85 protein-coding genes, 2 pseudogenes and 2 riboswitches are annotated in these 113,061 nt (G+C 66.8%); of the genes and pseudogenes, 49 read left to right on the forward strand and 38 right to left on the reverse strand.

Annotation, left to right across the window (positions count from 1 at the left end):
• A partial coding sequence (locus TEP_RS04340; protein WP_132826450.1) for an IS3 family transposase occupies positions 1-104 on the forward strand: 104 nt, incomplete at its 5' end.
• A 176-nt stretch (positions 105-280) separates the two neighbouring features.
• Here the strand turns inward: TEP_RS04340 and TEP_RS04345 are convergent.
• Together TEP_RS04345 and gshB are read right to left on the reverse strand one after the other, a co-directional pair.
• Complete coding sequence (locus tag TEP_RS04345; RefSeq protein ID WP_025877745.1) at positions 281-1,165, reverse strand: energy transducer TonB; 885 nt, start codon at positions 1,163-1,165, stop codon at positions 281-283.
• Entirely contained in the window at positions 1,165-2,112 is a 948-nt protein-coding gene (gene gshB / locus TEP_RS04350; protein ID WP_132824401.1) for a glutathione synthase, read from the reverse strand. The genes TEP_RS04345 and gshB overlap by 1 nt, the downstream gene beginning before the upstream one ends.
• A 240-nt stretch (positions 2,113-2,352) precedes the next feature.
• Between gshB and pilG the strand changes: the two genes are divergently transcribed.
• From pilG to gcvH, 9 genes are all read left to right on the forward strand, one after another.
• Positions 2,353-2,754 carry a twitching motility response regulator PilG gene (pilG, locus tag TEP_RS04355; protein ID WP_005418455.1) on the forward strand — a complete coding sequence of 134 codons (402 nt, stop codon included), beginning with the start codon at positions 2,353-2,355 and terminating at the stop codon, positions 2,752-2,754.
• 18 nt (positions 2,755-2,772) lie between these two features.
• Positions 2,773-3,135, forward strand: a complete 363-nt coding sequence (locus TEP_RS04360; RefSeq protein WP_025877749.1) for a response regulator — start codon at positions 2,773-2,775, stop codon at positions 3,133-3,135.
• On the forward strand, positions 3,135-3,665 hold the full coding sequence (locus tag TEP_RS04365) for a chemotaxis protein CheW (RefSeq protein WP_093818702.1): 531 nt from the start codon (positions 3,135-3,137) through the stop codon (positions 3,663-3,665). Before TEP_RS04360 ends, TEP_RS04365 begins: the two co-directional genes overlap by 1 nt.
• Before the next feature lie 41 nt (positions 3,666-3,706).
• A complete protein-coding gene (locus TEP_RS04370; protein WP_132824402.1) occupies positions 3,707-5,743 on the forward strand; it encodes a methyl-accepting chemotaxis protein in 2,037 nt (678 codons plus the stop codon).
• A gap of 100 nt (positions 5,744-5,843) precedes the next feature.
• Complete coding sequence (locus TEP_RS04375) at positions 5,844-12,518, forward strand: Hpt domain-containing protein (RefSeq protein ID WP_132824403.1); 6,675 nt, start codon at positions 5,844-5,846, stop codon at positions 12,516-12,518.
• Positions 12,505-13,836 carry a chemotaxis protein CheB gene (locus tag TEP_RS04380; RefSeq protein ID WP_132824404.1) on the forward strand — a complete coding sequence of 444 codons (1,332 nt, stop codon included), beginning with the start codon at positions 12,505-12,507 and terminating at the stop codon, positions 13,834-13,836. The genes TEP_RS04375 and TEP_RS04380 overlap by 14 nt, the downstream gene beginning before the upstream one ends.
• Complete coding sequence (locus tag TEP_RS04385) at positions 13,833-14,297, forward strand: chemotaxis protein CheW (RefSeq protein WP_093818699.1); 465 nt, start codon at positions 13,833-13,835, stop codon at positions 14,295-14,297. Before TEP_RS04380 ends, TEP_RS04385 begins: the two co-directional genes overlap by 4 nt.
• A 453-nt stretch (positions 14,298-14,750) precedes the next feature.
• Positions 14,751-15,863, forward strand: coding sequence for a glycine cleavage system aminomethyltransferase GcvT (gene gcvT / locus TEP_RS04390; RefSeq protein ID WP_132824405.1), 1,113 nt, complete (start codon positions 14,751-14,753; stop codon positions 15,861-15,863).
• Positions 15,864-15,957: 94 nt separating this feature from the next.
• The gene (gcvH, locus tag TEP_RS04395) at positions 15,958-16,353 is read left to right on the forward strand and encodes a glycine cleavage system protein GcvH (protein WP_059064838.1); all 396 of its coding nucleotides are present in this window, start codon (positions 15,958-15,960) and stop codon (positions 16,351-16,353) included.
• A gap of 70 nt (positions 16,354-16,423) precedes the next feature.
• Here the strand turns inward: gcvH and TEP_RS04400 are convergent, their stop codons facing one another.
• Positions 16,424-17,017 (reverse strand): hypothetical protein, encoded by a 594-nt coding sequence (locus TEP_RS04400; protein WP_132824406.1) that lies wholly within the window; start codon positions 17,015-17,017, stop codon positions 16,424-16,426.
• A 112-nt stretch (positions 17,018-17,129) separates the two neighbouring features.
• On the opposite strand from TEP_RS04400, the gene TEP_RS04405 reads away from it, so the two are divergent.
• Positions 17,130-17,645: a histone gene (locus tag TEP_RS04405; protein ID WP_132824407.1), complete on the forward strand. Its 516-nt coding sequence runs from the start codon at positions 17,130-17,132 to the stop codon at positions 17,643-17,645.
• Positions 17,646-17,739: 94 nt separating this feature from the next.
• Here TEP_RS04405 and TEP_RS04410 read toward each other — a convergent pair whose 3' ends face one another.
• A complete protein-coding gene (locus TEP_RS04410) occupies positions 17,740-18,063 on the reverse strand; it encodes a LysR substrate-binding domain-containing protein (protein ID WP_240790628.1) in 324 nt (107 codons plus the stop codon).
• 7 nt (positions 18,064-18,070) lie between these two features.
• On the opposite strand from TEP_RS04410, the pseudogene TEP_RS04415 reads away from it, so the two are divergent.
• Positions 18,071-18,160: pseudogene (locus TEP_RS04415) on the forward strand (SDR family oxidoreductase); the annotation flags it as partial.
• A 108-nt stretch (positions 18,161-18,268) separates the two neighbouring features.
• Here TEP_RS04415 and TEP_RS04420 read toward each other — a convergent pair.
• Complete coding sequence (locus TEP_RS04420) at positions 18,269-19,669, reverse strand: serine hydrolase domain-containing protein (RefSeq protein WP_025877795.1); 1,401 nt, start codon at positions 19,667-19,669, stop codon at positions 18,269-18,271.
• A gap of 287 nt (positions 19,670-19,956) precedes the next feature.
• On the opposite strand from TEP_RS04420, the gene TEP_RS04425 reads away from it, so the two are divergent.
• A complete protein-coding gene (locus TEP_RS04425; protein WP_132824408.1) occupies positions 19,957-21,285 on the forward strand; it encodes an MFS transporter in 1,329 nt (442 codons plus the stop codon).
• Positions 21,286-21,361: 76 nt separating this feature from the next.
• Positions 21,362-21,712 (forward strand): DUF1304 domain-containing protein, encoded by a 351-nt coding sequence (locus TEP_RS04430; protein ID WP_132824409.1) that lies wholly within the window; start codon positions 21,362-21,364, stop codon positions 21,710-21,712.
• Positions 21,713-22,001: 289 nt separating this feature from the next.
• Here TEP_RS04430 and TEP_RS04435 read toward each other — a convergent pair whose 3' ends face one another.
• The 3 genes from TEP_RS04435 to TEP_RS04445 all read right to left on the reverse strand — a co-directional run bounded on the left by TEP_RS04435 (position 22,002) and on the right by TEP_RS04445 (position 25,933).
• Entirely contained in the window at positions 22,002-22,469 is a 468-nt protein-coding gene (locus TEP_RS04435) for a hotdog fold domain-containing protein (RefSeq protein ID WP_132824410.1), read from the reverse strand.
• Between the two features lie 72 nt (positions 22,470-22,541).
• A complete protein-coding gene (locus tag TEP_RS04440; RefSeq protein ID WP_132824411.1) occupies positions 22,542-25,019 on the reverse strand; it encodes an acyl-CoA dehydrogenase in 2,478 nt (825 codons plus the stop codon).
• Complete coding sequence (locus tag TEP_RS04445; protein WP_033831779.1) at positions 25,016-25,933, reverse strand: alpha/beta hydrolase; 918 nt, start codon at positions 25,931-25,933, stop codon at positions 25,016-25,018. Before TEP_RS04445 ends, TEP_RS04440 begins: the two co-directional genes overlap by 4 nt.
• Before the next feature lie 142 nt (positions 25,934-26,075).
• Between TEP_RS04445 and TEP_RS04450 the strand changes: the two genes are divergently transcribed.
• Entirely contained in the window at positions 26,076-26,678 is a 603-nt protein-coding gene (locus TEP_RS04450; protein ID WP_025877807.1) for a TetR/AcrR family transcriptional regulator, read from the forward strand.
• Positions 26,679-26,829: 151 nt separating this feature from the next.
• Here the strand turns inward: TEP_RS04450 and TEP_RS04455 are convergent, their stop codons facing one another.
• The 3 genes from TEP_RS04455 to TEP_RS04465 form a co-directional block, all read right to left on the reverse strand.
• Positions 26,830-29,712: a TonB-dependent receptor gene (locus TEP_RS04455; protein ID WP_132824412.1), complete on the reverse strand. Its 2,883-nt coding sequence runs from the start codon at positions 29,710-29,712 to the stop codon at positions 26,830-26,832.
• A gap of 374 nt (positions 29,713-30,086) precedes the next feature.
• On the reverse strand, positions 30,087-30,941 hold the full coding sequence (locus TEP_RS04460) for a hypothetical protein (RefSeq protein WP_132824413.1): 855 nt from the start codon (positions 30,939-30,941) through the stop codon (positions 30,087-30,089).
• Positions 30,942-31,061: 120 nt separating this feature from the next.
• Positions 31,062-31,955, reverse strand: coding sequence for an Hsp33 family molecular chaperone HslO (locus TEP_RS04465; protein WP_132824414.1), 894 nt, complete (start codon positions 31,953-31,955; stop codon positions 31,062-31,064).
• Between the two features lie 77 nt (positions 31,956-32,032).
• Here TEP_RS04465 and mtgA point away from each other — a divergent pair, with 77 nt between their 5' ends.
• From mtgA to TEP_RS04480, 3 genes are all read left to right on the forward strand, one after another.
• On the forward strand, positions 32,033-32,788 hold the full coding sequence (gene mtgA, locus TEP_RS04470; RefSeq protein ID WP_132824415.1) for a monofunctional biosynthetic peptidoglycan transglycosylase: 756 nt from the start codon (positions 32,033-32,035) through the stop codon (positions 32,786-32,788).
• Between the two features lie 105 nt (positions 32,789-32,893).
• Positions 32,894-33,913, forward strand: coding sequence for a glycosyltransferase family 2 protein (locus TEP_RS04475; protein ID WP_132824416.1), 1,020 nt, complete (start codon positions 32,894-32,896; stop codon positions 33,911-33,913).
• A complete protein-coding gene (locus tag TEP_RS04480; protein ID WP_025877817.1) occupies positions 33,873-34,304 on the forward strand; it encodes a CBS domain-containing protein in 432 nt (143 codons plus the stop codon). The genes TEP_RS04475 and TEP_RS04480 overlap by 41 nt, the downstream gene beginning before the upstream one ends.
• Before the next feature lie 573 nt (positions 34,305-34,877).
• Here the strand turns inward: TEP_RS04480 and TEP_RS04485 are convergent.
• From TEP_RS04485 to TEP_RS04500, 4 genes are all read right to left on the reverse strand, one after another.
• On the reverse strand, positions 34,878-36,851 hold the full coding sequence (locus TEP_RS04485; protein WP_132824417.1) for an AsmA family protein: 1,974 nt from the start codon (positions 36,849-36,851) through the stop codon (positions 34,878-34,880).
• Positions 36,852-36,964: 113 nt separating this feature from the next.
• Positions 36,965-37,603 carry a hemolysin III family protein gene (locus TEP_RS04490; protein WP_132824418.1) on the reverse strand — a complete coding sequence of 213 codons (639 nt, stop codon included), beginning with the start codon at positions 37,601-37,603 and terminating at the stop codon, positions 36,965-36,967.
• A 95-nt stretch (positions 37,604-37,698) separates the two neighbouring features.
• Positions 37,699-39,303 (reverse strand): peptide chain release factor 3, encoded by a 1,605-nt coding sequence (locus TEP_RS04495; RefSeq protein WP_132824419.1) that lies wholly within the window; start codon positions 39,301-39,303, stop codon positions 37,699-37,701.
• A 74-nt stretch (positions 39,304-39,377) separates the two neighbouring features.
• Positions 39,378-40,262, reverse strand: a complete 885-nt coding sequence (locus TEP_RS04500; protein ID WP_132824420.1) for a M23 family metallopeptidase — start codon at positions 40,260-40,262, stop codon at positions 39,378-39,380.
• A gap of 160 nt (positions 40,263-40,422) precedes the next feature.
• Positions 40,423-40,541: riboswitch (SAM riboswitch) on the forward strand.
• A gap of 76 nt (positions 40,542-40,617) precedes the next feature.
• Between TEP_RS04500 and TEP_RS04505 the strand changes: the two genes are divergently transcribed.
• From TEP_RS04505 to TEP_RS04515, 3 genes are read left to right on the forward strand one after another with little or no spacing between them, the layout of a single operon-like run.
• Entirely contained in the window at positions 40,618-41,649 is a 1,032-nt protein-coding gene (locus TEP_RS04505; protein WP_132824421.1) for a homoserine O-succinyltransferase, read from the forward strand.
• Entirely contained in the window at positions 41,646-42,881 is a 1,236-nt protein-coding gene (locus TEP_RS04510; protein ID WP_132824422.1) for an O-succinylhomoserine (thiol)-lyase, read from the forward strand. Before TEP_RS04505 ends, TEP_RS04510 begins: the two co-directional genes overlap by 4 nt.
• Positions 42,878-43,945 (forward strand): homoserine dehydrogenase, encoded by a 1,068-nt coding sequence (locus TEP_RS04515; protein ID WP_132824423.1) that lies wholly within the window; start codon positions 42,878-42,880, stop codon positions 43,943-43,945. The genes TEP_RS04510 and TEP_RS04515 overlap by 4 nt, the downstream gene beginning before the upstream one ends.
• 90 nt (positions 43,946-44,035) lie before the next feature.
• Here the strand turns inward: TEP_RS04515 and TEP_RS04520 are convergent, their stop codons facing one another.
• Both TEP_RS04520 and TEP_RS04525 read right to left on the reverse strand, forming a co-directional pair.
• Positions 44,036-45,031, reverse strand: a complete 996-nt coding sequence (locus TEP_RS04520) for an alpha/beta hydrolase (RefSeq protein ID WP_132824424.1) — start codon at positions 45,029-45,031, stop codon at positions 44,036-44,038.
• 110 nt (positions 45,032-45,141) lie between these two features.
• A complete protein-coding gene (locus TEP_RS04525) occupies positions 45,142-46,524 on the reverse strand; it encodes an L-serine ammonia-lyase (protein WP_025877828.1) in 1,383 nt (460 codons plus the stop codon).
• Between the two features lie 101 nt (positions 46,525-46,625).
• Between TEP_RS04525 and TEP_RS04530 the strand changes: the two genes are divergently transcribed.
• A complete protein-coding gene (locus TEP_RS04530) occupies positions 46,626-46,856 on the forward strand; it encodes a glutaredoxin family protein (RefSeq protein ID WP_025877830.1) in 231 nt (76 codons plus the stop codon).
• An 85-nt stretch (positions 46,857-46,941) separates the two neighbouring features.
• Here TEP_RS04530 and TEP_RS04535 read toward each other — a convergent pair whose 3' ends face one another.
• The 3 genes from TEP_RS04535 to TEP_RS04545 are packed head-to-tail and all read right to left on the reverse strand — an operon-like array spanning position 46,942 to position 48,731.
• Positions 46,942-47,514 (reverse strand): YceI family protein, encoded by a 573-nt coding sequence (locus tag TEP_RS04535; protein ID WP_025877832.1) that lies wholly within the window; start codon positions 47,512-47,514, stop codon positions 46,942-46,944.
• Between the two features lie 3 nt (positions 47,515-47,517).
• Positions 47,518-48,090 carry a cytochrome b gene (locus TEP_RS04540; RefSeq protein WP_132824425.1) on the reverse strand — a complete coding sequence of 191 codons (573 nt, stop codon included), beginning with the start codon at positions 48,088-48,090 and terminating at the stop codon, positions 47,518-47,520.
• Positions 48,087-48,731, reverse strand: a complete 645-nt coding sequence (locus TEP_RS04545) for a YceI family protein (RefSeq protein ID WP_132824426.1) — start codon at positions 48,729-48,731, stop codon at positions 48,087-48,089. The genes TEP_RS04540 and TEP_RS04545 overlap by 4 nt, the downstream gene beginning before the upstream one ends.
• 165 nt (positions 48,732-48,896) lie before the next feature.
• On the opposite strand from TEP_RS04545, the gene TEP_RS04550 reads away from it, so the two are divergent.
• A complete protein-coding gene (locus tag TEP_RS04550; protein ID WP_132824427.1) occupies positions 48,897-52,442 on the forward strand; it encodes an ATP-binding protein in 3,546 nt (1,181 codons plus the stop codon).
• A 96-nt stretch (positions 52,443-52,538) separates the two neighbouring features.
• The gene (locus tag TEP_RS04555) at positions 52,539-56,069 is read left to right on the forward strand and encodes a hybrid sensor histidine kinase/response regulator (RefSeq protein WP_132824428.1); all 3,531 of its coding nucleotides are present in this window, start codon (positions 52,539-52,541) and stop codon (positions 56,067-56,069) included.
• A 614-nt stretch (positions 56,070-56,683) separates the two neighbouring features.
• Here the strand turns inward: TEP_RS04555 and mdtD are convergent.
• The 5 genes from mdtD to TEP_RS04580 all read right to left on the reverse strand — a co-directional run bounded on the left by mdtD (position 56,684) and on the right by TEP_RS04580 (position 61,315).
• Positions 56,684-58,093: a multidrug transporter subunit MdtD gene (gene mdtD, locus TEP_RS04560; RefSeq protein ID WP_132824429.1), complete on the reverse strand. Its 1,410-nt coding sequence runs from the start codon at positions 58,091-58,093 to the stop codon at positions 56,684-56,686.
• A gap of 91 nt (positions 58,094-58,184) precedes the next feature.
• Positions 58,185-59,267, reverse strand: a complete 1,083-nt coding sequence (gene hemE, locus TEP_RS04565; protein WP_032951968.1) for a uroporphyrinogen decarboxylase — start codon at positions 59,265-59,267, stop codon at positions 58,185-58,187.
• A 28-nt stretch (positions 59,268-59,295) separates the two neighbouring features.
• Positions 59,296-59,535: a WGR domain-containing protein gene (locus tag TEP_RS04570; protein ID WP_132824430.1), complete on the reverse strand. Its 240-nt coding sequence runs from the start codon at positions 59,533-59,535 to the stop codon at positions 59,296-59,298.
• Between the two features lie 128 nt (positions 59,536-59,663).
• Positions 59,664-60,776: a 3-dehydroquinate synthase gene (gene aroB, locus TEP_RS04575; RefSeq protein WP_132824431.1), complete on the reverse strand. Its 1,113-nt coding sequence runs from the start codon at positions 60,774-60,776 to the stop codon at positions 59,664-59,666.
• Positions 60,773-61,315: a shikimate kinase gene (locus TEP_RS04580; RefSeq protein ID WP_132824432.1), complete on the reverse strand. Its 543-nt coding sequence runs from the start codon at positions 61,313-61,315 to the stop codon at positions 60,773-60,775. Before TEP_RS04580 ends, aroB begins: the two co-directional genes overlap by 4 nt.
• 98 nt (positions 61,316-61,413) lie before the next feature.
• On the opposite strand from TEP_RS04580, the gene TEP_RS04585 reads away from it, so the two are divergent.
• The gene (locus tag TEP_RS04585) at positions 61,414-61,617 is read left to right on the forward strand and encodes a dodecin family protein (protein WP_025876997.1); all 204 of its coding nucleotides are present in this window, start codon (positions 61,414-61,416) and stop codon (positions 61,615-61,617) included.
• Between the two features lie 6 nt (positions 61,618-61,623).
• On the opposite strand, the gene TEP_RS04590 is transcribed toward TEP_RS04585, so the two are convergent.
• The gene (locus TEP_RS04590; protein WP_132824433.1) at positions 61,624-62,451 is read right to left on the reverse strand and encodes a kinase; all 828 of its coding nucleotides are present in this window, start codon (positions 62,449-62,451) and stop codon (positions 61,624-61,626) included.
• A gap of 40 nt (positions 62,452-62,491) precedes the next feature.
• Between TEP_RS04590 and pdxH the strand changes: the two genes are divergently transcribed.
• Together pdxH and aacA are read left to right on the forward strand one after the other, a co-directional pair.
• Positions 62,492-63,091, forward strand: a complete 600-nt coding sequence (gene pdxH / locus TEP_RS04595) for a pyridoxamine 5'-phosphate oxidase (protein WP_132824434.1) — start codon at positions 62,492-62,494, stop codon at positions 63,089-63,091.
• Entirely contained in the window at positions 63,088-63,555 is a 468-nt protein-coding gene (gene aacA / locus TEP_RS04600; RefSeq protein ID WP_132824435.1) for an aminoglycoside 6'-N-acetyltransferase, read from the forward strand. The genes pdxH and aacA overlap by 4 nt, the downstream gene beginning before the upstream one ends.
• Before the next feature lie 104 nt (positions 63,556-63,659).
• Here the strand turns inward: aacA and prpR are convergent, their stop codons facing one another.
• Complete coding sequence (prpR, locus tag TEP_RS04605) at positions 63,660-65,243, reverse strand: propionate catabolism operon regulatory protein PrpR (protein WP_132824436.1); 1,584 nt, start codon at positions 65,241-65,243, stop codon at positions 63,660-63,662.
• A gap of 153 nt (positions 65,244-65,396) precedes the next feature.
• Between prpR and prpB the strand changes: the two genes are divergently transcribed.
• From prpB to pbpC, 7 genes are all read left to right on the forward strand, one after another.
• On the forward strand, positions 65,397-66,290 hold the full coding sequence (prpB, locus tag TEP_RS04610) for a methylisocitrate lyase (protein WP_080148858.1): 894 nt from the start codon (positions 65,397-65,399) through the stop codon (positions 66,288-66,290).
• Positions 66,291-66,325: 35 nt separating this feature from the next.
• A complete protein-coding gene (prpC, locus tag TEP_RS04615) occupies positions 66,326-67,483 on the forward strand; it encodes a 2-methylcitrate synthase (RefSeq protein WP_025877010.1) in 1,158 nt (385 codons plus the stop codon).
• A 109-nt stretch (positions 67,484-67,592) separates the two neighbouring features.
• Positions 67,593-70,211, forward strand: coding sequence for a Fe/S-dependent 2-methylisocitrate dehydratase AcnD (acnD, locus tag TEP_RS04620; protein ID WP_132824437.1), 2,619 nt, complete (start codon positions 67,593-67,595; stop codon positions 70,209-70,211).
• A 51-nt stretch (positions 70,212-70,262) separates the two neighbouring features.
• Complete coding sequence (gene prpF, locus TEP_RS04625) at positions 70,263-71,441, forward strand: 2-methylaconitate cis-trans isomerase PrpF (protein ID WP_132824438.1); 1,179 nt, start codon at positions 70,263-70,265, stop codon at positions 71,439-71,441.
• Positions 71,442-71,627: 186 nt separating this feature from the next.
• On the forward strand, positions 71,628-73,088 hold the full coding sequence (locus tag TEP_RS04630; RefSeq protein WP_132824439.1) for a bifunctional 2-methylcitrate dehydratase/aconitate hydratase: 1,461 nt from the start codon (positions 71,628-71,630) through the stop codon (positions 73,086-73,088).
• 174 nt (positions 73,089-73,262) lie between these two features.
• A complete protein-coding gene (locus TEP_RS04635) occupies positions 73,263-78,170 on the forward strand; it encodes an alpha-2-macroglobulin (protein ID WP_132824440.1) in 4,908 nt (1,635 codons plus the stop codon).
• Between the two features lie 49 nt (positions 78,171-78,219).
• Entirely contained in the window at positions 78,220-80,604 is a 2,385-nt protein-coding gene (gene pbpC, locus TEP_RS04640) for a penicillin-binding protein 1C (protein WP_132824441.1), read from the forward strand.
• Positions 80,605-80,772: 168 nt separating this feature from the next.
• Here the strand turns inward: pbpC and TEP_RS04645 are convergent, their stop codons facing one another.
• Together TEP_RS04645 and TEP_RS04650 are read right to left on the reverse strand one after the other, a co-directional pair.
• Positions 80,773-81,354, reverse strand: coding sequence for a ferritin-like domain-containing protein (locus TEP_RS04645; protein ID WP_132824442.1), 582 nt, complete (start codon positions 81,352-81,354; stop codon positions 80,773-80,775).
• A gap of 30 nt (positions 81,355-81,384) precedes the next feature.
• Positions 81,385-81,867, reverse strand: coding sequence for a peroxiredoxin (locus tag TEP_RS04650; RefSeq protein WP_132824443.1), 483 nt, complete (start codon positions 81,865-81,867; stop codon positions 81,385-81,387).
• A gap of 258 nt (positions 81,868-82,125) precedes the next feature.
• Between TEP_RS04650 and TEP_RS04655 the strand changes: the two genes are divergently transcribed.
• A complete protein-coding gene (locus TEP_RS04655; protein WP_132824444.1) occupies positions 82,126-83,016 on the forward strand; it encodes a DnaJ C-terminal domain-containing protein in 891 nt (296 codons plus the stop codon).
• A 105-nt stretch (positions 83,017-83,121) separates the two neighbouring features.
• Here the strand turns inward: TEP_RS04655 and pilH are convergent, their stop codons facing one another.
• Positions 83,122-83,493 carry a twitching motility response regulator PilH gene (gene pilH, locus TEP_RS04660; RefSeq protein ID WP_005410644.1) on the reverse strand — a complete coding sequence of 124 codons (372 nt, stop codon included), beginning with the start codon at positions 83,491-83,493 and terminating at the stop codon, positions 83,122-83,124.
• An 88-nt stretch (positions 83,494-83,581) separates the two neighbouring features.
• Positions 83,582-84,577 carry a YhdH/YhfP family quinone oxidoreductase gene (locus TEP_RS04665; RefSeq protein ID WP_132824445.1) on the reverse strand — a complete coding sequence of 332 codons (996 nt, stop codon included), beginning with the start codon at positions 84,575-84,577 and terminating at the stop codon, positions 83,582-83,584.
• Between the two features lie 152 nt (positions 84,578-84,729).
• Here TEP_RS04665 and hflK point away from each other — a divergent pair, with 152 nt between their 5' ends.
• The 6 genes from hflK (at position 84,730) to TEP_RS04695 (ending at position 90,065) form a co-directional block, all read left to right on the forward strand.
• Positions 84,730-85,866: an FtsH protease activity modulator HflK gene (gene hflK / locus TEP_RS04670; RefSeq protein WP_132824446.1), complete on the forward strand. Its 1,137-nt coding sequence runs from the start codon at positions 84,730-84,732 to the stop codon at positions 85,864-85,866.
• Positions 85,863-86,726: a protease modulator HflC gene (locus TEP_RS04675; protein ID WP_025877040.1), complete on the forward strand. Its 864-nt coding sequence runs from the start codon at positions 85,863-85,865 to the stop codon at positions 86,724-86,726. The genes hflK and TEP_RS04675 overlap by 4 nt, the downstream gene beginning before the upstream one ends.
• A 67-nt stretch (positions 86,727-86,793) precedes the next feature.
• Positions 86,794-86,979, forward strand: a complete 186-nt coding sequence (locus TEP_RS04680) for a DUF2065 family protein (RefSeq protein ID WP_025877042.1) — start codon at positions 86,794-86,796, stop codon at positions 86,977-86,979.
• Positions 86,980-87,265: 286 nt separating this feature from the next.
• Entirely contained in the window at positions 87,266-88,558 is a 1,293-nt protein-coding gene (locus tag TEP_RS04685; RefSeq protein WP_025877044.1) for an adenylosuccinate synthase, read from the forward strand.
• A 144-nt stretch (positions 88,559-88,702) separates the two neighbouring features.
• Positions 88,703-89,365 (forward strand): hypothetical protein, encoded by a 663-nt coding sequence (locus TEP_RS04690; RefSeq protein WP_132824447.1) that lies wholly within the window; start codon positions 88,703-88,705, stop codon positions 89,363-89,365.
• A 274-nt stretch (positions 89,366-89,639) separates the two neighbouring features.
• The gene (locus TEP_RS04695; protein WP_132824448.1) at positions 89,640-90,065 is read left to right on the forward strand and encodes a DUF4259 domain-containing protein; all 426 of its coding nucleotides are present in this window, start codon (positions 89,640-89,642) and stop codon (positions 90,063-90,065) included.
• A 4-nt stretch (positions 90,066-90,069) separates the two neighbouring features.
• Here the strand turns inward: TEP_RS04695 and TEP_RS04700 are convergent, their stop codons facing one another.
• Complete coding sequence (locus TEP_RS04700) at positions 90,070-90,720, reverse strand: M23 family metallopeptidase (RefSeq protein ID WP_132824449.1); 651 nt, start codon at positions 90,718-90,720, stop codon at positions 90,070-90,072.
• A 4-nt stretch (positions 90,721-90,724) separates the two neighbouring features.
• Positions 90,725-91,690 carry a L,D-transpeptidase family protein gene (locus TEP_RS04705; RefSeq protein ID WP_132824450.1) on the reverse strand — a complete coding sequence of 322 codons (966 nt, stop codon included), beginning with the start codon at positions 91,688-91,690 and terminating at the stop codon, positions 90,725-90,727.
• A 234-nt stretch (positions 91,691-91,924) separates the two neighbouring features.
• On the opposite strand from TEP_RS04705, the gene TEP_RS04710 reads away from it, so the two are divergent.
• A complete protein-coding gene (locus TEP_RS04710) occupies positions 91,925-94,051 on the forward strand; it encodes a methyl-accepting chemotaxis protein (protein ID WP_132824451.1) in 2,127 nt (708 codons plus the stop codon).
• A gap of 69 nt (positions 94,052-94,120) precedes the next feature.
• Here TEP_RS04710 and TEP_RS04715 read toward each other — a convergent pair whose 3' ends face one another.
• On the reverse strand, positions 94,121-99,112 hold the full coding sequence (locus tag TEP_RS04715) for an autotransporter domain-containing protein (protein WP_132824452.1): 4,992 nt from the start codon (positions 99,110-99,112) through the stop codon (positions 94,121-94,123).
• 370 nt (positions 99,113-99,482) lie between these two features.
• Here TEP_RS04715 and TEP_RS04720 point away from each other — a divergent pair, with 370 nt between their 5' ends.
• Positions 99,483-100,163: an alpha/beta hydrolase gene (locus TEP_RS04720; RefSeq protein WP_240790629.1), complete on the forward strand. Its 681-nt coding sequence runs from the start codon at positions 99,483-99,485 to the stop codon at positions 100,161-100,163.
• Here the strand turns inward: TEP_RS04720 and TEP_RS04725 are convergent.
• Together TEP_RS04725 and TEP_RS04730 are read right to left on the reverse strand one after the other, a co-directional pair.
• Positions 100,160-100,594: a hypothetical protein gene (locus TEP_RS04725; protein ID WP_132824454.1), complete on the reverse strand. Its 435-nt coding sequence runs from the start codon at positions 100,592-100,594 to the stop codon at positions 100,160-100,162. The two genes, TEP_RS04720 and TEP_RS04725, sit on opposite strands and share 4 nt — an antisense overlap.
• A gap of 21 nt (positions 100,595-100,615) precedes the next feature.
• Positions 100,616-102,712: a catalase gene (locus TEP_RS04730; protein ID WP_132824455.1), complete on the reverse strand. Its 2,097-nt coding sequence runs from the start codon at positions 102,710-102,712 to the stop codon at positions 100,616-100,618.
• Positions 102,713-102,830: 118 nt separating this feature from the next.
• Here TEP_RS04730 and TEP_RS04735 point away from each other — a divergent pair, with 118 nt between their 5' ends.
• From TEP_RS04735 to TEP_RS04745, 3 genes are all read left to right on the forward strand, one after another.
• Positions 102,831-103,553: an AraC family transcriptional regulator gene (locus TEP_RS04735; RefSeq protein WP_132824456.1), complete on the forward strand. Its 723-nt coding sequence runs from the start codon at positions 102,831-102,833 to the stop codon at positions 103,551-103,553.
• 75 nt (positions 103,554-103,628) lie between these two features.
• Positions 103,629-105,005, forward strand: a complete 1,377-nt coding sequence (locus TEP_RS04740; protein WP_206140256.1) for an amino acid permease — start codon at positions 103,629-103,631, stop codon at positions 105,003-105,005.
• 102 nt (positions 105,006-105,107) lie between these two features.
• The gene (locus TEP_RS04745; RefSeq protein WP_117311021.1) at positions 105,108-105,518 is read left to right on the forward strand and encodes a VOC family protein; all 411 of its coding nucleotides are present in this window, start codon (positions 105,108-105,110) and stop codon (positions 105,516-105,518) included.
• A 99-nt stretch (positions 105,519-105,617) separates the two neighbouring features.
• On the opposite strand, the gene gcvP is transcribed toward TEP_RS04745, so the two are convergent.
• Complete coding sequence (gcvP, locus tag TEP_RS04750) at positions 105,618-108,485, reverse strand: aminomethyl-transferring glycine dehydrogenase (protein WP_132824458.1); 2,868 nt, start codon at positions 108,483-108,485, stop codon at positions 105,618-105,620.
• 61 nt (positions 108,486-108,546) lie between these two features.
• Positions 108,547-108,649: riboswitch (glycine riboswitch) on the reverse strand.
• 299 nt (positions 108,650-108,948) lie between these two features.
• Here gcvP and TEP_RS04755 point away from each other — a divergent pair.
• From TEP_RS04755 to TEP_RS04765, 3 genes and pseudogenes are all read left to right on the forward strand, one after another.
• Entirely contained in the window at positions 108,949-110,175 is a 1,227-nt protein-coding gene (locus TEP_RS04755; RefSeq protein ID WP_132824459.1) for a multidrug effflux MFS transporter, read from the forward strand.
• Positions 110,176-110,270: 95 nt separating this feature from the next.
• Positions 110,271-110,432 carry an SIP domain-containing protein gene (locus TEP_RS04760; RefSeq protein ID WP_240790630.1) on the forward strand — a complete coding sequence of 54 codons (162 nt, stop codon included), beginning with the start codon at positions 110,271-110,273 and terminating at the stop codon, positions 110,430-110,432.
• A 77-nt stretch (positions 110,433-110,509) separates the two neighbouring features.
• Positions 110,510-110,860 (forward strand): annotated as a pseudogene (locus TEP_RS04765) (hypothetical protein); the annotation flags it as partial.
• A 24-nt stretch (positions 110,861-110,884) separates the two neighbouring features.
• Here the strand turns inward: TEP_RS04765 and TEP_RS04770 are convergent.
• Complete coding sequence (locus TEP_RS04770) at positions 110,885-112,855, reverse strand: M2 family metallopeptidase (RefSeq protein ID WP_132824461.1); 1,971 nt, start codon at positions 112,853-112,855, stop codon at positions 110,885-110,887.
• Positions 112,856-113,061 lie beyond the last annotated feature (206 nt).

Below are 113,061 nucleotides of genomic sequence, written 5' to 3' on the forward strand. Positions count from 1 at the left end.
GACTGGTGGAGTACATCCGGTACTACAACGAAGACCGTATCCGACTGAAACTAAAGGGCCTGAGCCCGGTAAAGTACCGGGAACAGGTCGCGCTGGCTGCCTGACCCCCCAACTGTCCAACTTTAAGGGGTCACTTCATGGATGGGTTTACGGCGTGTCCTGCAAGCCCACACCGCCCCGCCAAACCGAACAGCCCAAACGCCGCTCTTGATCTTGCCGTTGCAGTTGCCGTTGCTGTTGCTTGCAGCGGGGCCCGGGCCGCAGGCCCGGGCAGAAAACCTCACCGGTCGTCGCGCAGTTCGCCACCGGGCAGGAACACCCACGTGCGCGTGACCTGCAGGATGTCGATCTGGTCTTCGCTGTCGGGCAACGGCGGGAACGGTTGTGCCAGCTGGATCACCCGCAGCGCGGCTTCGTCCAGCAGCGGCGTGCCGCTGGACTTCAACACCCGGCTGCTTTCCACGCTGCCGTCGCGGCGTACCCCCACGCTGATCACCACCTGTCCCCCCAGCCGGCGCTGCCGTGCTTCGTCGGGGTAGTTCAGGTTGCCGACCTGCTCGGCGCGGTCCACCCACGCACGCAGGTAATTGGCGTAGGCGTATTCGCGCGTGCTGGCCGAAACGAATTTCCGGTTCGGGCGCTTGGCGTACTGCGCCGAACGCAGGTGCACTTCCGCCGCCAGCCGCGCCATTTCAGCATCGCGCTGTTCGCGCGCGGTCATCGGAGCATCCGGTGTTGGTTGCAGCGGGGTAGGGCGCGACTGCGCCACGGCCACGGTGTCCTGGCCATTGCGGCTGCTGACCACCCGCGCCTGCGGCGGCGGCACCGGTGCTGCCGACTGCTGCTGCTGGGGTACCGGACTGATGCCGGCCTGGGCCTGCGGCACGATGCCGGCCTGGTTGTCGCGGGGGCGCTGCGCACGATCGTGCTCGCCACCGCCTTCCTGGCTGGCGGCGGCCAGGAAATCGGCCTGCTTCGGGGTCAGCGCGGTGCGGGTCTGGCTGAAGATCACTTCCAGGGTCGGCACCAGGGGCGCGTCGCCTTTCACGGCAAAGCCGACCCCGAGGATCAGCAGGGCGTGCACCAGCACCGACAGGGCGATGGTGGCGCCCAGCCGCTGCGCTTCGCGCGGCGGCGGGGCGAGAACGGCAGGTGCGGCATCCATCAGCGCAGATCGGCCTCGACCGCGTCGAACAGGGTGCCGGCGATGTTCAGGCCGTACTGCGCGTCCAGCTCGCGCACGCAGGTCGGGCTGGTCACGTTGACCTCGGTCAGGTAGTCGCCGATGACGTCCAGGCCGACGAAACGCATGCCGCGACGCTTCATTTCCGGGCCGACCTGGGCGGCGATCCAGCGGTCGCGTTCGCTCAGCGGACGGCCTTCGCCACGGCCACCGGCGGCCAGGTTGCCGCGAAACTCATCGCCCTGCGGAATGCGCGCCAGGCAGTAATCAACCGGCTCGCCGTCGACCAGCAGGATGCGCTTGTCGCCGGCAGTGATATCGGGAATGAACTTCTGGGCCAGGGCGAGCTTGCGGCCGCCGTCGGTCAGCGTTTCCAGGATCACGTTCAGGTTCGGGTCGCCCTGGCCGCTGCGGAAGATCGAGCGTCCGCCCATGCCATCCAGTGGCTTCAGTACTGCCTGGCCGTGTTCCAGCGCGAAGGCCTTCAGTGCCTTGGCGTCGCGGCTGACCAGGGTCGGCGGGCAGCACTGCGGGAACAGCAGCGCGGCCAGCTTCTCGTTGTAGTCGCGCAGGCCCTGCGGGTTGTTGACCACGCACGCACCGGCGGCGGCAGCGACATCCAGCACCTGGGTGTCGTAGACATACTCGGCGTCGACCGGCGGGTCCTTGCGCATCAGCACGATCTGGCCGGGACCGAATTCGGTCCGGCTGAATGCGCCCAGCTCGTACCAGCCGGCCGGGTCGTCGCGCACCTGCAGGGGGGCGGTCCAGGCCACGGCCACCCCGCCTTCCAGCGCCAGACCGCCCGGGCGCACGTAGTGCAGGGCATGGCCGCGGCGCTGGGCTTCCAGCAGCATGGCGAAGGTGGTGTCCTTGGCGATCTTGATGTGGGCGATGGGGTCCATCACCACGATGACGTTCAACGGCATGGGTGCACCTGTCAGGCAAGGCGTTGATGGTAGCGGCAACGCCGGCCGTGTGCCTCCCCGGCGATGTGCAACGCAGCGTCCCTTGCCGGGCTGCGCAGTGATTGCCAATCCGGTCACGTTCAGCCCGGCGCCACGCCCCGCGCCACGGACCGCCCTTGAAGCGGGCGCGGGAAGTGCGATATAGATACGCTTTCGCAGCGGCTCCCGCCAAAGATTGGGCCGTGCGCTTGGGGAATGGCAATGACTGAAAACACGACTGCGGGCGGGGAGCTCGCAGGACTCCGGGTGATGGTCATCGATGACTCGAAGACCATCCGCAGGACTGCGGAAACACTGCTGAAGCGCGAAGGCTGCGAAGTAGTGACCGCGACGGACGGTTTCGAGGCCCTGGCCAAGATTGCCGACCAGCAGCCGCAGATCATCTTCGTCGACATCATGATGCCGCGCCTGGATGGCTACCAGACCTGCGCACTGATCAAGGGCAACCAGCTGTTCAAGGCGACCCCGGTGATCATGCTGTCGTCCAAGGATGGTCTGTTCGACAAGGCGCGGGGGCGCATCGTCGGCTCGGAGCAATACCTGACCAAGCCATTCACGCGCGAAGAACTGCTGGGTGCCATCCGCACATACGTCAACGCCTGACCAGGGGGGAAAGGCACAATGGCTCGTATCGTCCTGATCGAGGATTCACCGACCGACCGCGCGGTGTTCACCCAATGGCTGCGCCGTGCCGGCCATGAGGTGCTGGAAGCGGACAATGCCGAAGATGGCCTGCAGCTGGTCCGCGACCAGGTGCCGCAGCTGGTCCTGATGGATGTGGTGCTGCCGGGCATGAGCGGATTCCAGGCGACCCGGGCGATGGCCCGCGACGCAGCGATCAAGCACATCCCGGTCATCATCGTCAGCACCAAGGCGATGGAAACCGACAAGGCCTGGGGGCTGCGCCAAGGTGCCGCCGACTACATCGTCAAGCCGCCGCGCGAGGAAGAACTCATCGCCCGGATCAACGAGCTGGTGGCCTGATGCGCTCGCCCTTCGACATTCTTGAAGCCTACGAACGGCGCAGCCTGGCCCACGCGGTGCAGCTGCCCGGGCGGCAGTTCGCCCAGGACCTGTGGCGTGGCGTCGGTTACCGTGTTGGCCAGCGTCGGCTGGTGTCCGATTTCCGCGAAGTGGTGGAGATCGTGCCGATGCCGCCGGTGACCCCGGTGCCATGCGCGCAGCCGTGGCTGCTGGGCGTGGGCAACCTGCGCGGCAACCTGTTCCCGGTGGTCGACCTGAAGTACTTCCTGGAAGGGGCGCGTACCGTCCAGCAGGAAGGCCAGCGCGTGCTGATCATGCGCCAGGCCGGTGGCGACGTCGCCCTGACCATCGATGAGCTGTTCGGCCAGCGCAGCTTCGAGCTGACCCAGCAGATCGAGGCCGGTTCACTGGCCGAGGGACGCTACGGCCACTTCGTCGATCGCGCTTTCCATGCCGATGGCAACGATTGGGGCGTGTTCTCGCTCTCGCTGCTGTCGCGTACCCCTGAATTCCGGCAAGCCGCGGCCTGAGGCCGGGCATCGCCCCCTGCATTGAAAATCGAGGTTGAACGATGAGTACTGCTTCGGATGCCAACAAGTCCGGCAAGCTGCGGCTGGGCGGCAGCAACCTCTGGCTGGCGCTGCTGGCGCTGTCGATGATCCTGTTCGGTGTGAACACCGGCGTGTCCACCTGGCAGGGCAGCCGCCTGGCCGATGCCGGTTCCAAGGCCGCGGACCTGCAGGTGCTGTCGCAGCAGCTGGCCAACCAGGGCCGTGACGCAGTCGGCGGCAACGCGCAGGCCTTCACCGCCTTCAAGGCCACCCGCAACGCGATCGAACAGAACGTGTCGACCCTGCAGGGGCGCTACGGCAACGAGCCCGGCGTGTCCGGGGCGATCTCGACGCTGGCCGACACCTGGGCGCCGCTGGGCAAGCAGGCGGGCCAGCTGGTGGCCAGTGAACCGGCAGTACTGGCCCTGGCCGGCAACGCCAACAACTTCTCCGGTGCGGTGCCGGGCCTGCAGGCCCAGTTGAACGAACTGGTGCGTGCGATGTCCGCCTCCGGCGCCCCGTCGTCGCAGGTCTACAGCGCCCTGCAGCAGGTGGTGGTGGCCGGTTCGATGGCACGCCGCGTGACTGAAATCCGCGCCGGCGGCACGGCTGCCGCCGCTGCCGGTGATGCGCTGGCCCGCGACATCACCGTGTTCTCGCAGGTGCTCGATGCGCTGCGCAATGGCAACGAGGATCTGGGCATCACCGCGGTGCGCGGCGCTGCCGCCGTCGCTGCGCTGGAGCAGTCGCAGCAGAAGTGGCAGGCGATGAAGCAGGACGCCGACGCGATCCTGGCCAGCTCGCGCCAGCTGTTCGCCGCTCAGTCCGCTGCCTCCGCACTGGGCCAGGGTTCGGCGAAGATGCTGACCGACAGCCGCAAGCTGTTCGAAGCCTTCTCCTCGTTCGGTTCGGTGTCCGACACCCGCCTGTTCCCGAATTTCTGGATCGGCGTGGTGTCCGGTGCGCTGTCGCTGATCGCGATCATCGGTTTCGTCTCCACCAACGTGCGCAGCCGCTCGCGCGAGCAGGAACTGCGCTACCAGACCCAGGTGGAGTTCAACAGTCGCAACCAGCAGGCGATCATGCGGCTGCTGGACGAAATCTCCTCGCTCGGTGAGGGCGACCTGACGGTGAAGGCCTCGGTGACCGAGGACATGACCGGCGCGATCGCGGACGCCATCAACTACGCGGTGGATGAACTGCGCCACCTTGTGACCACCATCAACGACACCTCGGCCAAGGTCGCGCTGTCGACCCAGGAAACCCAGGCCACCGCGATGCAGCTGGCCGAAGCGGCCGGCCACCAGGCCAACCAGATCACCTCGGCATCGGACCGGATCGGCGAAATCGCCGCCAGCATCGAACAGGTATCGCGCAACTCGGCCGAGTCGGCCGACGTGGCACAGCGTTCGGTGGTGATCGCCGCCGAAGGTGCCGGCGTGGTCCGCGAGACCATCCAGGGCATGGACCAGATCCGCGACCAGATCCAGGAGACTTCCAAGCGCATCAAGCGCCTGGGCGAATCCTCGCAGGAGATCGGCTCCATCGTGGAACTGATCAACGACATTTCCGAGCAGACCAACATCCTGGCATTGAACGCTGCCGTGCAGGCGGCTTCGGCCGGTGAAGCCGGTCGTGGTTTCGCGGTCGTGGCCGACGAAGTGCAGCGCCTGGCAGAACGCACCTCCGGTGCGACCCGACGCATCGAGAACCTGGTGCAGGCCATCCAGGCCGACACCAACGAAGCGGTCACCTCGATGGAACAGACCACCGCCGAAGTGGTGTCCGGTGCACGCCTGGCCGAGGACGCCGGCACCGCGCTGACCGAGATCGAGCGCGTGTCCAACGCACTCAATACCCTCATCAAGAACATCTCCATCGCCGCCCAGCAGCAGTCGTCGGCGGCGTCGGACATCACCCGCACGATGGGCGTGATCCGCCAGATCACCGGCCAGACCTCGCAGGGTGCCGGGCAGACCGCCGAGTCGATCGGCCACCTGGCGCAGCTGGCGGCCGACCTGCGTCGTTCGGTCGCCGACTTCAAGCTGCCGGCGTGACACGGGCAGGGCGGCGAGCAAGGAACCAGTCGATGAAGCATTTCCATTCCCCACGCCAGGATCCGCGCGACCGTCGCGCGGCGGCGACCGGAGCGCATCCATGAACAGCCTGCGCGATGCGATGAGCCACGCAGCCCTGGGCTGGGTCAAGCCCGAGCTGGACGAGACCCTGCGCCTGGTGCGCAACGAGGTCGAGTACTTCGCCGAAGATCCGGCCGACAGCAGCCGCATGCGCATCTGCGCCGGCTACCTGCACCAGGTGCAGGGCACGCTGCGCATGGTCGAACTGTATGCACCGGCGATGGTGGCCGAGGAGCTGGAACAGCTCGCCGTTGCTGTCGGCAAGGGCGAGGTCGCCGAGCGCGACGAGGCCTGCGCCACCCTGATGCGCGGCAGCGTGCTGCTGCCCGATTACCTGGAGCGCCTGCAGAACGGACACCGTGACATCCCGATCGTGCTGCAGCCGCTGCTCAACGAGATCCGCGCCGCCCGTGGCGAAGCGCTGGTCAACGACAGCGTCCTGTTCGCGTTCGCGCCCGATTCGGTGACCGCCACCGAAGCCGAGCTGGACCATGCACGCGGCAGCCTCAGCGGCCGCAACCGCGAGCTGCTGGACACCGTTGGCAACGCGGTCAAGGAAGAACTGCTGCAGGTCAAGGACGCGCTGGACCTGCACCTGCGCACCGACGGTCCGCCGCAGCAGCTGCAGGAGCAGGTGACCAAGCTGGGTTCGGTGGCCGATACGCTGGGCATGCTCGGCCTGGGCGCTGCGCGGGGCGTGGTCGTGCAGCAGCGCGACGCGCTGCGCGGGGTCGCCGAGGGCCGCCAGCAGATCGACGAAGACATGCTGCTGGATATCGCCGGTGCGCTGCTCTATGTCGATGCATCGCTGGACGACCAGGTCGCACACCTCGGTGCCAGTGGCAGTGGCCAGGATGATCCGAGCGCGGTGGAGAACCGGCGCACGGTGGAAGTGCTGGCGCACGAGGCGATCGCCAATTTCGCCGCCGCCCGCGAGCATTTCGTCGCTTTCATCGAAACCAGCTGGAACCACGCCGAACTGCAGGACGTGCCACGCCTGCTCGGCGATGTCTCCGGCGCATTGCGCATGCTCGACCTGGGCACCGCAGCAGACTATCTGCGCGGCGTGCAGCAGTACATCGAAGCCGAACTGATCGGTCGTCAGCGGGTGCCCAGTGGTCGCCAGCTGGACACCCTGGCCGACGCCATGGCCAGCCTGGAGTACTACCTGGAAGCCCTGCGTGACCGCCGTCCGGGTCGCGAGGACATCCTCGACATCACCCGCAGCAGCCTGGAAGCGCTGCGCTACTGGCCGCTGCCCGAGCGCGGCGTGGTCGCTGCCGAAGACGTGCAGCCGGTCGTGCGCGAAGCTGTCGTCGTGCCAGCCGAGCCGCTGCAGATCGAACCGCTGGATATCGACGTGCAGGCCTCCGCGCCGGCACCGGGTGACGTGCCGGCGTCGCTGCCCGATTTCACCTTCGACCCGCTGCCGGAGGCTACGCCCGCCGACAACGGTCTTATGTTCGGATCGCTGGGTACGCCAGCGTTGTCGGCCGAACCGCACGGCACCCCGGCGCCCCTGTTGTTCGCTGCCTCCAGCGCGCCCGCGCCGGAAGTGCCGCAGTGGGAACTGGGCGGATTCGACGCGCCGGCAGGTAGTGCTGCCGGACGCAGCGACGAGCGTGCGCCGACGTTCGACAGCTTCGATCCGGTGTCCGCCGAGCAGCCCAACACCGCTGCCTGGACGTTGTCCGAAGCGCCGGTGCCGGAAGAGGGCGGCACGCAGGCAAGCACCGTAGACGGCAATGATGACGCCTTCCTTGCGCCGTCGTTGGGCGAGGCGTCGCCTGCCATGTCGCTGGACGTGGTCATTTCGCCGTCCTTCGATCCGGTTGCCGCCGAGCAGGACGGCCACACGTCGCTGAGCGACGATGTGGTGTTCCGTTTCGACAGCAGCCTGCTGCACAACGCCGATGACGTGTTGTCGCTGGAGGCAATGGAAACGCTGTCGTTGGACGACGAGCAGGCCTCGCCTGCGACGCTGGAGTTCATTGACGCAGGTGCGGTGGCGCAGGCCGATGGCTTGGCCATCAGCGAACGGCTCGACTCCACCGTTGATGGCGACGCCGCGATCGATGCCGCAGTCTACGGCGCACCGGCCGCTGATCTGCCCGCATCCGAAGACCTGCCGGCCGTGCCTGCTGCGCCGACAGTGGCGCTGGTCGATGTGGATACGATCGCGCCGATCGACTTCAGCGAAGCCGATGCGCAGTTCTTTGCAGAGCTGAATGCCGCTGCCGCCGGCTTCAATCCGCAGGCCATGCCGGCCGCCGTCGTGCCGACCGAAACCGTGCCGCCGGCCGTGGCCGAGGGCGGGTTCGATGCGGGTTTCGACGACGATGCCGAAAACATCGATCAGGACATCCGCGAGGTGTTCCTGGAAGAATTCGACGACGAGCTGGGCAATCTCGGCACGCTGCTGCCGGCATGGCGCATGCAACCGGACAACATGGACCGGCTGCGGCCGATCCGGCGCATTTTCCACACACTGAAGGGCAGTGGCCGCCTGGTCGGCGCACGTACCCTGGGTGAGTTCGCGTGGAAGATCGAGGGCATGCTCAACCGCGTGCTCGATGGCAGCCGTGCCCCCACGCCGGCGGTACTGGCGATGGTCGATCACGCATACACGGCGCTGCCGCAGTTGAACGCGGCACTGCGCGACGGCCAGCGGGTCAGCGTCGACCTGCAGGCGATGCAGGCCATCGCCGATCGCGTGGGTGCAGGCGAAGAAACGTTCTACGTTGCGCTGCCGGGCGCCACCGCGCCGACGGCCGAGGCGCCGACCGATGCTGCCGCGCCGCTGGACAGCGCCGTGCAGGATGTCGATGCCCCCGCACAGAGCGCTGTCGAAGCGCCGGGTACCCCGGCCAACATCGACAGCGTGCTGCGTGAGATCCTGGAGGCCGAGGTGGAACTCCACCAGGCCACGCTGCAGGGCTGGCTGCGCTCGGCGCAGCAGGCGCCACAGCCGGTCAGCGATGCATTGCTGCGCGCGGTGCACACCATGAACGGTGCCTTCGCGATGACCGAGGTGCCGGAAATCACCGCCGTCACTGGCGGCGCCGAGTCGTACATCAAGCGCGCACTGGCCGCCGAGGTGGTGCCCGGTGATGACGCCGTGGCGGCCCTGGACGAAACCGCGCAGGCGATCAACGCGACCATGGACGCGCTGCAGGCCGAGCAACCGCGGATTGCGCCGCAGGCTGAACTGGCGCAGCGCCTGCAGGCGTTGGCCGGGGAACTGCCGGAAGCACGCTGGCCGATGGCCGGGCTGGACGTCGAGGATGAAGACGAAGACCCGCTGCTTCCGCTGGTCGCACAAGCGGATGCCGCCGACGCCGACATGGGCGAGCCGGTGCATGCGGTGGAGATCGAGCCGGAGGTCGAACGCGACACCGGTGCCGAGGTGCTGGAGGCGCTGCAGTTCAGCGAGGACGCGTTGAGCGATGCGGGCCTGGAGTCCGCCGAATTGACCGGCAGCGATGATCTGTCGCGCTACTTCGATGCAGGGTGGCCGTCGATGCCGGACGGCCCGGCGCCGGAGTCGACGCTGGAAGGGGCTGCTTCCACGCTCGCTGCCGCGGAAATTGACGCCGGTCAGGCTGTGGCGACATCGGAAGACATCCCATCGGAAGACGCGGCGTTGACTGCGGTGGACGATCTGTCGCCGTATCTGGACGCCAGTGCACTTCCTGTTGACGACCGCGACCTGGATGTCGCAAACGACCTGAATACGCTGTCGCCGTTGACGCCTGAAACAGCAGAGGATGACGACGCTGCTGCAGTGCCACTCGACAGCGGGCTGTCCAGCCTGCAGGATGAAATGGCTGTGCCGGGCTTCGCAGACCCGGTCACGCTGGAAGCCGCGCTCGAGGCCGGCCTGCACGTGATCGACGAGGAGCAAGGCCAGGACGAAGACGGGCAATGGCCCGTCCTCGGCCTGCAGGCCAGCGAACTCGCGCCTGGCGAGGCGGAAGCCTTTGCCGAGGATGCGGACGTCGGCGGGGAGGCGGCGGTCGGTGAAGGAGAGAGCACCGACCAGCCGTCCCCGGCGACGGTGGAAGACGTCGGGGCCGCGGAGACGGCGCAGGACGCCATTTCGCCCTCGCGTTTCTTCGAGCTGGAAGATGCTCCGGGCCAGGGTGCCGCGGCGGACAGCGGCATGATCGTGGTGCCGGTCGCGGCGGAGGCTGCGGCGGTCGAGGTCGAACCTGTCGCCGTCGACAGCATCGATGCGGCGGTGCCGACGGATGCGCCCGTGCTCGAAGCCCAGGCCGAAGAAGCCCAGACCGGCTCCGACTCTGAATCCGGATCCGAAGACAGTGCCGACCTGCTCGACTTCAGCATCCACGACCGCGAGCTGGTCGACATCTTCGTCGAGGAAGGCAAGGACCTGCTGGATCATTGCGATGGGCTGATCAGCGAGCTGCGCGAAGCGCCGCAGGATCGCGAGGCCCTGGCCGGCCTGCAGCGCGATCTGCATACGCTCAAGGGCGGCGCGCGCATGGCGGGCATCAATGCCATCGGTGATCTGGGCCACAGCATCGAATCGCTGCTGGAGGCGGTCGCTGGCGGTCGCACCGAGATCGAACGTGCTGACGTGCAGTTGCTGGAACGCGGTTTTGACCGTCTGCACCAGCTGCTGACCCGTACCGGCGAACACCGCATCGTCGAGCCGGCACAGGATCTGCTCGATGCCTTTGAAGCACGCACCACCACCGATATCGCCGCCGCGGCCAGCGCAGCAGCAGCCAGTGCTGCCGCTGCCGTCGTGGAAGAGCAGAGCGCACAGGCGACGCCGGCCGTGGCCGTGGTCGATGCCCCGTTGTCGGCACCATTGCCGGTGGAAGGCTCCAGCGAGGAAGACCCGCTGGCCCGTCCGCAGCAGGAGCAGGTGCGTGTGCGCGCCGACCTGCTCGACCGCCTGGTCAACCATGCCGGTGAAGTGGCGATCTATCGTTCGCGCCTGGAACAGCAGCTCGGTGCCTTCCGTGGCGCGATGGGCGAGCTGGAACGCACCAATGCGCGTCTGCGTGACCAGCTGCGTCGCCTGGACCTGGAAACCGAAGCGCAGATCGTGGCCCGCTACCAGCGCGAGCAGGACCAGGCCGACCAGAAGTTCGATCCACTGGAACTGGACCGTTTCTCCACCCTGCAGCAGCTCAGCCGCGCGCTGAACGAGTCGGCCGCCGATCTGGGTGGCCTGCAGGGCGTGCTGGATGATCTGTCGCGCCAGTACGATTCGCTCCTGCAGCAGCAGTCGCGTGTCAGTTCGGAACTGCAGGATGGCCTGATGCGCGCGCGCATGGTGCCGTTTGACGGCCTGGTGCCGCGCCTGCGCCGTGTGGTCCGCCAGGCCGGCATGGACACCGGCAAGCAGGTCCACCTGACCCTGGAAGGCACCCACGGCGAGCTCGACCGCAACGTGCTCGACCGCATGGTCGCGCCGCTGGAGCACATGCTGCGCAACTCGGTTGCCCATGGCCTGGAAGCGCCGGAACAGCGTCGTGCCGCCGGCAAGCCGGAAGAAGGCGAGATCGCCATCCGCCTGCACCGCGAGGGCTCGGAAATCGTGCTTGACGTGGCCGACGACGGCGCTGGCCTGGATCGCGAGGCGATCCGCCGTCGTGCCATCGAGCGCGGCCTGCTGCCGGCCGACGCGCAGCCGAGCGAGCAGGAACTGGACAACCTGATCTTCGCGTCGGGCTTCTCCACCGCCGACCAGGTCAGCCAGCTGGCCGGCCGTGGCGTCGGCATGGACGTGGTCGGCAACGAAGTGCGCCAGCTCGGCGGTTCGGTCGACATCCAGTCGGTGCGTGGCCAGGGCGTGCGCTTCACCCTGCGCCTGCCGCAGACGCTGGCGGTCACCCAGGCGGTGTTCGTGCAGATCGGCGAAACCACCTTCGCGGTGCCGGTCGCCTCGGTCAGCGGTATTGGCCGGCTGTCGCACGAGCGCTTCGAAGCCGCCGACAGCAGTTACCGGTACGGTGGCGAAGACTATCCGCTGTACGACCTCGGCAGTCTGGTCGGCCAGGCCCCGGCACGCGCCGACGGCCAGGCCCAGGTGCCGCTGCTGCTGGTCCGCGCCGGTGACCTGCGCGCCGCCGTTGCGATCGACCAGGTGCTGGGCAACCGCGAAGTCGTGGTCAAGCCGGTGGGCCTGCAGATCGCCTCGGTACCGGGCATCTACGGCGCCACCATCACCGGCGATGGCCGCGTGGTGGTGATCCTGGACGTGGCCCCGCTGGTGCGTCGTTTCCTGGCCAACCCGACCGCGCCGGTACTGGTCAACGCACCCCGCCAGGAACGGCAGGTGCCGTTGGTGATGGTGGTGGACGATTCGCTGACCATGCGCAAGGTCACCGGCCGCATCCTGGAGCGTCACAACTTCGAGGTGAGCGTGGCCCGCGATGGCGTCGAAGCCCTGGAACAGCTGGAAGAACGCGTGCCGGACCTGATGCTGCTGGACATCGAAATGCCGCGGATGGACGGTTACGAGCTGGCCACCGCGATGCGTGCCGACCCGCGCTACAAGGACGTGCCGATCGTGATGATCACCTCGCGCAGCGGCGACAAGCACCGCCAGCGCGCCTTCGAAATCGGTGTGCAGCGCTACCTGGGCAAGCCGTACCAGGAGCTGGACCTGATGCGCAACGTGTACGATTTGCTGGGGATTGCCCGTGTCCGTGAGTGACCTCGATCCGGTTCCGGCCGTAGCCCTGCTGGCCCGTCCGGGTGCGGCGCGTGAGCGCCTGCGCGAGGCGTTGGCCCATGCCGACGTGCAGATCGTGCTGGAAGACGATCCCATGACGCTGGAGCCGCAGGCGCTGCAGGATGCGCGCCCGCAGTTCGTGGTGATCGCGTTGGAAGCGGCCATTGAAGACGCGCTGGAGCGCTTGGAACCGGCGCTGTCGGCGCCCGGTTTGACCCTGGTGTTCGACGAGGCTGAACTGGCCGCGCGTCGCGATGGTTGGGAAGCGCAGCGCTGGGGCCGTCACCTTGCCGCCAAGCTGCACGGCCACCAGCAGGTGCTGCCGCCGGGCGCCGAGGACGAACCGGCATTGCAGCTTGAGCCGGGCCTGCCGTCGACGCCGCCGCTGCCGCAGGAGACTGCGCTGCAGCCGCACCTGGAACAGGCCCGTTCCTGGGCCGACGACGTGCCGGCTGATGGCCTCTATTCGCCGCCGGCACATCTGCACGAGCCGATCGCGCTGGAGCAGGCGCTGGCTGCGCTGCAGCCGGTGCAACCGGAACCGGCAGCACCTGTGCAAGCAGCACCGGAACCGCCACCGGTACCGGCAGCGGCGCCGTCGGTATTCACCGACCACACGGCCTGGTCGCTGGTTGACGAGGCCAGTGACGCGCCGGCAGCTGCACCGGTTGCCACCACGACCGGATCGCCGGAAGCCACATTCGATACCGGACATCTTTCTCTGGTCGACCTGGACGCTGCCGCGCCTGCAGGTAGCCGCGCCGGCGCACTGCTGGTACTGGCCGGTATCGGCGGTCCCGATGCGTTGCGCCGCCTGCTCGCTGCACTGCCCAGCGGGCTGGCCGTGCCGGTGCTGGTGCACATGCGCCTGGACGGCGGCCGCTACGGCAACCTGGTCAAGCAGATGGCCCGCGTATCGCCGCTGCCGGTGCAGCTGGCCGAAGCCGGCCAGCGCGCCACCGCTGGCGAAGTGCACGTGCTGGCCGATGACATTGGCGTGCACGCTGCTGCCGATGGCCTGTATTTCCAGAGCGAAGCGCAGGGCATTTCGATTGCCGCGTTGTCGGCCGAGCACAGCGCGCTGGTCCTGCTCAGCGGTGCTGACCTGGCCCATGTCGGTCCGGCGTTGGACCTCGCTGCCGCCGGTGCCTGGGTGGCCGGGCAGGTGGGCGAAGGCTGCTACGACCCGGCTGCGGCGACGGCCGTGGTCGCCGCCGGCATGGTGGCCGGTGAACCGCAGGAGCTGGCGCAGGTGATCGCCGCGCGCTGGGGCCTGGATGATGACGGAGATGCGGCATGAGTTACGCCAACAATGATGAGATCCGTGGCGTCCTGATCTCGGCCGGTGCCGAACGGGTCCTGCTGCCCAATGCAACCGTGGCCGAGATGATGTCGCGGGTGCCGGTGCAGGCGGTCGCCGACGCGCCGCGCTGGCTGGTGGGCGAGATCGGCTGGCACGGCTGGCAGGTGCCCCTGGTGTCGTTCGCACGGCTCTCCGGGTTGGGCGAAGAGACGGTGGCCGGCCACAACAAGGTGGTGGTGCTCAAGACCCTCAACGGCAACGCGCAGCGCCCCTACTACGCGCTGTTGACGCAGAGCTTCCCGCAGCTGATTTCGGTACCGCGCGATGGCCTGCTGGCCGACGCGTCCGAGGAAAACCTGCCTGACATCGTGCACATGCGCGTGCTGCTGGGCGAACAGAGCGCGCTGTTGCCGAATCTCGACGCGCTGGAAGCTGCGCTGGATTCGCTGGCGGCCTGACCGGAATCCGCCGGGCATGGCCCGGCGCTACCGCAGGCGTTCCGGATATCGGATAGCGCCGGGCAATGCCCGGCGAGCGCAGCGGCCATCGGACCGGTAGCGCCGGGCNATGCCCGGCGAGCGCAGCGGCCACCGGACCGGTAGCGCCGGGCTATGCCCGGCGAGCGCAGCGGCCATCGGACCGGTAGCGCCGGGCCACGCCCGGCGAGCGCAGCGGCCATCGGACCAGTAGCGCCGGGCACGGACCGGGCACGGACCACCCCACACCGCCCCACCAGCCCACAGACGTCGCCGAGCCGATACGCTTTGGCCGTTGCCGTTGCCGTTGCCTGGCTTGTAGAAAGCGCCCGCCGGCCGCAGGCCGGCCAACACCCCGCTGCGCTGCGGCGCGACCTGCGGCCGACCGATCTGGGATAATGCGCGTTCTTGTTTCCTCTGCTGCCGGACCCGGTCATGACCCAGAAGACGCTGCTCAACGATACCCACCGCGCCCTTGGCGCCAAGATGGTCGATTTCGGGGGTTGGGACATGCCCATCCACTACGGCTCGCAGCTGGACGAGCACCATCTGGTGCGTCGTGAGTCGGGCGTGTTCGACGTCAGCCACATGACCGTGGTCGACCTGCGCGGCGACCAGGTCAAGCCGTTCCTGCGCCGCCTGCTGGCCAACTCGGTCGACAAGCTCAAGACCACCGGCAAGGCGTTGTACTCGTGCATGCTGAATCCGCAGGGCGGCGTCATCGACGACCTGATCGTCTATTACCTGGGCGAGGACTTCTTCCGCATGGTGGTCAACGCCTCCACCCGCGAGAAGGACCTGGCGTGGCTGCGCGAGCAGGCTGCGCCGTTCAACGTCTCGGTCGAGCAGCGTCCGGACCTGGCGATCCTCGCCGTGCAGGGTCCGCAGGCGCGCGACATCGTCATCGGCCTGGCCCGCGAAGCCGACCGTGAGTCGCTGGGCAAGCTCGGCCGTTTCGCCGCGCTGCAGGTGCAGTCCGACGACGGCGTTGAACTGTTCGTCGCCCGCACCGGCTACACCGGCGAAGACGGTTTCGAGATCCTGCTGCCGCAGGATGCGGTGGTCGCGTTCTGGAACCGCCTGCTTGCCGCCGGCGTGAAGCCGGCCGGCCTGGGTGCGCGCGATACCCTGCGCCTGGAAGCGGGCATGAATCTTTACGGCCAGGACATGGATGAAGCGATCAGCCCGTACGAAGCGGCGCTGGCCTGGACGGTGTCGCTGGACGAAGGCCGTGACTTCATCGGCCGCGACGTGCTGGAGGCGCAGAAGGCCGCCGGCAACGCGCGTCAGATGATCGGCCTGGTGATGGATGAGAAGGGCGTGCTGCGCCATGGCCAAGCGGTCACCACTGCCGGTGGCCAGGGCGAGATCCTGTCCGGCACCTTCTCGCCGACCCTGGCCAAGGGCATCGCATTCGCGCGCGTGCCGGCCGGTGAACTCGGCCAGGTCACCGTCGACATCCGCGGCCGTCAGGTGCCGGTGCGGGTGGTCAAGTTCCCGTTCGTGCGCGAAGGCCAGGCCCAGCCCGGCGTGCTTGGCGACGCCTGATCCAAACGTGCCGGTCGTCACTGCCAGCAGTGGCGGCCGGTTGGTTACACTAGCCCCGTTTTTTCCACCCCCTGCATATCTCTGGAGCAGTCCCATGAGCGAGATCCCCGGCGACCTCAAGTTCCTCAAATCCCATGAGTGGGCCCGTGTCGAAGGCAATGGCCGCGTGACCGTCGGTATTTCCGACCACGCCCAGGGCCTGCTGGGTGACCTGGTCTACGTCGAGCTGCCCGAAGTCGGCGCGACCGCCAAGGCCAACGAGCAGATCGCGGTCGTCGAATCGGTGAAGGCCGCCTCCGACGTCTACAGCCCGATCAGCGGCACCATCGTCGAGGTCAACTCGGCACTGGCCGACAAGCCGGAAACCATCAACGAAGACGCCTACGGCGATGGCTGGATGTTCGTCGTCGAAGTGTCCAACAGCGATGAGCTCAACGAGCTGCTGGACCCGGACGCGTACGCCGAAGGCCTGGAAGACGACGAGCACTGAGTCGTCGTTTCCCCGGTACGAAAACGGCCACCCTCGGGTGGCCGTTTTCGTTTTGCAGAACGCCTCCCACTCATGCCGACCGGTTTGCCGCACACCATCGCCACGGCATCAGCCGGTGTTGAGCACGGGCAAAAGGCGTGCGCAGTTTTGCGCAAATCCGTGTTTCCACCCCCGTGGCAGCGCACCCGGATGTGAAAAATTTTCGGCCTTGTTGCGGGGCCGTTGTGCTGGCGTCGGCGCGTGCGTCGCCCTGCAGGAGCACGTCGCCGTGCAATGTTCCATCTCTTCCCTGTGCATGAAGCAGAGTGCCTATTTCAAGTGTTTTTTCTTCGCCTGTCATGCGCAGCCGATGGCGGCGGCGCTGCGCAATGCAGTGTTTGCCGGCGCTCGCGAAGGCACAGTGGCTGGCGCGGGAAGGGCTTCCGGGACGCGGCGGATGTGAAAATTTTTCGCGGGGGTTGTTGACAGTAAAAAAAACCGTGATTAGGTTTCGCCTCAGCAGACCTTGCCTGCCAAACCGAGTGCGCAGAATCAATCGTCCGATGCGAAGCAGCCCCTCGAAGACCACCGCGATCCTGACGACGGTGGAGATGGCCCCGCTTCCCCTCGAGAAATGCAAGGCGACCCCTGTTCCGATGCCTGCTCCGCCGATCGTGGCGGGCATCACCGCATCCGTAACGGCGCGCCTGACGCGCCGGCGGTCCCCGCACGCAGCATGGGCGGGTTTGATCCACCTGGGCGTTTCAACTCCCTATCACTGACGAGGAGCCATCACCATGGCAACCAAGAAAGCTGCGAAGAAAAAGCCCGCCGCCAAGAAAGCGGTGAAGAAAGTCGCCAAGAAGGCCGCTGCCAAGAAGGCAGTGAAGAAGGTCGCGAAGAAGGCGACCGCCAAGAAGGCAGTGAAGAAGGCTGCCAAGAAGGTCGCCAAGAAGGCCACTGCGAAGAAGACAGTGAAGAAGGCGGCCAAGAAGGTAGCCAAGAAGTCCGCTGCCAAGAAGACCGCGAAGAAGGCCGTCAAGAAGGTAGCCAAGAAGGCCACCAAGAAGACTGCCAAGAAAGCCGCCAAGAAGACCACTGCCCGCAAGCCGGCCAAGAAGGTCGCCAAGAAGGCAGTGAAGAAGGCGACAAAGAAGACCGCCAAGAAGGCAGTGAAGAAGACTGCGAAGAAGGCGACCAAGAAGGCTGCCCCGAAGAAGGCTGCCAAGAAGGTTGCCAAGCGCAAGCCGGCCGCCCGCAAGAAGAAGGCCGCTCCGGTGGCCCTTCCGGCAACTCCGGCACCGCTGATCTAAGTACTTCCCGATAGCCGTACCCTGAGACCCCTTCCCCGACTGCCCAGCGGGGAGGGGGTTTTTTTATGGGCTGCCTGCGCCTGGCCAGCTGCGTTCACCCGCTGCGTCGCAGGGAAACCGCTCGACCAGGAAATCCACGAAGCTGCGCAGCCGGGCCGAGTGAAAGCGGTCGTGCGCATGGACCACGTGCCTGGGGCAGCAACGGCACCAGGCTACCGGCATCGATGTCTGCGGCCAGCAGCAGGCTCGACTGCAGGATGATGCCCTGGCCCTGCAGCGCGGCCTGGCGCAACGCTTCGCCGTTGTTGATCTGCAACCGTCCCGGAGGCGGCGCCGGCAATGCCACTTCGTTGCCCAGCCAGTGCGACAGCGCAGCCGGGCCCAGCGACAGGCATTGATGTAGCTGCAGCGCCTGCACGCTGCACCTGGTTGCGTTCCTGGCCTCACCGTTGGCCGGGTACATCACCGGAGCGGTGATTCCGGTGGATGGCGGAATGCACTACTTCGCCCACTAGCCTCCGGCACGATCGGTCAGGGTGCGGCGTCACGTGGAGGACGCGCAAGCGCATACGAAAAAGGGCGACCCGAGGGCCGCCCTTCTGCTCAACGTCGAGCTCGCCAGCTCAGCGCGGCGAGGCCACCGCGCGGTTGCCCGAAGCGCCCTTGCCCTTGCGCTTGTCCTGCTGTGCCGGGGTGGCGCCCTCGGCCATCAGGTTGTCGCTGCCGAAGTCGGTGTCCACGTCCAGCCAACGCTGCGACGGCAGGCCGAGGGCTGCGTCGAGCACGGTCGGCAGCAGGCCGCTGGGCAGGCCGCTTTCGCCGTTCCACATGATGGCGATGCCGAGGTCGCGCTCGGGCACCAGTGCAACAAGGCCGCGGTAGCCCTGCACCGCGCCGGCATGGAACACGACATCGTGACCGGCGTAGTCGAAGGTGCGCCAGCCCAGCGCGTAGCCGGCCGAGTGCAGGCGTTCGCGGCGCCAGCCCGAACGCATCTCGCCCGGTGTGTTGATCAGGCTGGAGTGCAGGGTCGCCAGCAGCGGTGCCGGCAGCACGTCCGGGCGGTGGCCGGTATGGGCCAGCAACCACTGCGCCATGTCACTGGCACTGGCGTTGACGCCGGCAGCAGGGGCGACGCGGTAATAGGTCGGCTTCGGCGTCAGCGACACCCAGCCGTTGCGGCTGCGCACGTGCGGGCGCGCCCAGCGCGAGCTGGCCTGGATGCCGGCCAGGCCGAGGCTGGCATCGTTCATGCCGAGCGGCTTGAAGATGCGGCGTTCGACCGACTGCTCGTAGAAGCTGCCGGAGGCGGCATACACGACGTCGCCGATCAGGCTGAAGGCCACGTTCTGGTAGGCGTAGCAGTCGCCCGGCAGGCACTTCAGGCTGGTGTTGGCCAGCTTCTGGGTCAGCGCGTAGTACTCGGCATTGCCTTCGATGTCGCGGTCATAGGCGTTGTACGGCAGGCCGACGCGGTGGCTGAGTACATCGGCCACGGTCAGGCGGTCGGTGGCCTCCGGCGAGTTCAGGCGGAAGCCCGGCACGTAGTCGGTGACCTTGCTGTCCCAGCGCAGGGTACCGTCGTTGACCAGCAGGCCGGCCATGGTGCCGGCAAAGGCCTTGGACAGCGACGCCAGGCGGAACACGGTGTGGGCGTCGACCGGCAACGGGTTGTTGACGTCGGTGACACCGTAGCCGCGCGCGCTGAGCACGCGGCCGCCCTGCACGATGGCCACTGCCATGCCCGGCACGCGCTCGCCATAGGTGAGCTGCTGCGCCATCGACTCGATGTTGGCGACGTTGAAACCGGCAGCGGGCAACTGCACCTGCGGCACCAGCCCGGTTCGGTAGGCCGCAGGCTGGGTGTGGGCGACGGCGCCACCGGCGGCGGTTTCGATGTTGGTCGGCATCGGCGGCAACGCCGGCGGGGTCTGCGCGGTGGTGGACAAGGCAAGGGGCATCAACATGCCCAGCAAACCGGTGGCCGCCGAACGGATCGGACGACGCAGGCTGTTCTTTTTCATCGGTTGGAACCCGTGCGCGACTGCTGGGGATGATTCTAGCGCCGCTTTTCGCCTGTGCACAAACAAAGCGAAGATGAATGCGCATCTCGTTGAAAAAGTTGGATTTTTGACGCCAGAAAAGCGTGTATCACAAGGTGTCCGCCGGGCCGGTCCGTGACACTGCGTTGCAGCCATCGGCGCCGCCTGCGCTGGCGATGTTGCAGTGCATTGGATAACGTACGCGCTTCACTGCCCCCGGAGCCTGCCATGCCGCTGTCCAACCGCCGTTTGCGGGCGAGGGGAGCCGCGTGAGCGCGGCGCGGGAGAGCGGGGCACTGAAGGGCCTGCTGGCCGCGCTGCGCGAGTCGCCGGCGCTGTGGTGGTCGTTCCTGTACTTCTTCTGCCTGCTCAGCGGCTACTACGTGCTGCGGCCGGTACGCGAGGCGATGGCCGCTTCGGCCGACCTGGAGACGGTGTTCCCGGCGGCGTTGATCGCCTGGTTCGCCAGCCATGGCATCGCCCTGAAGGACTTCGTCCTGCAGTTCCTGTTCTCCTGCGTGTTCGTGATCATGCTGGTGCTGCAGCCGGTCTATGGCTGGCTGGTCAGCCGCTTCCCGCGGCGGGTGTTCCTGCCGGCGGTGTACGGCTTCTTCATCGCCACCCTGCTGGGCTTCTACGCACTGTTCGACAGCGGCGTACCCGGGCGGGGCATGGCGTTCTTCTTCTGGATCACCGTGTTCAACCTGTTTGCGGTCGCGGTGTTCTGGAGCTTCATGGCCGATGTGTTCTCCAATGCGCAGGCGCGGGCCTACTACGGCTACATCGGTGCGGCCGGCACTGTTGGCGCCTTCCTCGGCCCGATCATCACCAGTGCGCTGGTGCAGCGGGTGGGCATCGCCAACCTGATGCTGGTTTCGGCCGGCTTCCTGGTCGTGTGCCTGTTGTGCATCTGGCGCCTGCGCCACTGGGCGGTGCTGCGCGAGCGTGAGCAGCAGCTGGTGTCGGGTGAGCAGCCGATGGGCGGCAGCGTGCTCGATGGCCTGAAGCTGATCGTGCGCGAGCCCCTGCTGCGCTGGCTGGCGATCATGGTGGTGTTCGGCGTGGGTGTCGGCACCTTGCTGTACAACCAGCAGGCCACCATCGTGCGTGCCTCGTTCAACGATGCAGGCGCTGCCACCGCCTTCTTTTCGCGCATCGACCTGGCGGTGAACGCGCTGGCGCTGTTGATGCAGCTCGGGCTGACCCGCTGGCTGCTGTCGCGCCACGGCATCGCCCCGGCGTTGCTGATTCCCGGTTTTGCGATCCTGATCGGCTTCTCCGTGCTGGCCGCATCGCCGATGCCGCTGATGGTGGCGGTGGTGCAGGTGATGACCCGCGCCAGCGAGTTCGCCCTGGCCAAGCCTGCCCGCGAAACCATCTACACCCGCGTGGACCGGCAGTGGCGCTACAAGGCCGGCGCGGCGATCGACACGGTGGTGTACCGCGGCGCCGACCTGACCTTCGCCTGGCTGCACAAGGGGCTGTCGCTGTTCGGTTCGCACGTGGTGTTCATCGGTGGTGTAGCCGTCGCCGGCTTGATGACCCTGGCGGCGTTCGGTGTGCTGCGCGAAGAGAAGAAGCTGCCGCGCGACCGCTGATTTTCCTGGGTCGGATCCCTGTCCCGCAGGGAAAGGGATCCGACCCCATTCTCCATCCCTGTTCGAGGAACCGCCCATGTACTGGATCGCGCTCGCCCTGACCCTGCTGGTCGCCCTGCTGCACGTTTATTTCCTGGTGCTGGAGATGTTCCTGTGGACCCGGCCGCTGGGCCTGAAGACGTTCCGCAATTCACCGGAGAAGGCGGAGACCACGCGCGTGCTGGCGGCCAACCAGGGCCTGTACAACGGCTTCCTGGCGGCGGGCATCGTGGCGGGGCTGGTGCTGGCGCAGCCGGTGCTGGTGACGTTCTCGCTGGTGTGCGTGGTGGTGGCGGGGTGCTATGGCGCCTACAGCGTGAGCCGGCGCATCTTCATGATCCAGGCGGTGCCGGCGATCCTGGCGTTGGTGTTTCGCGCACTGGCGTGATTTCCGGCCAACGGCGCAGCCCCTCGTGGGTTGGTCGCGTGGAGCTTGTCATGGGGTTGGTCGAGCGGACCGATCCCCGCCTGAGCGCACCAGAGGGCGTTGCTCCTGAGGCTGCCGGCCAGCGGCCGGCACTACCGTGCCCGTTTACCGGAAGGGCTGGCGCTCCTCCAGCAACACAGTTGCTACAGGGACGTACTTGCGGCGTCCCCGCATGGACCCACCCCTCCGGCCCAACCGATAAACCGCTTTCGCCGTCCACCCACGAGGGGCTGCGCCGTTCGCGGGAACCTTACTTCGCCGGCGACAGCCACATGTCGATCACCGCGCTGAACACCTCCGTCCCCGCGCGGTCGCGCACACTCACCGTCACCGGCAACGCATAGCCTTCGGTCGCCACCACGATCGGCTGCGCCGGCAATGCCGTCGCCTGCAGCGTGCCGCGCGCCTTGGCCAGGTACTGCACCTGCATGCCCTTCGGGATCCAGCGCATGCCCTTGGGCAGCGACGCATCGACCATCAGCCCGGCGGTCAGTTCGGCCAGGTTGCACATTGCGATCGCGTGCACCGTGCCGATGTGGTTGCGCACCCTGCGGCGGTCGGCCAGCGTGCCCTCGCAGCGGCCGTTCTCCAGGCGCGTGATGCGCGGGGTGATGCTGGCGAAATAGGGCGCCTTGAAGCACACCGCGCGCGAGAACAGCCAGGTGCCGGCAGGCCAGCGCTGCAGGCGGTGATAGAGCGAAAGCAGGGGCGTGGACATGGCGGTTTCCGGTTGGCGGACAAAGCGACGGCGGGCCAGGCCCGCCGTCGAGGCAACACGTGTCGCGGGCGATCAGGCCGCCTGCGAGTGCGGGTCCTTGTTCTGGCGGTCGTAGTAGCTGGCCGCGCGCAGTTCGTGGGTGTCGAAGTCATCCACGGTGATGGTGTCCAGGGTCAGCGTACGCAGCTCTTCCAGCAGGCTGCGCTCGTCCTGGGTGATCACGCCTTCGGCGACGGCTTCGTCCAGCTGCGCCTTGAAGTCCAGCGCCTCGATGCCCTTGCTCTTCAGCGCCTTCAGGAACTTGCGCTCCACCGGCTCGGCCATGATCGCCTTGCTCAGGTAGCTGTTGATGCGGCCACCGGGGTTGTTCTCGCACGGGGTCAGGAACACGCCGCTGGCGAGGCGGTCACGGGCTTCGTTCGGTGCCATCAGCAGCGCAGCCACGCGACGGCTCAGGCGGTCGCCCGGGGCCTCGGCACGACGACCCAGCGGGAAGATCAGCGCCCACATCAGCCAGCCGATCGGACGGATCGGGAAGTTGCGCAGGGCGGCCGACAGCGATTCCTCGATCTTGTGCACGCTGTCATGGAAGGCCCAGGCCAGCAGCGGCTGGTCGGCCTGCGGGGCGCCTTCGTCGTGGTAGCGCTTGAGCATGGCGCTGGTCATGTAGACATGGCTCAGCACGTCGCCCAGGCGGCCGGACAGCGATTCCTTGAACTTCAGCTTGCCGCCGAGCGTCATCATCGAGATGTCGGCCATCAGCGCCAGGTTGGCCGAATAACGGTCCAGCTTGCGGAAGTAGCGGCGGGTGTAGGCGTCGCCCGGGGCAGCGCCGAAGCGTGCGCCGGTCAGGCCGAACCAGAACGAGCGAACGGCATTGGAGATGCCGTAGCGGATGTGGCCGAACAGGCTGCGGTCGAAGTCCTGCAGGCCGGCACGGGTGTCGGGGTCCTGCGCGGCCTTCATTTCCTTCAGCACCCACGGGTGGCAGAGGATCGCACCCTGGCCGAAGATCAGCAGGCTGCGGGTCATGATGTTGGCGCCTTCCACCGTGATGGCGATCGGCGCGGCCTGCCAGCTGCGGCCGGCGAAGTTGCGCGGCCCCAGGATGATGCCCTTGCCGCCGATCACGTCCATCACGTCCGAGATCACTTCGCGGCTCATGTTGGTGCAGTGGTACTTGGCGATCGCCGACGGCACCGACGGCACGTCACCGCGGTCCACGGCAGCGGCGGTGGCCTGCGACAGCGCGCTGATCTTGTACGCCTTGCCACCGATGCGGGCGAGCGCTTCTTCCACGCCTTCGAAGCGGCCGACCGACAGGCCGAACTGCTTGCGGATGCGCGCATAGGCGCCGGTGACTGCGGCACCGGCCTTGGCACCACCGCTGGCGGTGGACGGCAGGGTGATCGAACGACCCACGGCCAGGCACTCGTTGAGCATGTTCCAGCCCTTGCCGGCCATCGCAGCGCCACCGATCAGCTGGGTCAGCGGAATGAACACGTCCTTGCCGCGGATCGGGCCGTTCTGGAACGTCGAGTTCAGCGGGAAGTGGCGACGGCCGATTTCAACGCCGGCGGTCTCGCGCGGCAGCAGGCCCAGGGTGATGCCGATGTCGCGGGTCTGGCCGATCAGGCCATCCGGATCGTACATGCGGAAGGCCAGGCCGATCAGCGAAGCGACCGGGGCCAGGGTGATGTAGCGCTTGTCGAAGGTCAACTTGACGCCGAGCACCTGCTCGCCGTTCCACTCGCCCTTGCAGACGATGCCGTAGTCGGGAATGGAGGTCGCATCGGAGCCGGCGAACGGACCGGTCAGGCCGAAGCAGGGCACTTCACGGCCATCGGCCAGACGCGGCAGGTACTGGTCCTTCTGTTCCTGGGTGCCGTAATGCACCAGCAGTTCACCCGGGCCCAGCGAGTTGGGCACGCCGACGGTGGAACTGACCACCGAAGACACCGAGGCCAGCTTCTGGATCACCTTGTGGTGGGCCAGCGCGGAGAAGCCCAGGCCACCGTATTCCTTCGGAATGATCATGCCGAAGAACTTGTTCTTCTTGATGAAGGCCCACAGTTCCGGCGGCAGGTCGGCATGGACGTGGGTGATCTCCCAGTCGTTGACCATCGTGCACAGCTGTTCGACCGGGCCATCAAGGAAGGCCTGTTCTTCAGCGGTCAGCTGCGGCTTGGGGTAGTTCAGCAGGATGTTCCAGTTCGGATCACCGGTGAACAGTTCGCCTTCGAAGCCGACCGAGCCGGTTTCCAGGGCGATGCGCTCGGTCTGCGACAGCGGCGGCAGCACCTTGCGGAACACCTTCATCATCGGGCCGGTCAGCAGCGGCTTGCGGATGAACGGCAGCAGCAGCGGCACGGCGATCACGGCCAGGATCGCGGCAGCGACGATCGTGGCGGTCTGGCTGACGTAGGGGATGAACCAGCAGGCCACCAGCAGGGCCACGCTGATCAGCGTCCAGGTCAGCAGGCGCATGCGGTGGTAGGCGACGAACGCGCCTGCCAGCAGCAGGGCGAGGAAGGGAATGACGAGGCTCATGAGCGTGCTCCGGTGACGTGCTCGTTTATGGCGGACGAAGCTGCAGCATCCGCTGCGGGCAACACGTCCAGATAGTCCAACACAGTAGCGGTAAAGGCGTCGTTGTCATCACCGGCGACCATGTGCGTGGCCTGCGGTAACTGTACGTGGCGCGCGTGGGGCGCCAATGCCAGGAATTCGGCCACCGTCTGCGGGGTGACCAGATCGCTGCGGCCACCGCTGACCAGCAGCAGCGGGCACTTCACCTGGCGCGCGGCTTCGGCCAGTGCATCCTGGTGCTGCTCGCTGTCACGGGCCAGTTCGGCCACCAGGCGCGGGTCCCAGTGCCAGCGCCAGCGACCGTGGCCATCTTCGCGCAGCAGCGCGCGCAGCGAGTCTTCGGACTTGCGCGGACGATGCGGCACATAGGCCGAAATCACATCGGCAGCCTGCGAGAGCGAGGCGAATCCTTCCGGATGCGCGGTCATGAAGGCGAGGATGCGCTCGACGCCAGCGGTATCCCAGCGCGGGGTGATATCCACCAGCACCATGGCCGAGAACAGGCCCGGCCAGCGCGATTCGGCCAACAGACCGAACAGGCCGCCCATCGAGGCAGCCACCAGTACCGGCGGTCGCGGCTGTTCGCCGGCCAGCACGATCAGGTCATCGGCGAACTGCTCACCGTGGTACGCCAGATCGGCCGCATTCCAGTCGGAATCGCCGTGACCCCGGGCGTCGTAAGCCAGGGTCTGCAGGCCGGCTGCCGACAGCGCCTTGGCCGTGGTCGTCCAGGCATGGCGGGTCTGACCAAACCCATGCGCGAACAGGACGCGGCCGCGACGGCCGGAGGTGCTGGCGGTTGCCGCCAGCGAGGCGCCGTGGGCGGCCTCCAGGCGCAGGTCATGGAATGCAGCGGGAGTAGGGGACATAACCATACTCGCTAGTATGGATAGGTTCGGCAGGAAGTCAATACTGCACGGTATGGTGCGCTGCGGGAATGCCTCCCGGCCGGGTTGCCGACGGTTTCGGCAGCAATCGCGTACTGCAACGAACCCCGGCGTATGGTTAAATCAGCAAATGAATCAACCTGACGCTTCCGCCGGCGAACCGCGTGCCGGCCGCAACAGCCGCCTGAGTGCCGAAGACTGGGCCCAGGCGGCCCTCGATCTGATTGCCGAACAAGGTGTGAGCGCCGTCGCCGTGGAGCCGCTGGCGCGCCGCCTTGGCGTGACCAAGGGCAGTTTTTACTGGCATTTCCCCTCGCGTGATGCGCTGCTGCAGGCCGCACTGGAACGCTGGGAACTGTTCGAGCAGGAACAGGTGTTCGGCAGCCTGGAAGACGTGCCGGATCCACGCGTGCGCCTGCGCCAGCTGTTCCAGATGGTGGCGCACGAAGTGCAGCCGCACATCATCTACAGCGAGCTGCTGAAGGCGCTGGACCATCCGATGGTGCGGCCGGTGATCGACCGCGTGTCGCAGCGACGGCTCGATTACCTGATTGCCTCGTTCCGCCAAGCGGGCCTGAGCTCGACCGATGCACGCCATCGCGCCCGGCTGGCCTACGCGGCCTATGTCGGCTTCCTGCAGCTGTCGCTGCAGCTGCAGCAGCCAAAGCAGGCACGCGAGGATTTCGAAGCGTATGTCGAGCATCTGATCGACACGTTGATTCCGAACGGCTGAGGCGTTCTTCATCGCTGGATGCTGAAAGGCCGCGGCACTGCCGCGGCCTTTTTTCGTTGGGGTATCGGCGCATTTTCCGTGTGGCCGGCCATAACAGAAACGGGGCCCCGAAGGGCCCCGTCCTGTGCGTCATGTTGCTCGCAGACTTCGATCAGAAGCGCTGACGGTATTCCATGTACATGTAACGCCCCGGGGTGTCGTACTGGTAATCGAAGGAGTTGGCAAAGGCCTGGGTGGCCACCGGCGGCTCCTTGTTGAACACGTTGGTGAGACCTGCCGAGACCGTGCCGTTCCACGGCAGGTTATAGCGCACCTGCAGGTCGTGGTAGGTCGTAGCGGCCAGATGGTTGCGCGGGTCAACCTTGCCGCCCAGGCCGACACGGGTCGGATCACTGCACAGCGAAGCCGTACCCGGATAAGCGCAGTCTTCCTCCAGGCCGGAGAAATAGCGAACGGTCCAGCTGGCACCGAAATCGCCGTAGGTCCAGTTCGTGGTCAGGTTCGAACGGATACGCCAGATCGGAGAGCTCTGGGAGTACAGGCCCACTTCCGAGGGGTCCCACTCCGATTCCGGCGTGGCCTTCTGGCGGTACTTGCTCATGTAGACGCTGTCCCACACGAAGGAGAACGAACCAAAGCGCGTGTCCGGCAGCTGGTAGCGCATGGTCAGGTCGTAACCTTCCACTTCCAGTTCACCCAGGTTCTGCAGCGAGCGTGCGAAGTAGGTGATGTCACCCAGCGCATTGCGGGTGATGCCCGAATTGGCCACCACGTCGCACCAGCCTGCACTGCCTTCCACGTAGCACTGGTTGAGCATGTAGCCGACGGTCGGGCGGCTGATCACGTCCTTGATGTTGATCTTCCACCAATCCAGCGAAACATCGAAGCCGCGCACGAAGCTCGGGCTGAAGACCACGCCCAGGCTCTTGGACGTGGAAGTTTCCGGCTTCAGGCCGATGTTGGAGGTCCAATCGAACGGATAGGCCGTCTGGCTGTTATAACCGTCGCGCTGGGTGTAGCCCGGCGAAATACCGGCTGCCGCGCAGCGCTGCGCCACGGCGGCGGTGCCGATGTACGGGCTGTCGCTCGAGCAGGGATCTCCATAGCTGTCGTACGACTGGCTCGCGCCGCCGAACAGGTTGGAAATGGAGGGTGCGCGGAACCCCTCAGCCCAGTTGCCGCGAACCATCAGGTCTTCGATCGGCTTCCACTTGAAGCCGAACTTGCTGTTGATGGTGTCGCCGAAATTGCTGTAGTCCGAGCGGCGGGTGGCGGCGCTGAAATCCAGCGATTTGGCACCCGGCAGGTCCTTCAGCAGCGGCACGGCCAACTCGATATAGATGTCGGTCAGGTCGTATGCGCCGGAGGTCGGCTGGCGGGCGTTACCCGAACTCAGGCCAGCGGACACGAAAGCGTCCGGCATGTCGTAGCCCGACTCCTTGCGACGTTCCACGCCGGCGGCGAAGCCCATCATGCCACCCGGCAGTTCGACAATGTCGCCGGACAGGTTGGCCGTGAAGGACTTCGACTTGTTCTGGTACTTGTCCTTGGCGTTGAACAGAATGTAGTCCAGCTGATCCTGCGGCATGTTGCCAGCGCTGCTGAACGGATTGAATGGCACGCACCCGGCGATGACCGCACCCGGCGCACCGCACTTGACCACGCCGTCGGTGTCCATGAACGAGGCACCGGTCGCTTTGTACAGGTTGCCCATGTTGACGTCGCCAACCTGGGTGTCGATCTGGTCGGAGACGTTGTAGCTGACACCAGCGTCCCAATTGAAGTAGCGGTCGGCCACTTCGAAGGAGCCTTCAAGTCCGCCATACCAATGGAAGGTCTTGACGTCCTGTTCGTAGAAACGGTCCTGCTCGACCAGACGGCGGTTCCAGTTCAACTCGCGCGGATTGGCGGTGCCGTTGGTCGGGTTGTAGTAGCTGTCAGCCAACAGGCCCTGATCGCCGCCGAGATAGCTGCCCGCGCTGAGCGGATAGCCCGCCAGCTGCTGCGCCGAGGTGCGCTGGTTGTACAGGGCGTCGGTACGCAGAGCAATCGAGTCGGTCAGATCGTACCGACCTTGGATGAAGATCGATTTACGCTCCTGCGGGGTACGCAGGTAGTTGTCGGCTGCATAGTTGTAGCGATCGGCATTGGTGAAGCCGTGGTAATTGGCCTCGTTTCGGCCATCGGCGCCGTCGTTGATGACGCGGCGCACCAAGCCTGCGCGATCTTCAGTTGCCGGATCACCGGCCAGATCGCTCCATGCGTCGTAGTCGTCGGTCGGTACGCCGTCGACGGTGAGGTCCCAGAAGCCGCCCGACGCGGTCTGACCGCTGTACTGCGATGCACCCAGGCCATACACCGGATCGCGCGAGATCTTGCGCGCGCCCGCCATCACGGCCTTTTCTTTCACGTAGCTGGCGCCGAACACCAGGCTGCTGCGGTCATTGCTGCTGCCCAAGGTCAGATCAAGTGCCTGGCGCTCACCGTCACCCTTGCTGAACTGGCCGTAGTAAACGTGCGCTTCGCCGCCGTTGAAATTGTCGCGTGTGATGATGTTGACCACGCCGGCGATGGCGTCCGAGCCATAGATCGAGGAGGCGCCGTCCTTGAGGACTTCGATGCGCTCAACGATGGCGGTCGGGATGGTGTTCAGGTCAACGGTGCCGTCCAGGGCCTGCACCCAGCGACGGCCATTGACCAGCACCAGAGTGCGTGCCGAACCCAGATTGCGCAGGTCGACGCCGGCCGAGCCGTCGCCACCATTGTTGAACTGGGTGTTGATCGCCGCGCCGTTCGATGCGATCTGCTGCAGTACTTCGGCGACATTCGTACGGCCGGTCTGCTGGATGGTTTCACGTGACAGCGTCAGAACGGGCTGCTGGGTTTCCAGGTCAACCGAGCGGATGCGCGAACCGGTCACCGAAATGCGATCCAGGTTGGTCGCTTCCTGCGCCTGGGCCGTTACGGATGTCGCCGCACCGGCGATCAGCGCAACGACGACAGCGTCACGCAGCTTGTTGGAATTGAAATTCATTGGCTCTCTCTCTCCAAGAAATCTTGGCTGGGGTAGTGCCTGCACGGCGGGGCCAAAAAAGAAAGGCTCCAAATCGCGAGGCTGAATCGATAGTAACGGCCCTCAACCAAAAATTAAAGCTGCGTTAATTCCCGCTGTGGTTGCAGATGAATATGCTCTGATTTCTTGAATTTCAATGAGTTGACTCGTCCGGAGTGAGGGCGCCGCACCGTCCACCCGTCTCCGAAGCACAAAAAAGTTTCAGTTGATGCATGTCGTGATGTATCCGTTTGTAACGGATAGGTGCTTTTCGCACTTGACAGATGCGTCCAGAAACAATTCGGGCGCCCCTGGGCGCCCGATGTTCAACACAGCTTGTTGCAGTCGATGAGCGACTACAGATCCTGCTCGTAGCGCACGTACGGCACGGTGCCGTCGTCGTTGCTTTCGTTGCGCGGGGAGAACGGGTTCTTGCCGCGGCTGATCACGTTCTCCGCGCCGACGGTGAGCTGGCCGGACCACGGGGTGCGCCAGGTCAGGCCGATGCCCAGGCCTTCCCACTTGCCGGGCTTGCCCGGAACGTCCACCACGCGGCCGATGATGCTGCCGCTGAAATTGCCGTAGCCGGCGCCCAGGCTCAGGCTCTTGCTGTCCCAGCGGTCAACGATGGCCGGTGAGGCGTCAGCCAGGGGTACCAGGCGTGCCTTGGCATAGGTGCCAGCGATGGAGACAAAGCCTTCGCGACCGATGTTCTTCTGTGCGAACACGGTCAGGTCATTCTGTTCGGCGCGCAGCGATGGGGTCTTGCTGGGCGTCGCCAGCCAGGCGGGCAGGGTCTCGCGGCCGGTGCCAGCAGTGATTCCCAGGCGGCCGGTACCACGGTTGAGCGCGGCGGTGCCGGTCAGGCGCCGGTTGGAGCCGATGGCATCGTCGTCGTCGCCCAGGCTGGCCAGCATGCAATGGCTGGCCAGTCCGCTGATGCTGGAGCCGCTGCTGCTGTTGCACAGCAGGCCGAGCGAGTCGCCCGAAGACAGGCCGAACGCAGCATCGAGCGAATTACGGCCGAAGTGCCAGCGTGCGCCCACGGCCTGTTCACCGGTCGGTTCCAGGTACAGCAGGGCCTCGACCTTGCCACTGCCCTTGTTCCAGACCGGAATGACGGTGCGGGTGTCCTTGCTTTGCGCATGCGCGCCCGTGATCGCGCCAAGGGCGATCAGCAGGGCCAGCGGTAGACGCAGGAAGGTACGCATCGGACCAGTTCAGACAGGGACGGGCAGTGAAAGTTCCCGCTGGGGCGGGAACTCGATCCTAGGGTGTTTATGAATTCTTAACAAGCCTTGTTCCTCCCCAGATACAAGACTCATCGGATGTTACTGAAGCCGTTCAGGTGCCGGTACAGCCCCCTGGGCACCGCGGAACAGTATGCCGAACTCCGTCAACGGAAAGTGATACTCCTGTCCGCAGAATTCGCAACGCACGTCCACGGCGCCGGTGTCTTCGGCAGCCGCACGGGCCTCCTGCTCGCCCAGCGAGACAAGCATGGAGGCAACCCGTTCACGCGAACAGGAGCAGGCGAAGGACAGGGCCTTGTCGCCCACCAGCTCCGCCTTCTCCTCGTGGAACAACCGGTGCAGCAGTTCCTCGGCCGGGGTGGCCAGCAGCTCTGCCTTGCCCAGGGTGTCGAACAGCGCGCTGGCGCGGGACCAGCCATCGTCGTCGCCTTCATCGCCAGGCAGCTTCTGCAGCAGCAGGCCGGCAGCACCGTCGCGGCCGGCGGCCAGCAGCAGCCGCGTCGGCAACTGCTCGGACTGGCGGAAGTAGTCCTCGAACGCTTCATCCAGTTCCGGCGCGGTCAGTGCCACCAGGCTCTGGTAGCGCTGCGGTTCGCGCGGGTCCAGGCCGGGATTCTCGATGGTGATGGCCAGCAGGGCGTCCTGACCCAGGTCGGTCAAGTCGCGGGGGGCGTCACCGCCCTCGGCAATCTGGACGATGCCACGCAGGGTGCCGGCGGCGGTGCATTCGGCGAACAGGGTACGCAGCGCGGTAGTGCTGCGCAGCTGGATCGACAGGCGGCCGTCCACCTTCGTGTGGCCGGTGAACAGGGCCGACGCCACGCAGGCTTCGCCGAGCAGTTCGGTGGCGCTGTCCGGATACTCGCCGTGGGATTGGATGTCCTGCCAGGTGGCCTGCAGGCGCACGTGGACGCCACGGACACCGGCGTCGGGGAGCAGGAAGCGGATAAGGGAATCGGATTGGGCGGTCATCGGCTCACATCGCGCGGAAACGGGGATGGTTGCCGGATAATGCGCCGACAACCAGGCATAAGAAGGATGCACCAGTAATGGGGGCAGGGGGAGAGCAGGACAAGGTAGTGGCCGTCGCCGACACGGCGCCGCGCAGGCGCTGGCGCTGGCGCTGGAAGCGGCTGCTGTGGCTGCCGGTGCTGTTCGTGGCCTTCAGCTGCCTGCAGGTGCTGGTGCTGCGTTTCATCGATCCGCCGCTGTCCACGGTGATGGTCTGGCGTTTCGGCGAGGCGCTGGGTGAAGGCGACTGGTCCTACCGGCTGCACTACCAGTGGCGGGACCTTGATCAGATGGCGCCGAGCCTGCCGATTTCGCTGGTGGCTGCAGAAGACCAGCGCTTCCCCGACCACAGTGGGTTCGACCTGCAGGCCATTGAAAAGGCGCGCGACCACAACGCGCGGGGCGGCCGCCTGCGCGGGGCCAGCACGATCAGCCAGCAGGTGGCCAAGAACCTGTTCCTGTGGCAGGGCCGCAGCTGGATCCGCAAGGGCCTGGAGGTCTGGTACACGGTGCTGATCGAAGCCTTCTGGCCGAAGCAGCGGATCCTGGAGATGTACGCCAACATCGCCGAGTTCGGCGACGGTGTGTATGGCGCCCAGGCAGCGGCGCAGACATTCTGGGGCAAGGACGCCGCGCGGTTGAGCCCTGCCGAGAGCGCGCGTCTGGCGGCAGTACTGCCGGCGCCGCGGCGCTACAACGCGGCAAAACCCGGCCCGTACGTGCAGCGTCGCGCGGCGTGGATCCAGCGGCAGGCACGGCAGCTGGGTGGAGCGGGGTATCTGGCGGAGGACTGAGGGCACGGGCCGTAGTGGGAGTACCGCTGGGATTGATGTGGCAGGCGGGCGCCTGGAGCACCGGGCCGACGGGCTGCACACCCCTCAACCACGTACAATCGCGCGATGACTCGCGAACGTCTTACTTTCGTCATCGCCGCGCACAACGAGGAATTGGCGCTGCCCCAGCTGCATCCGCGGCTGTGCGCGGTGCTCGATGGCCTGGCTGGAATCGATGGGCGCATCCTGTACGTGGATGATGGCAGCAGTGACACGACCTGGTCGTTGATCACCTCGCTGGCCCAGGCCGACCCGCGGGTATCGGCGCTGAAGCTGTCGCGCAACTTCGGCAAGGAGGCCGCGCTGACTGCCGGCCTGGACCAGGTGCGCGAAGGCGCGGCGATGATCCTTGATGCCGATGGCCAGGACCCGCCGGAACTGGTGCCTCACTTTGTGCAGCGCTGGCGCGAAGGCTACGACAACGTCTACGGCACCCGCCTGGTGCGTGATGGTGAGAGCTGGAGCAAGCGTGCGACCGCATCGATGTTCTACCGGGTGATCGGACGCCTCTCGCGGACGCCCATTCCGGCCGATACCGGCGATTTCCGCTTGTTGTCCCCGCGCGCGCTGAGCGCCCTGCGCGAGATGCGCGAACGGCACCGGTTCATGAAGGGGCTCTTCAGCTGGGTTGGTTTCCGCCGCGTGGCGGTGCCCTATCACCGGCATGCCCGTTTGGCCGGCACCAGCAAATTCAGCCTGTGGCGGCTGTGGAACTTCGCGCTGGAAGGCATCACCGGCTTTTCGACGGTGCCGCTGCGGGCGGCCACCTACATGGGGCTGGCGACCGCAGGCGTGGCCTTCGTGTTTGCCATCTGGGTGATCGCCAAGGCAGCCATCTACGGCGACCGTGTGGCCGGGTGGCCGACCATGATGGCGGTGATCCTGTTCCTGGGCGGCGTGCAGCTGATCGCGCTGGGGCTTATCGGCGAGTACCTGGGGCGCCTGTATGAGGAGTCCAAGCAACGACCGTTGTACCTGGTTGACGCATGGTTGGCCCCTTCCGTGGCAGACTCGGAGCTGCAACCCACCCTGGGAGGGCAGGCAGATGACGTCGGTACGGCAACTGTTGGACGGCAAGTCCCCTGAAGTGCATGCGGTCGCGCCCGGCGCGGCGGTGATCGATGCGATCCGGTTGATGGCGCAGAAGGGCATCGGTGCGGTGCTGGTGATGGATGGCCCGCGACTGGTCGGGATCCTCTCCGAGCGTGATTACGCACGCAAGATCGTGCTCCACGATCGTTCGTCGCGTGACACCGCAGTGTCGGAAATCATGACCGCCAAAGTAGTGACGGTGAGTCCCGGTGAGCAGGTGGAACATTGCCTGCAGCTGGTCACCGATTACCGCATCCGCCATCTGCCGGTGGTCGAGGGCGGGCAGGTACTGGGGGTGATTTCCATCGGTGATCTGGTGAAGTCGGTGATCGATGCGCAGCGGCGCGAGCTGGATCAGCTGCAGCAGTACATCGTGGCGGGGTGAGTTCTGTCGCTGGCGGGCCTGCGGCCCGCCGGCCCGCTTTTCAAGCAACTGCCAAAGCCAAAGCCAAAGCAGCGCCTTCCTGATGTGCGGGGTGGCGGAGGGCATGGCCGTGCAGGACACGCCGTAAACCCGTCCATGGGGGCTCGATGGCGCCATCCATGGCGCCAACGGTCCTGCACGGCCATGCCCTCCGCCTCAGGACACGTTCCTGCGAGCGCCGTGGGTATTTGATCCCGCTTGATCTGGCTTGGTAGATGCCAACCTCGGTTGGCACTGCTTTTGATGCTGCTCTGTGCTTTTTCTTTTGATCTTGAATTCCTGCTCCCGTTCCGCGGCTGCAGGAGACTGTCCGAAGCCGGAGCAAGGCGGCAGGCAGGACCGTGAGGCGCATGGATGCGCCGACCGAGTCCCATGGGTGAGGGCGCTTTGCTTGCGAAGCACTGCTTCGCAAGCGCCCGAACGCACAGCCGCCAGCGGCTGGGCCGGGCTGCGGAGCGGGGTTTACGGCGTGTCCTGCCTGTCGCCTTGCTTCGGCTATCCGCACGGAAAACAAAGGCGCCGCGAACGCCCGCTCTACTTCGCGTAGTGCCCACCGCAGTCGGCATCCTTGCCCGGCCCCAGTTCGATGGTGGCCAGCAGTGCCGCCGGCGGCGCGATGCTGCCCAGCGTCAACGCCACCGCACCGCGGATACCCAGCGCCTTGAAGTCCGGGCGGAACGACGGGTCCTTGAAGGTGCCGCCGATGCGCAGCGGCGAGCGCAGCACCAAGATGCTCCTGTCCTTCGGTCGTGGCTTCAGCAGCAGGTCCAGCGTTTCGTCGCGCAGGCTGACATCGCCTTCGCCGAGGATGATCGTATCGGTGGTGTCCACTGCCATCGACCGGGTGTGCATCAGGCCGTCGCGCACGCCGAAATCGGCGAAGGCGCAACGAAGAGGAATCTGTTTGTCGCCGGTGAACAGGAACTTCAGCGACTCGGTGATGTCCAGCCCTGCCACCTCCATCAGCAGGTTGCCGACATGGCCGCGGCCCATGCCCAGCGCCACGTCGCCGCTGCTGCTGCCGAGCATCGCTGCGATCGAGTTGCCGTTGCCGGTCAGGTCAATGGCGCCGCTGATACCCCCCTTGGCCTGTTCGGCCAGCTTGGCGTCGGGGAACAACTGGCCCAGCTGCACACCGCGCACGCTGGCCTTCAACGAAGTTGCGATCTGCGGGCGACGTGCATCCATGCGGATCGTGCTGCGGATGTCGCCGCCGGCAACGCCGAAGTTCAGCGGGTCCAGCCGCAGTACACCTTCGTCCAGCAGCAGGTGTGCATCCATGTCGTCCAGCGGCAGCTTCGGTGCATTGATGCGCTGGGCCTTCCAGCGCACGTCGGCATCCATCGCGCGCAGCTTGCCCAGGTTGTACGGCGTGGCCGGCAGCACTTTCGCGCTGGCGGCTACGCGCGCTGCCTCGGCCCGCTGTTCTGCATTGGCGGTCTCGCCGCCATCGGTCTTCGGGGGGGCACCGACGAAGCCGGCAAGATCATCGAAATCCAGGCGGCGCGACACCAGGTTCGCGGTCATCCGTGGGCGTTCCCTGGAAACATCGAACTGCACATCGCCGCCCAGGTCGCTGTCGCCGACTTTGCCGCTGAAGCGCTCGTAGCGCCACACCTGGTGATCGCGCTTCAGGCGGCCATCCAGTGCGTAGGGCGGGGAAGGCGGAATGGCGATGCCCAGCAAGGGATACAGGTCGGCCAGGTCCTGACCGCTCAGCGCGAACTGCAGGTCGAACACCTGCAGCTGGAACGGGTTGGTCAAGGTGCCAGTGGCGACGGCATGGGTTGCGCCAGCGCGACCATCCAGATGGATGCGGAAGGGATGTGCGCTGTCGGTCAGTTCCAGCGGCGATTCGGTGCCGCCGCTCAGGGTAAAGGGATTGCCCTGCCAGCGGCCCTTGCCGGCCACCAGCAGCGGTGGTGCGGCGTCGGCCTGTTTCGGTTGCCCACTGCGCACGTTCACCAGGATGTCAGTGCGGCCGAGTGCGTCCAGGAACTGCAGGCGACCATCGTCGATGAGCAGGCGCTTGAGCTGCGGCGTGGCGCCCCCCTTGCTGTCGCCGAGAAAGTCCCAGTTGCCGGGGTCGCCTTTGCGCGGGGCGGTTTCCAGCAGTACGTCCGGGCGGGTCAGGCGCACTTCGGGCAATTGCACGCTGCCACGCAGCAGCGGCCACACCCGTACGTCGATCTCGACCCGGTCGGCGCTGACCATGGTGGGCTGCTTCGCCCAGGGCGCATTGGCAAAGGTGAGAGTATCCGCGCGCACAGTGCTGGTGCGACCGAGATCGACATCCAGGTTGCCGATGTGCAGGGCGCGGCCGGTGCGCGCCTGTACCGCACGTTCGACCGGACCCTTGAACCAGTTCCAGTCCCACAGTGCGATGAGGACCAGGATCGCCGCGAGCAGGAACACCAGCACGACCAACCAGCGCTGCCCGCGTGGGCCGGGGCGACGCAGGCGCCAGCGCGACGCCTTGGGATCAGCAGGAGCAGAGGCAGCATTCACGCCGCCATGGTTGCCCCGTCGGGGTGGACGGGGCGCGAAGCGATCATGTGCATCGTGTGCAGAGCCGGTGCCTGCTCGCCGGCCAAGGGCCTGGCGTTACCGTCAATACGGGGTCACAGCACCTGTCGGGTCACGGCGACGAAGTGGCAGACGCTGCCGCCGATCACGAACAGATGCCAGATCGCGTGCGAATAGCGGATGGATTCGCGGTGGTAGAAGTACGTGCCAAGCGTATAGGAGAGGCCGCCGCCGAACAGCCAGGCGAGCGTCCCGCCATCGATCGAGGCCCACATTGGCTTGATCGCCACCACCACCAGCCAGCCCATGGCGATGTAGATCACCGTGGACAGCAGCTTGAAGCGACCGGTGTAGAACAGTTTGAACACCACCCCGCCCAGGGCCAGCGCCCAGATCGCGGTGAACATGCCCCAGCCCCAGGGGCCGCGCAGGCCGATCAGGGTGAACGGGGTATAGGTACCGGCGATCAGCACGTAGATCGCGCAATGGTCGAACACCTTGAGGCGGCCCTTGGCCTGCGGGTGCTGGATGGCGTGATACAGCGTGGAGGCGGTGTACAGCAGCAGCAGGGCGATGCCGAACACGATCGCGCTGGCCAGCTGCCAGCCATCGCCGTAGATCGCGGCCAGGGTGATCAACACTGCGCTGGCGGCCAGGGCAAGCACCGCACCCAGCCCGTGGGTCAGGGCGCTGGCAATTTCTTCGCGGATCGAATCAACGGATGTCGTGGACATGGCATGGGCATCGTCTGCAGGGAGGGGGACCTGCACCCCCCTATCATCGCCGCGATGGCGGGCGCATGCACCCCCGCCACCGTATGGTCGCTGAATCAGTTGCCGGTGACCGTATGCGCGGCTTCACGGGTTGCCGAGAAACGCACGTCCGGCGCACGTTCCTGCGCCAGCTGCAGGTTGACCCGGGTCGGCGCCAGGTAGACCAGGTGGCCGGCCGCGTCGAGGGCCAGGTTCAGCGCGTTCTTCTCGCGGAACTCCTCCAGCTTCTTCTCGTTGCTGCAGTGGACCCAGCGCGCCGTGGTCACGCCGACCTGCTCGAAGGTGGCTTCCACGCCGTATTCGTCCTTCAGGCGGTAAGCGGCCACATCGAACTGCAGCACACCCACCGCACCCAGGATCAGGTCGTTGCTGGTCAGCGGACGGAAGAACTGGGTGGCGCCTTCCTCGGACAGCTGTGCCAGGCCCTTCTGCAGTTGCTTGAGCTTGAGCGGATCGCGCAGGCGGGCGCGACGGAACAGTTCCGGGGCGAAGTTGGGGATGCCGGTGAAGGTGATCGCCTCGCCTTCGGTGAAGGTGTCGCCGATGGAGATCGTGCCGTGGTTGTGGATGCCGATCACATCGCCCGGCCAGGCCTCGGCGGCGATTTCACGGTCGCTGGCCATGAAGGTCAGCGCATTGGCCAGCTTCATCTCCTTGCCGGTGCGCACGTGCAGGGTCTTCATGCCGGCAGTGAACCGGCCCGAGCAGACGCGCATGAACGCCACGCGGTCACGGTGCTGCGGATCCATGTTGGCCTGGATCTTGAACACGAAGCCGGTCAGCTTCGGCTCCTGCGGGGCGACGTCGCGGCCGGTGGTGGAGCGCGCCTGCGGCGACGGCGCATGCTCGACGAAAAAGTCCAGCAGCGGCTGCACGCCGAAGTTGTTCACGCCCGAACCGAAGAACACCGGGGTCTGCTTGCCGGCCCGGTAGGCCTGCAGGTCGAACGGGTGGCTGGCACCCTGCACCAGTTCCAGTTCGTCGCGCAGATCGGCCAGCATGCGCTCGCCGATCTTCTCGGCAAGCCCGGGCGAATCGATCGAAGGGAAGATGGTCGAATCCTGACGGGTGAAGTTGCGGCCCTGCTCGTACAGGTGCACTTCGCCGGTGATCAGGTGGACCACGCCCTTCAGGCGCTGGCCCATGCCGATCGGCCAGGTGACCGGTGCGCACTGGATGCCGAGCACGCTTTCAACCTCGTCCAGCAGGTCGATCGGCTCCTTGCCCTCGCGATCGAGCTTGTTGATGAAGGTCATGATCGGGGTGTCGCGCAGGCGGCACACTTCCATCAGCTTGATGGTGCGTTCTTCCACGCCCTTGGCCACGTCGATCACCATCAGCGCCGAGTCCACCGCGGTCAGCACGCGGTAGGTGTCCTCGCCGAAGTCGGCGTGGCCCGGGGTGTCGAGCAGGTTGATGATCTTGCCTTCGTACGGGAACTGCATCACCGAGGAGGTGACGGAGATGCCGCGCTCCTTTTCCAGCGCCATCCAGTCCGAGGTGGCGTGGCGGGCCGCCTTGCGGCCCTTCACCGAGCCGGCCATCTGGATCGCGCCTCCGAACAGCAGCAGCTTTTCGGTCAGCGTGGTCTTGCCGGCGTCAGGGTGGGAAATGATGGCGAACGTGCGGCGACGCGACGCTTCGGTGGCGACTTCGGACATGGCAGTGGCGCCCGCACGGGGCGCTTTTCAAAGAGATAAGCGCCCGATTATACCGGCCTGCCGGCGTCGGCGGGTCAGCGCCCGGCGCTGGCGTCGCCGCTGCCCTCACGGGCGAAGTGCAATTCGCCCTGCGGGGCGAGGATGCGCACCGGCACCGAACGCAGCCCCATGCCCCGGTTGAGCTGCACCACGAAGTGCAGGTGCGGTGCGGTGCTGTAGCCACTGTTGCCGGACAGGCCGATCGGCTGCCCGGCCTGCACGGCCTGGCCGGGACGCACGCGCATGCCGCCGGCCTGCAGGTGGGCGTACATCGCCATGCTGCCGTCGCTGTGCAGGATACGAACGAAGTTGGCGCGTCCAGCATCGCGTTCACGGTCCAGGCCATTGCCGCGGAAACCGTCCTGTACCTGCATCACCGTGCCCTCGCGGGCGGCCAGGACCTGCGTTGCTTCGGGCAGGGCAAAGTCGATGGCGTCGCGATTCTCCTCGTCATCGTGGCTGAACCGGCCCTGCGGCGCCTGGTCCACGCGCAGCTGGGCAGCCTCGAACGGCAGGCGATAGGCGACGTCTTCGGCGCGGGCGGCCGGATTGCCCGGCACCGACTGCAGACGAAGATCCAGTGCCTTGCCGTTGGCAGGAGAGGGAAGATGGCCCACCACCAGGCTGCCGGTGGCCTGCACCAGTGACTGCAGCGGCAACCCCTCCACCCGTGTGCCGGGGGCCGCGCGCAGCTCGATCTGCACCGGGCCGGACAGTGGATTGTCGATCCGTGCCTGCCACTGGTCGCCCAGCGACTGCAGGCGCAGGCGGGTCATCGGCGCCGCGTGCGGGGTGGCGTCGGCCGTGCGCGCGGCCGGCGTCTGTGGCACCAGTCCCCAGCCCTGGCGCCAGTCGGCAGCGTTCGCGGAGGCGCTCGCCAACAGGGGCAGCAACAGGCAGGACAGGGGGAAGCGGGGCATGGGGGTTCCAACAACAAGCGACCGCCGGGACTGTACCTGATCCCGGGAGGGGGCTGCCGGCCACCGGCCGGCACTACCTTGGCAGTGTTGGCTGCAAAGTATCCATCGCTTTATGCGGATGAAGGGATTGACATGCCCGGAAAGGGCTGGCATCGTGGTTCCACCATCGAGACCGGCAGAGGGACAGGCCCTTTGAAGCCGGGGCAGCCCGCAGACGCGAAAGCGCGTGCGTAGGTGCCAAATCCTGCGGGGACCGTGGCGTCCACCGAAAGATGGTTCGAACCTGCACCCAACGTGCACTTCGAACGCGAGCCCCGCGAAGGCTCGATGGCCGATTTCCCTACCGGAACCCGCCATGAGCTTCGCCACCAGCACCGTGCTTCGCCCCGAACCCTTTGTCCCCGTCAGCGTGCCGGTCGATGACCGCGTGCACGCCGAGCGTGGCGAGTTCGCCGCCGTGCTGTCGATGCGTCATGCCGGCCCTTGCCCGGTACGCCTGCGCTACGAGTGGGTCGGTCCGGTCAACGCGCCGGTGGTGGTGCTGGCCGGCGGCATTTCCGCGCACCGCCATGTGGCCGCCAATGCGCAGTTCACCGAGAAGGGCTGGGCCGAAGGCCTGGTCGGCAGTGGCCGCGCACTGGATCCGCAGCAGCTGCGTGTGCTCGCGTTCGATTTCATCGGCGCCGACGGTTCGTTGGATGTGCCGATCGATACCGCTGACCAGGCTGATGCGCTGGCGCTGCTGCTGGATCACCTCGGTATCCGCGCATTGAAGGCATTCGTCGGCTATTCCTACGGTGCACTGGTCGGCCAGCAGTTCGCGATCCGCCACCGTGCCCGGGTACGCCAGCTGGTGCTGGCCAGCGGTGCGCACCGCCCGCACCCGTATGCCGCCGCCTGGCGTGCGCTGCAGCGCCGTGCCGTGGCGCTGGGCCAGCTGCAGTGTGGCGAAGACCACGGCCTGGCGCTGGCCCGCCAGTTCGCCATGCTCAGCTACCGCACGCCGGAAGAATTCGGCGAGCGCTTCGACGCAGCACCGGAAGTGGTCAATGGCCGCGTCCGTGTCGCGGCCGAAGATTACCTCGACGCCGCTGGTGCGCAGTACGTCGCGCGCACGCCGGTCAATGCCTACCTGCGCCTGTCCGAGTCGATCGACCTGCACCGCGTGGACCCGAGCGCGATCCTGCCGCCGACCGTGGTGGTTGCCGTTGAAGGCGACCGCCTGGTGCCACTTGCCGACCTGGTCGGCCTGGTCGAGGGACTGGGCCCGCGCGGCAGCCTGCGCGTGCTGCGCTCGCCCTACGGTCACGACGCCTTCCTGAAAGAAACCGATCGCATCGACGCGATCCTCGCCACCGCCTTCCGCACTTCTGGAGAGTCCGCATGAGCCTGCACGCCGCTGAACCGTCCTGTTGTCGCACCACCGCCGCCGTCCGCGCCGGCATCGATCGGGACACCGCCCACGGTGCGGTCACGCCGCCGATCGTGCTGTCGTCGAATTTCAGTTTTGAAGGCTTCGGCAACAAGCGCCAGTACGACTACACCCGCAGTGGCAATCCCACGCGCGACCTGCTGGGTGAGGCGCTGGCCGACCTGGAAGGCGGCGCCGGCGGTGTAGTGACCGCCACCGGCATGGGCGCGATCAACCTGGTGCTGAACGCACTGCTGCAGCCCGGCGACACCCTGGTGGTGCCACACGATGCGTACGGCGGCAGCTGGCGCCTGTTCAACGCTCTGGCGAAGAAAGGCCATTTCGAACTGGTCACTGCGGATCTGACCGACCCGCGCGCGCTGGCCCAGGCTCTGGCCACGCAGCCGAAGCTGGTGCTGGTGGAAACCCCGTCCAACCCGCTGCTGCGCATCACCGACCTGCGCTTCGTGATCGACGCGGCGCACAAAGCCGGTGCGCTGGTGGTGGTCGACAACACGTTCCTGTCCCCGGCATTGCAGCAACCGCTTTCGTTCGGCGCGGATCTGGTGCTGCACTCCACCACCAAGTACATCAACGGTCACAGCGACGTGGTCGGTGGTGCGGTGATTGCCCGCGATCCCGCCGTGCATGAACAGCTGGTGTGGTGGGGCAATGCCCTGGGCCTTACCGGCTCGCCGTTCGATGCGTTCCTGACCCTGCGCGGCCTGCGTACGCTGGATGCACGCCTGCGCGCGCACCAGGAAAACACCGCCGCGATCGTGGCGCTGCTTGATGCGCATCCTGCGGTGGCCAAGGTCTACTACCCGGGCCTGGCCGATCATCCGGGCCACGCCGTTGCCGCGCGTCAGCAGAGTGGTTTCGGCGCGATGCTGTCCTTCGAACTGGCCAGCTGTGCCGGCGATGATCCGCATGCTGCTGTACGTGCGTTCGTCGATGGCCTGCGTTACTTCACGCTGGCCGAGTCGCTGGGAGGCGTGGAAAGTCTGATCGCACACCCGGCGACCATGACCCACGCCGCAATGACTGCCGACGCACGCGCGGCTGCGGGCATCAGTGAAGGCCTGCTGCGTCTGTCGGTCGGTATCGAGGGCGAGCGCGACCTGCTGGCTGATCTGGGCAGCGCTCTGGCGCGCGCCGAGGCGGTGATCGATGCGGTGGCGCGCGGCAAACAGGTGGCAGACGCATGAGCGCTTTGCCTGTCGAGATTCCGCTGCTGGGGACCGGCCGCTTGGCGCTGCTCGGAACCGGCACCGTCGGTTCGGCCTTCGTGCAGCGCTACCAGGCGTTGCAGGCGCGTGGGATTGAACTGCCCAGCGTGCAGTGGCTGGCCAATTCACGCACCGCGCTGGCGATCGACCGCGATCTGGCGTTGCCGCTGGAACTGGCACGGCGTGCGCCGCGTGATGGGCAGGCTCCGCCGCCGTGGGCCAGCGCTGAAGGGCTGGAGCGTGGCGACGTGGTGGTCGATGCCACCGCCAGCGAAGATGTAGCGGCGCGCCACGTGCAGTGGTTGGCACGCGGTGTGCACGTGGTGACCGCCAACAAGCTTGGCCGCGGTGCGCAGCTGTCGCGCGCGCAGGCCATCGCCGATCGTTGCGCCGACAGTGGTGCGCGTTACGGTGACAGCGCCACCGTCGGCGCCGGCCTGCCGTTGCTCAGCAGCCTGCGCGCGCTGGTTGCCGGTGGCGACCACATCCATGCCATCGAGGGCGTGCTTTCCGGTTCGCTGGCGTGGCTGTTCAATCGCTATGACGGCCAGTCGCCGTTCTCGGCGGCGGTGCGTGAAGCGCTGGCGGCCGGTTACACCGAGCCGGACCCGCGGCTGGATCTTTCCGGCGAGGATGTGCGCCGCAAGCTGTTGATCCTGGCCCGCAGCAGCGGATTGGCGCTGGACGCGTCGCAGGTGCAGGTCGATTCACTGGTGCCGGATGCGCTGGCTGCGCTGCCGCTGGAAGATGCAGTGAATGCGCTGGAGCAGCTGGATGCACCGCTGCAGGCGCGTTGGCAGCAGGCGCGCGACAACGGTCGGGTGCTGCGTTTTGTCGGGCGCGTCGATGGCGAGGGCGCGCAGGTGGGCCTGCGTGAGCTGGCTGCCGACCATCCGCTGGCGCAGGGCGCGGGCACCGACAACCGCGTGGCCATCCACAGCGATCGCTATCGCGCGCAGCCGCTGTTGATCCAGGGACCGGGCGCTGGCGCGGAAGTGACCGCAGCCGCGCTGCTGGATGACGTGCTGCGGATCGTGGGGTGAGCCCAGCCGCTGCTGCGCTCGCCGGACGTGGCCCGGCGCTACCCGCACCGATCCTGGTAGCGCCGGGCCATGCCCGGCGGCTATGGAACTTCAACGCGCCTTGAGGGCCTTCAACAATGCGGCATTGAACTGCTTCGGGTCCTGCACCTGCGGCGAATGGCCCAGTGCCGCGAACTCGACCAGGGTCGAGCCGGGTATCGCCGCCGCTGCCGCTTTGCCCAATTCCGGGTAGTTGCCCAGCGTCGCCTTCAGTTCGGGCGATGCCTGGTCACGGCCGATCGCCGTGCGGTCCTTCTGGCCGATGAACAAGGTGGTCGGCACCTGCAGGTTCTTCAGTTCGTAGACGACGGGTTGGTTGAACACCATGTCCGAGGTCAGTGCCTGGCTCCAGGCCACCTGATGCCTGCCCGCGCCTTCGTACATGCCCGACTGCATGCGCGCCCACGGTTCGTACGCCGGCTTCCACTTGCCGTCGTAGTACACATCCAGCTGGTAGCGGCGGATGCTGTCATAGTTGATGTTCATTTCGCCGGCATACCACGCGTCCACGCTGCGCCAGGGCACGCCCAGCGCCTTCCAGTCCTCCAGCCCGATCGGATTGACCAGCGAAAGACTGCGCATGTCCTGCGGATACATCAGCGCATAACGGATGGCCAGCATGCCGCCCATCGAATGGCCGACCACATGCACCGGTACATCACCCAGCTGCAGCTGCTGCAGCAGCGCATGGGTATTGTCGGCCAGCTGCCCGAAGGAATACTGGTAGCGCTCGGGCTTGCTGGATTTGCAGAAACCCACCTGGTCCGGCGCGATCACCCGGTAGCCTGCCGCCACCAGCGGCTTGATCGTCTCCTTCCAGGTTGCCGCGCAGAAGTTCTTGCCATGCAGCAGCACCACCACGCCGATCGGCTTCTTCTTCGGCGCAACATCCAGATAGGCCATCTCCAGCGCCTGACGCTGCGATTCCAGTGCAAAGGTCTTCACTGGATAGCCGTAGTCGAAGCCCTCCAGCCGCGGCCCGTAGGTTGGCGCAGCGAGAGCGGACAGCGGAAGGCAGGCAAGCAGGGCGGTGGCGATCACGCGCATGGGACATTCCGGGGCAGGGGGATGCCCGAGCCTAACCGGAAAACGGTGACGGTGTTGCCCGGTCGAGAACGGTACTGCAGAGCCGGGTCGATGCCCGGCCCTGCCGACCATCAGCACTCGATGACGTTCACCGCCAGCCCGCCGCGGCTGGTTTCCTTGTACTTGTCCTGCATGTCGCGGCCGGTATCGCGCATGGTCTTGATGACTTTGTCCAGCGACACCTTGTGCTTGCCGTCGCCGCGCATGGCCATGCGCGAGGCGTTGATCGCCTTCACCGCACCCATCGCGTTGCGCTCGATGCACGGAATCTGCACCAGGCCACCGATCGGATCGCAGGTCAGGCCCAGGTTGTGCTCCATGCCGATTTCCGCCGCGTTCTCGATCTGGCTCGGGTTGCCACCCAGCGCCGCGACCAGGCCACCGGCGGCCATCGAACAGGCAACGCCGACCTCGCCTTGGCAGCCCACTTCGGCGCCAGAGATCGAGGCGTTTTCCTTGTACAGGATGCCGATCGCCGCCGAGGTCAGCAGGAAGTCGAACACCCGTTGTTCGTTCGCGCCCGGGCAGAAGCGGTCGAAGTAGTGCAGCACCGCCGGCAGTACACCCGCCGCGCCGTTGGTGGGTGCGGTGACCACGCGGCCACCGGCAGCGTTCTCTTCGTTCACCGCCAGCGCGTACAGGTTGACCCAGTCCAGCGTGGTCAGCGGGTCGCGCATCGCCGCTTCCGGCTTCGACGACAGCTCGCGGTACAGCGCCGGCGCGCGGCGGCCCACTTTCAGGCCACCCGGCAGCACGCCTTCCTCGCGGATGCCGCGCGCCACGCAGGCCTGCATTGCGCTCCAGATCTCGCGCAGGTTGTCGCGGATCTCGTCTTCGCTGCGCCAGCATTTCTCGTTCTCGAACATCAACTGGGCGATGCTCAGGCCGCTGCGCGCGGTCTGCGCCAGCAGCTCATCGCCGCTCTTGAACGGGTAGGGCAGTGGCGTTTCGTCAGGCACGATACGGTCGTCTGCCGCATCGTCCTGGTTGACCACGAAGCCACCACCGACCGAGTAGTAATCGCGGGTGGCCAGCACTTCGTCATCGGCGTTGTACGCGGTGAAGCGCATGCCGTTGGTGTGGTACGGCAGCTTCTGCCGCTTGTTCAGGCCGAGGTCGCGCTTTTCGTCGAAGGCGATCTCGTGCTGGCCCATCAGCATGATCCGCTTGCTGCTGCGGATGCGCTCCAGCGTGGACGGAATGATGTCCGGGTCGATCAGGTTCGGACGCTGCCCTTCCAGGCCGAGCAGGATCGCCTTGTCGGTGCCATGGCCGCGACCGGTCAGTGCCAGCGAGCCGTACACGTCGGCACGGATGCGCGCGACCTGCGCAAGCTTGCCCGGGTCGAGCAGCCACCGATGGATGAAGCGCTCGGCGGCCCTCATCGGCCCGACAGTGTGCGAGGAGCTCGGGCCAATGCCGATCTTGAAAACGTCGAACGTGCTGACAGCCATGGTTGCCGTACTGCGGGTACCGGGAGAGACCGCTATTCTAGCGGTTCATGCCGCACTTCCATGACTGCGGCGCAGCATTTCCGCCAAGCGAGCAAACCCCGGTGTTGACCCTGTTCCAGCGCGACGACTGCCATCTGTGTGACATGGCCCTGGCCGAACTGGCCAGGGCGCGGGCGCCCGAGTTCGAATCGGTGTTCCTCGATGACCAGCCTGCGCTGGAGGCGCGCTATGGGGCGCGGGTGCCGGTGCTGCGCGATGAGCGCGGCGGGCGGGAGCTGGACTGGCCGTTCGATGCGGCCACGGTGCAGGCCTGGCTGTTGGCGGGCAGGTAGCGCCGGGCCATGCCCGGCGAGCGCCAAGCGCGGCCAGCGGTGGAAGCCGCCGGGCATGGCCCGGCGCTACCAGGACGAAGGCGTCTTATTTCGCGTCGAACTTCACGATCGTGCTGATCGCGGTTTCGTCCGGGATGGTCTTGGTATCAGCCCAGTCGCCGCCGCCGACGCCGAAGTCCAGGCGCTTGACCGTGGCCTTGCCGGTCAGCACCGGCTGCGCGCCGGGCTTCCAGGTGAAAGTGAAGGTGACCGGCTTGCTCACGCCGCGCAGTTCCAGCGTGCCATCGGCGGCGAACTGGTCGTTGCCGAGCGCGCGGAAGCCCTTGGCGGTGTAGCGTGCGGTAGCGAACTTGCCGACGTTGAAGAAATCCGCGCCCTGCAGGGTGGAGTCGCGGTCGCTGTTGCCGCTCTTGGCGCCGGCCAGCGGAATCACCACGTCCAGCGAACCTGCGGACGGATTGGCCGGATCGAAGCTGAGCTTGGTGGCAAAGCCCGGGAAGCTGCCGGTGAACACTTCACCGTCGTACTTGGTGGCAAAGGCCAGGAAGGAACCGGCACCCGGCGCCTGGGCGTAATCGGCGGCGAGCACCGGTGCAGTGGCGAGCATGCCGGCGAGGGCGGCGGCCACAGCGGCCGGGGTGGTCAGTTTCAGGTTCATCTGTCAGTCCTTCTGGGGAGAGGCGAGCCAGCCACGCGGCAACATCCGGGACAGGGTGGCATCGCGCTGGAACAGGTGGTGGTAGAAGGCAGCACCGGCATGGGCCAGCACTACCGCAATCAACAGCCAGAAGCCGTATTCGTGCAGGGCATGGGATACCGCCACGACCTGCGGGTCCGGCCCGCTCAGCTTGGGCACATCGACCAGACCGAACCAGCGGAACGGACGCAGGCCGCTGGCCGAGTCGTACAGCCAGCCCGACAGCGGGATGGCGAACATCAGCACATACAGCAGCACATGGGTGGCGCTGGCGATGCGCTCCTGCCAGCCCGGCACGCCGGGTACCGGCTTGGGGGCACCGGCATACAGGCGCCAGCCCAGGCGCAGCACCACCAGTGCCAGCACGGTGATGCCGATCGACTTGTGCGCGGTATAGACCCAGAAATACTTGGGCGTCTTCGGCAGCTCGCCCATGGTCAGGCCGACGATGCCCAGGGCGAGAATCAGCAGTGCGATCAGCCAGTGCAGGGTCTGGCTGACACTCCCCCAGGAGGCAGGGGTGTTCTTGGCGGTCATGAAGGGTCCTTGGTGGCCGTCTGGCTGTCGGAGTGGGGTTGGGGCGTGGGAGTTCCCGCACGGTCGCTGCGGTCGAGCGTGGCTTCAGCCTCGATCCGCACCTGTACCGCATCACCGATCACGCCCGGCCAGGCGGTGATGCCGAAGGCACGCCGGCTCAGCGTGGTGGTGGCGGAGAAGCCGGCCGTACGCCGGAAGGGTGGCAGCGGATAGCGCTTGATCTGGTTCAAGGTCACTTCCAGCGTGACCTCCTGGCTGACCCCGCGCAGGGTCAGCGTGCCGGTCACCTGGGCATGTGTGGCGTCGATCGGTTCGACATGGCGGGAGACGAAGCGGGCGGTGGGGAAGCGTTCGCCATCGAGCAGGCTGCGTGCCAGGGTTGCCTGGTTCCACTTGGCATCACCAAGGTCCAATCGCGACACCGGAATCTCGACGTCCAGTGTCGCAACGCGCCAGTTGTCGCTATCGAACTGCAACTGGCCCTGGCTTCCGGAGATCGTACCCAGCGCCTGCGAGTAGCCGGCATGGTCGATCGCAAACAGCACACGGGTGTGCACCGGATCGATGCGGTAGGCCTCGTTGCCCGCCCAGGCGGGGGCCACGGCAAGCAGCATCGGCAGCAGGGCCAGGCAGTGGCGCATCGGCGGGGGGCTCCGGGAAAAAGACCGTTCGATCATACCCATAGCCCCCGCGCAACGCTGTGTGCACGGCTGCAACAGTTCGTGGTGCCGATGTGGCCGGAAACAGGCTGTTGCAGCGATGGCCGCAGCCCTGTGTGACAATCGGCACAGGACAGGGGGTTCAGGATGACGAGCGGCTGGCGCCGGTGGTGCCAAGGCATTGCAGGAGCAGGTCTGGTGCTGTTGGCGCTTTCGGCTGCAGCGGCGACCTTGGACATGGCCGGTGAAACACCGCGCCTGCGCCGTTTCGGCGCGGCCGAGGGATTGCCCTCGCGCATGGTGGTGGCGCTGGCCGAAGACCGACAGGGCCGCGTGTGGGCCGCCACCGACGGCGGCCTGGCCCGCTATGACGGCGGTGAGCTGCGGGTCTGGCAGCACGACCCGGCACAACCGGATTCGCTGCCCGGCAACGAGATCGAAACGCTGCTGGTCGACCCGCTCGACCGCGTATGGGTTGGCATCAACGGCAAGGGGCTGGCCCGGCTGGATGCCGACCGCGAACGCTTCAAGACCTTCGACTCCGTCACTGAAGGGTGCCAGGGACAGTTCTGGACCCTGGCCTACGCCGAGGATGCGCTATGGGTCGGCAGCAGCAGCCATGGGGTCTGCCGCGTCGGCGAAGACGGCTCGCTGCGCCATTTCCAGCATGATCAGGCGCAGCCCGGCGGTCTGCCGAGTGACACCGTCTTCAGCAGTCTGGTGGATGCGCAGGGACGGCTGTGGGTGGGCACCGAAGCCGGTGTGGCGCGCTGGAACGGCCACGCCTTCGAAGCCGTGGCGCAGCGCGAACTGGCGGCGGTGAGCGTGCTGCGGCTGAGCCGCGATGCAGATGGCGCGATCTGGGTCGGTACGCAGAACGACGGCCTGTATCGCATCGATGCGCAGGATCGGGTGACGCGACCGGCCTGGGCCGACAGTGCCCGCCTGCGCTCGGCGCTGGTCCTGGCCGACAGCCACGGAGGCTACTGGGCGGGAACCTCCGATGGCCTGCTGCGTGGTGACGGCCAGGTGCTGCGCAGGTTGGAAGGCGACCGTGGCAGTGGTTTCCTGACCGGCCATAGTGGCGTGCTCGACCTGATGCAGGACCATGAGGGAGGTCTGTGGGTCGCATTGCTGACCCAGGGCCTGGCTTATCTGCCGCCCGACTGGCGACGCTTTTCAACCTGGTACCAGTTCGATGGCAAGCCGCTGGACAGCCAGTACCTGTTGAGTGCCGCCAGCGACGGTCGCAGCTACTACGTCGGTTCCGCCCATGGCGTCTACCAGATCGATGCACAGGGGACGTTGAGCCTGCTGGCCAGCGACCGCGAACTGGGCAGTGGCGCGGTGTGGTCGGTACTGCCACGTCCCGACGGCAGGCTGTGGCTCGGCCGCGCGGGGCGCATCAGCGTCTACGACCCGGCCACCGGTGTGCTGCGCGACTGGCGCATTGGCGGCGGCGCCGACCTTCGGCAGCGGATCGATCTGATGCGGCAGGCGCCCGATGGCACGGTCTGGGTATCGGTGATGAGCCTGGGCCTGCAACAGCGCGGTGCCGACGGCCGCCTGCTGCGTAGTTTCGCCGGCGCTACGCTGCGAGGCAGCACCGACGCGCCGGTCGAGCAGATCCGCTTCGATGCCAGCGGGCACGCCTGGGTGGTCGGGGAAATGGGCATCTGGCGCGAGCAGGGAGACCGCTTCGAAGCGGTCCCCGGCGTTTCCAGGGGGCCCATCTACGATCTGGTATGGATCGATCCGCGGCAGTTGTGGATCGCACGACAGGGCGCATTCGAGCGCTACCAGTGGGATGGCCTCAGTTTGCGCCTGATCCAGCGTGTCGATGCCAGTGCCGGCGTGCCGCCGGTCAGCATGGGAGGGCTGGCCCTGGCCCGGAACGGCCAGTTGTGGGCGACGACGCCCCGCGGCCTGCTGCGCTGGGATCCTAAACAGCGTCGCCTGCAGATCTTCAATGAGCGCAACGGCCTGCTTGATGCCGAGTTCACCGGACGCCCTCCGGCAATCGATGCCGATGGCCGGGTGCTGGCCGTTACCCAGACCGGCATGGTGGGCTTCGATCCGAACGCTGCCGACGTCGAGCTGCCGCCCTCGCAACTGGTGATCGCGCAGGTTCGCGTCCGTCGCGATGATGCGCGTGGCTGGCAGCCCTTGCCGACCTCCGGCCTGCTGTTGCTGGGGCCGGACGACCGTGACCTGCAGATCGATGCACGGCTGCTGTCCTACGCCAACCCGCAGGGCAACCGCTACCGGTTCCGCGTGCAGGGATACGACCAGAACTGGGTGGAACAGGGCGGGGACGGCCAACGCACACTGTCGCGGCTGCCGCCCGGCGCCTACGCCATCGAGGTGCAGGCCGCGACGGACAGTGGTCCGTGGACGCCCTCGCAGCAGTTGCACATCAAGGTACTGCCACCCTGGTGGCGCAGCGGCATGGCGATTTTCGGCTATGCGATGCTGGGCTCGCTGTTGCTGTTGGCACTGCTGTGGTCGATCCGCAGGCGGTTGCGGCGACGGCAGCAGTGGCAGTTGACGGTGCACAAGCAGCAGATCGCCGAGCAGGCATCGCAGGCCAAGAGCCGCTTCCTGGCGACCTTGGGCCACGAAGTACGCACGCCGATGACCGGCGTACTGGGCATGAGCGAACTGCTGCTGGCCACCGAACTGGACCCGGTGCAGCGCGGCTATGCCGGCTCGATCCAGCAGGCAGGCAGCCATCTGCTGCGGCTGGTCAACGATGCGTTGGACCTGGCCCGGATCGAGGCCGGCCGGCTTGAACTGGACATCCGCCCGTTCGATCTGAGCGGACTGCTGGACCAGGTGCAGGCATTGATGCAGCCGATGGCACAACAGCGCAGGCTGGCGTTCCAGCGCGGGGAGGCATTGCCAGGCCCGATCTGTGTCAGTGGCGACGAGATGCGCATCCGCCAGATCCTGCTGAACCTGCTGGGCAACGCGATCAAGTTCACCGAACGCGGCCATGTCGGTCTGGCGGCGCGCCTGGATGAGGACGGCGGTGCGGTGACGTTCGAGGTCAGTGACAGCGGACCGGGCATCAATGCCGAGCAGCAGCAGCGCCTGTTCCACCGCTTCGAACAGGCCGATGGCCCGCGTACCGCCTCGCGCTATGGCGGCAGCGGGCTGGGCCTGGCGATCTGCCAGGAACTGGCGGTGGCGATGGGCGGTCGCATTGACGTCGACAGCCAGCCGGGGCGTGGCGCACGTTTCGCCGTGCGGCTGCCGCTGCCGTGGAGCCGGCAGCAGGCCTCCAGCCCTGGCCAGGCAGTGTCGCCGACGCTGCCTGCGCTGCGCATCCTGCTGGTCGAGGATGATGCCACCGTTGCCGAGGTCATCGCCGGGCTGCTGCGCAGCCGTGGCCATGAGGTGGTGCACGTGCTGCATGGCCTGGGCGCACTGTCGGAGATATCCACCGAGGGGTTCGACGTCGGCCTGCTCGACCTCGACCTGCCGGCACTCGATGGCACCGCCATCGCCCGCCAGCTGCGCGCGATGGGCTACGAACTGCCGCTGGTGGCCGTTACCGCGCGCTCGGATGCCTATGCCGAGACGCAGGTGCTTGCGGCCGGATTCGATGGTTTCCTGCGCAAGCCGGTGACCGGCGATCTGCTGGTGGCGGCGATTGCCCAGGCGCGCAGTAAACGCCAGATCATCAGCTGAGTACGGCATCCTTCGGCGTGAATCGCGCAACTTTCGGTTTACCATGCCGACGCCCACGGCGTGGGCATCATCAACAGCAGCGTGAGGAGGCCATCGGTGGTGTATCTGCGGGCAGTGACGCTGCTGATGCTGCTGCTGTGCTGCCTGGTGCCCGCTGCCGCGCAGCCGGTGCCACCTTCGCCGCGGCAGGTCACCGTGTTCGACGGGTTGCCATCGAACACCGTCAACCGCATGGCCGAAGACCGCTACGGCTACCTGTGGATTGCCACCAACGATGGCCTGGCCCGTTACGACGGGCGCAACTACCGCATCTGGCGTTCCGAAGACGGCCTGCGCGACAACCGCATCTGGAGCGTGCTGGTCGATGCCCGCAACGAGCTGTGGATCGGCACTGAAAATGCCGGCCTGGTGCGGATGTCGGCCGATCGCCGCCAGCTGCGCTTCTACGACCGCAGCAGCCAGCCGCTGATGGGCAGCAATACTGTCTGGAGCCTGGCTGCGACGCCGGATGGCGCGATCTGGTTCGGCACCCACGAGGGCGGCCTGTACCGGCTGGACAGCAATGACCGTCTGCAGCGGTTCCTGCCCGAAGCGAACAACCCGCGCAGTCTGCCGGCCGCGTCGGTGCCCTACCTGGCCACGCTTGCCGATGGCAGCCTGTGGGTCGGCACCAAGCATGGCGTGGCGCGCTGGACCGGTACCGATTTCGAACGCATCGGCGGCGACCTGGTGCCCAGCCTGCTGATCAATGGACTGACCCCGGAACCCGACGGCAGCCTCTGGATCAGCACGCTGGCCGGGGCCACGGTGCGGCGCCCGGATGGCCGTTTCGAATCCGGGCCCTGGACCTTGCCCGCCGGCGACCAGGTGCTGGGCATGATGCTGCGCGACGAGCAGGGCGGGCACTGGCTGGACACGCGCAGCGGCCTGGGCCGGGGCATCGATGGCCGCTACCAGACCGTACCGCTGTACAGCGCCATCGCCCGTGGCCTGGTGCGGCCGAACTGGACCGGCGCCTATGAGGACCGCGAAGGCGGCATCTGGCTGGCCAGCACCAATGCCGGCCTGTGGCACCTGCTTCCGCGCTGGTGGCAGTTCTCGGTGTTTTCGCGGCTGGAGGATGATCCTTCCTCGCTGCGCAATTCCTATGTGCTCGGTACCAGCCCCTCCAGCAATGGTGGTGTGTGGACGGTCGGCAGCCATGGCGCGCTGGACCGCTTCAATCCGCGCACGGGCGTGATCGAGCAGCACCGCACCTTCGTCAACGGCATGCACTGGCTGACCTCGGTGCGCGAAGACCGACGGGGCCAGGTGTGGGTGGGGTCGACCGATGCCCTGATGCGCTACGACCCGCGTCGTGGCGAGCTGCGGCGCTGGGGGCGGGACTCGGGCGCGGACGCGACCATGGAAGGCAACATCGAGGCGATGATGACCTGCGATGGCGACAGCCTGTGGTTGATGCTGTCGGCGGGCCTGCAGCAGCGTGATCTGGACGGGCGCGTGCGCCGGCGGCTGGAAAACGGCCAGGACGGTCTGCAGGCCGGTCAGCTCAATCTGGACGTGGAATGCGGCCCGCAGGACCGGATCTGGCTGGCCAGCAGCCGCGGCCTGCTGCAATGGCAGCCGGATGCGCAGCGCTTCCAGCCGGTGCCCGGTGCGCCGGCCACGGCGGTGTACGCCCTGCACGTGGGCAAGGACGGCCAGGTCTGGTTGTCCGAGGACGGTCGCCTGTCGCGGTATCTCTGGAGCCAGGGCCGGCTGGAACGGCAGGCGGTAGTGGGCGCCGAGCAGGGCTATCCGGCGATTTCCGCTACCGGCCTGGTGGTCGATGCGCAGGGCGTAGCGTGGGCCACCAGCGCCCGCGGCCTGGTGCGGGTGAGTGCCGATGGCGAGAGCGTACGCCTGTACGGGGTGCACGATGGGCTGCCCAGCCAGGAGTTCCGCGAACACACCCTGATCGCCTCCTCGGCGGGGCGCATGGTGGCGGGTACACCCGCCGGTGTGGTCGTGTTCGATCCCGAGCAGGTGCGGCCTTCCACCCGGCGTGCGCCGCTGGTGATCGAGCGGGTGGAGGTGCGTCGCAACGAGCAACTGCTGGACCTGACCCATGACTCGCCGCTGCAGATCGCCGATGGCGACCGCGACCTGCGTATCGTCGCGCGCCTGTTGTCCTTCGCCGATTCGGCTTCCAACACCTACCGCTACCGGCTGGCCGGCTACGACCCGGATTGGGTCGAGGTGGGCCCGGCAGGCGAGCGCCTGTTCTCGCGCCTGCCACCCGGCGCCTACCGGCTGGAAGTGCAGGCGCGCTCGGCCGACCACGTGTGGTCGCGGGTGCAGACCCTGGAATTCCACGTGCAGCCGCCGTGGTGGCGCAGCTTGTCCGGCCTGCTGGTGCTGGCCTCGATCGGGTTGCTGCTGACCAGCTGGTTCGCCTGGTTGTACCGCCGCCGGCTGCAGCGCCAGCACGCCTACCAGCTCGCCCTGCACAAGCAGGATCTGGCCGAACACGCATCGGCGGCCAAGACGCGCTTCCTTGCCAATCTCGGCCATGAGATCCGCACGCCGATGACCGGGGTGCTGGGCATGAGTGAACTGCTGCTGGCCTCGCCGCTGGATCCGCAGCAGCGCGGCTATACCCAGTCGATCCGGCATGCGGGTGAGCATCTGCTGCACCTGGTCAACGATGCGCTGGACCTGGCGCGGATCGAATCGGGGCGCCTGGAACTGCAGTCCAATGCGTTCGGTCTCCATCGCCTGCTGCAGGATCTGGCCGCGCTGATGGGGCCACTGGCTGCGCAGAAAGGCCTGCGGTTCATCCTCGACAACCAGTTGCCGGCAGGGCTGCAGGCGACCGGCGATGCAATGCGGGTGCGGCAGATCCTGCTCAACCTGCTGTCCAACGCGGTCAAGTTCACCAGCCGCGGCAGCATCACGCTGCACGCGCGTTGCGAGGAAGGGCCGCGTGGGCTGTATTTCGAGGTGCGTGATACCGGTCCGGGCATCAGCCAGGAGCAGCAGCAACGGTTGTTCCGGCGCTTCGAGCAGGCCGACGGTGCGCGCACCGCAGCGCAGTACGGCGGCAGCGGCCTGGGCCTGGCGATCTGCCGCGAACTGGCGCTTGCCATGCAGGGCCGGATCCGGGTGGAAAGCCAGCTGGGAAGTGGTACCTGCTTCGGTGTCAGCCTGCCGCTGCCGCTGCAGCAGGGTGCGGCCAGCGACGGAGGTGCCGACTGTGACGCCGCCGCTGCTGCGGTCAACATGCCGCCGCTACGGGTGTTGCTGGTGGAGGATGATGCAACCGTGGCCGATGTGATGTGTGGGCTGCTGACCACCCGTGGCCATGAGGTGGTCCACGCGGCCCACGCGCTGGCTGCGCTGCGTGAAATCAGCGCGGGTGATTTCGATGTCGGCCTGCTCGATCTGGATCTGCCGGGCCTGAGCGGTTTCGAACTGGCCCAGCATCTGCGCAACCAGGGTTACACGCTGCCGCTGCTGGCGGTTACCGCGCGTACCGACCCGGACCTGCAGCAGCAGGTAGAAGCGGCCGGCATCGGGGGCTTCCTGCGCAAGCCGGTGACCGGTGAGCTGCTGGTGGAAGCGATCGCCCGCGTGCTGGGGAGGTAGGGGTTCGGCAGGGCTGCGCCCTGCACCCGCCGAATCAACGGCAAAGCAAAAGCAAAAGCAAAAGCAAAAGCAAAAGCTGGCATTCCGTGGGATGGCGGGGTGGGTCCGGTNGCGGGGGACGCTGCAAGTACGTCCATGTAAGCTCGGTCGCGCCATCCATGGCGCTCACGGCCTTCGACAGATTCCTACGATCTGTCGGAACCGCGTTCTGTGATGCTGTTGGCAGGTGTCGACCTTGGTCGACCAGTAGATCCACGCCACGCGTGGATGCTTTTCGAGATATTCGATTTCCAATGGAGATTCATCCACGCATGGCGTGGATCTACTGCAGATCGCGGAAATCCGTCGGAGGTGGGGCGGTGTCGGATTGCGGGGTGTCAGCCGCATGGGCCCGAGGCATGCCTCGGGCGGGTTGGGCAGGACGCCCAACCCCGGTCTTGCCGTGTGCGCAGGAAAGCGCACACGAGCAAGCGGCTGCCAAGCCTACAGGGACGTACTTGCGGCGTCCCCGTAATCCGACACCACCCCACCATCCCACGGATAGCCCGCTGTTGCCGTTGCTGTTGCTTGCGCAGTGGCATCTGCAGGTGCAGGGCGCAGCCCTGTCGAACCCTCTACTCCGCTACTTCTTCTACCTGGCGCGGTTCGGGCTTGGTGTCCGGCAGCTGCCAGAAGATCAGCGTCGAGGTGAGCGTGATCGCGCCCACGCACAGGAACGTGGCATGCAGTGCCGCCGTCGCGCCGTGGCTTTCCAGCTGCGTGCCGAATGCGGCCAGCAGGCTGCCTGCGGCGGCTGCACCGAAGCCGGCGGCGAGCATCATCACCATCGACAGCAGGCTGTTGCCGGAACTGGCGAACTCGCGGTCGAGGTCGCGCAGGGTGACGGTGTTCATCACGGTGAACTGCAGCGAATTGACTGCGCCGAAGAACGCCAGCTGCAGCAGGCGCACGGCCAGGTGCTGGCCCGGTGTCATCAGGATGAAGCTGGCCATCGCCAGGCCCACCAGCACGGTGTTGGTCATCAGCACGCGGCGATAGCCGTAGCGTTCGACCAGTTTCACCGCCAGCTTCTTCGACACCATGCCTGCGGCGGCCACGGGTACCATCATCAGGCCGGCGTTCATCGGTCCCAGGCCCAGGCCGACCTGCAGCAGCAGCGGGATCAGCATCGGCATGGCACTGCTGCCGATGCGCGAGAACAGGTTGCCGAGAATGCCGATGCGGTAGCTGGGCACGCGGAACAGTACCAGGGAGAACAGCGGTGCCGTTGAATTTGCCGCGTGCAGCCAGTAACCGACCAGCGCGGCCAGGCCGGCCACGGTCATCAGCATCACCAGCGCGTGTGGTGTGCCGAGCCCGGAAATCCCGTCCAGTGCCAGCGACAGCACCACCATCGCAAAGGCCAGCATGGCGTAGCCGCGAAGGTCGAACCGGGTGCGGTGGCTGGCGTAGTGGTCGGGCATGATCTTCATCGCCGCGATGAAGCCGATGACGCCTATCGGCAGGTTGATCAGGAACACCCAGTGCCACGAGGCGATCTCGACCAGCCAACCACCCAGGGTGGGGCCGATCAGCGGACCCACCAGTGCGGGAATGGCGATGAAGCTCATCGCACGCAGGAAGTCCTCGCGTGGCACCGAGCGCATCACCGCCAGGCGCCCGACCGGCAGCAGCATCGCGCCGCCGATGCCCTGCAGTACGCGCGCGGCCACCAGCTGATGCAGCTGCTGCGCCATCGCGCAGGCCAGCGAGCCTAGGGTGAACAGGATGATCGCCACCAGGAAGGTGCGTCGGGTGCCGTAGCGGTCGGCGATCCAGCCGGAGGCGGGAATGAAGGTGGCCACTGCCAGCGCGTAGCTGAAGACCACCGACTGCATCTGCAGGGGGCTTTCGCCGAGGCTGGCCGCCATCGCCGGCAAGGCCGTGTTGACGATGGTCGAGTCCAGCATCTGCATGAAGATCGCCAGCGAAACCAGCCACAGCAGGGGACGCTGGCGGGTGTAGGTCGATGGCGCTGTGGACATGGGGCGTGGCCGGGGCAACGTGGGGGCGCCATGATCGCGCACTGCGGGTCACGGCGCGATCAACATCGCGCCGTGATTGCCTGCGCGATGCTCAGCGTTGGCTGTGTGCGTGCACTGCGTCGACCAGCACCTGTACATGGGCCGGGTCCATGTCCGGCGACATGCCGTGGCCCAGGTTGAACACATGGCCCTCGCGCGAACCACCGTTGCCGGCGGCATAGGTATCGAGCACGCGTGCGGCCGCAGCGGCGATCGCATCAGGCGAGGCATACAACGTGGTCGGATCCAGGTTGCCCTGCAGCGCTACGCGGCCACCGGTGCGGCGCAGCGCTTCGTCCAGGTCCAGCGTCCAGTCCAGGCCGAGCGCATCGGCGCCGGTCTGCGACAGCGCTTCCAGGTGCAGGCCGGTGCCCTTGCCGAACAGGATCAGCGGCGTGCGCTCGCTGCCTTCGCCGCGCTCCAGGCCTTCGGCGATGCGCTGCAGATAGCGCAGTGAGAACTCGCGGTACATCGCCGGCGACAGCACGCCGCCCCAGGTGTCGAACACCTGCAGGGCCTGCGCACCGGCCGCGCGCTGCGCGCCGAGGTAGGCAATCACCGCGTCGGTGGTCACTTCCAGCAGGCGGTGCAGGGCCTGCGGATGGTTCAGCGCCATTGCCTTGATGCGCGCGAAATCCTTGCTGCCGCCGCCTTCGACCATGTAGCAGGCCAACGTCCACGGGCTGCCGGAGAAACCGATCAGCGGCACCTGGCCATCCAGTTCGCGGCGGATCAGGCGCACCGCGTCCATCACATAGCCCAGATCCTGCTCCATGTCCGGCACCGCCAGCCTGGCGATGGCCGCTTCATCGCGCACCGGGTGGCGGAACTTCGGGCCTTCGCCTTCGACGAAGTACAGCTCCAGGCCCATGGCATCGGGAATGGTGAGGATGTCCGAGAACAGGATGGCCGCGTCCAGCGGGAAGCGGCGCAGCGGCTGCAGGGTGACTTCGCAGGCGATCTCCGGGTTCTTGGCCATGGCCAGGAAGCTGCCGGCCTTGGCCCGGGTGGCGCGATACTCCGGCAGATAGCGGCCGGCCTGGCGCATCAGCCAGACAGGGGTGCAGTCCACCGGTTCGCGGCGCAGGGCGCGCAGCAGGCGATCGTTGCGGAGAGGGCTGGTCACAGTGGGCATTCCTTGGGCGAAAAGAGCAGCGGCGCAGTCAGTCGCCGTGCGAAAGAATCTGGAAGCCCCGATGCAGTTCGGCATCGCGGGCTTTGTCGTAGGCGTGGCGGGCTTCGTCGGCCGACAGGTACAGCTCGCGCCGCAGCTGCGAGCGCGCGCCGACGCGGCCGGATTCACGCAGCAGTTCCCAGCCGCCGAACAGGTCCGGGGCCAGGGTCAGGCGCAGGAAGCGCGGTGCCTGGGCACCGTCGGCGGGTTGTTGCAGGTGGACGTGCATGGCACCGATTGTAGCGGGGGCGAGGTGAGCCCTGCCGCAATGCTGACCTGGAAGTGCCGGCCGCTGGCCGGCAACCTGATGAAACCTCCCAGGTAGCGCCGGGCCATGGCCGGCTAACGCGGAAGCGCTCAGCCTGCGCTTAGCACCTTCAGTACGGCCGCTTCGTCCACGTCCGGTACGACTTCGGCGCGGCCCATGCCACGCCACAGCACCAGGCGCAGGCGGCCGGCCACGTTCTTCTTGTCCAGGCGCATGCGGCCGAGCAGGGCCTGCGGGTCCAGCCCGGCGGGGATTGCCACCGGCAGGCCAAGCTGTTCCAGCAGCGCCTGCAGGCGCACCCGGTCGGCGTCGTCGGCCAGGCCCAGGTGGGTGGAGAGACGGGCCGCCAGCACCATGCCCACCGCTACGGCTTCACCGTGGTTCAGTGCATCGCGTCCCGGTGCGGAGTAGCCCTGTTCGGTTTCGATGGCGTGGCCGAAGGTATGGCCAAGATTGAGCAGGGCGCGTTCGCCCTTCTCGAAGGGATCGCGCTCGACGATGGCGGCCTTGTGCCGGCAGCTGCGGGCGATGGCCTCGGCGATGACCGCATCCTCGCCGGCCGCCAGTGCCTCGGCATGCTGCTGCAGCCACTCGAAGAACACCGCATCGCCCAGTGCGCCGTACTTGACCACTTCGGCCAGGCCGGCGCGCAGCTCGCGCGGCGGCAGGGTGGCCAGCACGCGGGTATCGGCGATCACCGCACGCGGTGGGTGGAACGCACCGACCAGGTTCTTGCCGGCCGGTATATCCACGGCGGTCTTGCCGCCCACCGAAGAATCGACCATCGCCAGCAGCGTGGTCGGCAGCTGCACGCAGTCGATGCCGCGCATCCAGCAGGCCGCGGCAAAGCCGGCGAGATCGCCGACCACACCGCCGCCGAGGGCGAACACGCAGGCATCGCGGGTGGCGCCGAGCGCGGCCAGCGCCTCGATGACCGAGCCGAACTCGGCCAGGGTCTTGGAGGCTTCGCCGGCGGCCAGCACATGCTCAGCCATGATCAGGTCCGGGCGTGCGGCCAGCAGCGTCTTCCTGACGGCATCCAGATAGCGTGGCGCAACCTCGCTGTCGCTGACCAGCAGGACATGGCGGCCACGCACATGGCTGGACAGTGCGGCGCCGTCGGCCTGGGCGCCGGCACCGATGGTGATGGAATAGGGACGGTCGCCGCCAACGGCGACCTGCAGCAGGGCAGGGGAGGTCATGCAGTGGGGTCCTGTCGCTGCCAGTGCGTGGCCAGCTTGACGACAAGCTGGGCAGTGGCATCGGCGGCGGTAAACGGGTCGGTATCAAGAGTGACATCGGCCAGGTCGCGATACAGCGGGTCGCGATGCGCGGCCAGATCATGCAGTACCTGTTCGCGGTCCGGCTGCTGCAGCAGTGGCCGGGCCTTGTCGCGTGACAGGCGCTCCAGCTGGGCTGCGACGCTGACCCGCAGGTAGACGACAAAGCCTCGCTTGGCGATCAGGGCGCGATTGTCCGGGTCAAGCACGGCACCGCCGCCGGTGGACACCAGCTGGCCACGGCCGGCCAGCACCTGCGCCAGCGCCTGGCGCTCATGGGCACGGAAGCCGGCTTCGCCGGAATGCTCGAAGATCGTGGGAATGCTGGCCCCTGTCGCATCGACGATGGCCTGGTCGACGTCGACGAAGTCCAGCGTGAAGCGCTCGGCGAGGCGGCGGCCGATGCAGGTTTTGCCGGCACCCATCGGGCCGATCAGGATCAGGTTCGGAGCGGGATTCATGCCCTCTGATGCTAACACCTCCGTGCCTTGGCCTTTACGTTCTTCACGTCAGGGTGGAGGTTCCTGCGGGGTATCCCGCGCCTGATGGAGTGCCTGCCATGTCGGTTGCCAAGGTCATCGAAATCAATGCGTCCTCGCCCAAGAGCGTGGAGGACGCAGTGCGCAGCGGATTGAAGAAGGTGTCCGGAACGGTCAAGGGCATCCAGGGCGCCTGGATCAACGAGACCAAGGTGGTCACCGACGGCAACGGTGAGATCACCGAATGGCGGGTGAACCTGCGGGTCACCTTCCTGGTGGAATGAGGCTGCTCAGCGCAGCCCTTGCACCTGGCGTTGGGCATCCAGCGCCACTACCCGGTCGGCAATGGCCGGCAGCGCACGCAACGCCTGCCGGCTGACCCGCTCGTAGTACTGCACGAAGCGCTCCAGCTGGGGTCGGTTCATACCGTGCCGCCCCGGCTGGGCCGCCTGCAGGTTCTGCTCCTGCTGCCAGCGCCAACGCGGCACCACCGAAAAATCAGGAGGTTGCAGGAACCACAAGCGGTCGCAACGCTGCCACAGCGCCTGATAGTCGCGGGCCAGCGCCTGGTTGCACCAGCGCCGCCAACGGCCATCGGCATCGGCCTCGCGCTCCAAGGCGTTGAGCGGGACATCCAGTTCGGCATCGTCCTGCGCCGGGGTGCCCAGGAACCAGCCCTCGAACACCAGCAGGTCCAGCGGCGTTTGCAGCTGCGGCCACTGCGCTTCGGGCAGGCGCTCGTCGGCCAGCTTGTCGAAGCGGGGCAAGGCCAGAGGCTTTCGTGCGGCTACTGCGTCCAGTACCGCATGTGCCAGCGGCAGGTCGTGGGTGCCCGGTGGGCCACGGGTGATCAACAACGGATGTACCTGCCGGGCCAGGCGCTGGCGCTGTGCCCGGGTCAGGTAGACATCGTCGATGGACAGCGTTGCGGCGTTCAGGCCACGCGCCTGGGCACGGGCAACCACCTGCGCGGCCAGCGTCGATTTGCCGCTCCCCTGCAGGCCGCTGATCGCCAATACTGGAGCGGCTGCGCTGCTGCCCAGCGCGTCATCCAGCGCCTGCTCGACCACTGTTTCGGGGAATCCTTTCACCTGGGGCATGTACGCAGCGGCGACCATGCCGCCACAATAGCCCAAACCGTGTGAGAAGAATGCTGTCATGAGCGACCTGTACGCCGAAGCCCTGTCGACCTTTGCCGCCCTGTTCGAAGAAGCGAAACAGAGCCGCGAGGTGGAGCCCAATGCGATGACCGTAGCCACTGCCGATACGCAGGGCCGGCCGTCGGCGCGCACCGTGTTGTTGAAGGCGTTCGATGAGCGCGGCTTCGTGTTCTATACCCACCTGGACAGCCACAAGGGTCGCGAGCTGCAGGCCAATCCGCAGGCGGCGCTGCTGTTCCTGTGGCGCAGCCTGCGCGATGCCGGCATCCAGGTGCGCATCGAGGGACGCGTGGAGCAGGTGGCCGATGCCGAGGCCGACGCCTATTTCGCCAGTCGTCCGCGCATGAGCCAGATCGGCGCGTGGGCGTCGCTGCAGTCGAAGACGTTGAACTCGCGGGAGGAGTTCGACGCGCGCGTGGCCGAGGTCGAGGCGCGCTTCGAGGGCAAGGACGTGCCACGTCCGGACGGCTGGAGTGGTCTGCGGGTGGTGCCTGACCGCATCGAGTTCTGGTACGGCGCACAGTTCCGCCTGCACGAGCGCTGGTGCTATGAGGCCGGTGCCGAAGGGCGCTGGAGCAAGCGCTTGTTGTACCCGTGAGTGACGCCGCGCCGACGATCCGCCAGGCCACGCCGGCCGATGCGGCGGCGTGGGCGCAGCTGCGACTGGGCCTGTGGCCCGATGCCGATGATCCGCTGGAGGAGCTGGCGGAATCGCTGGCCGATGCCGAGGGTGCGGTGTTCCTGCCCTGTCTCGCCGATGGCGAAGCGGTGGGGTTTGCCGAAGTGCGCCTGCGCCATGACTACGTGAACGGCACCGAGTCTTCGCCAGTCGGCTTCCTGGAAGGCTGGTACGTGCAGCCGCATTGGCAGGGCCACGCCGTGGGCCGTGCCCTGCTGGCGGCCGTGCAGGACTGGGCGCGTGCAGCCGGCTGTAGCGAGCTGGCCTCTGACAGTCGCGTGGAAGACATACAGGCGCACGCCGCGCATCGCGCGTGCGGTTTCGAGGAAACCGAGCGGGTGGTGTATTTCCGCATGGCGCTGGATGCGGCAACGCCCCGATAGCTGCCAACCTGGGTTGGCTTTTGGCGCAGAGTGCGTGGTGCCGGTGCCCCGATCGCCGCGTGTCAACCAAGGTTGACACCTACCAGTGTGCGCTTGGCTCGACTCTACAGCCCCTCCGCGCGCAGCCATCGCCACAGCGTGGTGCGTGACACCCCCAGCGCCTGCGCCATGCCTTCGCGGTCATTGCGGTGTTCCTGCAGCAGCGCTTGCAGCTGCGCACGCGGTGGGTGTTTGCCGTTGCTTTCCACCGGCAGTGTGGTGGCGCCTTCGTTCACCAGCTCCGGCGCCAGCTGCAGCAGGCGCGCGGCATCGATCAGCCCTTCACTGGGCTGCCAGTGGATGCGCAGCCTATCCACCAGGTTGCGCAGTTCACGTACGTTGCCCGGCCAGTCGGCAGCGCTAAGCAGGGCCAGCGCTTCTGCATCCAGCGGTGCATCGATGCCGCGCAGTTCGCGGAAGAAGTGCGTGGTCAACAGCGGGATATCGCCTCGACGCGCACGCAAAGTGGGCAGTGCGATGCGCAGCGCGGCCAGCCGGTAATACAGGTCGCGGCGGAAGCTGCCTGCCGCCGCGCGCTGCTCCAGCGACTGCAGGGTGGCGGCGACCACGCGCAGGTCGACCGGGGTCGGTTCGGTGGCGCCCACGCGCAGCACTTCGCGTTCTTCCAGCACCCGCAGCAGGCGGGTCTGCAGCGGCAGCGGCAGTTCACCGATCTCGTCCAGGAACAACGTACCGCCATCGGCCGCCTCGACCAGGCCGACGCGCCCCCCGCGACGCGCACCGGTGAAGGCGCCGTCGCTGTAGCCGAACAGCTCCGCTTCCAGCAGTGATTCGCTGATCGCACCGCAGTTCAGCGCAACGAAGCGACCGCGACGACCGCTGGCGGCGTGCAGCTGGCGTGCAACCAGTTCCTTGCCGGTGCCGGTCTCGCCGGTAACCAGTACGGTGCTGTCGTGCGGGGCGTACAGCGCGATCTGTGCGCGCACGTCGGCCATCGCATTGCTGTCGCCGAGCAGGGCATGCGCATCGTTGCGTGCGGCGGTGCGGCGGCGCGGAGCAGGCCGGCTGCCGCCGGAGCGGGCCATGGCCTGGGTCAGCTCCAGCGCATGCTCGAACGCCTGCCGCACCGAATCAGCCGAGTACAGCAGCACGCCGGGCAGTCCGGCCTGTTCGGCATGGTCGATGGCCATGCCGGTGCCGACGATCACTTCGATACCGTTGGCGCGCAGGTCGGCGATGCAGTCGCGGGCATCTTCGCGGGTGACGAAGCGGCGGTGCTCGATGTCCAGGCCGAAGCTCTGCTGGAAGCTGCTGAACACCGGCACGTCGCTGGCATGGGTGACCAGGCCGATGCGTGGGGCGATGCGGCGGGCGCGCGCCAGCGCTTCCATCAGGTCGAAGCCATTGGCGTGGATCGGTACCAGCGGCAGGTCCAGACGACCGCGCAGCCAGGCCGCGTTTGAGCCGCCGGCAATCACCACGTCGCAGTGCTCGCGGCGCAGGCGCTGGCCGATCACTTCCACGGCCTCCTCGAAGCCCAGGTTGATCTGCTCGATGCGCGCGCGGCGGTCGAATTCGGGAATGACATCGCCCAGCAGGCCGGTCAGGCGCGAGACGCTGACCGTCCAGATCACCGGGCGGCCGGGGTCGGCATCGGCGTGGCGCAGGGGCGAGCGGGGCAGGTACATGGACGGATACCGGGAGGCGATGTTTCATGATACATCTGTTTCAGTGTTTCATATGTTTCAGTGTTGCGGGCCGGTCATCCCCGTGAAATCAACCGCTTGCAGGTTGGCATGGTGTTTGCGCCTACCCCTGTGTCCTTCAACCTGGATCGCCGCATGACCGTTTCGACCCTCTCTTCCGCCGGTGCCCGCTTCCGCGAGGCGCTGGCTGCCGAATCGCCGCTGCAGGTGATCGGCGCGATCAACGCCAACCATGCGCTGCTGGCCAAGCGCGCGGGTTTCCGTGCCATCTACCTGTCCGGCGGTGGCGTAGCCGCCGGCTCGCTGGGCCTGCCGGACCTCGGCATCAACACGCTGGAAGACGTGCTGGTGGACGTGCGCCGCATCACCGACGTCTGCGACCTGCCGCTGATGGTCGACATCGACACCGGCTTTGGCCCCAGCGCGTTCAACATCGCGCGCACGGTGAAGTCGCTGATCAAGGCTGGCGCGGCCGCCTGCCATATCGAAGACCAGGTCGGCGCCAAGCGCTGCGGTCATCGCCCGGGCAAGGAGATCGTCTCGCAGGGCGAAATGGTCGACCGCGTGAAGGCCGCTGCCGATGCCAAGACCGATCCGGACTTCTTCCTGATCGCGCGCACCGATGCCATCCAGGTGGACGGCGTGGACAAGGCCATCGAACGTGCCATCGCCTGCGTCGAAGCCGGTGCCGACGGCATCTTCGCAGAGGCCGCCTATGACCTGGATACCTACCGCCGCTTCGTCGACGCGGTGAAGGTGCCGGTGCTGGCCAACATCACTGAATTCGGCGCGACCCCGCTGTTCAGCCGCGACGAGCTGGCCTCGGCCGGCGTGGCCATCCAGCTGTTCCCGCTGTCGGCGTTCCGCGCCGCCAACAAGGCCGCCGAGAACGTCTACCAGACGATCCGCCGCGAAGGCCACCAGCGCAACCTGATCGACAGCATGCAGACCCGCGAGGAGCTGTATGACCGTATCGGCTACCACGCCTTCGAGCAGCAGCTCGATGCGCTGTTCGCCGCCAAGAAATAAGCAGTACCCTGCACCATCAAGTTTCGGAGGGAAACATGAACGATACGACCGCAACCCCGACCTTCAAGCCCAAGAAGTCCGTCGCCCTGTCCGGCACCGCTGCCGGCAACACCGCGCTGTGCAGCGTCGGCCGCAGTGGCAACGACCTGCACTACCGTGGCTACGACATCCTGGACCTGGCCAACACCAGCGAGTTCGAGGAAATCGCCTACCTGCTGGTGCATGGCAAGCTGCCGACCCGCGCCGAGCTGGTTTCGTACAAGGCCAAGCTGAAGTCGCTGCGTGGCATTCCGGCTGCAGTGAAGGCCGCGCTGGAAGAACTGCCGCCGTCGGCGCACCCGATGGATGTGATGCGCACCGGCGTGTCCGTGCTCGGCTGCGTGGCGCCGGAGAAGGACGACCACAACCATCCGGGCGCGCGCGACATCGCCGACAAGCTGATGGCCTGCCTCGGTTCGATGCTGCTGTACTGGTACCACTGGAGCCACAACGGCCGTGCGATCGACGTGGAAACCGACGATGACTCCATCGGTGGCCACTTCCTGCACCTGCTGCACGGCGAGAAGCCGCAGGATTCGTGGGTGAAGGCGATGCACACCTCGCTGATCCTGTACGCCGAGCACGAGTTCAATGCCTCGACCTTCGCCTGCCGCGTCATTGCCGGCACCGGCAGCGACATGTACAGCGCGATCTGCGGTGGCATCGGCGCGCTGCGCGGCCCCAAGCACGGCGGCGCCAACGAAGTGGCGTTCGAAGTGCAGAAGCGCTATGACAATCCGGACGAAGCCGAGGAAGACATCAAGGCCCGCGTGGAGCGCAAGGAAGTGGTGATCGGTTTCGGCCACCCGGTCTACACCGTGTCCGATCCGCGCAACAAGGTGATCAAGGACGTCGCCCGCGAACTGTCCGAAGAGCAGTCGAGCATGAAGATGTACGACATCGCCGAGCGCCTGGAAACGGTGATGTGGGACATCAAGAAGATGTTCCCGAACCTGGACTGGTTCAGCGCCGTCAGCTACCACATGATGGGCGTGCCGACCGCGATGTTCACCCCCCTGTTCGTGATCGCCCGCACCGCCGGCTGGAGCGCGCACATCGTCGAACAGCGCATCGACGGCAAGATCATCCGCCCGAGCGCCAACTACATCGGCCCGGAAGATCGCGACTTCGTGGCCATCGACAAGCGTTCCTGATCATCGCCACTGTTGCACTGCTGCATGCATCCGGCCGGCCCCGTGCCGGCCGGATGCCGTCACCGCCGTATTGCCGGCACCCGGCCCGCCACGAGCATTCCGCCAGCCCATGAATACCGATTACCGCAAGACCCTCCCCGGCGCCTCGCTGGACTATTTCGATGCGCGCGCCGCCGTCGACGCGATCCAGCCTGGTGCCTACGCCACGCTGCCGTACGTATCGCGCGTGCTGGCCGAGAACCTGGTACGTCGCTGCGATCCGGCCACGCTGACCGACTCGCTGAAGCAGCTGATCGAGCGCCGTCGCGACCTGGATTTCCCGTGGTTCCCGGCGCGCGTGGTGTGCCATGACATCCTCGGCCAGACCGCGCTGGTGGATCTGGCCGGCCTGCGCGATGCGATCGCCGACAAGGGCGGTGATCCGGCCAAGGTCAACCCGGTGGTGCCGGTGCAGCTGATCGTCGATCACTCGCTGGCAGTGGAGTGCGGTGGTTTCGATCCGCAGGCGTTCGAGAAGAACCGCGCCATCGAGGACCGTCGCAACGAGGACCGCTTCCACTTCATCGACTGGACCAAGCTGGCCTTCGAAAACGTGGACGTGATTCCGCCGGGCAACGGCATCATGCATCAGATCAACCTGGAGAAGATGTCGCCGGTGATCTACGTGCAGGACGGCGTCGCCTTCCCCGATACCTGCGTGGGCACCGACAGCCACACCCCGCACGTGGATGCGCTGGGCGTGATCGCCATCGGCGTGGGTGGCCTGGAAGCGGAGAACGTGATGCTGGGCCGTGCGTCGTGGATGCGCCTGCCGGACATCATCGGCGTCGAGCTGACCGGCCGGCCGCAGCCGGATATCACCGCCACCGACGTGGTGCTGGCCCTGACCGAGTTCCTGCGCAAGGAGCGCGTGGTCGGCGCCTGGCTTGAATTCTTCGGCGAAGGTGCTGCTGCACTCACCATCGGTGATCGCGCCACGATCTCCAACATGTGTCCCGAATACGGCGCAACCGCCGCGATGTTCTACATCGACGGCCAGACCATCGACTACCTGCGCCTGACCGGTCGCGAGGAAACGCAGGTCGCACTGGTCGAAAACTACGCGCGCAGCACCGGCCTGTGGGCCGATGACCTGGCCACCGCGCAGTACGAGCGCGTGCTGCACTTCGATCTGTCGACGGTGGTGCGCAACATGGCCGGCCCGAGCAATCCGCATCGTCGTCTGCCGGTATCGGAACTGGTCGAGCGTGGCATCGCCGATGCCGCCAAGCTGGAAGCCGGCAAGGCCGAACAGGCACAGGGCCTGATGCCCGATGGCGCGGTGATCATCGCTGCCATCACCAGCTGCACCAATACCTCCAACCCGCGCAACGTGATCGCCGCCGGCCTGCTGGCACGCAAGGCCAACGAGCGCGGCCTGCTGCGCAAGCCTTGGGTGAAGTCGTCGCTGGCACCCGGTTCCAAGGCAGTGCAGCTGTACCTGGAAGAAGCGGGCCTGCTGCCGGACCTGGAGAAGCTGGGCTTCGGCATCGTTGCCTTCGCCTGCACCACCTGCAATGGCATGAGCGGCGCGCTGGATCCGAAGATCCAGCAGGAAATCATCGACCGTGACCTTTACGCCACGGCGGTACTGTCGGGCAACCGCAACTTCGACGGCCGCATCCATCCATATGCGAAGCAGGCGTTCCTGGCCTCGCCGCCACTGGTGATCGCCTACGCCATCGCCGGCACCATCCGCTTTGACATCGAGAAGGATGTGCTGGGCGTGGACACCGACGGCAACGAGGTGCGCCTGAAGGACATCTGGCCGAGTGATGCCGAGATCGATGCGGTGGTGAAGGCGGCGGTGAAGCCGGAGCAGTTTCGCAGCGTCTACAACCCGATGTTCAACGTACGCGTCGAACACGGCGCAGCGGTGAGCCCGCTGTACGACTGGCGCCCGCAGAGCACCTACATCCGTCGTCCGCCGTACTGGGAAGGTGCATTGGCCGGTGAGCGCTCGCTGGCCGGCATGCGTGCGCTGGCGGTGTTGCCCGACAACATCACCACCGACCACCTGTCGCCGTCCAACGCGATCCTGGCCTCGAGTGCGGCTGGCGAATACCTGGCGAAGATGGGCCTGCCGGAAGAGGACTTCAATTCCTACGCCACCCATCGCGGTGACCACCTGACCGCGCAGCGCGCCACCTTCGCCAACCCGAAGCTGTTCAACGAGATGGTGCGCAATGAAGATGGCAGCGTGAAACAGGGTTCGCTGGCGCGCGTCGAGCCGGAAGGCAAGGTCATGCGCATGTGGGAAGCCATCGAGACCTACATGGAGCGCAAGCAGCCGCTGATCATCATCGCCGGTGCCGACTACGGGCAGGGTTCTTCGCGTGACTGGGCCGCCAAGGGCGTGCGCCTGGCCGGCGTGGAGGCCATCGTTGCCGAAGGCTTCGAGCGCATCCACCGCACCAACCTGATCGGCATGGGCGTGCTGCCGCTGGAGTTCAAGCCGGGCACCACGCGCCTGACCCTGGGCATCGATGGCACCGAAACCTTCGACGTCATCGGTGAACGCACGCCGCGCGCCGAGTTGCGCGTGGTCATCCACCGCCGCGACGGCCAGGACGTGATCGTGCCGGTCACCTGCCGCCTGGACAGTGACGAGGAAGTGGCGATCTACGAGGCCGGCGGCGTGCTGCAGCGCTTCGCGCAGGACTTCCTGGAAGGCGCCAAGGTGGCGTAAGGCATCCGACGGCCCGGCAACGGGCCGTCTTTCATTGCAAGGAACCGTTCCATGGCATTTCTCCCGCAACTTCGTATTCCCGCCACCTACATGCGCGGTGGTACCAGCAAGGGCGTGTTCTTCCGCCAGCAGGACCTGCCCGAGGCCGCTCAGGTGCCGGGTGCCCCACGCGATGCGCTGCTGATGCGCGTGATCGGCTCGCCCGACCCGTATGGCAAGCAGACCGACGGCATGGGCGGGGCCACCTCCAGCACCAGCAAGTGCGTGATCGTCTCCACCGCCTCCGTGCCGGATCACGACGTGGACTACCTGTACGGCCAGGTGTCGATCGATGCCGCGTTCGTGGACTGGAGCGGCAACTGCGGCAATCTCAGCACCGCCGTCGGCCCGTTCGCGATCGCCAACGGCCTGATCGATCCGGCCCGCGTGCCGCGCGATGGCCTGTGCACCGTGCGCATCTGGCAGGCCAACATCGGCAAGACCATCATCGCCCATGTGCCGATGCGCGATGGGCAGGTGCAGGAAATCGGCGATTTCGAACTGGATGGCGTGACCTTCCCGGCGGCCGAGATCCAGCTGGAATTCCTCGATCCGTCCGACGATGGTGACGCCGGTGCGATGTTCCCCACCGGCAACCTGGTCGATACGCTGGACGTGCCGGGCGTGGGTAGTTTCGAGGTGACGATGATCACCGCCGGCATCCCGACCATCTTCCTCAACGCCGCCGACCTCGGTTACACCGGCACCGAACTGCAGCCGGCGATCAATGAAGACAAAGCGGCGCTGGAGCGTTTCGAGAAGATCCGTGCCTACGGCGCGCTGCGCATGGGCTTGATCCAGAAACTGGAAGACGCGGCGACCCGCCAGCACACGCCGAAGGTAGCCTTCGTCGCCCCCGCGCAGGATTACGTGTCGTCCAGCGGCAAGGCGATCCCGGCCGCGGACATCGATCTGCATGCCCGCGCGCTGTCGATGGGCAAGCTGCACCACGCGATGATGGGCACCGCTGCAGTAGCGATCGGTACCGCCGCGGCGATCCCCGGCACGCTGGTCAATCGTGCTGCTGGCGGCGGCGAGCGCGAGGCCGTGACCTTCGGGCATCCGTCGGGCACGTTGCGCGTGGGTGCGCAGGCCGCACTCGTTGACGGCCAGTGGACGGTGTCCAAGGCCATCATGAGCCGCAGCGCCCGCGTGCTGATGGAAGGCAAGGTGCGCGTGCCGGCCGGGTGATGGCCTGGTAGTCGCCAACCTTGGTTGGCATGGCGCCGGCATTGCGCGGGTGGCGCTGCACCTGCTCTGGTAGGTGCCAACCTTGGTTGGCATGGAAGCGGCATCGCGCGGGTAAGGCCCAGCGCCAACCAAGGTTGGCGACTACCGGGTTTGTCGCAGCGTGCAACCCCACGAGGAGACCGAACAATGTCCGACAGCCACACCCCATCCAACGCCCGTGCAGCCTGGGATGCGCTGCTGGTGGACATCGTCGACTACGTGCGTGACACGCGCATCGACTCGCCGCTGGCGTTCCAGACCGCGCATCACTGCCTGCTCGACACGTTGGGCTGCGGGTTGGAGGCGCTGTCCTTCCCCGCCTGCAGCAAGCTGCTGGGCCCGCTGGTGCCGGGTATCAGCGTGACCAACGGCGCGCGCGTTCCCGGCACCAACTTCGTGCTCGATCCGGTGCAGGCGGCTTTCAACATCGGCGCGATGGTGCGCTGGCTGGATTTCAACGACACCTGGCTGGCCGCCGAGTGGGGCCACCCCTCGGACAACCTCGGTGGCATCCTCGCCGTGGCCGACTGGCTTGGCCGCAACGCGGCGGCGTTGCGACGCCCGCCGCCGACCGTGCACGACGTGCTGCTGGCGATGATCAAGGCGCACGAGATCCAGGGCGTGCTGGCGTTGCGCAACTCTTTCAACCGGGTCGGCCTGGACCACGTGCTGCTGGTCAAGGTGGCCACCACCGCCGTCGTCGCGCAGATGCTGGGGCTGGACCGCGAGCGGATGCTCAATGCGGTGTCGCTGGCCTGGGTGGATGGACAGGCGCTGCGCACCTACCGGCATGCGCCCAATACCGGTTCGCGCAAAAGCTGGGCGGCCGGTGATGCGACCAGCCGTGGCGTACGCCTGGCGCTGATGGCCGCCACCGGCGAGATGGGCTACCCCAGCGTGCTCAGTGCACCGACCTGGGGCTTCGAAGCGGTATCGATGCATGGCCAGGCGCTGACCCTCGGCCGCCCCTTCGGCAGCTACGTGATGGAGAACGTGCTGTTCAAGATCAGTTTCCCGGCCGAATTCCACGGGCAGACGGCGGTGGAGGCGGCGATCATCCTGCACCAGCAGCTGCGCGCGCAGGGGCGAGCGGCCGAGGACATCGAGCACATCGCGATCCGTACCCAGGAAGCCTGCATCCGCATCATCGACAAGCAGGGGCCGCTGCACAACCCGGCCGACCGCGATCACTGCGTGCAGTACATGGTGGCCATCGCGCTGCTGCATGGGCGGCTGGTGGCCGAGGATTACGAGGACGACATGGCGGTCGATCCGCGCATCGACACGCTGCGCGCGAAGATGACCTGCCATGAAGACCCGCAGCTCAGCGCCGACTACCTGGACCCGGACAAGCGCAGCATCGCCAACGGGCTGACGGTGCGCTTCAACGACGGCAGCGCGCTGCCGGAGGTGCTGGTGGAGTACCCGCTGGGCCACGCACGCCGGCGCGCAGAGGGTATCCCGCTGCTGATGGACAAGTTCCGTCGGCACCTGGCGCACCGCTTCCCCACCGCCCAGCAGCAGCGCGTCCTGGCCGCCTCGCTGGACCCGGTGGCCCTGGCGGCGATGCCGGTGACCGACTACGTGGACCTGTACCTGCCGGGGTAGGGGCGCTCTGGCGGGTGCCAACCCTGGTTGCCATGGGCCCAACGCCAACCGGGGCTGGCGGCTACCGCGCCGGGCATGGCCCGGCGCTACCGTTCCGATGCATTCCTGCCGAATCCGCGTCAACGCCTTGACGCGACGCGCCTATAATGGCCACCTCGATCAAGGAGTGACGACATGAGCGGTCCGGCACGGCGGATGCGGTGGGGATGGACGGCAGCATTGCTGGCAGGAGGCCTGTTGCTGGGCCTGGCCGGTTGCCGCAACGACAGCGGGCAGCTGCCAAAGGCCAGCGGCGAAGCCATCGCCACCAAGGCCGAGCAGGTGAAGGAGTTCACCCTGCTGCGCGCCTACCCGGACCAGAAGAGTGAAGGCCTGTCGCTGGCGCTGGAGTTCTCGCGCCCGCTGGTCGGCACCCAGGACTTCGACAAGCTGGTGCGCTTCGAAGAGAAGGTCGGCAACGATGACAGCAGTTGGACCCTGTCCGATGACGGCCTGACCCTGCGCTATCCCTTCGTCGAAGCCGGCAAGGAATTCAGCCTGGTGGTCTCGCCGGACCTGCTGGCCGCCGATGGCAGCCGCCTGGGCAAGGAACTGAAGCAGAAGGTCTTCAGCGGCGAGCTGAAGCCGGTTGCCGGTTTCGCCTCGCAGGGCAGCGTGCTGCCGGCCAAGGACAGCCGTGGCCTGCCGGTGGTGTCGGTGAATGTGCCGGAGGTCGATGTCGAGTTCCTGCGCGTGCGCGAAAAGGATCTGCCGACCTTCTTCAGCCAGTACCAGCGCGGTGGTCGCCGTGGCAGCTGGGAACTGAGCAGCGACTACGAGCGCAGCCCGATCAACAAGCTGGCCGAACCGGTCTACGTCAACCGCTTCATCCTGGGCGGCAAGCAGAACGAGCGGGTGCTGACCTATCTGCCGACCCAGGACATCAAGGAACTGCAGGAGCCGGGGCTGTATTTCGCCCTGCTCAAGCGCACCGGTGACTACGAGGGCGAGTTCGATACCGCATTCTTCTCGGTCAGCGACATCGGCCTGCACACCCGCGCGTACAAGGACAAGCTGTTCGTCCATACCGCCGCGCTGAAGGACGGTGCATCGCTGAAGGGCATCGACCTGCGCGTGCTCGATGCCAAGGGCGAAGTGGTGCTGAAGGGCAGTACCGACAGCAACGGCAATGCGCTGCTGAACTACAGCCTGGATGCCACCCACGTGCTGGTGGCAAGCAGCGGCAAGGACACCAGTTTCCTGCCCTTCAACCAGCCGGCGCTGGACCTGAGCGAGTTCGCCGTGGCCGGCCGTGACAACGCCTGGTTCGATGTCTATGCCTGGTCGGGCCGCGACCTGTACCGCCCGGGCGAGACGGTGCGCCTGTCGGCGCTGCTGCGCGACAACGACGGCAAGCCGATCAAGAGCCAGCCGGTGTTCCTGCGCCTGAAGCAGCCCGATGGCAAGACCTTCCGCGAAACCCGCGTGCAGCCGGGCGAACAGGGCTACATCAACTTCGAGCAGACCATTCCCGCCGAGGCGCCGACCGGGCGCTGGCAGGTGGAGTTCCGCACCGACCCGGCCAGCAAGGAAGCGATCCAGGGCATGACCCTGCGCATCGAAGAGTTCCTGCCGGAGCGCATGAAGCTGGACCTGGACAGCGCGCAGAAGACGCTGAAGCCGGGTGAAGACCTGCGCCTGCAAGCCAACGGTGCCTATCTGTACGGTGCCCCGGCCGACGGCAACCGCTTCACCGCGCGCATGGCGGTGGCCGCCGAGCAGAAGCCGGTGGAGGGCCTGCCGGGCTACTTCTTCGGCGACCCGACCCTGCAGCTGCCGCGCGAAGCCAAGGATGTCATCGACACCACGCTGCCGGCCAATGGCCAGCTGCGCGAAGACGTGTCGTTGCCGGAAGAGGCGACCAAGGCGAAGGCGCCGATCGCGGTGGTGCTGTCCGGCAGCCTGTATGAAACCGGTGGCCGCACGGTCACCCGCACCCTGAAGCGGGTGGTATGGCCGGCCGCCGCACTGGTCGGCGTGCGCCCGTTGTTCAATCCGGACGACGGCGCTGATTCCAACGGCAACGCGCGGTTTGAACTGATGCGCGTGGATGCGGCCGGCAAGCCGCAGCCGGCCAAGGGCCTGAAGATCACCCTGGTGCGCGAGCTGCGCGACTACCACTGGACCTTCAACGACAACCGCTGGGACTACGATTTCACCCGCCGCTTCGAAAACAAGGAAACCCGTACCGTCGATGCCGGCGGCAGCGCGGTGGCCTTCGACTTCCCGGTGGAGTGGGGCGAGTACCGGGTGGACGTGTTCGATCCGTCCACCGGCCTGACCAGCCGTTATCCGTTCCGCGCCGGCTGGAGCTGGGGCGATGACAACCGTGGCCTCGATGCCCGCCCGGACAAGGTCAAGCTGGGCCTGGACAAGACCGGCTACAAGGCCGGCGATACCCTGGAAGTGACGGTGACCCCGCCGCACGCCGGCAAGGGCGTGCTGATGGTCGAGACCGACCGCATGCTGTACGTGCAGGATATCGACGCCAAGCCCGGTGCCACCTACAAGATCCCGGTCACCGCAGACTGGGAGCGCCACGACGTCTACATCACCGCGCTGGTGTTCCGCGGTGGCAGTGCGCCGAGCAAGATTACCCCGGCCCGCGCGGTGGGCGTGGTGCACGTGCCGATGGACCGCAAGGGCCGCACCGTGGCAGTCGGCCTGGCCGCGCCCAAGCAGATGCGACCGGAGCAGGACCTGCCAGTGACGGTCAGCGCACCGCAGCTGGCCGGCAAGGTCGCGCACGTCACTGTTTCGGCCGTGGACGTGGGCATTCTCAACATCACCCGCTTCCCGGTGCCCGATGCCGGCGCGCACTTCTTCGCCCAGCGCCGCCTCGGCATCGATGCCTATGACATCTACAGCCGGGTGATCGAGAGCTTCGACGGCGGCAGCGGCAAGCTGAAGTTCGGCGGCGACATGGCGCTGCAGGCGTTGCCGCAGGCCAAGCGGCCGACCGCGCGCGTGCAGACCGTGGACCTGTTCTCCGGCCCGGTGCAGCTCGATGCCAAGGGCATTGCCCGCATCCGCCTGAAAGTGCCGGATTTCAATGGCACCCTGCGGGTGTCGGCGCTGGTCTACAGCGATGACCAGTACGGCAAGCGCGATGTGGAAACCGTGGTGCGCGCACCGATCCTGGCCGAGGCCAGCATGCCGCGCGTGCTCGCCCCGGGCGACCGCAGCACGGTGACGCTGGACGTGCAGAACTTCACCGGCAAGTCCGGTCAGTTCAACGTGCGCGTGGACAGCGAAGGCCCGCTAAGCCTGGGCGAAGGCACGCGCAGCGTGCAGCTCAATGCCGATGCCAAGACCACGTTGAGCTTCCCGTTGTCGGCGCGCGAGGGCCACAGCGTGGCCAAGGTGCGCGTGCGTGTGGATGGCAACGGCTTCAAGGCCGACCGCCGCTACGATCTGCCGGTACGCGCGGCGTGGCCGCAGGTACTGCGCTCGCAGGTGCGCACGCTCGATCCGCTGGCGGCGGTGAGCCTGGATGGCAGCCTGATGGACGGGCTGATGTCCGAATCGGTCAATGCCCGCCTGCTGGTCAGCCCGCTGCCGCCGATCCCGTTCGCCAGCGCGCTGCAGGGCGCGCTGAACTACCCGTACGGCTGTGCCGAACAGACCACCAGCAAGGGCTACGCCGCGCTGATCCTGGACCAGGCCACGTCGTCCATGCTCGGCGCTGACGGCCTGGACGCGAAGACCCGTCGCGAGCGCATGGAAGGTGCGTTCGGTCGCCTGGCATCGATGCAGGTGGCCAACGGCAACTTCTCGATGTGGGGTGACGACGGCTACGTGAACCCGTGGCTGACCCCGTACATCGCCGAGTTCCTGCTCGATGCCAAGGACGGTGGCTTCGCGGTGCCGGACAACGTGCTGCAGAAGGCGCTGAACCGCCTGAGCGAAGACCTGCTGTCCGGTGGCAACCAGTTCTACGGCCAGGAAAAACGCGAAAGCCTGAAGTTCGCCAACCAGGCGTACTCGGGTTACGTGCTGGCCCGCGTCAACCGAGCGCCGCTGGGTACCCTGCGCGCGCTGTACGACAACGAACGCAGCAAGGCCGTGGGGGGGCTGTCGCTGGTGCACCTGGGCGTGGCGCTGTCGCTGCAGGGCGATGCCAAGCGCGGCCAGGCGGCCCTTGCGGCGGGCTTTGCCAAGTCCAGCAGCGAACGCCCGTCGTACTTCGGCGACTACGGCAGTGCCGTTCGTGACGATGCGCTGATGATCGCGCTGACCCACGAGAACAAGCTGGCCAAGCCGGCATGGGATGCACGCGCGGTTGATCTTGGCCGTGGCCTGGATGCGCGCCGCAGCAGCGGGTGGATGTGGCTGAGCACGCAGGAACAGGTGGCCATCGCTCGCCTCGGCAAGGCACTGGCCGCCAACCAGAAGGCGCTGGTGGCCGGTGAGCTGGTGATCGGTGGCAACAGCGAGGCCATCGGCGAACGCAAGCTGTTTGGCCGCAACTTCGATGCAGGACAGCTGGCCGCGGGCGTGCGCTTCACCCCGCAGGGACAGCCGCCGATGTTCGCCAGCATCGATGTGGCCGGCATTCCGCGCAGTGCGCCGGCGCCGGACAACAGCGTGATCGGCGTGGAGCGAAGCTACTTCGGCACCGATGGCAAGCCATGGTCGCCGCGTCCGCTGAAGGAAGGTGAAGCGCTGATCGTGCGGGTCACCATCACCGCCGACAGCGAGATGCCCGATGCGCTGCTGACCGACCTGCTGCCGGCAGGCCTGGAGATCGAGAACCTCAACCTGGGCGATGCCAAGCAGTGGGCCGATGTGGTGGTCGATGGCATCACCATCAGCGACCGCAGCGAAGCGGCCGATACCAAGCACGAAGAGTTCCGCGATGACCGCTACGTAGCGGCGCTGAAGCTCTCGCGTGGCAGCAAGGCCAACGTGTTCTACCTGGTGCGTGCAGTCACGCCGGGTACCTACACGGTGCCGCCGTCGCTGGTGGAGGACATGTACCGTCCGCAGCTGCGTGGCGTCGGCCGCAGCAACCCGACCACGCTGACGGTGGTACAGCCGTGACCGTGCGGGCGGGCCGCGACGGCGCGGCCCGTCCCACTGGATGCCGTGGATGAAGGTGGGATCGCTGAAAACGCGGCTGCCGCGCCTGCGGCAGCGGCTGCAACCGCTGTGGCCTTGGCTGCGCTGGGGCACGGCGGCGTTGCTGGCGCTGCTGCTGGTGCTGGATTTCGCCTTCCCGCCGCCGTTGCCCCGGCAACGCGACACCAGCACGCTGGTGGTCGCCGCTGACGGCAGCCCGATGCGGGCGTTCGCCGATGCCGAGGGCGTGTGGCGCTACCCGGCATCGGTCGACAGCGTGTCGCCGCTGTACCTGCAGGCGCTGCTGACCTACGAGGATCGCTGGTTCTGGCGGCATCCGGGCATCAATCCGCTGGCGGTCCTGCGTGCCGGCGGGCAGCTGCTGCGGGGTGGCCGCATCGTCTCCGGAGGCTCGACCCTGACCATGCAGGTGGCGCGCATTCTCGATCCGCATACGCGCACGCCCTGGGGCAAGCTGAAGCAGATGCTGCGTGCGGTGCAGCTTGAGGTGCACCTGTCCAAGCGCGAGATCCTCGCGTTGTATCTGGAGCGCGCGCCCTACGGTGGCACCATCGAAGGCGTGGAGGCGGCCAGCTGGGCCTACCTGGGCAAGCCGGCCGCACAGCTTTCGCATGCCGAGGCCGCGTTGCTGGCGGTGCTGCCACAAGCACCCAGCCGTTTGCGCCCGGATCGTCATCCTGAAGCTGCGCAGAGGGCACGCGACAAAGTGCTGGCGCGCATGGCCGAGCTTGGCGCATGGACGCCGGAGGAAGTGGAAGACGCGCGCATCGAGAACGTGGTCGCACGCTCGCTGCGTCCACCGCTGCATGCGGCACTGCTGGCCCAGCGCCTGCACTCGGCGCATCCCGGGCAGGCGCGGATCCAGAGCAGCATCGACATCGGCCTGCAGCGCACCCTTGAAGAGCGCGTGGCCAGCTATTTCTCCACGCTGCCCGAGCGCACGTCAGCCGCACTGCTGGTGGTCGACAACCAGACCCTGCAGGCGCGTGCGTATGTCGGCACGCTGTCTTTCGGTGATCGGCAACGGCTGGGCCACGTGGACATGGTGCAGGCCTGGCGCTCGCCGGGCTCCACGCTCAAGCCGTTCCTGTATGCGATGGCACTCGATGATGGCCTGATCCATTCCGAGAGCCTGCTGGTGGATGCGCCGCAGAGCTTCGGCAGCTATCGGCCGGGCAACTTCGACATGGCCTTCAACGGCCCGGTCAGTGCTGCCAGTGCGCTGCGCCTGTCGCTGAACGTGCCGTCGGTCGACCTGCTGCAGCGGGTTGGTGCGGCACGCTTCGCCGCGCGCCTGTCGCACGCCGGCATCCAGTTGCGCTTTCCGCCGGGCAGTTCGCCCAATCTGTCGCTGATCCTCGGCGGCACCGGCGCGCGGCTGGAAGACCTGGTCGGTGCGTTCGCTGCGCTCAACCGCAACGGCATTGCCGGCCGCGTGCGCTACACCGATGACGAACCGATGATCGAGCGGCGGCTGGCTTCGCCCGGTGCCAGCTGGATCGTGCGCGAGATGCTGGAATCGAATCCGCGCCCGGGATACGGCGTTGGCACGTTCGACGTTGGCGGGCGGCCGCGCGTGGCCTGGAAGACCGGCACCAGCTATGGCTACCGCGATGCGTGGGCGATCGGCAGTACCCGCCACTACACCGTGGGCGTGTGGGTGGGGCGCCCCGATGGCACGCCGTTGCCGGGGCAGTACGGCGCGGTCACCGCCCTGCCGCTGATGTTCGAGGTGGTCGACAGCCTGCCGCGGCAACGCGGCGATGCGGCGGCCGCGCCGATGCCGGCCAGCGTGACCCAGGCAGACATCTGCTGGCCAACCGGAGAACTGGCCGAAGGGTTGCCAGCGGCACTCTGCCAGCGACGCCTGTCGGCCTATCTGCTGGACGGTGCGGCACCGCCGACCTTCCCCGAACGCGAGGCGCGGCGATGGCAGCCTGGCCGCCAACGCTACCTGGCTGACGCGCGCACCGGACTGCGCGTATCGGCTGACTGCAGCGCGCCGCATGAGGAAGTCGCGCGTGAGATCGCGCGATGGCCGGCGCTGTTGTCACCCTGGCTGCCCAAGGCCACCCGCGATGCCTCACAGCTTCCCGCATTGTCGCCGGACTGTCGCGATGATGGTCGCCAGGCCAGCGTGGCCCTGCATATCGATGGCCTCAACGAAGGCGCGACGCTGGCGCGTGCACCCAATGCCGAACACGGCGTACGCCTGCAGCTGCGCGCATTGGGCAGCGAACAGGCCGTGGACTGGCTGCTGGATGGTCGATGGATCACGCAGACGCGCGGTGCGCAGCTGATGCAGCGCGAATTCGCCGATCCGGGCGCGCATACGTTGACTGCGCTGGCCGCTGACGGCGCCTGGACGCAGGTACGGTTCAACGTGCTGCGGTAGCGCCGGGCCATGCCCGGCGGGTTGGTGCCCGATCACGTGACATCCGCCGGGCATGGCCCGGCGCTACCGATCCACCGTGACCCGGTAGGTGCCAACCTTGGTTGGCACGCGCAGAAGCTGCCCACCAAGGTGGGCGACTACCGGGGCGTTCGCTGGCACGGTGCGGCGCTACTCCCCGATCCAGCCATCCAGCAGGTCGGCGAACTCGTCGGCATGCTCCTCCTCCTGCGCCAGGATCTCCTCCAGGATGCGCTTGGTGGTGGTATCGCTGTCGCCGATGAAGTTGATCATCTCGCGGTAGCTGTCGATGGCGATGCGCTCGGCCACCAGGTTCTCGCGGACCATGTCGCGCAGGTCGCTGCCTTCCTTGTATTCGGCGTGCGAGCGTGCGGTCAGCGTGTCCGGATTGAGGTCAGGCTCGCCGCCGAGCTGGACGATGCGTTCGGCCAGCTTGCCGGCGTGCGCCTGCTCCTGCTGTGCGTGCTCGAGGAACTCGCCCTTGACCGCGTCGGCCAGCATGCCCTTGGCCATGAAGTAGTGCCGGTAGTAGCGCAGTACGCACACATATTCGGTGGCCAGCGCGTCGTTGAGCAGTTTGATCACCACCTTGCGGTCGGCGCTGTAGCTGTCGGTGATCGCCCCGTCCTCGATGTTCTTCCGTGCTCGCTCGCGCAGGGTCTGGCGATCGCTGATGCCAGCGACCTTGGCGGAAGGGGAGGTGTTGCTGGCTTGGGCTGGCTTGTTGGACATGGCTGGCCGGTTTCCTTTGCAGTCAGGGTTTCAGGTGGGCAGGTGATCCAGTACGTAGTCGGCTGAGGACACCTCGAACTGGCCGGGCTCCTCGATCCAGCTCGCGCGCACCGTGCCGTCCACCACGTACAGGGCAAAGCGACGCGAACGCGTGCCCATGCCGGATGAACTTGCATCCAGCTCAAGGCCAAGTGCACGGGTCAGTTCGGCATTGCCGTCGGACAACATCAGCAGACCGTCGGGTACGTGCTGGTCGGCGGCCCAGGCTTTCATCACGAACGGGTCATTGACCGCCATGCAGTAGACATCGATGCCGCGATGGCGGAACGCCTCGAACTTTTCCACGTAGCCGGGCAGGTGGCGGGCCGAGCAGGTGGGGGTGAACGCACCGGGCACCGCGAACAGCACCACCTTGCGCCCATCGAACAGGGCGTGGGTATCAAGGGTCTCGATGCCTTCGCGGATGCGCTTGAGGGTTACTTCCGGGATGCGGTCGCCGACATGGATGGTCATGGGAACTCCTTGCTGGGTGAGGGTAGGGGCCAGGAGGGGACGGGCGCGTCAAGACATTGGAAAACCCACGTATATACCCCATCTCTGTCGTCCGTAGAGGCTCTCAGCCACAGCATGGGGCCGGGTGATGGCAGGCGCATTGCGCTGGATCAGTCGGCCTCACCGTTGCCGCACGACCGGCGGCGTAGCATCGCCGGCGCGTAGAATGAACCCGGGGCGGCGCCCACCGGCGCGGCCGAAGCGAATCGAGGTAGCTGGATGGAATTCAAGGATTATTACGCCACCCTGGGGGTGGAACCGAGCGCGGGCGAGGCGGAAATCAAGACCGCCTATCGCCGGCTGGCACGCAAGTACCACCCGGACGTCAGCAAGGAGGCCGGGGCCGAGGACAAGTTCAAGGCCATCAACGAGGCCTACGAGGCGTTGCGCGATCCCGAGAAGCGCGCGGCCTATGACCAGTTGCGTGCGCAGGGCTATCGCCCGGGCGAGGAATTCAACGTGCCGCCGAACTACGGCGGTGGCGGTTTCAATTTCGAGGAAGTGTTCGGCGGCGGTGGCCCCAACGGTGGTTTCAGCGACTTCTTCGAGAGCCTGTTCGCGCGCCAGCGCGGCGGCCAGGGTGCAGGCCCGGGCCCGGGCTTCAGCAGCCATGGCCATGCGCCCAACCGCGATACCCGGGCCAAGCTGTCGGTACCGCTGGAGGCGGCCTACAACGGCGACAGCCTGCGCATCACCGTCAACGGCAAGCAGCTGGACGTGCGCGTGCCCAAGGGCATCCGTCCCGGGCAGGTGATCCGCCTGGCCGGGCAGGGCAACCACGGCGGCAACCTGCTGCTGGAAGTGGAGTACGCCGCGCATCCGCAGTTCGAGGTCGACGGCCGCAACATCCTGTACACGCTGCCGGTCACCCCGTGGCAGGCGGCGTTGGGCACCAGCATCAGCGTGCCGACCCTGGGTGGCGCGGTGGAACTGAAGATTCCGGCCGATTCCGACGCTGGTCGCAAGCTGCGGCTGCGTGGGCGCGGCCTGCCGGGCAGCCCGGACGGCGACCAGATCGTCGAGCTGGAGATTGTCGCCCCGGCGGCGACGAACGACGCGCAGAAGAAGGCCTATCGGAATCTGGCCAAGGCGTTTGGCGAAACGATCTGAAATCCGCTTCGGTGGGTGCGGACCTCGGTCCGCACCTTGCGGTAGTGCCGGCGGCTGGCCGGCAGAGGCGCGCCAACCAAGGTTGGTACCTGCCAGAGCGCTGTATCAGCCTTGACCGGCGAACACCCGCTCCAGCACTTCGGACAGTTCGTCTTCCGAGAACGGCTTGGTGATGTAGGCCTTGGCGCCCTGGCGCATGCCCCACATGCGGTCGGTGTCCTGGTCCTTGGTGGTCACCAGGATCACCGGAATATGCCGGGTCGCCTCATCGCGGGCGAGCGTGCGGGTCGCCTGGAAGCCATTGAGGTTGGGCATCACCACGTCCATCAGCACCAGGTCGGGCAGCTCGGCCTTGGCGGTCTCCACCCCGGCCGCACCATCGGTGGCGGTCAGGATCTGGTGCCCGAGCTTCTCGACGATGCGCTGTATCCCCAACAGCTGCGACGGTGAGTCGTCGACGATCAGAATGCGTGCCATGTTGTTCCCCATGTGATGCCGGAAGTGTAGTGCCGGCGTCCCGTTGGCGGGAGGGCGACAGCTGCCGTCCGTCGCCTGCCTGCGACGTTCAGTCGATCCGCACCACCGTGCGGCCAAGCGAGCCGCCCGCCAGCATGCGATCGAACACCGCAGGCAGACCGTCCAGACCGACTTCAGCGGTGCAGATGCGGTCCAGGTGCTGCGGTTTCCACGCGTCGCCCAAGCGTGCCCACACTTCTTCGCGCAGCGCGCGCGGGGCATTGGCCGACGAAACGCCGAGCAGCGAGACACCACGCAGGATGAAGGGCATTACGGTCATCTCCAGCGTCGGGCTGGCGGCCAGCCCCGCACTGACCACGCTGCCGTAAGGCACGGTCTGGGCCAGCAGACTGGCCAGCATCGGCCCGCCGGCGTTGTCCAGGCCACCGCCGAAACGTGCCGACTGCAGCGGCCCGGTGTCGGCAAGGGCGTCACGCGGCAGCACCTCGGCAGCACCGATGCCGCGCAGGAAGTCGCTCTGTTCCGGTTTGCCGCTGATCGCGTGCACGGCATAGCCGGCGCGGCTGAAGATGTCCACGGCCAGAGCCCCGACCCCACCGCTGGCGCCGGTGACCGCCAATGGCCCACGCTCGGGCGTCTGCCGGTTGTCCTGCAGGCGCAGCAGCGCCAGCGCGGCGGTGAAGCCGGCGGTGCCCAGCACCATCGCCTCGCGTGGGCTCAGGCCCGCCGGCTGGGCGATGACCGCGCTCGATTCCAGCCGCACGTACTGGCTGTAGCCGCCATCACGGGTTTCGCTGAGGCCACAGCCGGTGGCCAGTACCGCATCGCCCTCGCGCCAGGCCGGATCGGTGGAGGCGACCACCGTGCCGGCCACGTCGATCCCGCCCACCAGCGGGAAGCGGCGCAGGATGCGGCCTTTGCCGGTGCCGGCCAGGGCATCCTTGTAGTTGACCGAGGACCAGTGGGCGCGGATCAGCACCTGGCCGGGGTTGAGGTCGTCCAGACGCAGCGGGACCAGGCCGCTGCGGTAGCCGGCGTCGTCTTTTTCGATGCGGAAGGCGGTGAACGGGGTGGTGGGGGCCATCGGCATTGCCTGACTTCGAGGAAAACGCCACCTTACCCGGTCCGGCCCCTTTCAATCCTGCCGGTCCGCCCCATCTTGTATGATCGGTAGTGGTTAACGGCTGGCGTTGCGGGAAGGGCCCGCGTCGCAGCCCACATCTTGATGGAGCGTGCATGGCCTGGAATACACCCGGCGGCAACAAGGGCGGACAAGGCCCCGAGGACAATCGACGCGGGCCGTTCGGGTCGCGCGGCGGTGGCAATGGTAGCGGCTGGGGCGGATTGCCCGGACCGCTGAAGGATCTGTTCGACGGCGGCATCCTGCGTTGGGTGGTGGCAGCAGTGGTCCTGCTGGTGCTGTTCTCCAGCTTCCAGCTGATCGGCGAACAGCAGCGTGGCGTGGTGCTGCGCTTCGGCCAGTTCTCGCGCATCCTGACCCCAGGCCCGAACTTCAAGCTGCCCTGGCCGATCGAATCGGTCACCAAGGTCAACGCCACCGAGATCAAGACCTTCTCGATCCAGGTGCCGGTGCTGACCCGCGATGAGAACATCGTCAATGTCTCGTTGAACGTCCAGTACCGCATCGATGACCCGCAGCAGTACCTGTTCGGCACCGTTGATGCCGACCAGGTGCTGGAGCAGTCGGCTCAGAGCGCGGTGCGCGAGGAAGTCGGCCGCGCCGACCTCAACGCCGTACTGAACAACCGTGGCCCGCTGGCCGTGGCCGCCGAAGAGCGCCTGCAGACATTGCTGCGTGCCTTCAAGACCGGTCTGACCGTGACCGGCCTGACCCTGCAGGACGCCCGCCCGCCGGAGGAGGTCAAGCCGGCCTTCGACGAGGTCAACGGTGCCCAGCAGGTCAAGGAGCGCCTGATCAATGAAGCCCAGGCCTATGCGGCCAAGGTCGTGCCTGAAGCGCGGGGCCAGGCCTCGCGTGCCCGTACCACCGCCGAAGGCTACAAGCAGGCCGTGGTGTCCAAGGCCGAAGGTGATGGCCAGCGCTTCAGCCTGCTGCAGGCACAGTACAAGGACGCACCGGAAGTCACCCGCAAGCGCCTGTGGCTGGAAACGGTGCAGCAGGTGCTGAGCGACAACCGCAAGGTCATTGGTGGCGATGGCCGCCAGCTGATCTACGTGCCGATGACCGGTGATACCCGTGCCAGCACCTCGGCACCGGCGCCGGTACCGAACCCCGATGTGGTGATGCCGTCGCTGCCGGGTACCACCGCAGTGGAAGCTTCCCGTGATCCGGGCCGGCCGGTGGGCCGCCCGACCGGGCGTCCGAGCGGCCGTGAGGAGGGCAGCCGATGAGAAATTCAATCTGGATCGCCGTTGTCGTAGCGGTGCTGCTGGGCCTGCTGGGCTCGGTGTACGTGGTCCGCGAGGACCAGACCGCCATGGTCCTGAACCTGGGCAAGGTGGTGCGTTCGGACATCAAGCCGGGCCTGCACTTCAAGCTGCCGGTGGTGGAAACGGTGCGGGTGTTCGACCGCCGCTTCCAGGTGCTGGACACCGCGCCGGCCCGTTACTTCACGGCCGAGCAGAAGGACGTCAGCGTCGACTTCTTCGCCATCGGTTACATCTCCAACGTGGGTGATTACTTCCGTGCCACCGGCGGCGATCCGCGTATCGCCAACGCCCGCCTGGCACCGATCATCACCGACTCGCTGCGCAACCAGATCAACTCGCGCACCCTGCAGCAGCTGGTCTCCGGCGACCGCAGCGAGCTGATCGCCGAGCAGCTGAAGGGCATCAACGAAGCCGTCGCCGGGCTGGGCATGCAGATGATCGACCTGCGCATCAAGCAGGTGGACCTGCCCACCGACAGCCAGGTGATCAATGACGTGTACGAGCGCATGCGCGCCCAGCGCAAGCAGGAAGCCGCCAAGCTGCGCGCCGAAGGCGAGGAGCAGTCGCTGACCATCCGCGCCCAGGCCGACCGTGACAGCACCGTGCTGATCGCAGAAGCCGAACGCGATGCCCAGCGCCTGCGTGGTGAAGGCGATGCCGAGGCCGCGCGCATCTACGGCAAGGCCGGTTCGGCTGACCCGTCGTTCTACGCGTTCTATCGCAGCCTCGAGGCCTACCGCGGCTCGATGACCGACGGCAACGGCGTGATCGTGCTGGACAAGAACGACCCGTTCCTGCAGTACCTCAAGAACGATCGCTGAGTCCGCACCGCAGTACCTCACGGGGCCCGGCCATACGCCGGGCCTCGTGCTTTTCCGGAGTTCCCCCATGAAAGATCTGTTCGCCGCCGTCTGTCTGGTCGCGGTGCTGGAAGGCCTGTTGCTGTTCGTGGCCCCCGTGGCCTGGAAGCGCATGGCCGAACGCCTGCTGGACCTGCCCAGCCCGGCCCTGCGCAGCTTCGGTGGCCTGGTCCTGCTGGCCGGGTTGAGCCTGCTGTGGTGGGTACGGCATTAGCAGGGGTCAGATCCCTTTCCGCAGGAAAGGGATCTGACCCCATTCCGGACGTCCAGGCGGGCGGCTGACCGGCTGGTGAAGCCGCCCGTCGGAAAGGTGGCACCGGACCCCGGAAACCCGGATAATGCACAAAAGCCGGACGGGCCTCCCCGTTCGGCTTTTTCCGTGTCTGGGCCTTCCATCGCCGGCCGCTCCCCGTTTGGAGCCGCCACCCAAGCGCTGGCCAGCCCCGCTGCGGTTTACCCGTCCGCGGCCCCGATGGCCGCAACAAATAGAGGAACCCGTCATGGGTCAGTCTGTCGTAGTGCTTGGTGCCCAGTGGGGCGATGAAGGCAAGGGCAAGATCGTCGATCTGCTCACTGAGGAAATCGGCGCCGTCGTGCGCTTCCAGGGCGGCCACAATGCCGGCCACACCCTGGTCATCAACGGCAAGAAGACCGTCCTGCACCTGATCCCGTCGGGCATCCTGCGTGACGATGCGCTGTGCCTGATCGGCAACGGCGTGGTGATCTCGCCGGCCGCGCTGCAGAAGGAAATCGCCGAGCTGGAAACCTCCGGCGTGGAAGTGCGTTCGCGCCTGAAGATCTCCCCGGCCGCGCCGCTGATCATGCCGTACCACATCGCCCTGGACCAGGCGCGCGAACGCGCTGCCGGCGGCAAGGCGATCGGCACCACCGGTCGTGGTATCGGCCCGGCCTACGAAGACAAGGTGGCGCGTCGCGGCATCCGCATCGCCGACCTGCATTATCCGAAGCAGCTGGAAGAACTCCTGCGCACCGCGCTGGATTACCACAACTTCGTGCTGACCAAGTACCTGAACACCGACGCGGTCGATTTCCAGAAGACCTTCGACGAGGCGCTGGCCTTCGGCGAATACGTGCAGCCGATGAAGTCGGACGTTGCCGGCATCCTGCATGACCTGCGCAAGCAGGGTAAGCGCGTGCTGTTCGAAGGTGCGCAGGGCGCGCTGCTGGACATCGACCACGGTACCTACCCGTACGTCACCAGCTCCAACACCACCGTCGGTGGTGCGCTGGCCGGTGCCGGCGTCGGCGCCGATGCGATCGACTACGTGCTGGGCATCGCCAAGGCCTACGCCACCCGCGTTGGCGGCGGCCCGTTCCCGACCGAGCTGGACGATGAAATCGGCCAGGGCATCCGCGACCGCGGCGCCGAATACGGTGCCTCCACCGGCCGCCCGCGTCGCTGCGGCTGGATGGACATCGTCGCGCTCAAGCGTGCCGTGGCCATCAACGGCATCAGCGGCCTGTGCATCACCAAGCTGGACGTGCTGGACGGCATGGAAAAGCTGAAGGTCTGCATCGCCTACGAATACAACGGCAAGCGTACCGAGTACGCGCCGCTGGACGCGCAGGGCTGGGAAGAGTGCACCCCGGTGTACCTGGAGTTCCCGGGCTGGACTGAAAACACCCACGGCATCACCAACTGGGACGACCTGCCGCCGGCCGCACGCGCCTACCTGCGTTCGCTGGAAGAGCTGGCCGGCTGCCCGATCAGCATCGTCTCCACCGGCCCGGACCGCGACCACACCATGGTCCTGCAGGATCCGTTCGCCTGAGCGATGCGGCGATGCCAGACGCTGCCTGGCAACGCTGCCGCACCGGTAGCGCCGGGCCATGCCCGGCGTCGCTGAAAGAAGAAGCCCCGCGAAAGCGGGGCTTTTTCGTTAGTGTGTACGCAATGCCAGCAGGGAAGCGGATCGATGACCGGCGATGTCAGCGCGAAAGGGACGCGGGTGCTGCGGATCACCCTGTGGGTGTTCTGGGGCCTGTGGGCAGTCGCCTGTGTGGTGCTGGCGGTGGGCGCCGTGGCCAACCACCTGGCGTCACGCACGCAGACCCTGCCGCTGGTGCTGAGCCCCGGTGCGAGCGCGGAGATCACGGTCTACCGCTTCATTGATGATCGTCTGCGGTTGCGGCTGCGTTACCCGCCCAACGCCGCCGACCCGGCCCTCGACCCCGGCGTGCTGATGCGTGTCGACACCCCCAACGAGCATGCGGACTTCCGTGCGGGCGTGCGTTCTGGCCCAGCCGGGACGGATATTGTGCGCAGGCTGGAAACCGTTGAAACGGCTGTTTTTACCGCCGCGTACTTCGGCTATGGCCGCGGTGATGCGTTGCCCCGTGGCCGCTCCTGGCTGCGGGTGACCGTGCTGGAAGTGGAGCCGGCGCTGGTCGGCAGGCCGGCAACGGTCGAAGTGCAGCCGCCGTTGGATCTTCTGAAACTGACCGACCTGGACTACCTCTGGTTGTGGCCGTTCTTCTTCTGGAAAGTGGTGGCGCTGTTGCTGCTGGTTCCAGGTATCGCACTGGTGATCTTCACCATCGCGCTGCGGCGGGGGCGACGCCGGTCTCCGCTGCGGTAGCGCTGGGCCATGCCCGGCGTTCCTGCAGAAGGAAGCCCCGCACAAACAGGGACTCTTTCGTTCGTCGGGGCGGATTGCTGTCGCATTTTGCCTTGGATCACTGTGGTGCGACAGGCAGGGGCTTGATAGGAAGCACCGTGTGCCAATGGTTGGCGTCGTGGATGTTGCACAGTATGCGGCCTGCGCTCGTGGCGTCTTGTCGACTGTCGCATGATTGGTGACTGCCCCGCGGGTCCTGCGCGGTGGTATCTGCCAACCAACGAGGAGAAATCACATGGGCGCATGGGGACACGGTTCGTTCGAGAACGATGACGCGTGCGATCTGGTCTGCGATCTGACGGAATGCACGGATTTGTCGATGTTGGAGGAAGCACTGCGCGCTGCCATCAATCCCGATGACTACTTGGAGGCACCCGAGGCAGGCAGGGCGGTCGCGGCGGCTGAGGTAGTGCTGGCGCTGCTGGGGCAACCAACGGATGCCCTTGCTGAGGAGGAAGAACTACTGGCCTGGGTGAAGGCACGCAACCAGGTCCCATCGGCCACACTATTGTCGCTGGCGCAACTTGCTGTGCAGCGGGTACAGGCCGATGACTGCGAATTGCGGGAATTGAAGGAGGAATCCGGTTCGCTCGACGAATGGATGGCCGAAGTGGACAGGCTGCGGGCAGGCCTGCGCGCCGCAGGCGGCGCAGCCGGTTGATACTTCAGCGGTCGGCCGTCTGCAGCAATGGATAGGGATTGATCGACTCGCCCTTCCACCATTGCTTCTCCGGGCCCAGCACGTGCACTTCGAAATGCAGGTGCGGGGCTTCGGGGTTGGCGTTGCCGGTGCTGCCGACGTAACCGATCACGTCGCCGCGCTTGATGGTCTGCTTCTCGGCCAGGCCGTCCGCGTAGCGCTGCAGGTGCGCGTAGTAGTAGCACCAGCGGCCGCTGGGTTCGAACTGATAGACGGTCAGGCCGCCACGCTTGCTGTCGAACAGCTTCTCGACATGGCCATCGGCCACCGCCAGCACCGGTGTGCCGGCAGCAGCCATGATGTCGATCGCATCGTGCACGCGGCCTTCGCTGCGTGCGTCAGTGAAAGTGTCCTGCAGTTGCGAGGGCGTGATGCCCTGTACCGGCAGCAGCAGGCCGGAGGGTGTGTCGCCCGTTGCTGCTGGGGCGGGCGCAGCGATTGCCGTTGTCGCCTGCTCCACGGGTACGGCACGGGCGCTGTCGGCCGCAGCGGAGGTCTGCGCCACTGCAAGGGGGCGGGCACCCGTGTCATCGGACAGCTCGCCATCACGCTGCAGCCACCATCCGGCTGCCACGCCCATCACCAGCCCCAGTACGATCAGTTGCGCCAGTCGCATCGGCTCACTCCTGCATGACGACCGGTACCGACGTATCCACCGCTGCAGCCACGCGCAGCGCATCCCAGTTGGTCATGCGCACGCAGCCGTGCGATTCGGTCTTGCCGACATGGCCGGGCACCGGCGTGCCGTGCAGGCCGTAATGGGGTTTGGACAGGTCGATCCAGACCCGGCCTACCGGATTGTTAGGCCCGGGCGGAATCGTGGCCTTGCGATCGCCCTTGCTGGCATCCCAGAACAGCTTCGGATTGTAGTGGAATGGCGGATCCCGGTAGACGCCGAGGATCTTCCACTCACCGATCGGCAGCGGGTCGTGCTCGCTGCCCGACGATACCGGTACCTGCGCGATCACCTTGCCCTGCGCGTCCAGCAGCTGCAGGGTGGAGTCGGATTTGTCGACCACCAGTTTGGCGGCCTTGGGCAATGCCGCGGGCGCAATATTGGGCACCTGGATGCGGCTGCCGGCCTTGCTCAGATCCACACCGGGATTGAGCGCCTTCAACAGCTCCGGTGCGGCATGGAAGCGCTCGCCCAGCGATTCCTCCACGCTGCTGAAGCCCAGTGCCTTCAGCTTGGCCTGGTCGGCGGGCTTTTTGGGAACCGCAACGAACGGACCGGCCACGTCCTCTGCGGTCAGCGTGTAGCTGGCAAGGGGGCCGACCGAGTCGGCCTGCAGGGCCTTCCAGGTGGCGTCGTCCAGTTCGCCGCTGACCGTCAGCCCGTGCGCTGCCTGGAAGCCGGACACCGCGCGGCGTTGATTGCTGCCCACTTCGCCATCGATCTCGCCCGGAGAGAAATTCGCGCGGTCCAGAAGTACCTGGGCGTGCAGGGGCGAGTGCGCCGCCGTGTCAGGGCCGGCCTTTTCGGCGATGGGTGCTGGCAGGCCGGCGGGCGGGGGCGTCTGCGCAAAGGCGGGCGACATCAGCAGCGACAGGGCGAGCAGGGCGGGGCGGCATACGGGCATGGGCATCTCCAGACAGATCACGCCTCCACCCTGCCCGTAGACGCTGCGCAGCCGCCGTGAAAGAAAACTGATGCCAGCATGAGCAGTGGGGCCGCGCCGCCGGGCCATCCTCCCGCGGCAGAAGCGGGAGGCCGGGTCTCACCAAGGTGAACGGCTTCCGACGCAGTCGAGCGGGAGGCGATCAAGATTCCCGGCTGGCGGGCCGATATGGGCGCATCCCCCCCGTTTTGGATTCACCCCATGAACTACTTGAGGAACGTCAGGGTCGCCTGGCGTCTTGGGCTTGGCTTTGGCCTGTTGTTGCTGCTGGTTGCCGCCGTGGTCGCTACCGGTGCCACCGCCACCATGGTGCAGAAGCGCGCGATGGAGCAGGTGGTCGAGGTCGGCGTAGCCAAGGTGCGGCTGCTGTCGGAGATGCTTGATGCCAACAACCAGATGATGGTCGTGCGCCGCGAGATGCTGATCCGCCAGGGCGAAGACCGTGCCAACGACGAGCAGCGCATCGCCGCTCTGGTCAAGCGCTACGAGGCCAGTTGGACGGCCTACCAGGCCCTGCCCGGCGATGCCGAAGGCAAGGTGATCGGCGAGACCATCGCCGCCAAGCGCGCGATCGCCCGTCCGCTCAACAAGCAGACCAGCGAACTGATGGAACAGGGCGATTTCCCCGGCGCCGTGGCGCTGACCCTGGGCCCGGTGCAGGAAGCGGCCAATGGCTGGAACAAGGCACTGGCCGATGGCGTGGCCTATGAAGAAAAGGAAAGCCGCGAGGCCGCTGCCGAGGCGATCCGCCTGGGCGAGCGCAGCCTGCTGCAGCTGCTGGTGCTGGGTGGCGTGGCGCTGCTGGCAGGCATCGCCGCATCGGTGCTGATCGGCCGCAGCATGACCGGCCCGCTGGCGCGTGCAGTGCAGCTGGCCGAGCGCCTGTCCAAGGGTGAACTGGACCAGGAATTCCGCCTGGGTGGCCGTGACGAGCTGACCCAGCTCGGCGAGGCCATGGCCAGCGTGCGCCAGAGCGTGCAGGCCGCCATCGGCGCGCAGCTGCAGATGGCCGAGCAGCATGAGGCCGGCGCGATCCGTTACCGGATGGACGCCAGCGCGTTCCCCGGCGACTTCGGCCGCATGGTGCAGGCCACCAATCACCTGGTCGAATCGCACGTGCAGGTGCAGCTGCTGATGGCCGAGGTGATGCAGCGCTATGCCATCGGCGACCTCAGCCGCGATCTGCCCGAGTACCCGGGCGAGAAGGGCACGCTGACCCGCACGCTGGCGGCGGTGAAGCAGAGCCTGATGGCGATCAACGCGCAGATCGATGAACTGGCCCGTGCCGCGCGCGCTGGCGATTTCAGCGTGCGTGGCGATGCTGCGGCATTCCAGTACCAGTTCCAGGCGATGGTGAACCACCTCAACGGCATGATGGCCAGTTCGCAGGCCAGCATCGCCGATGTCTCCGACGTGCTGCGCGCCATCTCGCATGGCAACCTCACCGCACGCATGGAGGGCGAGTACGAGGGCGTGTTCGCGCGCATGCGTGACGATGCCAATGCCACCACCACCCAGCTGACCGGTATCGTGCGTGGCATCCAGGTGGCCGCCGACAGCATCAACAACGCGGCACAGGAGCTGGCGGCCGGCAACAACGATCTGTCGCGCCGTACCGAACAACAGGCCGCGAATCTGGAAGAGGCTGCCGCCTCGATGGAAGAGCTGACCTCGACCGTGCGCCAGAACGCCGAGCTGGCACGCCAGGCCGACAGCGAAGCGCACGCGGCCGGCGTTGCCGTGCGCGAGACCGAGCAGGCCATGGCGCAGATGGCCACGGTGATGGGCGAGATCGACCAGTCTTCGGCGCGCATTTCGGAAATCTCCACGGTGATCGACGGCATCGCCTTCCAGACCAACATCCTGGCGCTGAACGCTGCAGTGGAAGCGGCGCGCGCCGGCGAACAGGGCCGCGGCTTTGCGGTGGTGGCCAGCGAAGTGCGTACGCTGGCACAGCGTGCCGGTGTCGCTGCCAAGGAGATCAAGGAGTTGATCGAGGACGCCGCTGCCAAGGTGCAGAGTGGCCTGGCCGTGACCGTGGAATCGGAAGCCGCCATTGCCCGCGTGGCCCAGGCGAGCTCGCGTACCACCCAGCTGATGAGCGACATCGCCGCCGCCAGCAAGGAACAGGCGGCCGGCATCGAGCAGGTCAATCAGGTTGTGGTGCAGATGGACCAGGTCACCCAGCAGAACGCCGCGCTGGTGGAAGAGGCCACCGCTGCCAGCCGCGCGCTGGAAGAGCAGGCGCATGCGCTGACCACGTCGGTGTCGGTATTCCAGCTGGAGCAGGGGGCGCGCACTTCACACGCCAATGCACGCGCTGCCTGACGCCCGACGTTGAACCGGTAGTCCCAAGCCAGCCCCGGNCCGGGGCTGGCTTTTTCCTGGTTGGTCGCCTCAGCGTGGCGCGGCAGTCGCCTGCGGCGGGCAGCGACGTGGATTGCAGCGTTGCTTGCCAGTGCCTTCAGCGCTGCCCAGCGTGCCGGTACCTGAAGCACCGCCTGCGGCACCATAGCCCAGGCGCAGGCCGATGCTGGTGGCACGGCTTGAACCCCGGGTCTGCTCGTGGCCCAGCAGCAGCGACATGAACCAGCCCCGTTGCAGGCGTACGTCCATGCCTGCCGCAATCGACAACGCGTGGTCGTTGTAGCTCTGCATGCGCAGCTGGTAGTCCTGGGCGCGCGGTCCGATGGCGTAGTTCAGGTACGCATCGCCCTTGTCATCCAGCGCCTGGCGGTACTCGATGCTCCAGAACGGACGTACACGTGCCTCCGGGTCTGGTGACAGGTAAGCGCCTTCAAGGCCCAGCGCCACGGCACTGTTGCGCACCACCTGCTGGCGGTAGACCAGGTCGTACAGGCCCGCGCCACTTTCGCGGTAGCTGTCCAGGGTGCTGCGGCTGGCCTCGACACGGCCGTAGCCGGTCAACGTCGTGCCGGCATGGCGATGCTCGTAGCCGAAGGCCAGCGAACCGAACCACTGGTCACCGTCACGCTTGCCCTGAGCGAACGCATCGGCGTCGGCACTCCATCGGCGGGTATCGAAGTCCAGCGTGCCGGTAGCCACGATGCCATCGACGAACACGTGCTCACCGCCGCGCCACAGGCCATAGGCCGCCAGTGAACGCTGGTCGGACTTCACCCGTGCGTCGTTGTCGTCCATGTCGCTGTTGTTGTGGCCCACGCTGCCGGCCACACCGAACAGGAACCGGTTGCCGAAGGCGCGGTCCACGCCGATGGTCAGGCCATCGGTGCGGAAATCGTAACGGCTGCTACCGCCCGGACCGGCACCGTAGCTCGCACTGCCGGATGCCCACAGGCCCCAGCCAGCGGGCAACGCAGGCAGGGCGTCGCCGCCCAGTCTGGACATGGGGACCGATACGTTTGGCAGATCGTTGCCACCAGCGTAGCTCAGCGACAGCTGGTTGCTGGACGCGTTGCTGCCTCCACGAACCTGACGCAGACGATCGCGGATGTTGGACTGCTGAGCACTTGCGAAGCGAACGCTCGCGTCCACCTGTGCCTGCAGACCGGCCACAACGCCTGGATCGCGGGTCGGGTCGGGGCGTTGGCTGACCACCAGGCGCAGTTGCGCGGTGCCCACCGCGTAGCCGCCTGACGCCGCCTGGGTAACGGTGAGGATCGTTACGCCTTCGCCCACCAGGGTGACGGTGCGGCCCTGCACGCTGGCGACCGTCGCATCACTGCTCGAGTAACTGAAGGCGCCGCGGCTGGGGCTCTGCGGATCGATCAAGTCGAAGGCCGCTTCGCCGTACATCTTTTGCAGTTCCTGCGGCCACTGCAGTACCGGCACTGCGGCGGTGATGTCCACCTCCAGCGTCACCTGCGTGGCGGCCAGGTACTGCGTGTTGCCGGCCTGGTTGGCGGTCAGGCTGCAACGGCCGGCGGCGAGCATGGTCACGCTGCCGCCTTCCACGCGGCATACAGCCGGGGTGGTGGTGGCGAAGACGATGGCATTGCCGGACGCACCGCCGCTGGCCGAAACGCTGAAGCGCCCATTCTCGCTGTAGACCGGCGCGGTGGGATTGGCCATGAACGCGCTGATCTGCTGCATCGCTTCAAGCACCTGCAGGGTATAGGCCTGGCTGGCGGTAAAGCCGTTTGCATCGGTGACGGTCACGGTGAACGCGTAGCTGCCTGTGCCCTGCGGCGTACCGGAGAACACGCCGTCGCTGCCCAGCGCCAAGCCGGTCGGCAGGGCACCGGCGCTTACCGCGAAGCTGTACGGTGCCGCGCCGCCGGAAACCTGCAGGCGCTGCGTGTAGCCGGTTGCCGTGGACGACTGCGGGAGGTTGGAGAGCGCAAACGCCAATTGCGGAGCGTTTACCACCAAGGTGTAGGCGGTGTCCTTGCTGGACGGGCCGTTGCCGGTGCTGCTGTCGGTCACGCGCACGCTGAAGCTGTAGGTGTTCGCGGTTGTAGGTGCGCCGCTGAAGACACCTGTCGAACTCAGCGCCAGGCCTGGAGGCAGCGTACCGATCACCTGGTAGCTGTACGGCGCCGCACCGCCGCTGGTGGACAACGTTGGTGTGTAGGCGGTGCCCGCAGTTGCTGCGGCCAGGGTGGCAGGCGTTGCCACCAGCGTTGGCGGAGACACGGTGATGCTGACCGTCGCTGTGGCCGAGGTCGTGTTGCCGTCGCTGGCCTGATAGCTGAAGCTGTCGGCACCGTAGTAGCCGGTTGTCGGCGTGTAGGTAACCGTCGTTCCGCTGACGGCGGTCTGGCCGTGCGCCGGGTTGCCGATGATGACGACGCTGGTGGGAATGCCGCTGATCGTCAGTGCCACAGCGGTTGCGGTGTCGTAGGCCACCGTTGCACTGGAAGGGCTGGCAACGATCGCATCAGCGGCAACGGCGGCATTGGAGGCGGCAGACGCGCTGCCGGTACCCGCGCTGTTGGTGGCCGTGACGGTGAACGTGTACGACTGGCCGACGGTCAGTCCGCTGACAGTGATCGGAGAACCTGCACCTGTGCCGGTGGCGCCGCCGGGAGCGGCGGTGACGGTGTAGCCGGTGATCGCCGATCCACCGGTACTGGCCGGGGCGGCGAACGTGACGCTGATCTGACCGGTGCCCGACGGGCTGGCGGAGACGCTGGTCGGTGCGCCGGGTACCACCGCATTGACGGTGAACGACTGGCTGACCTGCGTTGCTGGCAGGTATGTGCTGTCTCCGGCCTGGTTTGCATTGATCGTGCAGGTGCCGGCGGTGACGAAGCTCAGCTGCCCACCGCTGCTGATGGTGCAGACCGCGGTTGTCGATGAAGTGAAGTTGACCGCCAGGCTGGAGCTGGATGTTGCTGTCAGCGTGGGACTGGTGCCATAGGTCTGCGCGCCCGGATTGACGAAGGTGATCGTCTGCGGGGACGCTGGAGTGACGGAATTGGAGGCGGCAGACGCGCTGCCTGTTCCGGCGCTGTTGGTCGCGGTGACGGTGAAGGTATACCCAATGCCGTTGGTCAGGCCGGTAACGGTGATCGGCGAACCGGCGCCGGTGCCGGTCAGTCCTCCGGGATTGGAGGTCACGGTGTACGCGGTGATGCTGCTGCCGCCATTGCTGGCCGGCGCAGCGAAGGTCACCGACGCCTGACTGTTTCCAGCGGTCGCGGTACCGATCGTCGGCGCGCCGGGGGTAACGGCGGCAACGGTGAAGGTCTGGGAAACGGTGGTTGCCGAATCATAGGTGCCATCACCCGCCTGGTCGGCATTGATGGTGCAGCTGCCGCTGGTCAGGAAGGTCAACGTGCCGCCCGAAGTGATCATGCACACAGGGGAGGTGGACGAAGAGAAGGTCACCGGCAGTGCAGAGCTGCTGGTGGCGGTCAATGCTGGGGCGGTGCCGAAATTCTGCGTGCCGGGGTTGGTGAAGGTAATCGTCTGCGGACCCTTCGGCGTGACGGCATTCGATGCGCTGGATGCCACGCTGGTGCCGACGGCGTTGGTGGCCGTGACGGTAAAGGTATAGGCCGTGCCGTTGCTCAGGCCAGTGACGAGGATCGGCGATGCGGTGCCCGTGCCGATCATGTTGCCAGGCGAGGACGTGACAGTGTAGCTGGTGATGGCAGACCCGCCGGTGTAGGCAGGTGCAGTGAAGCTGATCGTGGCCTGGCCATTGGCTGCGGCCGCCGTACCGATGGTCGGGGCATCCGGCGCGGTGGGAATGGCGACGCTGTGCGTGGTGCCGCTGCTGTATGCCGTGGCGACATTGCCGGCTGCGTCGACAATATTGGTGCTGCCGTTGACATTGAGCTTCAGGGTGCCGTTGCCGGTAATGCCCGTCACGTCCACGCTGTAGACGGCGCCACTGCCCGACACTGCGGCAAAGTTGCCGGTCGCGTTGCCTGTACTCACCAGAGTGAAGTCGTCGATGGAAACACCGCTGACCGCCTCGCTGAAGGTCACCGCGAAGCTCACGCTGGTCGCGGTGGCCGCCGGCGAACCACTGGGGGCGGTGCTGCTGACGGTCGGGGCCAAGTCGTCGGTGACCACAATGGCGAGCGTTTTTTCGAAGACGGCGCCGTTCTCGTCCGTCGTGCGGACGCGGATGCTGCGATTGCCCGCAGCCAATGCAGCGGGCGTGTTGGCCCGCAGTGTGTTGCCGGCTATGGTGAAACTGGCATTGTCGGTGCTGCCGGCACCGGCCGCCAGCGAATAGGCGAAGGTGCTGCCGATATCCGGGTCGGTGCTGGTCAGCGTGCCCACGGTCGTGTTGGCCGCGCTGCTCTGCAGGACCGTATTGGCTGACAAGGCGATATCGGACGGTGCGCTGTTGGGCACATCGACCACCAGGTTGTTGATCGCGTGCCAGGAGCGAAGATTGGTGTTGACGGTGTTTCCGGGCAGCATCCGGATGCGTACTTCATCGACGTTGTCGAAGCTTGCCGGCAGCATGATCGTGATGGGCTGGTATGCGGCCCACGGGAAGGAGTGGGTCGCGCCTGCAGCGGGAGCCCCCGCGCGGTATCCGCGCACCTGTACCTGCGTGTTGTAGTCCTCGCCCCAGTTCAGATAGACGAAAGACTTGAGTGAAAACGGCCGCCCATTGCTGGACTTGATCACCATGTCCAGCCGTCCTGGGCCGTCCTGATCGTGGGTCAGCGCACTGAAATTGGAATTGCCGCTGCCGAAGAACGCGTCGGTGCGGTGATACATGGCACCGATGGCCGGTCCACCGTCGACATCGGTGTTCATGATCTGCAGGGAAAGGCCGGCAGGCGAAAATGAGCCACCCTCGCCACTCTGGGCGATGCCGCCTGGCCAGTCTCCAGAGCTGAAATCGAGCTGCGCGGCCTGCGCGGACCACACGGTCAGCGCGCACAACAGCAGCAGCGCCGCCCGCAGCAGCGGACGGGCAAAGTTTGGTGCGGACATGCGATCCCCCTGATCAATCCACGAATGTCAGCCACCGCACTGCGCTTGGGCGCCTCTGCCGGTGGGCCGTTCCTTCCTGTCAGATTCCCGATGTCGGCCGGGTTGCCGGTCGACAGTCCTTTGCCGTGATGCAATTTCCGTGCCGTGGCACGTCCTTCCCCAATCCCCTGGGCCGCCGCTGGCGACCCGTGTGGCGGCGATTCTATCCGTTTCTTCGCCGTTGCCAACGGGGGCTTCTGAACCGGTCATGCCGCATGCCCGCGTACCCCTGCGTATGGCGTACCTGTGCGCGTTCGATCATGCTTGACGTCCTCCGTTGCGGACATGGGCCGGTTTCGCATTGAGTGCGGCGTTGACACTGCAGGTCGTCATGTTGCCGGGGCTGGATGGCACCGGGCGGCTGTCAGTGCCTTTTCTGGGGGCGCTGCGCGCAGGTGGACTCGATGCGCGCGTACTGGCGCTGCCCAGCGCGGGTGCGCAGGACTACAGAACACTGGCAGAGGTGGTACGACCGCAACTGCCTGCGCAGCCGTTCGTGCTTGTTGCCGAGTCCTTTGCCGGCCCTCTTGCGGTTGAACTGGCCGCAGGCCTGCTTCCTGGTCTCCGTGGACTGGTGCTGTGCACGACCTTCGCACAGCGGCCGGTGCCATTGCCCCCCAGCGCCGCGATGGCGCTTGCGCCTGCATGGCCGATGCCGCCGTTGCCACTGCTGGCGCGCCTGCTGCTGGGGCGGTGGCGGACCGGTGAACACATGTCGATGCTGCGCGATGCGTTGGCTCAGGTTCCAGCAACCACGTTGCGGCAGCGCGCCGCAGCGACCCTGCAGGTGGACGTACGCGCATTGCTTCCGCAGATCGCGGTGCCGACGCTGTGCCTGCAGGCAGGCCATGACCACCTGCTGTGGCCGCCGAGCGTAGCCGAGCTGCAGACCCTGTTGCCGGACGCGCGGCACGTGGTCCTGGAAGGGCCGCATCTGCTGCTGCAGGCCTGTGCCGAACCGGCCGCCGCGGTGGTGGCCGGTTGGGTGAGGGCGCTGCCCGCTACCGGCTAACTGCCGGCGCGGGTGCGTGCGGCCTTCTTCGCCGCGGTCTTGCGTACCGCCTTTTTTGCTGCACGGGTTTTCGCGGCCTTCTTCGCTGCGGTGCTGCGTGAGGCGCTCTTCTGCGTTGCCTTCCCGGCGGCCGCCTTCTTTGCAGCAGTCTTCTTTGCAGGCGTCTTTTTCGCAGCGGTCTTCTTCGCCACCTTCTTTGCAGGCGCCTTGCTTGCGGAAGCCTTCTTCGCCGTGGTCTTTCTGGTCACCTTCTTCGTTGCCTTGCGCGCGCTGCCGCTGCGCTTGCCACCACCATCCTGCTTGTTCACGGTGGCCCAGGCGATGCGCTCGGCGCTGCCTTCACTGGCACCGCGTTCGCGCTCACTCTCTTCGATATGCTCGGCCTGGCGCTTCTGCTTGTCGGTATAGGCGGATTTGTCACCACGGGGCATGGGGATTCTCCTGTCGAACGGTCAGGCCAGCAGGCGCAGCTTCGGCTCGCGGGCCCACTGGCGGGTGGCGGCAGCGGCGAGGAAGGCCTTGCTGTCTTCGGCCTCCACGGTGCCGGCATCGTTGCCGACGCGCGCTGCCTTCAACAGGGCCTGCGCGCCTTCGTCACTGGCGATGGCTTTCAGGTGCGCCCAGGCGTCGCTGACAAAGCCCACGGCTGCCGCTTCCCTGGCCAAGGCCTTGCCGGCGTCGGCACTCAGCACGACCGCCACTGCATCGAACACCACCGACGGGGTACCGGCCAGCTGTCCGTCGGCGGCCTGCATTTTGCCGTCGCTGAGCGTGGCACCACCGATTTTCGGCGCGACCAGCTTGACGCTGGCGCCGGCCTTTTCGGCCGCCTTGCGCAGAGTGGCGATCACCCGTGCATCGGAGCCCTCGTCGAACAGGATGCCGATGCAGCGCCCCTGCAGCAGGGGCTTGTTGCGGCCGATCACACGAACCTCGGGTGCGGCGGGCAGGTCCTGTGCAGGGGTTGCCGTCGGTGCCGGGGCGGGCAGGGTGCCCAGTGCCAGCCCGTCGGCCACGCGCTTGGCCAGGCCTTCGTCGATGTTGCGCAGATGGCTGACGGTGCGCACGCGCACCTTCTCGGTTTCCACCTTCGACAGCTCGAACACCAACGCCGAGGCCAGGTGCGCCTGTTCCGGTTTTTCCAGGCTGCGGAAGAACATCCGCGCCTGGCTGTAGTGGTCGGAAAAGCTCTCCGCGCGGGTGCGGCCCTTGCGCCCATCATCGGCGCTGGCGTGGCTGCGGAAACCGGCGGGCGTCTCGCGCGGGCTGTCTTCCTGCAGCGAGCTGGGGTCGTAGGCCACGCGCCCCTTCGGCACCTGCATCTGCATGTGGCCATCGCGCTGGTGGTTGGCGAAGGGGCACTTCGGTGCGTTGATCGGAATCTGGTTGAAGTTCGGTCCGCCCAGTCGGATCAGCTGGGTATCCAGATAGGAGAACAGCCGCCCCTGCAGCAGCGGGTCGTTGCTGAAATCGATGCCCGGCGGCACGTTGGCCGGGCAGAAGGCGACCTGCTCGGTCTCGGCGAAGAAGTTGTCCGGCCAGCGGTCCAGCACCATGCGTCCGATCACCTGCAGCGGCACCAGCGACTCGGGGATGATCTTGGTCGGGTCCAGGTGGTCGAACGGGAAGCCATCGGCCTGTTCTTCGCTGAACAGCTGCACGGCCAGCTCCCACTCGGGGAAGTCGCCGCGCTGGATCGCCTCGAACAGGTCGCGGCGGTGGAAATCGTTGTCGGCGGCCTGCAGCTTCAGCGCCTCGTCCCAGACGGTGGACTGCAACCCAAGCTTGGGCCGCCAGTGGAACTTGACGAAGGTGGAGTTCCCTTCCTCATCCAGCAGACGGAAGCTGTGGATGCCGAAGCCTTCGATGGTGCGCAGCGAGCGCGGAATCGTGCGGTCGCTCATCGCCCACATGATCATGTGCATCGATTCGGGCATCAGCGAGACGAAATCCCAGAACGTGTCGTGTGCGCTGGCCGCCTGCGGGAACGCGCGGTCCGGTTCCATCTTCACCGCATGGATCAGGTCGGGGAACTTGATCGCGTCCTGGATGAAGAACACCGGAATGTTGTTGCCGACCAGGTCCCAGTTGCCTTCCCTGGTGTAGAACTTCACCGCGAAGCCGCGCACGTCGCGCGGGGTGTCGACCGAGCCGGCGCCGCCGGCAACCGTGGAGAAGCGGGTGAACACCGGCGTCTTCACCCCGACCTCGGTGAGGATCTTCGCCCGGGTCACCTTGCCCAGCGAGCGGGTCAGTTCGAAGAAGCCGTGGGCGGCCGAACCGCGCGCGTGGACGATGCGCTCGGGAATGCGCTCGTGGTCGAAGTGGGTGATCTTCTCGCGCAGCAGGAAGTCTTCCAGCAGGGTGGGGCCGCGCGGTCCCTGGCGCAGGGAGTTCTGGTTGTCGGCAACCGGTATGCCCTGGTTGCTGGTCAGTACCGGATGGGCGCCTCCTGCGAGCTGATGCAGTTCATCGCCCTGGCCGCGGCTGTCACGGTCGGCGGCGGTGGTGGCGGGAGCGCGCTTGCCGGTCGGCGTGCTGGCGGCCATGGAAGATCTCCTGGAGCGGGTAGGGGGCAGACCCCAGACAGTGGCGCCAGCGGCGTTAATGCACGGTCCCGTGGGAGTGAACGCGCAGACAAATCGGCGGCTCGGGTATGCTTGCCGCATGCGAGTCGAACCCGCCGACATTGAAGCCCTGTTCGACGCCATTCCGGACGTGCTGTTCTTCATGAAGGACCGCCAGGGCCGCTACACCTACGTCAACCAGACCATGCTGCGACGGCTGGGCCTGCGTGCGCGCAAGGACGTGATCGGACGCACCGCGGCCGAGATCTACCCCACCGGCCTGAGTGCGGACTATGTCGACCAGGACGCACGCGTGCTGTCCGGCGAGGTGATCGAGAACCTGATGGAGCTGCACCTGTTCGCCAACCGCGAACCGGGCTGGTGCCTGACCTGCAAGCGTCCGCTGCTGGTGGACGGGCAGGTCGAGGGGTTGATCGGCATTTCCCGCGACCTTGGCCAGAAGGACAGCCTGGGGGCCCAGTACGAGCAGCTCCGTCTGGCCTTGGCCCACCTCAATACGCACTACGCCGAGAACGTGCGGATGCAGACGCTGCTGGACATCACCGGATTCTCGCTGTCCAAGCTGGAGCGCAGCTTCCGCAAGGTGTTCCAGATGACGCCGCAGCAGGTGCTGACCCGGCTGCGGATCCAGATGGCCATGCACCTGCTGCATGGCAACGAGAGCATCGCCTGCATCGGCCAGGCCTGCGGTTTCAGCGACCAGAGCGCGTTCACCCGCAAGTTCAAGGCTGAAACCGGTTTCTCCCCGCGCGCCTACCGCGCCCGCATCGGCGGCAGTGTCGGCGAGCCGGTACCGGCCTGAGTTTCCTGCTGCGCTGTGCCTATCCCCGCGGCGGCTGGACACGGTAAGGTGTCGCCCTTGTAGCCGCCGCCAGCCCTGCCGATGCCCGCCACCCCCGATAACACCGCTTCGCCCTCCCGCCTCGGCCATTCGCTCAAGCCACGCCAGCTGATCATGATGGGGCTGGGCAGCGCCATCGGCGCCGGCCTGTTCCTCGGCTCCGGCGTGGGCGTGCAGGCGGCCGGCCCGGCGGTGTTGGTGTCCTACCTGGTGGCCGGTGCGCTGGTGATCATCGTGATGAACGCGCTGGGCGAAATGGCCGCGGCCAAGCCGACCAGCGGTGCGTTCTCGGTGTATGCGGCCGATGCCATGGGCGCCACCGCCGGTGCCACCGTGGGCTGGCTGTGGTGGGTGCAGCTGGTCATCGTGATCGCCGCCGAGGCGGTAGGTGCGGCCGGGTTGCTGGCCACGGTCTGGCCGGTGGTGCCGGTACCGATGGCGGCATTGGCCTTCATGCTGTTCTTCACCGCGATCAACCTGCTCGGGGTGAAGAACTTCGGCGAGTTCGAATTCTGGTTCGCCATCCTCAAAGTGGCGGCGATCCTGGCCTTCATCGCCGTGGGCGTGGCGCTGCTGATGGGCTGGCTGCCGCAGGTGGCCTCGCCGGGCCTGAGCAACTTCACCGAGCACGGTGGCTTCGCACCGAAGGGCCTGGCCGGCATCGGCGCGGCGCTGCTGGTGGTGGTGTTCGCCTTCGGTGGCACCGAAATCGTGGCCGTCGCTGCGGCGGAGACCGAAGACCCCGAGCGCAGCATCGCCCGTGCCATCCGCACCGTGGCCTGGCGCATCTTGGTGTTCTACATCGGTTCGCTGAGCGTGATCATCGCCGTGGTGCCGTGGACCAGCGAAGCGCTGAAGTCGCCGTTTGCCGCGGTTCTCGATGTCGCCAATATTCCGGGCGCGGCCACCGCCATCACCCTGATCGCGGTCATCGCCCTGCTGTCAGCGCTCAATGCCAACCTCTACGGCGCCTCGCGCATGATGTATTCGCTGGCGCAACGCCGTGAAGCACCGGCCGTGCTGGGCTGGACCGATCCGCGCCAGGTGCCGGTGATCGCGGTGCTGGCCAGCGTCCTGTTCGGCTTTGCTGCCACCATCATGGAACTGCTGTTCCCGGACAAGGTGTTGCCGGTGCTGCTGAACATCGTCGGCTCCACCTGCCTGCTGGTGTGGACGCTGTCGCTGGTCTCGCAGCTGGTGCTGCGCCGTCGCGCCGACCGCCTGGGCACGCGCCTGCCGTTCCGCATGGCGGGCTTCCCGTGGCTGACCGTCTGTGCGCTGGCGATCCTGGCGCTGATCTTCGGCCTGCTGCTGAGTGAAGCGCATACGCGCCTGCAGTTCCTGTCGATGGTGGCGCTGACGGCGACCATCGCGGCCAGCAGCGCCATCGCCCGGCGCATGCGCGAGGCGTGATGGGGCCGCCGGGCATGGCCCGGCGCTACCACGGGGGCTGCACATCCGCCGTGCCATCCTGATCGGGTGGGCCATCGCCGGCCCGACGAACGGGAGCACCGCATGCTGCGCAGCCGTCCCTTCCTGATGTTCACCGGCCAGGCCGAAGCGGCGCTGGCCCTGTACGCCGAAGCCTTCGCCGAATTCCGCCTGCTGGCCCTGCAGCGCCACCCGGACGGGGCGGGCGCGGGCGTGCCCGGGCAGGTCCGCCAGGCCATTTTCCTGCTCGGCGGCACCCACTACCTGTGCTTTGACAGCCTGGATGTGCACGACTTCACCTTCACGCCCTCGATCTCGCTGTTCGTCGAGTGTTCCGGCGCCGAATCATTCGAGCGTGCCGCGCGCGTGCTGGGTGACGGCGGGCACTGGCTGATGCCGGTGGGCGAGCAGGATTTCAGCAGCCGCTACGGCTGGGTGCAGGACCGCTTCGGCGTGTCGTGGCAGTTGAGCCTGGGGCAGATGCCCGACCCGTGACGCGTTCTGCCGCTGCGCTCGCCGGGCATGGCCCGTCGCTACCGGAAAACAAGAACGGCGCGCTCGCGCGGGCCGTTCTCATACCGATGCCGCGATGGCTTACGCCTCGACTTCGTCATCCTTGTAGGCATCGACCGGGATGCAGGCACACATCACGTTCTTGTCGCCGTATACGTTGTCGACGCGGGCGACCGGCGGCCAGTACTTCTGCAGCTTCAGGCTCGGCAGCGGGAAGGCGGCCAGCTCGCGCGGGTAGGCGTGGGTCCACTCGCTGGCGGTCACGGCCGTGGCCGTGTGCGGGGCGTTCTTCAGCGGGTTGTCCTCGCGGTCCAGGCGGCCGTCTTCGATCGCGGTGATCTCTTCGCGGATCTGGATCATCGCGTCGATGAAGCGGTCCAGCTCGTGCAGCGATTCGCTTTCGGTCGGTTCGACCATCAGCGTGCCGGCCACCGGGAAGCTCAGGGTCGGGGCATGGAAGCCGAAGTCGATCAGGCGCTTGGCCACGTCTTCGGCACCGATGCCGCTGGCCTTCTCCAGCGGACGCACGTCCAGGATGCACTCGTGCGCGACCAGGCCGTTGCGACCGGTGTACAGGGTCTTGAAGTGCGGGGCCAGGCGCTTGGCGATGTAGTTGGCGTTGAGCTGGGCGACCTGGGTGGCCTTGCGCAGGCCTTCGGTGCCCATCATCGCGATGTACATCCAGCTGATCGGCAGGATCGAGGCGCTGCCGAAGCTGGCGGCGCTGACCATGCCGACCGGACCGTTGTCACCCAGCTTGCCCGGCAGGAACGGGGCAAGGTGCGACTTGACCGCACACGGACCAACGCCCGGGCCGCCGCCGCCATGCGGGATGCAGAAGGTCTTGTGCAGGTTCAGGTGCGAAACGTCCGACCCCCACTTGCCCGGCTTGGCCACGCCGACCAGGGCGTTCATGTTGGCCCCGTCGGTGTACACCTGGCCGCCATGCTTGTGGATGATCTCGCAGATCTCCACCACCTCTTCCTCGAACACGCCGTGCGTGGACGGGTAGGTCATCATGATCGCGGCCAGGCGGTCGCTGTACTTCTCGGCGTTGAGGCGGATGTCCTCGACGTCGACGTTGCCGTTGGCATCGGTCTTGGTGACCACGACCTTCATGCCGCACATCTGTGCCGAGGCCGGGTTGGTGCCATGCGCCGAATCCGGGATCAGGCAGATGTCACGGTGATCTTCGCCACGCGAGCGGTGGTAGGCGCGGATCGCCAGCAGGCCGGCGTACTCGCCCTGCGCACCGGAGTTCGGCTGCAGGCTGACGGCGTCGTAGCCGGTGCACTCGACCAGCATCGCTTCCAGCGAATCGATCAGTTCCTTGTAGCCCAGCGCCTGCTCGGCCGGCACCAGCGGGTGGATCTGCGAGAACTCCGGCCAGGTCACCGGGATCATTTCGGCGGTGGCGTTGAGCTTCATGGTGCACGAGCCCAGCGGGATCATCGTGCGGTCCATCGCCAGGTCCTTGTCGGCCAGCGAACGCAGGTAGCGCAGCAATTCGTGCTCGCTGTGGTGGGTGTTGAACACCGGGTGGGTCAGGAACGCGGACTGGCGCAGCAGGCCGGCCGGCAGCGCATCGGCGGTGCTGGCATCGAGCGCGTCCACATCAACGGTGGCACCGAACAGCGCGCCTAAGGCGACGATGTCGGCGCGGGTGGCGGTCTCGTCCAGGCTGATGCCGACCGAACTGCTGTCGATCGCACGCAGGTTGTAGCCGGCAGCACGGGCCTTGGCATGGATCGCGTCGGCGTCGACACCGGTGACGTGCAGCGTGTCGAAGAAGTCGCCACCGACCTGCACACCGGCAGTGCGCAGCGCGCTGGCCAGGATGGCGGCCAGGCGATGGGTGCGGCGGGCGATGCGGGTCAGGCCTTCCGGACCGTGGTAGACGGCATACATCGAGGCCATCACCGCCAGCAGCACCTGTGCGGTGCAGATGTTGGAGGTGGCCTTCTCGCGGCGGATGTGCTGTTCGCGGGTCTGCAGGGTCAGGCGGTAGGCCGGGTTGCCCTGTGCGTCGATCGAGACGCCGATCAGGCGGCCCGGCATCGAACGCTTGTAGGCGTCACGGCAGGCCATGAACGCAGCATGCGGGCCGCCGAAGCCGAACGGCACGCCGAAACGCTGGCTGTTGCCGACCACGATGTCCGCACCCCATTCGCCCGGGGCGGCCAGCAGGGTCAGTGCCAGCAGGTCGGTGGCCACGGCCACCAGGCCGCCGCGCGCGTGCACGGCATCGACCAGCGCCTTGTAGTCGCCCACCTGGCCGAAGGTGTCCGGGTACTGCAGCAGCAGGCCGAAGGCTTCCGCTTCCAGCGCTTCGGCCGGGGTGCCCACGCGCAGCACGATGCCCATCGGCTCGGCGCGGGTGCGCAGCAGTTCCAGCGTCTGCGGGTGCACGGCGTCGTGCACGAAGAAGGTGTCCGACTTCGACTTGGCCGAACGCTTGGCCAGGGTCATCGCTTCGGCGGCGGCGGTGGCTTCGTCCAGCAGCGAGGCGTTGGCGATTTCCATGCCGGTCAGGTCGGCGCACAGGGTCTGGAAGTTGATCAGCGCTTCCATGCGGCCCTGCGAGATTTCCGCCTGGTACGGGGTGTAGGCGGTGTACCAGGCGGGGTTTTCCAGGATGTTGCGCAGGATCACGTTCGGCGTGTGGGTACCGTAATAGCCCTGGCCGATGAAGCTGCGCAGCACAGTGTTCTTGTCGGCGATCGCGCGGATCTTCGCCAGCGCCTGCACTTCGGTGATCGACTCCGGCAGCGCCAGCGGTGCCGGCGACTTGATCTTGGCCGGCACGATGGCATCGGTCATCGCATCCAGCGAGGCGTGGCCGATGACGCCGAGCATCTGCGCGATCTCGGCATCGTTGGGGCCGATGTGGCGCTCGACGAACGCCGAATGGTGCTCGAGCTCACGCAGGGAAGGGGTGTTCTGGGACATGGCGAAGGATCCGTCAGGAAAGGGCACACGCACGGGCACAAGCCGCCGGTCGGCGGTCTGTGGGCGCCCCTCTGTCCTTTTGCCTGAGAGTTTAAAAGCGCGGAAAACCGCAGCTTCGTGCCCCTTCGGCGCCGGATCGAACCGGTCTCTCCAGAGTTCTGTTACGGGTGGTATCGGGCCTGAGCGATTACGGGCGTTGCGCCTTCGGCAGCGGTGACCTGCTTCTCCCACCGTGTTGCCCGCCGATTATAGCTCGTTGCCGGCGCCTGACGGTGGCCTGGGCTGGCCTCACGGGGCTGAATGGCCGGTGGCCAGGGCGTGCGTTTTGCGCAGTACTGCATGGCATCGCGCGCATTCCCCACCTATGATGGTGGGATTCTCGTATTCATCTGGCGCCGTCCCTGCTGCAGGGGATCGGCGCCCGCCGTGCGTGCCGCGCATGGCCCTGCCGGACGCTTGCCCGATGACCGCCGCCGTTGCTCCTTCCACCCGCCGCATGGCCCTGTTGCTCGCTGGCCTGGCCATGTTCGGTCCGTTCTCGATCGACACCATCTTTCCTGCGTTTCCGCAGCTGGCCCAGCGCCTGGCGGTGGACGAGGTGGCGGTGCAGCAGACCATCAGCGTCTACCTGCTGTTCTACGGCCTGATGAGCCTGGCCCATGGCCCGCTGTCCGATGCGTGGGGACGCAAGCGGGTGATCCTCGGCGGCCTGGTGGTGTTCGTCGGCGCCTCGGTGGGCTGTGCGTTGTCTACCGACCTGACCACGCTGCTGGCGTTCCGCGCAGTGCAGGGCCTGTCCGCCGGCGTGGGCATGATCGTCGGCCGCGCGGTGATCCGCGATCTGTACCACGGCCACGACGCGCAGCGGCTGATGAGCCAGGTGTCGATGCTGTTCGGTATCGCCCCGGCCATCGCGCCGATCATCGGTGGCTGGATCCTGCTCAGCGGTGCCGGCTGGCCGCTGATCTTCTGGTTCCTGGTGGTATTCGCGCTGGTGCTGCTGGCGGCCACCGCGCGCTTCCTGCCGGAAACCCATCCGGTGGAGGCGCGGATCGCCCTGTCGCCACGCACGTTGCTGCGCGATTACGTGCGCATCGGCTTCAATCCGCGGTTCCTGCGCCTGGCCCTGGCTGGCAGCATCGGGTTCGGCGGCATCTTCCTGTACATCTCCTCGGCACCGGCCATCGTGATGCAGCACCTGCATCTGGGTGAAGGTGGCTTTGCCTGGTTGTTCATTCCCACCATCGGCGGCATGACCACCGGTTCGTTCCTGTCCGGGCGCATGGCCGGGCACAGCACACCGACCCGGCAGGTCGCGCTCGGTTTCACCCTGTGTGCGGTCTCTGCCGTGCTGAACATCGGCTACGTCACCCTGGCGCCGCAGTTCGCGCTGCCTTGGGCGGTGATGCCGATCTTCCTCGGCGGCATGGGCATGGCGCTGATCTTCCCGATCCTGGCGCTGGCGGTGCTGGACATGTATCCGCTGCAGCGCGGCCTGGCGTCGTCGCTGCAGGCGTTCGTGCAGCTGATGATCAGCACCGTGGTGGCTGGCGTGATATCGCCGCTGCTGCACAGCAGCCCGCTGCACCTGGCACTGGGACAGGCGGGCTTCTTCGCGGCCGGCTTCGTGTTCTGGTACTGGGAGCACCAGCGCGAGCGCGCATCAGAGGCAGCCGGCACGGCGCATTGAGCGTCGCGCAGGGGTAGGGCAAGCGATCACGCGCGGCGCCCTTGCGGCGCTGCGGGCAGGGATCAGGCTGGGGTTTCCAGCGAGCCGGTTCGTGGGTGCACGACAGCCAGCCATCCCGATGTCGTCGCAAGAGGTACCCCCATGGCTGCGCAGAGACCTATCGTCTGATCCGCCGGCATCTGCTGACGTGCTGCGGCCTGGATCGCCGCGCGGTCACCTTCATGGGGTACTGGCGGCAGGGGCGGGCACTGGACTGAGCCGCTACCGCACCGGCGTGAACCGGCATGCAGGGGGTGTGGGTTATCCTTGCGCCCCCGCAATGCAAGCCCCACTGATGTCGACCTCTTCCAAATCCCGCCGCGACCAGCGCCGTCGCCAGGAACAGCAGGCTGCCAACAAGGCCGCCGCCACCGCCTCGCCCGTCGAGCCGCACGCCGAGCTGCGCGACACGCAGCGCACGCTGCTGGCCGGAATCGTCCGTCGCGATGGCGAATGGGTGCTGGGCATGGATGGCCGCATCGCCGGCCAAAGCGAGAGTGCGGCCCAGGTGCTGGCGCTGATCATGCAGGCCGGTGAACTGCACGAACGGCAGGGCACGCCGGTGCGCTTGATTTACTCGGATGCGCTGCGCGATGCGGCGCAGGCCGAAGCCAACGAGAAGGGGCAGACCTTCGAGGAATTCAAGGCCCTCGCGGATCCGCCCCTTCTTTCATTTCGCCGCCGCCGCCGGTGCCGCGCTGGCCTGCCAACCGCACATCTGGCCTTCGTTCTGCTGCTTCAACCAGGCATTGACCGGGCTGAAGTACTCGATCATCGGGCCGGCATCGAGCTTGTCCGAGCCGGTCAGTTCCTTCAGCGTGGCCTGCCACGGCTGGCTGGCACCCTTGCTCAGCATCGCCCAGTACTTCTGGCCGGCTTCCTTGTTGCCGTAGAAGGTGCACTCGTGCAGCGGGCCCTTGAAGCCGGCGGCATCGCACAGGCCCTTGTAGAACTGGAACTGCAGGATGCGCGCCAGGAAGTAGCGGGTATACGGGGTGTTGCCCGGCACATGGTACTTGGCACCCGGGTCGAAGAATTCCTCGCCACGGGCGCTGGCCGGGGCCACGCCCTGGTACTTGGCCTTCAGGTCCCACCATGCCTTGTTGTAGTTGTCCGGGGTGATCGAACCATCGAACACGCCCCAGCGCCAGCGGTCGATCATCAGGCCGAACGGCAGGAACGACACACCCGACAGCGCCATGCGCATCTGGTTGTTGATGACCGCTTCGCGGCTCTCGGTCGGCGCGTCGACCAGCCCGATCGAGCTGAGGTACTTCGGCGTCATCGCCAGCACGATGGTGTCGCCGATCGCTTCATGGAAGCCATCGTTGGCGCCGCCCTGGAACAGCGGCGGCAGCGGGTTGTAGGCCAGGTCGTAATAGATGTGGCCCAGCTCGTGGTAGATGGTGGTGAAGTTCTCTTCGTTGGGCTTGATGCACATCTTGGTGCGCACGTCGCCTTCCATGTTCATGTCCCACGCACTGGCATGGCAGACCACGTCGCGGTCATCGGGCTTGATGAACTGGGTCTTGTCCCAGTACGACTGCGGCAACGACGGCATGCCCAGCGATACGTAGAAGTCCTGCGCACGCTCGGTCATCTGCTTGGCGGTGCGCAGTTCGGCCTCGCGTTGCGCCTTGTACTTCGCGGCTACGTTCGCATCCTTGCCGGCCTTGGCCAGCGCCGCGCTCAGGTTGGTCTGGTACTGCTTTTCCAGCGCTGCAGTGATGTCCAGGCTGCCGGCGCCCGGGTACGGTTCCAGCTGGTCCCACAGGTTGGACCAGTCCTGCTGCCACATGTTGCCCATCAGGTGCGCGGCGATCAGGCCGTTGCCCACCTCGGCCTTGTCCTTGCCATAGGTCTTGTCCAGCTTGCCGCGCGCGTAGCAGTGCAGCTGCTCGTACATCGGCTTGACCTGTTCCCACAGGCGATCGGTTTCCGGTCCGATCTGCTCCGGCGGCATGTCATAGCCACTGCGCCACATCTGCCCGGCATCGGTGAAGCCCATGCCCTTGGCACCTTCATTCACCAGACCGACGAACTTCTGGTAATCACCGCGCATGCTCTTGGTGGTGCTGTGCCAGCCCTGCCAGGCATCGAGCTGCTGGTCATAGTCGCGGCTGCGCGCCAGCACCTGCTCCAGTTCGCCCAGCTGGCGGCAGGAGTTGGGATCGTTGGCGTCGGTGCAGTACTTGCCTGCGCCGTAGCTGCCTTCCATGCGGGTGGCGATCTGGGTCAGTTCGGCCAGCTTGGCCGGGTCGCGCGGCGCTGGCATCGACGACATCAGCTTCAGCAGGTGGATCGCGCGCTTGCTGTCTTCGCTCATCGGCTTGCCATCGAACTTGCCAGCCTGCTCGATCCAGCTGTTGAGCTGGGTCAGCGAACGCTCGTTGGCCTTGGCCGCGATGCGCTCTGAATCGCTGTTGATGTAGGTCGAGGACAGCCACTGCGCCGAGGTCATCTCCGGGTAGGCCGCCTTGAATTCGGCATTGATGCGGGCCACGAACTGGTCAGCGGTTTCGCCGGCCGGTGCGCTGCTGCTGGCGGTCTCGGCGCCTGGGGTGGGTTCCTTCTTGCAGGCGGCCAGGGCCAGCGTGGCGGCGGCGATTGCCGAGGCCAGCAGGAGATGACGGTGTTTCACGGGCGATCCTTGGGTGGTGAACGACCGCCGAAGGCTAGTGGGCAGGCGTTGCCACCGCAAGTGGCGGACGTCGGCCGGGCNGCGCCCNGCACCCGCAGAGGCCTTCAAGCAACGGCAGAAGCCGCAGCAACAGCAAGAGCGGGCTATCCGTGGGGTGGTGGGGCGGTGTCGGAGTGCGGGGACGCCGCAAGTACGTCCCTGTAGGC

Source organism: Stenotrophomonas sp. TEPEL (assembly GCF_004348785.1).
Taxonomy (GTDB): domain Bacteria; phylum Pseudomonadota; class Gammaproteobacteria; order Xanthomonadales; family Xanthomonadaceae; genus Stenotrophomonas; species Stenotrophomonas indicatrix.

Excerpts from the sequence above, each read along its gene's own strand:
- TEP_RS04345 (WP_025877745.1), bottom strand. The coding sequence starts at position 1,165 with ATGGATGCCGCACCTGCCGTTCTCGCCCCGCCGCCGCGCGAAGCGCAG.
- gshB (WP_132824401.1), bottom strand. The coding sequence starts at position 2,112 with ATGCCGTTGAACGTCATCGTGGTGATGGACCCCATCGCCCACATCAAG.
- pilG (WP_005418455.1), top strand. The coding sequence starts at position 2,353 with ATGACTGAAAACACGACTGCGGGCGGGGAGCTCGCAGGACTCCGGGTG.
- TEP_RS04360 (WP_025877749.1), top strand. The coding sequence starts at position 2,773 with ATGGCTCGTATCGTCCTGATCGAGGATTCACCGACCGACCGCGCGGTG.
- TEP_RS04365 (WP_093818702.1), top strand. The coding sequence starts at position 3,135 with ATGCGCTCGCCCTTCGACATTCTTGAAGCCTACGAACGGCGCAGCCTG.
- TEP_RS04370 (WP_132824402.1), top strand. The coding sequence starts at position 3,707 with ATGAGTACTGCTTCGGATGCCAACAAGTCCGGCAAGCTGCGGCTGGGC.
- TEP_RS04375 (WP_132824403.1), top strand. The coding sequence starts at position 5,844 with ATGAACAGCCTGCGCGATGCGATGAGCCACGCAGCCCTGGGCTGGGTC.
- TEP_RS04385 (WP_093818699.1), top strand. The coding sequence starts at position 13,833 with ATGAGTTACGCCAACAATGATGAGATCCGTGGCGTCCTGATCTCGGCC.
- gcvT (WP_132824405.1), top strand. The coding sequence starts at position 14,751 with ATGACCCAGAAGACGCTGCTCAACGATACCCACCGCGCCCTTGGCGCC.
- gcvH (WP_059064838.1), top strand. The coding sequence starts at position 15,958 with ATGAGCGAGATCCCCGGCGACCTCAAGTTCCTCAAATCCCATGAGTGG.
- TEP_RS04400 (WP_132824406.1), bottom strand. The coding sequence starts at position 17,017 with ATGCCCGCCACGATCGGCGGAGCAGGCATCGGAACAGGGGTCGCCTTG.
- TEP_RS04405 (WP_132824407.1), top strand. The coding sequence starts at position 17,130 with ATGGCAACCAAGAAAGCTGCGAAGAAAAAGCCCGCCGCCAAGAAAGCG.
- TEP_RS04420 (WP_025877795.1), bottom strand. The coding sequence starts at position 19,669 with ATGAAAAAGAACAGCCTGCGTCGTCCGATCCGTTCGGCGGCCACCGGT.
- TEP_RS04430 (WP_132824409.1), top strand. The coding sequence starts at position 21,362 with ATGTACTGGATCGCGCTCGCCCTGACCCTGCTGGTCGCCCTGCTGCAC.
- TEP_RS04435 (WP_132824410.1), bottom strand. The coding sequence starts at position 22,469 with ATGTCCACGCCCCTGCTTTCGCTCTATCACCGCCTGCAGCGCTGGCCT.
- TEP_RS04440 (WP_132824411.1), bottom strand. The coding sequence starts at position 25,019 with ATGAGCCTCGTCATTCCCTTCCTCGCCCTGCTGCTGGCAGGCGCGTTC.
- TEP_RS04445 (WP_033831779.1), bottom strand. The coding sequence starts at position 25,933 with ATGGTTATGTCCCCTACTCCCGCTGCATTCCATGACCTGCGCCTGGAG.
- TEP_RS04450 (WP_025877807.1), top strand. The coding sequence starts at position 26,076 with ATGAATCAACCTGACGCTTCCGCCGGCGAACCGCGTGCCGGCCGCAAC.
- TEP_RS04455 (WP_132824412.1), bottom strand. The coding sequence starts at position 29,712 with ATGAATTTCAATTCCAACAAGCTGCGTGACGCTGTCGTCGTTGCGCTG.
- TEP_RS04460 (WP_132824413.1), bottom strand. The coding sequence starts at position 30,941 with ATGCGTACCTTCCTGCGTCTACCGCTGGCCCTGCTGATCGCCCTTGGC.
- TEP_RS04465 (WP_132824414.1), bottom strand. The coding sequence starts at position 31,955 with ATGACCGCCCAATCCGATTCCCTTATCCGCTTCCTGCTCCCCGACGCC.
- mtgA (WP_132824415.1), top strand. The coding sequence starts at position 32,033 with ATGGGGGCAGGGGGAGAGCAGGACAAGGTAGTGGCCGTCGCCGACACG.
- TEP_RS04475 (WP_132824416.1), top strand. The coding sequence starts at position 32,894 with ATGACTCGCGAACGTCTTACTTTCGTCATCGCCGCGCACAACGAGGAA.
- TEP_RS04480 (WP_025877817.1), top strand. The coding sequence starts at position 33,873 with ATGACGTCGGTACGGCAACTGTTGGACGGCAAGTCCCCTGAAGTGCAT.
- TEP_RS04490 (WP_132824418.1), bottom strand. The coding sequence starts at position 37,603 with ATGTCCACGACATCCGTTGATTCGATCCGCGAAGAAATTGCCAGCGCC.
- TEP_RS04495 (WP_132824419.1), bottom strand. The coding sequence starts at position 39,303 with ATGTCCGAAGTCGCCACCGAAGCGTCGCGTCGCCGCACGTTCGCCATC.
- TEP_RS04500 (WP_132824420.1), bottom strand. The coding sequence starts at position 40,262 with ATGCCCCGCTTCCCCCTGTCCTGCCTGTTGCTGCCCCTGTTGGCGAGC.
- TEP_RS04505 (WP_132824421.1), top strand. The coding sequence starts at position 40,618 with ATGAGCTTCGCCACCAGCACCGTGCTTCGCCCCGAACCCTTTGTCCCC.
- TEP_RS04510 (WP_132824422.1), top strand. The coding sequence starts at position 41,646 with ATGAGCCTGCACGCCGCTGAACCGTCCTGTTGTCGCACCACCGCCGCC.
- TEP_RS04515 (WP_132824423.1), top strand. The coding sequence starts at position 42,878 with ATGAGCGCTTTGCCTGTCGAGATTCCGCTGCTGGGGACCGGCCGCTTG.
- TEP_RS04520 (WP_132824424.1), bottom strand. The coding sequence starts at position 45,031 with ATGCGCGTGATCGCCACCGCCCTGCTTGCCTGCCTTCCGCTGTCCGCT.
- TEP_RS04525 (WP_025877828.1), bottom strand. The coding sequence starts at position 46,524 with ATGGCTGTCAGCACGTTCGACGTTTTCAAGATCGGCATTGGCCCGAGC.
- TEP_RS04535 (WP_025877832.1), bottom strand. The coding sequence starts at position 47,514 with ATGAACCTGAAACTGACCACCCCGGCCGCTGTGGCCGCCGCCCTCGCC.
- TEP_RS04540 (WP_132824425.1), bottom strand. The coding sequence starts at position 48,090 with ATGACCGCCAAGAACACCCCTGCCTCCTGGGGGAGTGTCAGCCAGACC.
- TEP_RS04545 (WP_132824426.1), bottom strand. The coding sequence starts at position 48,731 with ATGCGCCACTGCCTGGCCCTGCTGCCGATGCTGCTTGCCGTGGCCCCC.
- TEP_RS04550 (WP_132824427.1), top strand. The coding sequence starts at position 48,897 with ATGACGAGCGGCTGGCGCCGGTGGTGCCAAGGCATTGCAGGAGCAGGT.
- mdtD (WP_132824429.1), bottom strand. The coding sequence starts at position 58,093 with ATGTCCACAGCGCCATCGACCTACACCCGCCAGCGTCCCCTGCTGTGG.
- hemE (WP_032951968.1), bottom strand. The coding sequence starts at position 59,267 with ATGCCCACTGTGACCAGCCCTCTCCGCAACGATCGCCTGCTGCGCGCC.
- TEP_RS04570 (WP_132824430.1), bottom strand. The coding sequence starts at position 59,535 with ATGCACGTCCACCTGCAACAACCCGCCGACGGTGCCCAGGCACCGCGC.
- aroB (WP_132824431.1), bottom strand. The coding sequence starts at position 60,776 with ATGACCTCCCCTGCCCTGCTGCAGGTCGCCGTTGGCGGCGACCGTCCC.
- TEP_RS04580 (WP_132824432.1), bottom strand. The coding sequence starts at position 61,315 with ATGAATCCCGCTCCGAACCTGATCCTGATCGGCCCGATGGGTGCCGGC.
- TEP_RS04585 (WP_025876997.1), top strand. The coding sequence starts at position 61,414 with ATGTCGGTTGCCAAGGTCATCGAAATCAATGCGTCCTCGCCCAAGAGC.
- TEP_RS04590 (WP_132824433.1), bottom strand. The coding sequence starts at position 62,451 with ATGGTCGCCGCTGCGTACATGCCCCAGGTGAAAGGATTCCCCGAAACA.
- pdxH (WP_132824434.1), top strand. The coding sequence starts at position 62,492 with ATGAGCGACCTGTACGCCGAAGCCCTGTCGACCTTTGCCGCCCTGTTC.
- prpR (WP_132824436.1), bottom strand. The coding sequence starts at position 65,243 with ATGTACCTGCCCCGCTCGCCCCTGCGCCACGCCGATGCCGACCCCGGC.
- prpB (WP_080148858.1), top strand. The coding sequence starts at position 65,397 with ATGACCGTTTCGACCCTCTCTTCCGCCGGTGCCCGCTTCCGCGAGGCG.
- prpC (WP_025877010.1), top strand. The coding sequence starts at position 66,326 with ATGAACGATACGACCGCAACCCCGACCTTCAAGCCCAAGAAGTCCGTC.
- acnD (WP_132824437.1), top strand. The coding sequence starts at position 67,593 with ATGAATACCGATTACCGCAAGACCCTCCCCGGCGCCTCGCTGGACTAT.
- prpF (WP_132824438.1), top strand. The coding sequence starts at position 70,263 with ATGGCATTTCTCCCGCAACTTCGTATTCCCGCCACCTACATGCGCGGT.
- TEP_RS04630 (WP_132824439.1), top strand. The coding sequence starts at position 71,628 with ATGTCCGACAGCCACACCCCATCCAACGCCCGTGCAGCCTGGGATGCG.
- TEP_RS04635 (WP_132824440.1), top strand. The coding sequence starts at position 73,263 with ATGAGCGGTCCGGCACGGCGGATGCGGTGGGGATGGACGGCAGCATTG.
- pbpC (WP_132824441.1), top strand. The coding sequence starts at position 78,220 with ATGAAGGTGGGATCGCTGAAAACGCGGCTGCCGCGCCTGCGGCAGCGG.
- TEP_RS04645 (WP_132824442.1), bottom strand. The coding sequence starts at position 81,354 with ATGTCCAACAAGCCAGCCCAAGCCAGCAACACCTCCCCTTCCGCCAAG.
- TEP_RS04650 (WP_132824443.1), bottom strand. The coding sequence starts at position 81,867 with ATGACCATCCATGTCGGCGACCGCATCCCGGAAGTAACCCTCAAGCGC.
- TEP_RS04655 (WP_132824444.1), top strand. The coding sequence starts at position 82,126 with ATGGAATTCAAGGATTATTACGCCACCCTGGGGGTGGAACCGAGCGCG.
- pilH (WP_005410644.1), bottom strand. The coding sequence starts at position 83,493 with ATGGCACGCATTCTGATCGTCGACGACTCACCGTCGCAGCTGTTGGGG.
- TEP_RS04665 (WP_132824445.1), bottom strand. The coding sequence starts at position 84,577 with ATGGCCCCCACCACCCCGTTCACCGCCTTCCGCATCGAAAAAGACGAC.
- hflK (WP_132824446.1), top strand. The coding sequence starts at position 84,730 with ATGGCCTGGAATACACCCGGCGGCAACAAGGGCGGACAAGGCCCCGAG.
- TEP_RS04675 (WP_025877040.1), top strand. The coding sequence starts at position 85,863 with ATGAGAAATTCAATCTGGATCGCCGTTGTCGTAGCGGTGCTGCTGGGC.
- TEP_RS04680 (WP_025877042.1), top strand. The coding sequence starts at position 86,794 with ATGAAAGATCTGTTCGCCGCCGTCTGTCTGGTCGCGGTGCTGGAAGGC.
- TEP_RS04685 (WP_025877044.1), top strand. The coding sequence starts at position 87,266 with ATGGGTCAGTCTGTCGTAGTGCTTGGTGCCCAGTGGGGCGATGAAGGC.
- TEP_RS04690 (WP_132824447.1), top strand. The coding sequence starts at position 88,703 with ATGACCGGCGATGTCAGCGCGAAAGGGACGCGGGTGCTGCGGATCACC.
- TEP_RS04695 (WP_132824448.1), top strand. The coding sequence starts at position 89,640 with ATGGGCGCATGGGGACACGGTTCGTTCGAGAACGATGACGCGTGCGAT.
- TEP_RS04700 (WP_132824449.1), bottom strand. The coding sequence starts at position 90,720 with ATGCGACTGGCGCAACTGATCGTACTGGGGCTGGTGATGGGCGTGGCA.
- TEP_RS04705 (WP_132824450.1), bottom strand. The coding sequence starts at position 91,690 with ATGCCCATGCCCGTATGCCGCCCCGCCCTGCTCGCCCTGTCGCTGCTG.
- TEP_RS04710 (WP_132824451.1), top strand. The coding sequence starts at position 91,925 with ATGAACTACTTGAGGAACGTCAGGGTCGCCTGGCGTCTTGGGCTTGGC.
- TEP_RS04715 (WP_132824452.1), bottom strand. The coding sequence starts at position 99,112 with ATGTCCGCACCAAACTTTGCCCGTCCGCTGCTGCGGGCGGCGCTGCTG.
- TEP_RS04720 (WP_240790629.1), top strand. The coding sequence starts at position 99,483 with ATGTTGCCGGGGCTGGATGGCACCGGGCGGCTGTCAGTGCCTTTTCTG.
- TEP_RS04725 (WP_132824454.1), bottom strand. The coding sequence starts at position 100,594 with ATGCCCCGTGGTGACAAATCCGCCTATACCGACAAGCAGAAGCGCCAG.
- TEP_RS04730 (WP_132824455.1), bottom strand. The coding sequence starts at position 102,712 with ATGGCCGCCAGCACGCCGACCGGCAAGCGCGCTCCCGCCACCACCGCC.
- TEP_RS04735 (WP_132824456.1), top strand. The coding sequence starts at position 102,831 with ATGCGAGTCGAACCCGCCGACATTGAAGCCCTGTTCGACGCCATTCCG.
- TEP_RS04745 (WP_117311021.1), top strand. The coding sequence starts at position 105,108 with ATGCTGCGCAGCCGTCCCTTCCTGATGTTCACCGGCCAGGCCGAAGCG.
- gcvP (WP_132824458.1), bottom strand. The coding sequence starts at position 108,485 with ATGTCCCAGAACACCCCTTCCCTGCGTGAGCTCGAGCACCATTCGGCG.
- TEP_RS04755 (WP_132824459.1), top strand. The coding sequence starts at position 108,949 with ATGACCGCCGCCGTTGCTCCTTCCACCCGCCGCATGGCCCTGTTGCTC.